General features: G+C 69.9%; 97 protein-coding genes and 2 pseudogenes (1 of these 99 cut by a window edge). 59 read left to right on the top strand and 40 right to left on the bottom strand.

All coding sequences use genetic code 11. The annotated features are described in order from the left end of the window. A protein-coding gene (locus NRF20_RS32185) for a hypothetical protein (RefSeq protein ID WP_398629717.1) crosses the window boundary here: on the bottom strand, positions 1-107 show its 5' portion. 91 nt of this gene lie to the left of the window's left edge; 107 of the gene's 198 nt are visible here — the first part of the coding sequence; the start codon lies at positions 105-107; its stop codon lies beyond the left edge, outside the window. Here NRF20_RS32185 and NRF20_RS32180 point away from each other — a divergent pair. From NRF20_RS32180 to NRF20_RS32165, 4 genes are all read left to right on the top strand, one after another. Continuing rightward, positions 106-1,005: a TIGR01777 family oxidoreductase gene (locus tag NRF20_RS32180; RefSeq protein ID WP_413753766.1), complete on the top strand. Its 900-nt coding sequence runs from the start codon at positions 106-108 to the stop codon at positions 1,003-1,005. The two genes, NRF20_RS32185 and NRF20_RS32180, sit on opposite strands and share 2 nt — an antisense overlap. A 170-nt stretch (positions 1,006-1,175) precedes the next feature. Next, the gene (locus NRF20_RS32175) at positions 1,176-2,489 is read left to right on the top strand and encodes an NAD(P)/FAD-dependent oxidoreductase (protein WP_398629719.1); all 1,314 of its coding nucleotides are present in this window, start codon (positions 1,176-1,178) and stop codon (positions 2,487-2,489) included. A 193-nt stretch (positions 2,490-2,682) separates the two neighbouring features. Then, complete coding sequence (locus tag NRF20_RS32170; protein WP_413754632.1) at positions 2,683-4,911, top strand: family 20 glycosylhydrolase; 2,229 nt, start codon at positions 2,683-2,685, stop codon at positions 4,909-4,911. Positions 4,912-4,928: 17 nt separating this feature from the next. Continuing rightward, complete coding sequence (locus NRF20_RS32165) at positions 4,929-7,181, top strand: alpha-L-fucosidase (protein ID WP_413753765.1); 2,253 nt, start codon at positions 4,929-4,931, stop codon at positions 7,179-7,181. Positions 7,182-7,297: 116 nt separating this feature from the next. Here the strand turns inward: NRF20_RS32165 and NRF20_RS32160 are convergent, their stop codons facing one another. Further along, the gene (locus NRF20_RS32160; protein WP_413753764.1) at positions 7,298-9,049 is read right to left on the bottom strand and encodes a regulator; all 1,752 of its coding nucleotides are present in this window, start codon (positions 9,047-9,049) and stop codon (positions 7,298-7,300) included. 263 nt (positions 9,050-9,312) lie between these two features. On the opposite strand from NRF20_RS32160, the gene lipB reads away from it, so the two are divergent. The 4 genes from lipB (at position 9,313) to NRF20_RS32140 (ending at position 12,480) form a co-directional block, all read left to right on the top strand. Then, entirely contained in the window at positions 9,313-10,125 is an 813-nt protein-coding gene (gene lipB / locus NRF20_RS32155) for a lipoyl(octanoyl) transferase LipB (RefSeq protein WP_266361854.1), read from the top strand. Positions 10,126-10,257: 132 nt separating this feature from the next. Further along, positions 10,258-11,223, top strand: coding sequence for a lipoyl synthase (gene lipA / locus NRF20_RS32150; protein WP_413753763.1), 966 nt, complete (start codon positions 10,258-10,260; stop codon positions 11,221-11,223). A gap of 329 nt (positions 11,224-11,552) precedes the next feature. Then, on the top strand, positions 11,553-11,753 hold the full coding sequence (locus tag NRF20_RS32145; protein ID WP_114244165.1) for a hypothetical protein: 201 nt from the start codon (positions 11,553-11,555) through the stop codon (positions 11,751-11,753). A 19-nt stretch (positions 11,754-11,772) separates the two neighbouring features. After that, a complete protein-coding gene (locus tag NRF20_RS32140) occupies positions 11,773-12,480 on the top strand; it encodes a DUF4191 domain-containing protein (RefSeq protein WP_266361852.1) in 708 nt (235 codons plus the stop codon). 107 nt (positions 12,481-12,587) lie between these two features. Here NRF20_RS32140 and NRF20_RS32135 read toward each other — a convergent pair whose 3' ends face one another. Beyond that, entirely contained in the window at positions 12,588-13,055 is a 468-nt protein-coding gene (locus tag NRF20_RS32135) for an RDD family protein (RefSeq protein ID WP_398629722.1), read from the bottom strand. Positions 13,056-13,309: 254 nt separating this feature from the next. On the opposite strand from NRF20_RS32135, the gene glnA (NRF20_RS32130) reads away from it, so the two are divergent. The 3 genes from glnA (NRF20_RS32130) to NRF20_RS32120 all read left to right on the top strand — a co-directional run bounded on the left by glnA (NRF20_RS32130) (position 13,310) and on the right by NRF20_RS32120 (position 17,016). Then, positions 13,310-14,719 (top strand): type I glutamate--ammonia ligase, encoded by a 1,410-nt coding sequence (gene glnA, locus NRF20_RS32130; protein ID WP_398629723.1) that lies wholly within the window; start codon positions 13,310-13,312, stop codon positions 14,717-14,719. Between the two features lie 310 nt (positions 14,720-15,029). Then, the gene (locus NRF20_RS32125; RefSeq protein ID WP_413753762.1) at positions 15,030-15,806 is read left to right on the top strand and encodes a hypothetical protein; all 777 of its coding nucleotides are present in this window, start codon (positions 15,030-15,032) and stop codon (positions 15,804-15,806) included. A gap of 307 nt (positions 15,807-16,113) precedes the next feature. Continuing rightward, complete coding sequence (locus tag NRF20_RS32120) at positions 16,114-17,016, top strand: helix-turn-helix transcriptional regulator (protein ID WP_398629725.1); 903 nt, start codon at positions 16,114-16,116, stop codon at positions 17,014-17,016. Positions 17,017-17,064: 48 nt separating this feature from the next. Here the strand turns inward: NRF20_RS32120 and NRF20_RS32115 are convergent, their stop codons facing one another. Then, a complete protein-coding gene (locus tag NRF20_RS32115) occupies positions 17,065-17,550 on the bottom strand; it encodes a hypothetical protein (RefSeq protein WP_398629726.1) in 486 nt (161 codons plus the stop codon). Between the two features lie 217 nt (positions 17,551-17,767). Between NRF20_RS32115 and NRF20_RS32110 the strand changes: the two genes are divergently transcribed. Next, on the top strand, positions 17,768-17,905 hold the full coding sequence (locus NRF20_RS32110) for a hypothetical protein (RefSeq protein WP_413753761.1): 138 nt from the start codon (positions 17,768-17,770) through the stop codon (positions 17,903-17,905). 95 nt (positions 17,906-18,000) lie between these two features. Here the strand turns inward: NRF20_RS32110 and NRF20_RS32105 are convergent, their stop codons facing one another. Then, positions 18,001-18,270 (bottom strand): hypothetical protein, encoded by a 270-nt coding sequence (locus NRF20_RS32105; protein ID WP_093897585.1) that lies wholly within the window; start codon positions 18,268-18,270, stop codon positions 18,001-18,003. A 120-nt stretch (positions 18,271-18,390) separates the two neighbouring features. Between NRF20_RS32105 and NRF20_RS32100 the strand changes: the two genes are divergently transcribed. Beyond that, a complete protein-coding gene (locus NRF20_RS32100) occupies positions 18,391-18,750 on the top strand; it encodes an arsenate reductase family protein (RefSeq protein ID WP_114244178.1) in 360 nt (119 codons plus the stop codon). Between the two features lie 19 nt (positions 18,751-18,769). On the opposite strand, the gene NRF20_RS32095 is transcribed toward NRF20_RS32100, so the two are convergent. Beyond that, positions 18,770-19,627: an alpha/beta fold hydrolase gene (locus tag NRF20_RS32095; RefSeq protein WP_398629728.1), complete on the bottom strand. Its 858-nt coding sequence runs from the start codon at positions 19,625-19,627 to the stop codon at positions 18,770-18,772. Positions 19,628-19,709: 82 nt separating this feature from the next. On the opposite strand from NRF20_RS32095, the gene NRF20_RS32090 reads away from it, so the two are divergent. Next, complete coding sequence (locus NRF20_RS32090) at positions 19,710-20,159, top strand: MarR family winged helix-turn-helix transcriptional regulator (protein WP_398629729.1); 450 nt, start codon at positions 19,710-19,712, stop codon at positions 20,157-20,159. Positions 20,160-20,388: 229 nt separating this feature from the next. Here NRF20_RS32090 and NRF20_RS32085 read toward each other — a convergent pair whose 3' ends face one another. Next, positions 20,389-21,300, bottom strand: a complete 912-nt coding sequence (locus NRF20_RS32085; RefSeq protein ID WP_398629730.1) for a Gfo/Idh/MocA family protein — start codon at positions 21,298-21,300, stop codon at positions 20,389-20,391. Between the two features lie 209 nt (positions 21,301-21,509). Between NRF20_RS32085 and NRF20_RS32080 the strand changes: the two genes are divergently transcribed. From NRF20_RS32080 to NRF20_RS32065, 4 genes are all read left to right on the top strand, one after another. Next, positions 21,510-23,000, top strand: coding sequence for a hypothetical protein (locus tag NRF20_RS32080; protein ID WP_413753760.1), 1,491 nt, complete (start codon positions 21,510-21,512; stop codon positions 22,998-23,000). After that, on the top strand, positions 22,997-24,130 hold the full coding sequence (locus tag NRF20_RS32075; protein ID WP_398629732.1) for an ARPP-2 domain-containing protein: 1,134 nt from the start codon (positions 22,997-22,999) through the stop codon (positions 24,128-24,130). Before NRF20_RS32080 ends, NRF20_RS32075 begins: the two co-directional genes overlap by 4 nt. Positions 24,131-24,275: 145 nt before the next feature. Further along, entirely contained in the window at positions 24,276-25,319 is a 1,044-nt protein-coding gene (glnII, locus tag NRF20_RS32070; protein WP_413753759.1) for a glutamine synthetase, read from the top strand. Between the two features lie 375 nt (positions 25,320-25,694). Beyond that, entirely contained in the window at positions 25,695-26,318 is a 624-nt protein-coding gene (locus tag NRF20_RS32065; RefSeq protein ID WP_413753758.1) for a winged helix-turn-helix domain-containing protein, read from the top strand. An 83-nt stretch (positions 26,319-26,401) separates the two neighbouring features. Here the strand turns inward: NRF20_RS32065 and NRF20_RS32060 are convergent. Continuing rightward, positions 26,402-26,709, bottom strand: a pseudogene (locus tag NRF20_RS32060) (MMPL family transporter); the annotation flags it as partial. A gap of 264 nt (positions 26,710-26,973) precedes the next feature. Between NRF20_RS32060 and NRF20_RS32055 the strand changes: the two are divergent. The 3 genes from NRF20_RS32055 (at position 26,974) to NRF20_RS32045 (ending at position 30,636) form a co-directional block, all read left to right on the top strand. Continuing rightward, positions 26,974-28,602, top strand: coding sequence for an IS200/IS605 family accessory protein TnpB-related protein (locus tag NRF20_RS32055; protein ID WP_413754631.1), 1,629 nt, complete (start codon positions 26,974-26,976; stop codon positions 28,600-28,602). 133 nt (positions 28,603-28,735) lie between these two features. Next, positions 28,736-30,004, top strand: coding sequence for a sensor histidine kinase (locus NRF20_RS32050; RefSeq protein ID WP_398629735.1), 1,269 nt, complete (start codon positions 28,736-28,738; stop codon positions 30,002-30,004). Beyond that, positions 29,989-30,636 carry a LuxR C-terminal-related transcriptional regulator gene (locus tag NRF20_RS32045; protein WP_398629736.1) on the top strand — a complete coding sequence of 216 codons (648 nt, stop codon included), beginning with the start codon at positions 29,989-29,991 and terminating at the stop codon, positions 30,634-30,636. Before NRF20_RS32050 ends, NRF20_RS32045 begins: the two co-directional genes overlap by 16 nt. A 199-nt stretch (positions 30,637-30,835) precedes the next feature. Here NRF20_RS32045 and NRF20_RS32040 read toward each other — a convergent pair whose 3' ends face one another. Next, positions 30,836-31,339: a MarR family winged helix-turn-helix transcriptional regulator gene (locus tag NRF20_RS32040; protein WP_398631501.1), complete on the bottom strand. Its 504-nt coding sequence runs from the start codon at positions 31,337-31,339 to the stop codon at positions 30,836-30,838. An 81-nt stretch (positions 31,340-31,420) separates the two neighbouring features. Here NRF20_RS32040 and NRF20_RS32035 point away from each other — a divergent pair, with 81 nt between their 5' ends. The 4 genes from NRF20_RS32035 to NRF20_RS32020 all read left to right on the top strand — a co-directional run bounded on the left by NRF20_RS32035 (position 31,421) and on the right by NRF20_RS32020 (position 36,350). After that, positions 31,421-31,972, top strand: coding sequence for a carboxymuconolactone decarboxylase family protein (locus NRF20_RS32035; protein WP_413753757.1), 552 nt, complete (start codon positions 31,421-31,423; stop codon positions 31,970-31,972). A gap of 231 nt (positions 31,973-32,203) precedes the next feature. Beyond that, complete coding sequence (locus tag NRF20_RS32030) at positions 32,204-34,153, top strand: hypothetical protein (RefSeq protein WP_413754630.1); 1,950 nt, start codon at positions 32,204-32,206, stop codon at positions 34,151-34,153. A 604-nt stretch (positions 34,154-34,757) separates the two neighbouring features. Then, complete coding sequence (locus tag NRF20_RS32025; protein ID WP_413753756.1) at positions 34,758-35,552, top strand: XRE family transcriptional regulator; 795 nt, start codon at positions 34,758-34,760, stop codon at positions 35,550-35,552. Between the two features lie 75 nt (positions 35,553-35,627). Further along, entirely contained in the window at positions 35,628-36,350 is a 723-nt protein-coding gene (locus NRF20_RS32020; RefSeq protein ID WP_266361834.1) for a TetR/AcrR family transcriptional regulator, read from the top strand. Between the two features lie 12 nt (positions 36,351-36,362). Here the strand turns inward: NRF20_RS32020 and NRF20_RS32015 are convergent, their stop codons facing one another. The 9 genes from NRF20_RS32015 to NRF20_RS31975 form a co-directional block, all read right to left on the bottom strand. Further along, on the bottom strand, positions 36,363-36,710 hold the full coding sequence (locus NRF20_RS32015; RefSeq protein ID WP_266365652.1) for a 5-carboxymethyl-2-hydroxymuconate Delta-isomerase: 348 nt from the start codon (positions 36,708-36,710) through the stop codon (positions 36,363-36,365). Between the two features lie 161 nt (positions 36,711-36,871). Then, a complete protein-coding gene (locus tag NRF20_RS32010) occupies positions 36,872-38,905 on the bottom strand; it encodes an ATP-binding protein (protein ID WP_413753755.1) in 2,034 nt (677 codons plus the stop codon). Positions 38,906-39,094: 189 nt separating this feature from the next. Then, entirely contained in the window at positions 39,095-44,407 is a 5,313-nt protein-coding gene (pulA, locus tag NRF20_RS32005) for a pullulanase-type alpha-1,6-glucosidase (RefSeq protein ID WP_413753754.1), read from the bottom strand. Positions 44,408-44,672: 265 nt separating this feature from the next. Continuing rightward, complete coding sequence (locus NRF20_RS32000) at positions 44,673-46,379, bottom strand: carbohydrate-binding module family 20 domain-containing protein (RefSeq protein ID WP_398631496.1); 1,707 nt, start codon at positions 46,377-46,379, stop codon at positions 44,673-44,675. Between the two features lie 412 nt (positions 46,380-46,791). Continuing rightward, the gene (locus NRF20_RS31995; protein ID WP_398631495.1) at positions 46,792-47,850 is read right to left on the bottom strand and encodes a LacI family DNA-binding transcriptional regulator; all 1,059 of its coding nucleotides are present in this window, start codon (positions 47,848-47,850) and stop codon (positions 46,792-46,794) included. Then, a complete protein-coding gene (locus NRF20_RS31990) occupies positions 47,835-49,511 on the bottom strand; it encodes a glycoside hydrolase family 13 protein (RefSeq protein ID WP_413753753.1) in 1,677 nt (558 codons plus the stop codon). Before NRF20_RS31990 ends, NRF20_RS31995 begins: the two co-directional genes overlap by 16 nt. 101 nt (positions 49,512-49,612) lie before the next feature. Continuing rightward, positions 49,613-50,509, bottom strand: a complete 897-nt coding sequence (locus NRF20_RS31985; RefSeq protein WP_413754629.1) for a sugar ABC transporter permease — start codon at positions 50,507-50,509, stop codon at positions 49,613-49,615. Further along, complete coding sequence (locus tag NRF20_RS31980; RefSeq protein WP_413753752.1) at positions 50,503-51,519, bottom strand: carbohydrate ABC transporter permease; 1,017 nt, start codon at positions 51,517-51,519, stop codon at positions 50,503-50,505. Before NRF20_RS31980 ends, NRF20_RS31985 begins: the two co-directional genes overlap by 7 nt. Positions 51,520-51,538: 19 nt before the next feature. Beyond that, positions 51,539-52,813, bottom strand: a complete 1,275-nt coding sequence (locus tag NRF20_RS31975) for an extracellular solute-binding protein (protein WP_398631492.1) — start codon at positions 52,811-52,813, stop codon at positions 51,539-51,541. 357 nt (positions 52,814-53,170) lie between these two features. Between NRF20_RS31975 and NRF20_RS31970 the strand changes: the two genes are divergently transcribed. After that, a complete protein-coding gene (locus tag NRF20_RS31970) occupies positions 53,171-54,238 on the top strand; it encodes a LacI family DNA-binding transcriptional regulator (protein ID WP_398631491.1) in 1,068 nt (355 codons plus the stop codon). A gap of 87 nt (positions 54,239-54,325) precedes the next feature. After that, the gene (locus NRF20_RS31965; RefSeq protein ID WP_413753751.1) at positions 54,326-55,300 is read left to right on the top strand and encodes a phosphatase PAP2 family protein; all 975 of its coding nucleotides are present in this window, start codon (positions 54,326-54,328) and stop codon (positions 55,298-55,300) included. Between the two features lie 119 nt (positions 55,301-55,419). On the opposite strand, the pseudogene NRF20_RS31960 reads toward NRF20_RS31965, so the two are convergent. Beyond that, positions 55,420-56,121, bottom strand: a pseudogene (locus NRF20_RS31960) (amidohydrolase family protein); the annotation flags it as partial. Positions 56,122-56,159: 38 nt separating this feature from the next. On the opposite strand from NRF20_RS31960, the gene NRF20_RS31955 reads away from it, so the two are divergent. After that, on the top strand, positions 56,160-56,354 hold the full coding sequence (locus NRF20_RS31955) for a hypothetical protein (RefSeq protein ID WP_398631489.1): 195 nt from the start codon (positions 56,160-56,162) through the stop codon (positions 56,352-56,354). A 140-nt stretch (positions 56,355-56,494) separates the two neighbouring features. On the opposite strand, the gene NRF20_RS31950 is transcribed toward NRF20_RS31955, so the two are convergent. Next, complete coding sequence (locus tag NRF20_RS31950; RefSeq protein WP_413753750.1) at positions 56,495-59,485, bottom strand: bifunctional [glutamine synthetase] adenylyltransferase/[glutamine synthetase]-adenylyl-L-tyrosine phosphorylase; 2,991 nt, start codon at positions 59,483-59,485, stop codon at positions 56,495-56,497. Positions 59,486-59,619: 134 nt separating this feature from the next. On the opposite strand from NRF20_RS31950, the gene NRF20_RS31945 reads away from it, so the two are divergent. Continuing rightward, a complete protein-coding gene (locus NRF20_RS31945; protein WP_398631487.1) occupies positions 59,620-60,132 on the top strand; it encodes a pyridoxamine 5'-phosphate oxidase family protein in 513 nt (170 codons plus the stop codon). A 397-nt stretch (positions 60,133-60,529) separates the two neighbouring features. Here the strand turns inward: NRF20_RS31945 and NRF20_RS31940 are convergent, their stop codons facing one another. Both NRF20_RS31940 and NRF20_RS31935 read right to left on the bottom strand, forming a co-directional pair. Continuing rightward, positions 60,530-61,384 (bottom strand): ABC transporter permease subunit, encoded by an 855-nt coding sequence (locus NRF20_RS31940; RefSeq protein ID WP_266361821.1) that lies wholly within the window; start codon positions 61,382-61,384, stop codon positions 60,530-60,532. Next, positions 61,381-62,301: an ABC transporter ATP-binding protein gene (locus NRF20_RS31935; protein ID WP_266361820.1), complete on the bottom strand. Its 921-nt coding sequence runs from the start codon at positions 62,299-62,301 to the stop codon at positions 61,381-61,383. The genes NRF20_RS31940 and NRF20_RS31935 overlap by 4 nt, the downstream gene beginning before the upstream one ends. A 319-nt stretch (positions 62,302-62,620) precedes the next feature. Between NRF20_RS31935 and NRF20_RS31930 the strand changes: the two genes are divergently transcribed. Then, the gene (locus NRF20_RS31930) at positions 62,621-63,682 is read left to right on the top strand and encodes a sensor histidine kinase (protein WP_266361819.1); all 1,062 of its coding nucleotides are present in this window, start codon (positions 62,621-62,623) and stop codon (positions 63,680-63,682) included. Further along, the gene (locus NRF20_RS31925; RefSeq protein WP_266361818.1) at positions 63,679-64,350 is read left to right on the top strand and encodes a response regulator; all 672 of its coding nucleotides are present in this window, start codon (positions 63,679-63,681) and stop codon (positions 64,348-64,350) included. Before NRF20_RS31930 ends, NRF20_RS31925 begins: the two co-directional genes overlap by 4 nt. Before the next feature lie 355 nt (positions 64,351-64,705). Here the strand turns inward: NRF20_RS31925 and NRF20_RS31920 are convergent, their stop codons facing one another. Then, on the bottom strand, positions 64,706-65,515 hold the full coding sequence (locus NRF20_RS31920) for a putative protein N(5)-glutamine methyltransferase (RefSeq protein ID WP_398631486.1): 810 nt from the start codon (positions 65,513-65,515) through the stop codon (positions 64,706-64,708). Positions 65,516-65,908: 393 nt separating this feature from the next. On the opposite strand from NRF20_RS31920, the gene NRF20_RS31915 reads away from it, so the two are divergent. After that, positions 65,909-66,499 (top strand): TetR family transcriptional regulator, encoded by a 591-nt coding sequence (locus NRF20_RS31915; RefSeq protein WP_413753749.1) that lies wholly within the window; start codon positions 65,909-65,911, stop codon positions 66,497-66,499. 61 nt (positions 66,500-66,560) lie between these two features. Here NRF20_RS31915 and glnA (NRF20_RS31910) read toward each other — a convergent pair whose 3' ends face one another. Then, on the bottom strand, positions 66,561-67,922 hold the full coding sequence (glnA, locus tag NRF20_RS31910; protein WP_384461293.1) for a type I glutamate--ammonia ligase: 1,362 nt from the start codon (positions 67,920-67,922) through the stop codon (positions 66,561-66,563). 245 nt (positions 67,923-68,167) lie between these two features. On the opposite strand from glnA (NRF20_RS31910), the gene NRF20_RS31905 reads away from it, so the two are divergent. The 6 genes from NRF20_RS31905 (at position 68,168) to NRF20_RS31880 (ending at position 75,243) form a co-directional block, all read left to right on the top strand. After that, complete coding sequence (locus tag NRF20_RS31905) at positions 68,168-68,845, top strand: DUF3105 domain-containing protein (RefSeq protein WP_398631468.1); 678 nt, start codon at positions 68,168-68,170, stop codon at positions 68,843-68,845. Positions 68,846-68,847: 2 nt separating this feature from the next. Beyond that, positions 68,848-69,546 carry a DUF305 domain-containing protein gene (locus NRF20_RS31900; protein ID WP_413754628.1) on the top strand — a complete coding sequence of 233 codons (699 nt, stop codon included), beginning with the start codon at positions 68,848-68,850 and terminating at the stop codon, positions 69,544-69,546. 126 nt (positions 69,547-69,672) lie between these two features. Next, complete coding sequence (locus NRF20_RS31895; RefSeq protein WP_266361812.1) at positions 69,673-70,098, top strand: CBS domain-containing protein; 426 nt, start codon at positions 69,673-69,675, stop codon at positions 70,096-70,098. A 392-nt stretch (positions 70,099-70,490) separates the two neighbouring features. Then, positions 70,491-72,212, top strand: a complete 1,722-nt coding sequence (locus tag NRF20_RS31890; RefSeq protein WP_398631467.1) for a multicopper oxidase family protein — start codon at positions 70,491-70,493, stop codon at positions 72,210-72,212. Between the two features lie 77 nt (positions 72,213-72,289). After that, complete coding sequence (locus NRF20_RS31885) at positions 72,290-74,044, top strand: NAD+ synthase (protein WP_398631466.1); 1,755 nt, start codon at positions 72,290-72,292, stop codon at positions 74,042-74,044. Positions 74,045-74,334: 290 nt separating this feature from the next. After that, positions 74,335-75,243, top strand: coding sequence for a type II CAAX prenyl endopeptidase Rce1 family protein (locus NRF20_RS31880; protein WP_413753748.1), 909 nt, complete (start codon positions 74,335-74,337; stop codon positions 75,241-75,243). 43 nt (positions 75,244-75,286) lie between these two features. On the opposite strand, the gene NRF20_RS31875 is transcribed toward NRF20_RS31880, so the two are convergent. From NRF20_RS31875 to NRF20_RS31865, 3 genes are all read right to left on the bottom strand, one after another. Continuing rightward, positions 75,287-76,318, bottom strand: a complete 1,032-nt coding sequence (locus NRF20_RS31875; RefSeq protein ID WP_398631464.1) for an endonuclease/exonuclease/phosphatase family protein — start codon at positions 76,316-76,318, stop codon at positions 75,287-75,289. A gap of 188 nt (positions 76,319-76,506) precedes the next feature. Further along, a complete protein-coding gene (locus NRF20_RS31870) occupies positions 76,507-77,157 on the bottom strand; it encodes a TetR/AcrR family transcriptional regulator (protein ID WP_398631463.1) in 651 nt (216 codons plus the stop codon). A 136-nt stretch (positions 77,158-77,293) separates the two neighbouring features. Next, on the bottom strand, positions 77,294-78,898 hold the full coding sequence (locus NRF20_RS31865; RefSeq protein ID WP_413753747.1) for a DHA2 family efflux MFS transporter permease subunit: 1,605 nt from the start codon (positions 78,896-78,898) through the stop codon (positions 77,294-77,296). A gap of 177 nt (positions 78,899-79,075) precedes the next feature. Here NRF20_RS31865 and panB point away from each other — a divergent pair, with 177 nt between their 5' ends. From panB to NRF20_RS31850, 3 genes are all read left to right on the top strand, one after another. After that, positions 79,076-79,963, top strand: coding sequence for a 3-methyl-2-oxobutanoate hydroxymethyltransferase (gene panB, locus NRF20_RS31860; RefSeq protein ID WP_413753746.1), 888 nt, complete (start codon positions 79,076-79,078; stop codon positions 79,961-79,963). A gap of 131 nt (positions 79,964-80,094) precedes the next feature. Continuing rightward, positions 80,095-81,117 (top strand): ATP-binding cassette domain-containing protein, encoded by a 1,023-nt coding sequence (locus NRF20_RS31855; protein WP_398631461.1) that lies wholly within the window; start codon positions 80,095-80,097, stop codon positions 81,115-81,117. After that, the gene (locus NRF20_RS31850; protein WP_398631460.1) at positions 81,114-81,962 is read left to right on the top strand and encodes an ABC transporter permease; all 849 of its coding nucleotides are present in this window, start codon (positions 81,114-81,116) and stop codon (positions 81,960-81,962) included. Before NRF20_RS31855 ends, NRF20_RS31850 begins: the two co-directional genes overlap by 4 nt. Positions 81,963-82,131: 169 nt before the next feature. Here NRF20_RS31850 and NRF20_RS31845 read toward each other — a convergent pair whose 3' ends face one another. After that, the gene (locus NRF20_RS31845) at positions 82,132-85,467 is read right to left on the bottom strand and encodes a BTAD domain-containing putative transcriptional regulator (protein ID WP_398631459.1); all 3,336 of its coding nucleotides are present in this window, start codon (positions 85,465-85,467) and stop codon (positions 82,132-82,134) included. 204 nt (positions 85,468-85,671) lie between these two features. On the opposite strand from NRF20_RS31845, the gene NRF20_RS31840 reads away from it, so the two are divergent. Further along, entirely contained in the window at positions 85,672-86,469 is a 798-nt protein-coding gene (locus NRF20_RS31840; RefSeq protein WP_413753745.1) for a site-2 protease family protein, read from the top strand. Here NRF20_RS31840 and NRF20_RS31835 read toward each other — a convergent pair. Beyond that, entirely contained in the window at positions 86,466-86,639 is a 174-nt protein-coding gene (locus NRF20_RS31835; RefSeq protein ID WP_398631458.1) for a hypothetical protein, read from the bottom strand. The two genes, NRF20_RS31840 and NRF20_RS31835, sit on opposite strands and share 4 nt — an antisense overlap. Positions 86,640-86,735: 96 nt before the next feature. Beyond that, a complete protein-coding gene (npdG, locus tag NRF20_RS31830) occupies positions 86,736-87,446 on the bottom strand; it encodes an NADPH-dependent F420 reductase (RefSeq protein ID WP_413753744.1) in 711 nt (236 codons plus the stop codon). A 141-nt stretch (positions 87,447-87,587) separates the two neighbouring features. Between npdG and NRF20_RS31825 the strand changes: the two genes are divergently transcribed. Together NRF20_RS31825 and NRF20_RS31820 are read left to right on the top strand one after the other, a co-directional pair. Continuing rightward, positions 87,588-88,190, top strand: a complete 603-nt coding sequence (locus NRF20_RS31825) for a hypothetical protein (protein WP_398631456.1) — start codon at positions 87,588-87,590, stop codon at positions 88,188-88,190. Between the two features lie 95 nt (positions 88,191-88,285). Continuing rightward, positions 88,286-89,587 carry an MFS transporter gene (locus NRF20_RS31820; RefSeq protein ID WP_398631455.1) on the top strand — a complete coding sequence of 434 codons (1,302 nt, stop codon included), beginning with the start codon at positions 88,286-88,288 and terminating at the stop codon, positions 89,585-89,587. 43 nt (positions 89,588-89,630) lie between these two features. Here NRF20_RS31820 and NRF20_RS31815 read toward each other — a convergent pair whose 3' ends face one another. Then, positions 89,631-89,861, bottom strand: a complete 231-nt coding sequence (locus NRF20_RS31815; RefSeq protein WP_398631454.1) for a hypothetical protein — start codon at positions 89,859-89,861, stop codon at positions 89,631-89,633. A 58-nt stretch (positions 89,862-89,919) separates the two neighbouring features. On the opposite strand from NRF20_RS31815, the gene map reads away from it, so the two are divergent. Further along, positions 89,920-90,777: a type I methionyl aminopeptidase gene (gene map / locus NRF20_RS31810; RefSeq protein ID WP_189277516.1), complete on the top strand. Its 858-nt coding sequence runs from the start codon at positions 89,920-89,922 to the stop codon at positions 90,775-90,777. A gap of 249 nt (positions 90,778-91,026) precedes the next feature. On the opposite strand, the gene NRF20_RS31805 is transcribed toward map, so the two are convergent. Beyond that, positions 91,027-91,719, bottom strand: coding sequence for a PhzF family phenazine biosynthesis protein (locus tag NRF20_RS31805; RefSeq protein ID WP_398631453.1), 693 nt, complete (start codon positions 91,717-91,719; stop codon positions 91,027-91,029). A gap of 426 nt (positions 91,720-92,145) precedes the next feature. On the opposite strand from NRF20_RS31805, the gene efeO reads away from it, so the two are divergent. From efeO to NRF20_RS31785, 4 genes are read left to right on the top strand one after another with little or no spacing between them, the layout of a single operon-like run. Continuing rightward, positions 92,146-93,282 (top strand): iron uptake system protein EfeO, encoded by a 1,137-nt coding sequence (gene efeO / locus NRF20_RS31800; protein ID WP_398631452.1) that lies wholly within the window; start codon positions 92,146-92,148, stop codon positions 93,280-93,282. A gap of 19 nt (positions 93,283-93,301) precedes the next feature. After that, on the top strand, positions 93,302-94,594 hold the full coding sequence (gene efeB, locus NRF20_RS31795; RefSeq protein ID WP_398631451.1) for an iron uptake transporter deferrochelatase/peroxidase subunit: 1,293 nt from the start codon (positions 93,302-93,304) through the stop codon (positions 94,592-94,594). Positions 94,595-94,628: 34 nt separating this feature from the next. After that, entirely contained in the window at positions 94,629-95,600 is a 972-nt protein-coding gene (efeU, locus tag NRF20_RS31790) for an iron uptake transporter permease EfeU (protein ID WP_398631450.1), read from the top strand. Beyond that, positions 95,533-96,465, top strand: a complete 933-nt coding sequence (locus tag NRF20_RS31785) for a hypothetical protein (protein ID WP_398631449.1) — start codon at positions 95,533-95,535, stop codon at positions 96,463-96,465. Before efeU ends, NRF20_RS31785 begins: the two co-directional genes overlap by 68 nt. 67 nt (positions 96,466-96,532) lie before the next feature. Here NRF20_RS31785 and NRF20_RS31780 read toward each other — a convergent pair whose 3' ends face one another. Together NRF20_RS31780 and NRF20_RS31775 are read right to left on the bottom strand one after the other, a co-directional pair. Then, a complete protein-coding gene (locus NRF20_RS31780) occupies positions 96,533-97,279 on the bottom strand; it encodes a bifunctional DNA primase/polymerase (protein WP_413753743.1) in 747 nt (248 codons plus the stop codon). A 144-nt stretch (positions 97,280-97,423) separates the two neighbouring features. Then, positions 97,424-98,041, bottom strand: a complete 618-nt coding sequence (locus NRF20_RS31775) for a TetR/AcrR family transcriptional regulator (protein WP_398631447.1) — start codon at positions 98,039-98,041, stop codon at positions 97,424-97,426. A gap of 169 nt (positions 98,042-98,210) precedes the next feature. Here NRF20_RS31775 and ddaH point away from each other — a divergent pair, with 169 nt between their 5' ends. After that, positions 98,211-99,026, top strand: coding sequence for a dimethylargininase (gene ddaH / locus NRF20_RS31770; RefSeq protein WP_398631446.1), 816 nt, complete (start codon positions 98,211-98,213; stop codon positions 99,024-99,026). Between the two features lie 34 nt (positions 99,027-99,060). Here the strand turns inward: ddaH and NRF20_RS31765 are convergent, their stop codons facing one another. Beyond that, positions 99,061-100,068 (bottom strand): small ribosomal subunit Rsm22 family protein, encoded by a 1,008-nt coding sequence (locus NRF20_RS31765; RefSeq protein ID WP_398631445.1) that lies wholly within the window; start codon positions 100,066-100,068, stop codon positions 99,061-99,063. A gap of 141 nt (positions 100,069-100,209) precedes the next feature. On the opposite strand from NRF20_RS31765, the gene NRF20_RS31760 reads away from it, so the two are divergent. Further along, positions 100,210-101,517 (top strand): hypothetical protein, encoded by a 1,308-nt coding sequence (locus NRF20_RS31760; RefSeq protein ID WP_398631444.1) that lies wholly within the window; start codon positions 100,210-100,212, stop codon positions 101,515-101,517. Positions 101,518-101,856: 339 nt separating this feature from the next. On the opposite strand, the gene NRF20_RS31755 is transcribed toward NRF20_RS31760, so the two are convergent. Then, entirely contained in the window at positions 101,857-103,179 is a 1,323-nt protein-coding gene (locus tag NRF20_RS31755; RefSeq protein WP_398631511.1) for a multidrug effflux MFS transporter, read from the bottom strand. 87 nt (positions 103,180-103,266) lie between these two features. Here NRF20_RS31755 and NRF20_RS31750 point away from each other — a divergent pair, with 87 nt between their 5' ends. Next, positions 103,267-104,271 carry a Gfo/Idh/MocA family protein gene (locus tag NRF20_RS31750; protein WP_398631510.1) on the top strand — a complete coding sequence of 335 codons (1,005 nt, stop codon included), beginning with the start codon at positions 103,267-103,269 and terminating at the stop codon, positions 104,269-104,271. A 111-nt stretch (positions 104,272-104,382) separates the two neighbouring features. Here NRF20_RS31750 and NRF20_RS31745 read toward each other — a convergent pair whose 3' ends face one another. After that, positions 104,383-106,011 (bottom strand): alkaline phosphatase D family protein, encoded by a 1,629-nt coding sequence (locus tag NRF20_RS31745; RefSeq protein ID WP_413753742.1) that lies wholly within the window; start codon positions 106,009-106,011, stop codon positions 104,383-104,385. A 262-nt stretch (positions 106,012-106,273) separates the two neighbouring features. Between NRF20_RS31745 and NRF20_RS31740 the strand changes: the two genes are divergently transcribed. The 3 genes from NRF20_RS31740 (at position 106,274) to NRF20_RS31730 (ending at position 108,623) form a co-directional block, all read left to right on the top strand. Then, positions 106,274-107,047, top strand: coding sequence for an SDR family oxidoreductase (locus NRF20_RS31740; RefSeq protein WP_413753741.1), 774 nt, complete (start codon positions 106,274-106,276; stop codon positions 107,045-107,047). Between the two features lie 146 nt (positions 107,048-107,193). Further along, on the top strand, positions 107,194-107,661 hold the full coding sequence (locus NRF20_RS31735) for a lamin tail domain-containing protein (RefSeq protein WP_413753740.1): 468 nt from the start codon (positions 107,194-107,196) through the stop codon (positions 107,659-107,661). Positions 107,662-107,741: 80 nt separating this feature from the next. Beyond that, the gene (locus NRF20_RS31730; protein WP_398631440.1) at positions 107,742-108,623 is read left to right on the top strand and encodes a PhzF family phenazine biosynthesis protein; all 882 of its coding nucleotides are present in this window, start codon (positions 107,742-107,744) and stop codon (positions 108,621-108,623) included. A 21-nt stretch (positions 108,624-108,644) separates the two neighbouring features. Here the strand turns inward: NRF20_RS31730 and NRF20_RS31725 are convergent, their stop codons facing one another. Both NRF20_RS31725 and NRF20_RS31720 read right to left on the bottom strand, forming a co-directional pair. Next, the gene (locus NRF20_RS31725) at positions 108,645-109,580 is read right to left on the bottom strand and encodes an NAD-dependent epimerase/dehydratase family protein (protein WP_398631439.1); all 936 of its coding nucleotides are present in this window, start codon (positions 109,578-109,580) and stop codon (positions 108,645-108,647) included. Then, positions 109,577-110,629, bottom strand: coding sequence for a ScbA/BarX family gamma-butyrolactone biosynthesis protein (locus tag NRF20_RS31720; protein WP_398631438.1), 1,053 nt, complete (start codon positions 110,627-110,629; stop codon positions 109,577-109,579). Before NRF20_RS31720 ends, NRF20_RS31725 begins: the two co-directional genes overlap by 4 nt. A 133-nt stretch (positions 110,630-110,762) precedes the next feature. Between NRF20_RS31720 and NRF20_RS31715 the strand changes: the two genes are divergently transcribed. The 3 genes from NRF20_RS31715 to NRF20_RS31705 all read left to right on the top strand — a co-directional run bounded on the left by NRF20_RS31715 (position 110,763) and on the right by NRF20_RS31705 (position 112,915). Then, positions 110,763-111,425, top strand: a complete 663-nt coding sequence (locus NRF20_RS31715; protein ID WP_266361780.1) for a ScbR family autoregulator-binding transcription factor — start codon at positions 110,763-110,765, stop codon at positions 111,423-111,425. A 125-nt stretch (positions 111,426-111,550) separates the two neighbouring features. Next, entirely contained in the window at positions 111,551-112,453 is a 903-nt protein-coding gene (locus tag NRF20_RS31710) for a glycosyltransferase family 2 protein (protein WP_413753739.1), read from the top strand. A 156-nt stretch (positions 112,454-112,609) separates the two neighbouring features. Then, complete coding sequence (locus tag NRF20_RS31705) at positions 112,610-112,915, top strand: VOC family protein (protein ID WP_266365646.1); 306 nt, start codon at positions 112,610-112,612, stop codon at positions 112,913-112,915. On the opposite strand, the gene NRF20_RS31700 is transcribed toward NRF20_RS31705, so the two are convergent. Continuing rightward, entirely contained in the window at positions 112,893-113,789 is an 897-nt protein-coding gene (locus NRF20_RS31700) for a metallophosphoesterase family protein (RefSeq protein ID WP_398631436.1), read from the bottom strand. The genes NRF20_RS31705 and NRF20_RS31700 overlap by 23 nt on opposite strands. A 179-nt stretch (positions 113,790-113,968) precedes the next feature. Between NRF20_RS31700 and NRF20_RS31695 the strand changes: the two genes are divergently transcribed. Further along, a complete protein-coding gene (locus NRF20_RS31695; RefSeq protein WP_266357773.1) occupies positions 113,969-114,301 on the top strand; it encodes a hypothetical protein in 333 nt (110 codons plus the stop codon). The last annotated feature ends 21 nt before the right edge of the window (positions 114,302-114,322 follow it).

The following is a 114,322-nucleotide window of genomic DNA, read 5'->3' as shown; positions in this document are numbered from 1 at the left end:
TACGCCACTACCGGGATGTCGCCCTGCAACTGCTGTTCGAGTGATTCGGGCGTGACGAGTGATACGGGCGAGGCGCCCCCTGTGCCGCTGCGGCAGGATGGGGCCATGGTGTACTCCCGTATCGCTGTCACCGGATCCACCGGACTCATCGGAGCCGCGCTGGTGCGCTCGCTGCGGGCCGACGGGCACGAGGTCGTGCGCCTGGTCCGGCACCCGGCGCGCGCCGGGGACGAGGTCGAGTGGGACCCGAAGAGGGGTTACGTCGACGGAGCGGGCCTGGTCGGCTGCGACGCCGTCGTCCATCTCGCCGGCGCCGGGGTCGGCGACCACCGCTGGACGGAGGAGTACAAGCGGGAGATCCGGGACAGCCGGGTGCTGGGCACAGCGGCGATCGCCGAGGCGGTGGCCTCTCTCGGTGTACGGCCGAAGGTGCTGCTGTGCGGGTCGGCCATCGGCTACTACGGCGACACCGGGGACCGCGCGGTCGACGAGAGCGCGCCGCACGGCACGGGCTTCCTGCCGTCCGTCTGCGTGGACTGGGAGGCTGCCGCGGCCCCGGCGGAAGCGGCAGGCATCCGGACGGTGTACGCGCGCACGGGTCTGGTCGTCGCCCGGGAGGGCGGGGCCTGGGGGCGGCTGTTCCCACTGTTCCGGGCGGGGCTCGGCGGACGGCTCGGCAACGGGCGCCAGTACTGGAGCTTCATCGCACTGCACGACCACATCGCGGCCCTGCGACACCTCCTCGACACGCAGTCGCTGTCCGGACCGGTGAACCTGACCGGCCCCGGCCCCGTGACCAACGGCGAGGTGACAGCCGCAATGGGGCGCGTGCTGCGCCGTCCGACACTGTTCACCGTCCCGGCACCCGCGCTCCGGATCGCCCTCGGGGACTTCGCGAAGGACGTGCTGGGCAGCCAACGGGTGCTGCCCGCACGGCTGCTGGACTCGGGGTTCACCTTCGCCTTCCCCGGTATCGACGGCGCCATTCGCGCGGCGCTGCGCTGACCACGAACGGTCGAATCACACGGATGTGCGACCCCGTGCAACGGTGCCCCGGGCCGCGCGCGACTGTGCCCGAACCGGCCCCCTCCTAGCCTCGTGGCGAACTCGGGCATTCCGGGGGCCTGTTGGGGGCAAGAGCCTCCCAGCAGTTGCGCCGACTCGGGGAGGGGCACGTGCTCAGCACGGCACACCACGCGGACGTCGTCATCATCGGTGCCGGGATCGCCGGCCTGTCAGCCGCCCATCAATTGACCAGTGCAGGGGTCAGCGTCAGCGTTCTGGAGGCCGGCCCACGCGTCGGCGGCCGGATGACCACCGAGGAGGTGGACGGGTTCCGGCTCGACCACATCGGCCCGCTCCTCAGCACCTCGTATCCGGAACTGCGCACCGCGCCCGGTCTCGAAGGGCTCCTGCTGAGGAACTTCGCACCGGGGGTCCTCGTCCACAGCGAGGGGCACCGGCACCGGACCGGCGACGTACGGCACACACGGAGCGCACGGGGCGCACTCAAGGCGGCACGCGCCCTGGCGAGCGCCCCCCGCCCGCCGATGGGCGGGCCGATCGACCAGGCCCGGCTCGGCGCCGCCCTGGCCCGGCTCGCCACCACCCCGGCGTCCCGCATCCTGGCCCGGCCGGAACAGACCGCGCTCGCCGCCCTGTCCAGCCGCGGCCTGCCGTCCCGTACGGTCAACGGCTTTCTGCGCCCGCTGCTCACGGCGCTGCTCAGCGACCCCGGGCTCACCACATCGAGCCGCTGCGCCGATCTCGCCCTGCGCGGCTACGCACGCGGCCGACTGTGCGTACCGTCCGGCGGCTCGGCCGCGCTGCCCGAGATGCTGGCGGCGGCCCTGCCGCCCGGCACCGTGCGGACCGGGGTCCATGTCACCGCCGCCGGCATCACCTCCGTACGCACCAAGGAACACGGTGAACTGGGCTGCCGTTCCCTGCTGCTGGCCACCGGCGCGAGCGCCGCGGCCGAGCTGCTCCCCGGTCTGCGGGTGCCGCCCTTCCACCCGGTGACGGTCCTGCACCACACGGCTCCCGTTCCCCCGCCGACCGGCGCCGCGCTGCTGCTGGACGCCGACCGCTCGGGCCCGGTCGCCCACACCTGCGTGATGAGCGAGGTCGACCCGTCGCGCGCCCCGAACGGCCGGACCCTGATCACGTCGACGGTGCTCGGCACCCCGCCGCCCGACCTCGACCGGTCGGTCCGCGCCCATCTCGCCGCGCTGTACGGCACCCCCACGGACGACTGGGAACTGCTGACCGCCCACCACGACCCGGAGGCGATCCCGGCGATGCCACCCCCGCACGATCTGCACCGCCCGGTCCGGCTGCTCGCCGGGCTGTACGTGTGCGGCGACCACCGGGACACGAGCACGGTGCAGGGCGCCCTGTTCTCGGGCCGCCGCGCGGCGCACGCCATCCTCGGCGATCTGGGCATCCGGCCCGGCCACCTGGAGGCGGAGCTGCGCGAAGCGGCCTGAGTCCGCCCGCGCGCATCCTGCCCCGGTCAGGCCGATCCCAACCCCCAACTCTCCTCACAGATCGGATCTATCGCCCCACCTCCCGTTTTCGGGAGTGGTCCACACCACTCCCGCAAACACCCTTGTCGTGCACTGCATCTACCGCTACGGTCCTGGCGAAACCGGACTTCAGGAGACCGTAGTGCGCCGAATCATGCCCGTTCTGCCGCTCCTCACAGCTCTAGTCATCGGATCTGTCTCTCCCGTCGCGGTGGCAAACGAGCCTCCGAACGAACCCGCGTCGAGCACAAGCGTCGCAACGGCCGCCCCAGGGCCTCCCGTTGTTCCCAGACCGATCCAGTGGACCGACCTCGGCGGCCACACAGAGCTGTCGGCGAGGACCCGCATCCTGGTGGACCCCCGGTCCCGGTCCACGACCGCGCTCCCCGCCGGACGGGTCGAACTCCCGGGCCCTGCACGGCAGTCCGTGCAGGACCTGGCCAAGCAGCTGCGTACGGAGGTGGCCCAGCTCAGCGGGGTCACTCCGGCCGTCAGCAGCGACATCCGGCACGCACGGGCCGGCGACATCGTGCTGACGCTCACCGAGCACGGGGCACTGGGCGCGGAGGGCTACCGGTTCGAGAGCACGGACGCCGTCCGCATCGAAGCCGCCTCCACCCACGGCCTGTTCTACGGGACGCGCACGCTCCTGCAACTGCTGCGCACCGCCCCCGGTCACCTGACCGTGCCGAAGGCCCGCTCCACCGACCGTCCCGCCCAGCCGGTCCGGATGACCATGCTCGACGCGGGCCGCAAGTACTGGCAGCCGGAGTACCTGGAGAAACTGGTCCGCCGGATGGCCGACCAGAAGCTCAACACCCTGTTCCTGCAGTTCTCCGACTCCGAGGGTTTCCGTCTCTTCAGCCCGGAGTTCCCCGGACTCGCGGACCCCGCACACAGCTACGACCGCGCCGACATCGAGCGGCTGAAGCGTGTCGCCGCCCGGTATCACGTGCAGGTGATGCCCGGTATCGACGTGCCCGGACACGCGACCGTGATCACCGACGCCTTCGGAATCGGCTTCGGTGACGGCCCCGAACCGTGCACCCAGGCACACACCCACTCGCACCTCACGCCGAACTGGATGGTCGACCTCACCAGCGAGAAGGCGGTCGCGACGACCCGCCGGATCGTCGACGAGTTCGCCGGCTGGTTCGACGCCCCGCTGTTCAGCATCGGCGCCGACGAGTTGCCCGGCCAGCTCGCCAACTGCCCCCGTGTCAAGAACCATCTCGCCGCCGATCCGGACACCAGCACCCTCGGTGACCTGCTGAACGGCTACATCAACACCCTCGACGACGTCGTCGCCGGGCACGGCAAGCGCACCGCGATCTACAACGGCTCCGAGCACCTCGCCGCACCCCAGCAGCAGGTCCACGCGCCCGTGGTGTTCCTGACCTGGGAGGGGACCGGCACCGAGCCCGTCATCCCCGGCCACGACGAGATCGCCATCGGCCCGTTCTACGACACGCCGAACAACTATCACCACTTGTACCCGGACGAGGCGTGGATGTACGACTCCTGGGTGCCCAGCACCGCACCGGATCTCCTCGGGTCCGGTCTGATGAACTGGGCCGACTACAACTTCTGGGCCGACGACGGCTACTTCGAGCAGCAGATGGCCACGGGCCGCGCGATCATGGCGGACCGCTCCTGGAACGCCTCCGCCACCCCGGACACCGCGCAGGACTTCCGGACACTGGTCGCCCGGCTCGGCGACCCGCCCGGCCTGCGGCCCGACCCGGTGACACCCCGGGTCGACGACGGCAGGCCGAGCCACCACTGGACCTTCGACCAGGCCTCGTACCCGAGCGGCTGGACGTGGGCCGGCAGCCCCGGCAACACGATCTTCGCCGAGGACACCGCGGGGAACCTGCCCGGCACCTCGTACATCATCAACAACCCCACTCCCATCCCGGACGGGGTGCGCGGCCAGGCCTGGCGCTTCGACAGCGACCGCGAGGGGGTGGGCTTCGGCGGCCTCGACCTGGCCGAACCATGGACCGTCTCCGGCTGGGTCAGGACGACCGGCAGGACCAGTGACCAAGTGCTGCTCAGTTCGAAGGCCGGCGCGCTCAAACTCCAGCAGTGGGGCACCGGCAAGGTCGGCTTCACCCACTACGGCGTAGCCGACCACAGCTTCGACTACACCTTGCCGCTGAACCAGTGGGTGCAGCTGACCTGGGTCGCCGAGCCGGGCCGCACCACCCTGTATGCGAACGGCGAGCGCGTCGGCACGGTCGACGCGTCCATTCCGCTCCCGCTGCGCTCGATCGGCACCGAGAAGGCCGGGCTGCGCGGAGATCTCGACGAAGTCACCACCTGGGACGAGGCGTTGAGCCCCGAACAGGTCCGGGCCGACTACGCGCACGACAACCGCTGACCCGAAGGGAACCCGCAGTGACCCCCACCCGCACCCATGCCCGTACCCGTACCAGGCTCGTCGGAGCGACGGCTCTGGCGGCCCTCGCCGGCTTCCTGACCACCCCGGCCTCCGCCGCGCCCGAACCCCCGTCGAAGGACTACGAGCCGACGGTGGAGTCCCTCAACAGCCACCCCACGCCGACGTGGTTCAACGACGACAAGTTCGGCATCTTCATCCACTGGGGCGCCTATTCGGTGCCCGCCTGGGGCCCGCGCGGCAGCTACGCCGAGTGGTACTGGAACTACATGAACAGCAAGGGCAGCGCCACCAACACCCACCAGAAGGACACCTACGGCACGGCCGCGAACTACGACGACTTCATCGGTCAGTGGAAGGCCGAGAAGTACGACCCGGACGCCTGGGTGAAGCTGTTCAAGGACGCCGGTGCCAAATACTTCGTGCTGACCTCCAAGCACCATGAAGGCGTCGCCCTGTTCGACAGCAAGGTCAGCGGCCGCGACACCGTGGACCTCGGTCCGAAGCGCGACCTGGCGGGCGACCTGTTCAAGGCGGCGCGCAAGGACACCGAGGGCGGCCGGCTGAAGGCAGGCTTCTACTACTCGTTGTACGAGTGGTACAACCCGTCGTACACCGGCAGCCCGGTCCGCAACCCGTACACCGGCGCCGAAGTCCCGTACACCGGCGCCCCGTCGGTCAAGGACTACGTCGGCGACTACATGGTGCCGCAACTGAACGAGCTGGTCGATCAGTACGATCCCGACATCATCTGGTGCGACGGGCAGTGGGACAAACCCGCCTCGTACTGGAAGACCGCGCCCGTCATCGCCGACTACTACAACCGCGCGAAGAACCGGGCGCACCCGAAGGAAGTCGCGGTCGCCAACCGCTGCAAGATCGAGACCGGTGCGCTGGACAGCAAGGAACTCGACTTCCAGACACCCGAGTACACGGTCAAGCCGGACATCGACCCGAACAAGTGGGAGGCGAGCCGGGGCATCGCGCACTCCTACGGCTACAACCAGAACGAGCCCGAGGAGGACCACCTCACCTCCGACCAGCTGATCGACTCGCTCACCGACATCGTCAGCAAGAACGGCAATCTGCTGCTCGACATCGGCCCGCGCGCCGACGGCACCATCCCCGAGATCCAGCAGCAGCGACTGCTCGACATCGGAGCCTGGCTGAAGATCAACGGCGAGGCGATCTACGGAACGACCTACTGGCACCACGCCGAGGAGCCGGCCGGAGACGACAAGATCCGCTACACGGTGAAGGACGGCACGCTGTACGCGACCGCGCTGGAGTGGCCCGGCGCCGAACTCACCCTCGGCGCCGACACACCCGTCGCCGCCGACTCCCGTATCACTCTGCTCGGTTCGGACGGCAGCGCACTGCCCTGGCACAAGGACTCCGCAGGCCGCGTGATCGTCGAGACGCCGAAGGACGGGGCGTCGGCCACCAGGAGCACGAGCGCGTACGTCTTCAAGGTCACCACCCCGGGCGTGAACACCCTCGTCCGCACGAGGACCGAACTGCCGAAGGAACTCAACCCCAAACGCGCCGCCGACGGCACCCTGACCCTCACCAACACCGCCCGCACGCGCGCGTCCGGAACCAGGGTCGGGCTCACCGGACCCGAGGGCTGGACCGTCACCCCGGCGGCCACCCGCGTGAGCCCGCTGGCGCCGGGCGCGGACGCGAAGGTCCCGTTCACCGTGACGCCGCCCGCTTCCGCGGCCCCCGGTACGTACACACTGGACATCACCCTGCGCCACGGCCGTCTCACGACCACCACGGCGGTCAAGGTCACGGTGGCCATGGAGAACCTCGCCCGGAACAAGCCGGCCACCCAGAAGAGCACCGCGTGGGACGCCCCTGCCTCCCGCGCCGTCGACGGGAACACCGACGGCTCCTTCGAGTCGGGCTCGGTGACCCACACCGCGGAGCCCTCGTCGCAGGCATGGTGGCAGGTCGATCTGGGCGCGTCGAAGTCACTGTCCGCAGTCGACATCTGGAACCGCACCGACTGCTGCTCCGACCGACTGAAGGACTTCTGGGTCCTGACCTCGGACACTCCGATCACGGCCGACGGACTCGACGACGCACGGACCGCCCCCGGTGTGACGGCGGTGCATGTCACCGGCCAGGCCGGACGGCCGTCCACCGTGCAGCTCCCGGCGGGCACCTCCGGCAGGTACGTCCGCGTGCAGCTGGCCTCCGGCACCAACCCGCTGTCGTTGGCGGAGGTCGAGGTGCGCGGGCACTGAGCGAGCCCTGCCGAACGGGTGGTGGCCCGGACCGATCGCTTCCGGTCCGGGCCACCACCCGTTCTGTCGCGCACAGGAGTCACGCGGAGGAGTCATCCGTGGTCACGCGGGAGGGATCACCCGAGGGCCGCGACCCGGTCCCGGTATCCGCGTACCGCAGCCGCGTCCCCGTACGGCTCAAGGCGGCGCTCGAAGTCCCGTACGTACTCCGTCGCCCGTACCGACCGCATCTCCGCCGCCTGCTGGGCGGCCTCGGCGCCGAGCACGCACGCCTGGTCGAGCTCACCGAGCCCGAGCCGCGCCGAGGCCAGCACCACCCGGCAGAACAGCCTGCTGCGGGCGTACGCCGGGGCGCGCAGCTGGAGGGAGCGCTCGGCGTGCTGCGCCGCGGCCCGGTACTGCTGCAGATCCCGGTGGCAGTGGCCGAACTCGTCGGCGAGCTGGGCCTCGTCGAAGTACCGCGCCCAGTGCGGCACCTCGTCCCCGGAGCGGGCGGTCTCCAGCGCGCGTTCCGCCCGCGCCAGCGAGGCGGTGCAGAGCCTCGCCTCGCCGAGCACCCCGTGACCGCGTGCCTCCACGGCGTGCAGCAGGGCCTGGACGACGGGCGGCGCCGACGAACCGATGCCCTGCTGGGCGACGCGGGCCAGCTGTACGGCTTCCCTGCCGTGCCCGAGGTAGACCGCCTGCCGGCTCATGGTGATCAGGACGTAAGCGCCGTACGCACGGTCCCCCGCGGCCTGGGCGAGCCGCAGCGCCTGGACGAAGTACCGCTGGGCCAGGCCGTGGGCCGCGATGTCGTACGAGGTCCAGCCCGCCAGCCGGGTCAGATCGGCGGCGGCGGAGAAGAGCCGGCGCCCGATGGCCTCCCCGTAGGTCCCGCGAAGCATCGGCTCCGTCTCGTGCTCCAGATACCGGACGAGGGCCTGCCGGGCGTGGCCGCCGCCGTAGGCGTTGTCGAGGGCACGGAAGAGTTCGCCGACCGACCGCAGGGCGGCGACATCACCGCTGCTGACCCGTTGGCCGGGGCCGCGGCCGCTCTGCCGTTGCCGGGGGACACCGGGGGCGCCCGGCAGCCCTGTTCCCAGGGAGGCGGGAGCGGTCGAGGGTGCGGGGGACCCGGGTGGCGCGGATGCCCCGGAAGGCCGGGACGGTACGGGCCCACGGGCCCCGCCGCGGCCACTGACGCCGGACGCCCCCGTCACACCGTGCCCACTGCCGCCGGGCCAGTGCGCCCCGTGCAACCCTTGTGCCCCGATCCCGCGAGCCCCGCCGGGACCACCGGGCCGCGCCGAACCACCAGCCTCAGTGGCCCCTGCAGCCCCCGCAGCCCCAGAGGCCCCGACGGACCTGCCCAGCGCACCAGCCGCACGGGCACCACCGGCGCCGCCCGGCACCGGGGGCGAAGACTCGCTCCCCCGTCCCACCCACTCATCGGCCCGGCCGATCAGCCAGTCCCTGCTGGGGACGACGAGCCCGGCCGGGGTGAAGGCGATCTTGCGCAGCTCCGCTTGGCTGCCCGAGTCCTTCCGCCACAGTCCGCTGACGATGTCGACCGCCTCGGCGGGCGTGGCCGCGAACTCCAGGCCCGCGTAGACAGGGGCACATGAGTCGAGGCCCAGGTCCTGCGCGGAGAGGCGGCGCCCGAGCCGCCGGGTGAAGACCTCGGCGATCAGCGCGGGGGTGGTTCCGCGCGGCTGCTGGCCGCGCAGCCAGCGGGTCACGGAGGTCTTGTCGTACCGCAGGTCGAGGCCGTGTTCCAGCCCGAGTTGGTCCACCCTGCGGGCGAGGCCGGCGTTGGAGAAGCCGGCCTCGGTGATGAGCGAGGCGAGTCGGCGGTTGGGGGTGCGCTGCGGAGGTCGTTCCGACATCAGCTGTACGGTCTCCTGCCTTCGGGGCCGGGCGGGCAGCCCTAATGGAACGGCGTGAATTTAGCGGCCTCTGCGGCGGTCGCAGCCACCTTCGCTTCACTTTCATCCGATCGTGTGAGGATTGGGGGTGGCGCTGACGGGAACGACCTGCTGGGCCACCGCCCGGAGTCCGGTCGTACAGTGGCTCGGGGCTGATTCAGTGCATGGTGGCGTGACTCCGGGCACCCCCGGCTCCCGGCACCGCGAGTAGGGAGGCATCTGTCGTGACTGAGCTTCGGTTCGTCCGGCTGGGATTCGGCGAGGAAGCCGTCGACTACCAGGAGGCCTGGCAGAAGCAGCGCGAGGTGCACGCGGCCAGATTCGAGGACACCGTCCCGGACACCTGTCTGCTGCTGGAACACCCGCCCGTCTACACGGCGGGGCGGCGCACGACCGACAGTGAGCGCCCGCTGGACGGCACCCCGGTCATCGATGTGGACCGCGGCGGGAAGATCACCTGGCACGGTCCCGGGCAGCTGGTCGGCTACCCGATCCAGAAGCTGCCCCGCCCGGTGGATGTCGTCGCGCATGTCCGCCGGCTGGAGGACGCGCTGATCCGTACCGCCGCCGAATTCGGGCTGGAGACCTCCCGGGTCGAGGGCCGCAGCGGGGTCTGGGTCCTCGGCGACCCGGTCGAGGACCGTCCGTCGATCGGCGGCCTCTCCCTCGACTTCGACCCGCGGCTGCAGGACGAGGAATTCGACCCGCGGCTGAACGGCCCCGAGTACGCCCCGTCCAACGCCGGGCAGCGCCGCGAGGACCGCAAGCTGGCCGCGATCGGCATCCGGGTGGCCAAGGGCGTGACCATGCACGGTTTCTCGCTCAATGTGAACCCGGACAACACCTGGTTCGACCGCATCGTGCCGTGCGGCATCCGGGACGCGGGCGTCACGTCACTCGCGTACGAACTGGGTCGCGACATCGCAATCGCGGAGGTGCTCCCGGTCGTCGAGAAGCACCTCAAGGACGTCCTGGAGAACGCGCAGCTCGCCCCGCGCACCATCGAGCGCCCGTCGGGTGCCGTGGCCACGGCATGACAGCCTGGACACCCGGCAGGGAATAGGCCCTGCCGGCCACAGGTTGGCCAGACGTAAAGCCGTTTGAACCACGGGCGTACCCTGGTGTTCGCCGAAGAATCCAATGCAGTGAAAGCAAAGGGGAGTGCCGGAGTGTCCGCTGTCGCACCCGACGGGCGCAAGATGCTGCGCCTTGAGGTCCGGAACAGCCAGACCCCCATCGAGCGCAAGCCCGAGTGGATCAAAACCCGGGCGAAGATGGGCCCCGAGTACAACCAGTTGCAGAAGCTCGTGAAGAGCGAGGGCCTGCACACGGTGTGCCAGGAGGCCGGCTGCCCCAACATCTTCGAGTGCTGGGAGGACCGTGAGGCCACGTTCCTCATCGGCGGCGACCAGTGCACCCGGCGCTGTGACTTCTGCCAGATCGACACGGGCAAGCCGCAGGCGCTGGACCGGGACGAGCCCCGCAGGGTCGGCGAGTCCGTCGTCACGATGGACCTGAATTACGCCACCATCACCGGCGTCGCACGCGACGACCTGGAGGACGGCGGTGCCTGGCTGTACGCGGAGACCGTGCGCCAGATCCACGCGCTGACCGCGGACCGGGAGGCCGGCCGCACCAAGGTCGAGCTGCTGATCCCCGACTTCAACGCGGTGCCCGAGCAGCTCGCCGAGGTCTTCTCCTCGCGCCCCGAGGTGCTCGCGCACAACGTCGAGACGGTGCCGCGGATCTTCAAGCGGATCCGCCCCGGTTTCCGTTACGAGCGCTCCCTGGAGGTCATCACGCGGGCCCGCGAGGCCGGCCTGGTGACCAAGTCCAACCTGATCCTCGGCATGGGCGAGACCCGCGAGGAAGTCAGCGAGGCGCTCCAGGATCTGTACGACGCGGGTTGCGAGCTCATCACGATCACGCAGTACCTGCGGCCCTCCGTGCGCCACCACCCGGTCGAGCGCTGGGTGAAGCCGCACGAGTTCGTGGAGCTGAAGGAGGAGGCCGACGAGATCGGCTACTCCGGCGTGATGTCCGGGCCGCTGGTCCGTTCCTCGTACCGCGCGGGCCGTCTTTTCCAGCAGGCGATCGAGCGGCGCGGCGTCGTTGCGGCGGCGCCCACTGTGTGAATCCGGGCACAAGAAGCTACCGGGCGGTAATAGCTGATTCGACGCGGCTCATACGCTCCCCGCAGGTCGGGGGCGCGTATGGGCCGCGTCGGCGTGCGCTGCGCTCATATCAAGGTTTCATTGGTGTTTGACCGACCGGTCATGCGCTGGTAACACCGAGCAATGACGCTGGGTGCAACGGCGCAGCGACTCTGCGGGCCGCTGCCACCCCTGCTTCCCGCACCCAGCGCACGCCACCCACTTCGCGCAACGCAGTCCCGGGCAGATCGGCCCGGGCAGCTGAGTCCACGCAACTCAGTCCGCACATCCGCTCCGAGGAGATTTCCACGATGCAGGCCGTGCCGGTACGCGCCACCGCCATCCCTTCCGTCACCGATGCTCTCCGTGCCGTCGAGTCGCTGCTGCTGAGCAGCGGCCAGCGCACCGCCCGCCGCAACGCCTGGACAGCCGTCCTGGAGGACCGGCGCCGGGCCAAGGACCGGGTCGAGACCGAGTACGTACTGGAGGCCGCGGCCGATCACCGTTCCTGAGCCACGTAAACTTCCGTACATGGCGAGGAAGGCAAACACTGAAGGCGCGGACAGCGCCGAGAACGCGGGGCGGCTCAAGCAGATCGCCCTGACCTACAAGATGACCCGGCGGACCGACTCCAAGATCGGTCTTGTCGTCGCGGGTGTGGGAATCGTCACCTTCGGTGTCCTCCTCGCGGTCGGTTTTCTGATCGACCACCCGATCTACCTGGGCATCCTGGGCTTCGTGCTGGCCCTCCTCGCGATGGCGATCGTCTTCGGACGGCGTGCCGAGCGCGCCGCCTTCGGGCAGATGGAGGGACAGCCGGGCGCTGCGGCGGCAGTGCTGGACCGGGTGGGCCGTGGCTGGACCACGACCCCTGCGGTCGCGATGAACCGCAGCCAGGACGTCGTCCACCGCGCCGTGGGCAAGGCGGGCATCGTCCTGGTCGGCGAGGGCAACCCGAACCGGGTGAAGCTGTTGCTCGCGGCCGAGAAGAAGAAGATGGCGCGCATCCTGGTCGACGTGCCGGTGCACGACATCGTCGTCGGCAACGACGAGGGCCAGGTGCCGCTCAAGAAGGTGCGCACCAAGATGCTGAAGCTGCCGCGCGTCCTGACCGGCCCGCAGGTGACGGCCGCCAATGACCGGCTGCGCGCGATGGGCGACCTGATGAGCAACATGCCGCTGCCCAAGGGCCCGATGCCGAAGGGCATGCGGATGCCGCGCGGCGGAAAGATGCGCTGACGCTTCCGTCGTACATATCCGCTGTACGCACGAAGAGGGCGGGTTGCGAACCGGTTCGGTTCGCAACCCGCCCTCTTCTCATGCCGTCTGCGGTATCCGTCCTCGGCTCAGATGCGCACCTGAACAGCGCGGGCCAGCCGGTCGTGCAGGCCGCGGCCGTCGCGGTCCCAGACCAGCGCCGGAATCGCCACGCACAGCAGCACACTCCGGACGATCGCCCGCCCGAAAGTGAGCCGGCCGCCGTTCTCGGCGACGACCCTGATGCCCAGGAGTCGCTTGCCGGGCGTGCAGCCGATGGTCCCGACGGTGAGCACACTCAGCACGAGAAAGACGCCCAGCGCCCAGTTCCCGGCCGCCTGCTGGTCACCGCGAGCGAACAGCCCGTATGCGATCACCATGCACAGGACCCAGTCGATGAAGAGCGCACCGAAGCGCCGGCCGAGCGGCGCCACGGATCCCGGCCCGTGCTCGGGCAGGCCGAGCCGCTTGCCCCGGTGGCCGAAGTCGGCCCCCATCTCCTCGGCGGCCGCGCGCGGCCCGGAGAGCCACGATCCGATTGCTTGCCTATTGTCCACCCGACCACGGTACTGCGCCCGCCCGCGCGCCCTGCCGGGCGGGGGGCCGCTGCGGGCTGCCACCCGGCAGGGACGAGGGCCCCGCACCGGCCACGAGGTGCCGCTCGAGCCCGGCTCGGTTAACTTCTGCGAAACAAATGGGTCATGCTTGAGAAATCCGGTCTGCCTATGGTCGGGTCCAGCGTGTGCCACCGCACTGGCCGCACCACGAGCTGCAACCCCGTCCCTCCCGGGCCGGGAGTAGGAGGAGTTGGATGTTCCAGAACGCCGACGACGCGAAGAAGTACATCGCCGACGAAGACGTCAAGTTCATCGATGTCCGGTTCTGCGACCTGCCCGGTGTGATGCAGCACGTCACCGTACCGGCGGCAACCTTCGAACCGGCTGACGAGCTCGCCTTCGACGGCTCGTCGATCCGCGGCTTCCAGGCCATCCACGAGTCCGACATGGCGCTGCGCGCGGACCTGTCGACCGCCCGCGTCGACCCGTTCCGCCGTGACAAGACCGTCAACATCAACTTCTTCATCCACGACCCGATCACGGGCGAGCAGTACAGCCGTGACCCGCGGAACGTGGCCAAGAAGGCCGAGGCGTACCTCGCTTCCACCGGCATCGCCGACACCGCGTACTTCGGTCCCGAGGCAGAGTTCTACGTCTTCGACAACGTCCGCTTCCAGACGTCGGCGAACGAGAGCTTCTACCACATCGACTCCGAGGCCGGTGCCTGGAACACCGGGTCGGAAGTGAACAACCGCGGCTACAAGGTCCGCTACAAGGGCGGCTACTTCCCGGTCCCGCCGGTCGACCACTTCGCCGACCTGCGTGCCGAGATGTCCCTGGAGCTGGAGAAGAGCGGCCTTCAGATCGAGCGCCAGCACCACGAGGTCGGCACCGCCGGCCAGGCGGAGATCAACTACAAGTTCAACACGCTGCTCGCCGCGGCCGACGACCTGATGCTCTTCAAGTACATCGTGAAGAACGTCGCCTGGCGCAACGGCAAGACCGCGACCTTCATGCCGAAGCCGATCTTCGGCGACAACGGCTCGGGCATGCACGTCCACCAGTCCCTGTGGGCCGGCGGCGACCCGCTGTTCTACGACGAGCAGGGCTACGCGGGCCTCTCGGACATCGCCCGCTACTACATCGGCGGCATCCTCAAGCACGCCCCGTCGCTGCTGGCCTTCACCAACCCGACGGTGAACTCGTACCACCGCCTGGTCCCCGGCTTCGAGGCCCCGGTCAACATGGTGTACTCGCAGCGCAACCGCTCGGCCGCCATGCGTATCCCGATCACGGGCTCGAACCCGAAGGCCAAGCGCGTCGAGTTCCGCGCCCCGGACCCGTCGTCCAACCCGTACCTCGCCTTCTCCGCTCTGCTGATGGCCGGCCTCGACGGCGTCAAGAACAAGATCGAGCCCGCCGAGCCGATCGACAAGGACCTGTACGAGCTGGCTCCCGAGGAGCACGCGAACGTCCAGCAGGTCCCGACCTCCCTCCCGGCCGTCCTGGAGGCGCTGGAGGCGGACAACGAGTACCTGCAGGCCGGCGGCGTCTTCACGTCCGACCTGATCGAGACGTGGATCGACTACAAGCGGACCAACGAGATCGCCCCGATCCAGCTGCGCCCGCACCCGCACGAGTTCGAGCTGTACTTCGACCTCTAAAGAGTGGTACCGGTCACGCCGGGATCCGAATCGCCGTCAGATGTGACGTGAGGGCCGCCACTTCCTTCCGGAGGTGGCGGCCCTCGCTCGTCCCGGCGCCAGCCACAGCGGTGAGGGCCGCCGCCCATGTGCGGGTGGCGGCCTTCACCGTTTGTCTCCCGTCACCGAATCGCGCATACATCTCCCCCGCATTCGCAACCGCACGGAATTAAACCTGACACTGCCACTCCTAGGATGAACCGTCTCTTGTTGCCCCTCGGGCCCCATGCAACGCTTTTCCTTGCACGGACCCATCACAAAGGGGAATCTCATGCATGGAAAGAAGCGAATTCTCGCCCTGCTCGGCGTCCCGCTGGGTGCGTCTCTGGCGCTGGCACCCGGAATCTCCGCCGGGGCGCACGCCGCAACTCCTGGCAAGAGCGCGACATCGGGGGCCGCTTCACAGCCATCGACCATTCCGGCAGTCTCCTGTTCGATCGCCGGAAGCGAAGATCCGAACCAGAGCGCAAAAATAACCGGATCCGGTTACACCGCCGGGCAACTGGTCTCCTTCATCAGCGGGAAGCGCACGATCACCACTGCGACGGCTGACGGCGGTGGAGTGGTCAACGCGGTGGCGGTAGTCAAGGCCGACGAGACCGTCACCGCCCAAGAGGGAGCGAACCAGCAGGGGTGCGTGAACCTTGTTGTCAAGGCAAACCCGACATCGCCAGAGGTTCCTGGCGTACCGGTTCCGGGCACCGCCGACGAGAGGGAACAGGCGCTCATCGCCGGGGCGAACGACGGCGCCGCGTCGTGCAGGCAGAAGTCCGACCACTTCAGCGAAAACACCGGAAAGAGCCAGAGTTTCGTGGCGGATTACACTCTCGGGTTCAACAACAAGGTGGCATCCATCGACGGTTGCTCCGCGATGCTGGCGCAGCTGAGGTCGGGGCTCCCGGTCGCTCAGAACCAGAACCCGAACGAAAACCAGAACAACCAAAACCAGAACATGAACCGAAACAGGAACCAGGACCACAACCAGAACCAGAACCAGAACCAGAACCAGAACCAGAATAACCCTGTGAGCGGGCGAGGGAACCACTGACCTCAACCTCACACAAAGGGCCCGGCAGCTCGCTGCCGGGCCCTTTGTGGTGTTTGGCTTGGTCGCAGCCTGCCGCACAGGCCGTCCCCGTCCCCCACGCCCTGTGCATCCGAGTACCGCCGGGCCGACTCCCCGGCTTGCTCTCGCAACGTGATCCCACCAACGGCGTAGAGCGGCGGCAGGCCCCTGAACGCTTCCGGCCGCACCCTCGCACGTGGCAGAGCGCGCTTCCGGAAACCGACTATCCTGGGAGTAGAGGTACCAGGTAATACCATCCGCAACAGTCGCCCAGCAGAGGGGACAACGGATGAATTGCGACCAACGGCGAGCGCAGCTCGCGGACTTCCTCAAAACACGACGGCTGGCCCTTCAGCCGGAAGAGGTCGGCCTTCCGTCACGAGCATCGCGGCGAACCCCGGGCCTGCGACGGGAAGACGTCGCCGACCTTGCGGGAATCAGCGCCTGCTGGTACACCCGCCTCGAACAGGGCCGGAACATCCGGGTCTCCGACCAGGTCCTCAATTCGCTGGCCGAAGCCCTTCGCCTCAGCGCCGATGAGCGCGACTATCTCCTGGCCTTGGCGAACAGTGACGCCCGTTCCAGCGCGAGCGTTCCCGCGGACGGTGTGTCTCCGGCTCTCCAGCGCATCCTGGACAGCCAGCATCCGCATCCGGCATTCGTTCTCGGTCCCCGATTCAACATTCTTGCCTGGAACCAGGCAAGAACCGATGTCTACGGCGATCTCGCCAAAATCCCACCTGAACACCGTCACATGCTGTGGCTGTTCTTCGGCGGCTATATGCGTGGACTGATTCAGAACTGGGAGCCGAGCGCCCGATCCGTACTGGCCAAGTTCCGCGCGGCCACCGGATTGTACGTCCACGAACCGTGGTTCACCGGACTGGTCAGCGAACTGAGCAAGAACAGCCCGGAATTCCGTGATTGGTGGCAGCAGCACGAAATCGAAAGGCACCATGCCACTGCTCGGGAAGTGCGCCATCCTTTCGTCGGTCGTATGGTGCTGGAGGAGAGCGCGCTCATTGTCGACGACTGCTCGGATCGGCGCATCATTCTCGAGATCCCGCAGCCCGGCACCGGCACCGAGAACAAGCTGACGGCGCTTTCCTGCCGGCCTCACCGGGTGCAGGCTCCGCCGTGGTACACGCTTCGGAGGCCGGCCTCAAGGGAACGGCAGAACGACCACTGCTGACGGGGCTGCCTGGCAGAGATACGTACGCGTCCGCAGCGGCATCTGCGATCAGTGTCGCAGTGCGGTTCCCACGTCGGCCTTGATGTCGCCCGACAGCTTGCGGTTGCTGCGGGCCGTGGCGTCCTTGGAGGCCTTCGGGCCGACGTCATCGACCGTCACCACCACCGTGTCGAGCAGGTTACCGCTCGGGTCGCGGAAGTTGATCTGCACGGCGTACGACTTCGCCGAGTCGGCGCTGTTCGTCACCGTGACCTTCGCGGTGGCGCGGCCGTCGTGGCCGGTGTTCGGCGTGCCCAGCCTGACGTCGCCCTTGGCGTTCACACCGTTCTTGAAGCCCTTCAGCTTCTCGCCTGCGGCGGCTGTCGCTGAGGCCACCACGTCGGAGCCCCTGGATGCCACCGACGCCGCGGCGGACGCGGCCTTGGACGCCGTGCTGGAGGCCTTGCCGCCGTCGTCGGAACACGCGGCAGCCGTCGACATCACGGCAGTTGTCAGCAGTACGGCCCACAGACCTCCTGCGGCTTTCCTCGTCATCGTGCCTCCCGGTACTGGCCCATCGCCCCAGTCAAAGGGGCGGCGGGCGGGGCTGCATGCCGTGCACGCCGGACGGGTGATGGACCGGGTCGGCGCGAACGTCGTACGTCAGGGAGCGGCTGCCCCGTGGAGTCGCGGCGCACCGGGCGACGGCCGAGTCCGGTGGCATGACTGAGGACGCTGCCGTGGAACGGGGAGCCTGAAGACCAAGGGCTTCATGAGGGGCGGCTCCTTCGCCGTCACGCTCGGGAAGTCGGGTGGCAAGGTCGCCTGCGCCGTGACGGTGGACGACGGGACCGTCCGGACGGTCCCGTCGTCCGGGGCCTTTGCCACTGACACCTGCAGCGGGTTCTGAGCCGGGTGCGGTCGTACGCGCCTGTGCCCCCGGGGTTCCGGGGGCACAGACTTCGGGTGCGGGAGCAGTCGGTCGTCAGCCGCCGGCCGTCACCATCAGCGGCCGTAGCGGATCAGGGCGCGGACCATGCGGCAGGTCGTGTCGGACGGCGGGTGGATGCCGATGCGCTCGGCAGTCGTACGTATCTTGTCGTTGGTCGCGGTCGACGGGTAGTAGACGCCCGTGTCGAGCAGGGCGATCGCCAGGCGCATGGCCTTCAGGCGGCGATTGTGGGAGACGTACCACTCGCGGGGGCGGCCCGCGGGGAGCGGCTTCTTCTGCAGGGGCTTGTGGAGCGGCTTGGTCGTGACTGCGGCAACGGCCATGGGCAACCTCCTGGCACGGTCGTGAAACCCTCACGAACTACCTCCATTTTACGGCCCACCACTGACAATCGCCGCTGGCCAGAAGGGCTTTCGCACAGTCCCTCCCGTATCGTTGGCCCCATGGAGATCTGGATCAATCCCGCCTGTTCCAAGTGCCGCAGCGCGGTGCAACTGCTCGACGCGGAGGGCGCCGAGTACACCGTCCGCCGCTATCTGGAGGATGTGCCGTCGCCGGACGAGATCCGGGCCGTGCTCGACCGGCTCGGGCTGGAGCCGTGGGACATCACGCGGACGCAGGAAGCGGACGCGAAGGAACTCGGGCTCAAGGAGTGGCCGCGCGAGGCCGGTTCGAGGGAGCGGTGGATCTCGGCTCTCGCCGGGCATCCGAAGCTGATCCAGCGGCCGATCATCACGGCGGACGACGGCACCGCCGTCGTGGCGCGCACGGACGAGGCGGTACGGGACGCCATGGAGCGCTGAGCACCCCGCGCGGCGAGAGTTACCGGGTCATCAGGAAGTCCTCGATCCTGCGGTTCAGTTCGCCGGCCGTCGGCTCGTGCAACGGCAGGGTGTGGTGCGTCGCGCCTGGAATCGTCGCCGTCTGCGCGTGCGGAAGCAGCCGGGCCGCCGCGGCGGCGACGCGGGCCGGGTCATGGGCCCGGCTGTATTCGGCAAGCAGGATCAGGGTCGGCACATCCAGTGCGCCCAGGGCCTCGGGTTCGGGGCGGGGTCCGGTGACGGGACGGACGGACGGGAAGTCGGCTGCCGCGTAGCGCAGTCGCAGCCACGTCCGGTCGAGCGCGGCGCGGCCCGTCTCCCACTCCAGGAAGGTCCGCGTCCGTTTCGCTCCGGGGCGGAGCAGCATCGGCAGCGCGTGCAGCAGATAGCCGGGCCGGAAGCCGGCGAAGCACTGGGTCGGGTCGAGGAGGATCAGCTTCCGGACGCGGTGGGGCTGCGCGCGCAGGGCGTAGTGGAGAGCGATCCAGGCCCCGTACGAATGCCCGCACAGCGCGCTGCCGCCTGCCCCCAAGCCGTCCACCACCGCGTCGAGCCACGCCGTCAGGTCCTCCACCGTACGGATCGGGCGCGACCCCGCAACGCTGCGACCCGGGTCACCGATGAGGTCGACGGCATGGACTCGATGGGTGCGGCCCAGGTGGGCGGCCTGCGCGTACCAGACGGTGGAGGTGGAACCGCCACCGGCCAGCAGCACCAGGGGCGGGGCATCCTCGGGGCCGCAACTGTTGACGTGGGTGATGCCGTACGAGGTGGGGACCCGGCTGCTGTGTGTGCCGGCCGGCCACTTGGCCGCCAGGACTCCGTTGTACGCAGCGAGGAATGACGTGGTGGTGGTCATGGGATGCCTCCCCGGTCGGATGCCTTCCGATATTATCTCGCTCAGCGAGATAATATCGGCGGGTCGAGAGGGAGGGACCGGGGTGATCGACGAGGGCCCCGAAATGGAGATCGTCCATCTGCTGCGCAAGGTGACGGTCGAATTCGGTCTGCGCCAGGCCGAATTCGCAGCCCGGCACGGCATGCACTCCACCGATGTGCGGGCCCTGATCTGCCTGCTGGACGCCGAGCGGGCCGGTACGGACGCCACCGCCGGGTGGCTCGGCGCCCAGCTCGGCCTCAACTCGGCGGGCACCACCTCGGTCATCGACCGTCTGGAGCGCCTGGGTCACCTCGAACGCACGCGTGATCCTCGTGACCGGCGACGGGTGCTGCTGAGCGTGACGCCACGGGCGGTGGAGCTGGGACGTTCCTTCTTCGGGCCGCTGATCGACGACACGGTGGCCGTGCTGCGCGAGTTCGACGAGAGCGAGACGGCCGCGGTCCGGCGCTTCCTGTCCGCCGCGCACCAGGCAGTCACCATCGTTCCCTGACTGCCGGAACGGCAGAGGGGACACTCCGTGAGCCTGCCCCGTCCACCACTCGGACCGACTGCTCTCTCCATGGCCGCCGGTGAGCAACTGCACCGGGGTGGGCAGGACTTGGCACTGAGAGCCGAGGTGGAGGCCTGGCTGCGGCTCCGGACGCGGTTGATGCAGCCGCGGAGCCCGTACGGGGACGGGCCGCGCCACCTTCCCGGCCCGGCCCCCGAGCCCCGCCTCCCTACGCCCCCGCCTGCTTCTCCGCCTCGGCCAGCAGTTCCGTCAGGCGTAGTCCGAACCGGACGTCGCAGGGGTGCGGCTCTCCCGTGCGCACCGAATCGATCAGTGCGTCCACCGCTGCCCGGAAGGAACCGACCGCGTCGCCCCACCGCGGCAGTGTGGCGACTCCCTGTTCGCCTTTGAGTTCGATCTCCGTGCCTACCGCGCCCACCGGGGCCCCCAGTGCGAGCGTCACCGTGCTGGATGCGCCGGAGGTGTGGCGGAGGATCAGGTGAGTGGTGTCGGACGGACCGCGGGCCGCGGTCAGGTGTGTCACGTCACCCAGTGCCGGGATCAGGACCGACAGGACATGCGGGCCGACGTCCCACAGGCCGCCCTTCTCGCGGCGCCAGGGCGAGGCGGCGTACTCGCTGGTCGTGCCGGGCGCGAACAGCGCACCGATCCACTCGGCGCGAGCGGTGAACCAGCCGTCCAGGGCGGCCTGTTCGGCGATCCAGGCGGATGTCTCGGCCGCGAACCGCAGGGTGCAGAAGACGACGGACGCGACCCCGGTCTCCTCAACGGCGCGGGCGACCTCGCGGGCTCCGACGACGGTGGTCGCCACCGGCTTGTCCATCAGCAGATGGCGGCCGGTGGCCGCGGCGCGGGCGGCGAGCGGGGCCTGGACGTCCGGCGGCACGGCGAACGCGATGGCATCGCTGGCGGCGAACAGCTCGTCGATGCCGTCCTCACCGGTGTGCGCCGTGGTGCCATGGGCGGCGGCCAGCGCGTTCGCGGCCTCGGGGCGTCGGCCCCACACGCCGCTCAGTGCGACGCCGGGGTGGGCGGCGAGGGCTGGGGCCTGGGTGTTCCGGGCCCAGGGGCCCGTACCGACGAGGCCGATGCGCAGGGGGGTGGCGGGAAGTGTCGTCATGGGGCAAGTCTGCCGGGTTCGCCGGACCACTCCCGTATTGAGTTGGCGGAGAGTGGGCTTCACTGGCTACGTTTGCGGTGCCGGCCGCGGGACTCCGGCGCGACTTCCGGGACTTGCCTATGAAGCAGTGATTTCGCTGTTCGCGCCCCCATTCCCCGGCCGGCGCTCCGCCCCTGCCTACGGCGGCGCGTGACACGACGGGGGAAACCATGGCGACCAGCACCGGGACCACTCGCACCGGGACCGGTGCCGACCTCGTCGCGGCCGAGGACGTACTTCTCTTCGTCAACGCGGCGATCACCGCGACCGGACAGCGTGAGTTCCGCTCGACGGCGTATCAGCAGCGGCTTTCGCTGGACTTCCTCCATGAGTACGTACGGGTCAACTACCGCCGGGTGTACGCCGCCGCGCTCGCCCTCGACATCAACGACCACAACGCCGTGCGCATCGTCCAGGGCCTGCTGGAGAGCGCCGCCGACGCGACCGCAGAGGAGAAGCGCACCGAGGGCCGGCTGATCGCCGCCCGGCTGGCGAAGCTGCCGCCACAGCGCGTGTACCGGCTGTTCCGGGCGCTGCGCGGGGCCGAGGTGAACAACCGGCGCACCCGCGCGATCATGCGCGACTGGCTGACCGCCCGGCCGGATCCGGCGCACGACGCCGTGAAGTACCGCGCCGGTCTGAAGACCGCCGCCCGCCATGTCCATCTCCGGTTCGACGGGCCCGGTGAGCCGGGCGAGACCGGGGATTTCCTGTTCCGGCCGGGGCGGCGGCCGCGCTACCGGCACCAGCTGCTCGACGCGTGGCGGCGTGCCCATTACGAGCAGGGCGCCGTCGACGAGCTGCCGTTCACCGTCGCCGAGGGCTTCGCCTCCCGGCACGGGATGAAGCGCGAGGTGTTCCTGGAGCGGATGGCGCCCCGGATGACCCGCCTGGAGCGGCTGCGGACCCAGGGGCAGCGCGGCGCCGGAAACGATGTGCGGCCGCCCACGGATACCGACCTGACGGTGATGCCGCTGACCCGGCTCGCCCTGTACGTCCTGTCGCTCGGCTTCGAGGTGCGGGGGCTCCACCGCAAGGAGCTGACCCATGCCCTGCGGACCGCCGCCCGCCGAGCGGCGGGCCCGCACGCCGGGAGCTGGGGCCGGGTCGCCGCCGTGCTGGACGACAGCTACTCGTCGTCCGGGTCGGGCGAGAAGCGGCGCCGTCCGCTGGCCGTGGCGCTGGCCTGCCACTTCCTGCTGGAGGCGCTGACCGCGCCGGGCGCGTACATCCCGCTGTGGACCTCGGGCGGCACCGATCCGCTGCTGGTCAGGCCCTGGGGCCCGACCCCGCTCGGCACCCGCGTACTGGACGCCTTGGAGCACGGCCCGGACCGGCTGGTCATCGTCTCGGACGGCTGGGACAACGCACCGCCCGGACTCGCGGGCGAGGTGCTGCGGGTGTGGCGGACCCGGCTCGATCCGGACCGGCGAACTGCTGTGGTTCATATGAACCCCGTATACGACGCGGACGGTTTCGATGTGCGGCGCCTCGCGCAGAGCGTGCCCACGGCCGGGATCAGGGACGCGGAGGACCTGCCGGCGCTGGTGGAGATCGCACAGTTCGCCGAGGGACGCACGGGACCGGCGGCCCTGTACGCCTATCTGGACCGGCAGGTGGCACGTTTCGTGAGTGCGCAGAAGGCGGGAGCCGCATCGTGAACAGGCTCGAACTTGCCGGGCTCGCCACCCGCCCCGCCCAGGTGTGGGGCGGCATCCGGCTGGTGCCGCTGGTGCGCGAGCAGCCGGTCGAGGGGCTTCGGCTGCACCGGGAGATCTACACGGGTTACGGGAACGGCGTCGTGGACGTCGGTCCGCGCACGCACTACACCTCGTACATCCCGCACGGCTTCGTCGCCGACTGGTCCGGCGAGGGCGCCCGGTCCGCCGCGTACGGTACGCAACTGGGCTCGGGCACCTCGCCCGGGAACCCGCCGCCCCGGACCGCACGGCTCCAGCGCAACCGCCACCACCGCATGGCCAAGCGGCAGCCGGGCGACCGGCTGCGCTTCCTGCCGCTGCACCTCGCGATGGAGGGCTATCTCGCCCTGCACTTCGGTGGCCCCGCGGTCGCCTGGGAGGAGTGGTCGCGGCAGGCACTGCGCGACGGGCTTTCGCCGCGTGCCGAGGACGCGTACATGGGGTGGTCGGTGCGCGGGCTCGGCGACGCGCTGCGGGCCTTCGAGATCCATCCCGGCCAGTGCGGGGTGATGGTGTACGCGGCCGATGCGCTCGCCGCCGCCTTCGTTCTGCCGCACCCGGACGACTACCGTCTGCTGCACCCTTCGCTCGTACAGGATCTCTACGGCGAACTGGTCCACCAGTACGCGCTGTACGGCGCACCGGTGGCGGAGTTCGCGGCGCGGATTTCCGATGGACCGCAGCTGCGGACGCTCGCCGGTCTTCGGGCGGCGGCGCGGGCGCAGGAGCGGGAGTGGGCCGAGGCGCACGACACCCTGTTCGCGCGCGAGCTGCTGGACACCTCGTACGCCTTCGACCGGGTGTACCGGATGGGCTCGTTCACACTGTGGCGGTTCCTGCCACCGTTCCTGCGCAATGGCGAGGGCCAGCACATCGGTGAGACGATCACCGATCACAAGGGGCAGGTCGCGTATCTGAAGACGTTCCGGCTGTCCGAGGCCCAGATCAGGCGTGGTCATCTGCTGCACCGGCTCTCCGACGCGGACTGGCGGCTCGCGCAGGCGGCCGTGGCGCTGGGCACCACCGAGGAGGAACTGGTGCGCCGGATCCGTGCCGCCGGTTTCGAGTCGCTGCTCAGGGCCCGCGCATGAAGGGTCGCCGAGGGCCCGCGCATCACGCAGGAAACCTCGGTAACACGGGGTTCACATTCGGGCAACGGACGGGAAATCGCGTCTTGCGAAGCTGCGCTGCATAGACCGGACCGCAGCACCGCAGCACCCGCAAAGGATGGCTTCCGTGACGTTCAAGGCTGAGTACATCTGGATCGACGGCACCGAGCCGACCGCCAAGCTCCGTTCGAAGACGAAGATCATGGCCGGAAGCCCGTCGCAGGATGTCGCGGAGCTGCCGATCTGGGGCTTCGACGGTTCGAGCACCAACCAGGCCGAGGGCCACGCCTCCGACCGGGTACTGAAGCCGGTCTTCACGTGCCCGGACCCGATCCGCGGCGGCGACGACGTTCTCGTCCTGTGCGAGGTCTTCAACATCGACATGACGCCGCACGAGTCCAACACCCGTGCCGTGCTGCGTCCGGTGGCCGAACGGTTCGCCGGCCAGGAGCCGGTCTTCGGCATCGAGCAGGAGTACACCTTCTTCGACGGCCACCGCCCGCTCGGTTTCCCCGAGGGCGGCTTCCCTGCCGCGCAGGGCGGCTACTACTGCGGTGTCGGCGCCGACGAGATCTTCGGCCGCGAGATCGTCGAGAAGCACCTCGACAACTGCCTGGAGGCGGGCCTCGGCCTCTCCGGCATCAACGCCGAGGTCATGCCCGGCCAGTGGGAGTTCCAGGTCGGCCCGCTGTCCCCGCTGGAGGTCTCCGACCAGCTGTGGATCGCCCGCTGGCTGCTGTACCGCACCGCCGAGGACTTCAACGTCTCCGCGACCCTCGACCCGAAGCCGGTCAGGGGCGACTGGAACGGCGCGGGTGCGCACACCAACTTCTCCACGAAGGCGATGCGCGAAGGACCTGAGGGCTATGCCGCGATCATCACCGCGTGCGAGTCCCTGGGCGAGGGCTCGAAGCCGATGGACCACGTCAAGAACTACGGCGCGGGCATCGACGACCGTCTGACCGGTCTGCACGAGACCGCCCCGTGGAACGAGTACAGCTACGGCGTCTCCGACCGCGGCGCGTCGGTCCGTATCCCGTGGCAGGTCGAGCAGGACCAGAAGGGCTACATCGAGGACCGCCGCCCGAACGCCAACGTCGACCCGTACGTCGTCACACGGCTGATCGTGGACACCTGCTGCACCGCGCTGGAGAAGGCCGACCAGGTCTGATCCCGTTCCGCCGTCCGCACGAGGGGGCGCCCACCCGACCAGGTGGGAGGGGCGAGGCGGATGACGGCTCATCGGTTGTGGCAGCCAGGGGTGAGGACCGTAACGCAAACGGTCCGTATCGACGAGTGAGAGAGGCCTGCTGCGCCGTCGCGTTCTCTGGTTCAATGGGGGCATGGCCAGCATCCAGTACACCTCGACAGGTCGCAGCGACCTCGAACCGTTCTGGCCGTCCCGTCAGCACCACGACTTCGACCGGGTGTGTTGCCGCGCGTTGAACGCGCAGGCCCTCTAAAGCCGCTCACCCGGCCTTCGGTCCGCGCGCACGCAAGCAAGTCCGTCCATCGACGACTCCTTCGCGCGAAAGAGCTGACCCTCATGGCGAACACTCGTACCTTCTCCGCCGCAGCCGCTGCCACCTCGGCGCCTTCGGCGACCGCTGCGACCACCACCTCCGCCCGTTCCCTCTCCCCCAACCGCCACCGGCTGCGCGCCGTCGACCCCGATGAGGTCGTCCAGCTGGCCGATGTGGCCGAGTTCCTGCCGCCGGGTGCCACCTGGCTGCCCGCACCCCAGCACACCGTTCCGGCGCTGCCGGGCCGGCCGCCGATGATCGGCTACCTGGTGCTCGTACCGGCCGATCAGCAGCCGGCCATCACCGCGGCTGCCGCTGCGGCCGCCCAGTACGTGGTGCCGACACCGGTGGAGGACCCGGCCACCACGGGTCCGGTGCGCATCGACCCCGTACAGCGCACCGCCGCGGTGGACGGGATGACGCTCGACCTCACCTTCCTGGAGTTCGAGCTGCTCGCCCATCTGGTCGCGCACCCGCACCGGGTGCACACCCGCGACCAGTTGGTGACCACGGTCTGGGGCTACGGACATGTGGGCGACGGACGCACCGTGGACGTCCATGTCGCCCGGCTGCGCCGCAAGCTGGGCGCCGAGCACCGCCGGTCGATCCAGACGGTGCGGCGTGTCGGGTACAAGTACACGCCCTGACGCGTCGGAAGGCATGAGGAGCGGCTTTGGTCCGGTACTCACCGGACCAGGGCCGCTCCATGTACCGGGTCGGCCCGGCCCGGTCAGCCACGCCGTCCGGACCCCACCGGCTCCCGCTCCGGCCCGTCGTGCTCCAGGCTCGGCAGCCGGGCCAGGGCGCACGGGGTGCGCCAGTTCCGCTCGCCCAGCAGGGCCATCACCGAGGGCAGCAGGACCATCCGTGCAACCTCGTCGATCGCGGCCCGGGTGGGCATTCCCCGGTCGTGGGCCTCGCGGACCCGGGAGGCCACGAACACGTGGTAGTCCGTGGAGAGTCCGAACAGGACGACCAGGGCGGGGGGCGGCGTCCATGCCTCGATCGCGCGACACCCCCCGAGCCGATCAGCGAAGCCTTCAGCCGCCGATGCCCGTGGTGAGCACGATGAAGAGCAGCCAGCCGAGAATGGCGGTTTTGCGGTGGTGTGCGCTCCACACACCGATGCGTGCCGCGAGGTTGCGCCTCATGGCGTGTTCGCCCCCAGGAGAGTGGGGGTGAGTCCTGTCGGTGGCTCCGCGGGGTGGGAACGGAAGTTCTGGGGCCGAATGGGTGACCTTGACGGCTGGTGCTCGTTGGGCTGAGTAGCGGGTATCCGGTCTCGTCGGAGGGGGTGTTGTGGTGGGTGGTGTGCGGGAGTTGGCGGCGCCCTTCGTGGTGCCCGGGCCGTGCGCGGTGGCGATCCGGGACCGCCTCAAGCACCTCACCCCCCAGGACGAGAAGGTCCTCCGGGCCGTCGGTGAGCACCAGGGCCGTCTGGCTTCGCGCGATCTCAAGGTTCGCTGTGCGGATGGTCTGGAGCACAGCGCGGACACCTGGGCGTCGCGCAAGCGGGACCTGACGCCGCTGTCGTCGTCGCGGATCGCGGGTGCGATCACCAAGGCCACCCATGATCAGTGGGCGCTGGCGCGCCGTTGTCAGGCAGCGCACATCCGGAATCTGGAAGCCGGGATCAGGACGGTGCGGCACCGCCTGTCCCTCCCGATCGGGCAGAGGGGCACCAAGCGGGCAGCCGGTGGCTACCGCTCCAAGAGCGAGTGGTTCCACAAGTCCCGCCGTCTCGCGGTGCTGGAGGCGCGGCATGACGCTGCTGTCGCCGACTGGCAGGCCGGACGGGTCCGGGTCGTGCGGGGCGGCAAGCGCCTCCTGAACACCCGCCACCACCTCACCGACGCCCACCTCACCGAAGAGCAGTGGCGGGAACGCTGGGAGGCGGAGCGCTGGTTCATCGCCGCCGACGGCGAGTCCGGGAAACGGTTCGGCAACGAGACGATCCGCGTCACCCCGGACGGCGAAGTGTCGATCAAGCTACCCGTTCCGCTCTCGCACCTGGCCAATGCCAAGCACGGTCGGTACACGCTCACCTCCACCGTGGCGTTCGCGCACCGGGGTCAGGAGTGGGCCGACCGCATCACCGCGAACCGGGCCGTCGCCTACCGAATCCACCTCGACACCGACCGCAGCCGCTGGTACCTCACCGCCTCCTGGCAACGCCCCGTCGTCCGGACCATCCCTCTGGAGACTGCCCGCGCCCGGGGCGTGATCGGCGCCGATACCAACGCCGACCACTTCGCCGCCTACCGGCTCGACCGGCACGGCAACCCCGTCGGCGACCCGCACCGTTTCCCCTACGACCTATCCGGCACCGCCGCTCACCGCGACGCACAGGTCCGCCACGCACTGACCCGCCTGATCAACTGGGCCAAGAGTGCCGGTGTCACCGCGATCGCCATCGAGGACCTCGACTTCACCACCGAGAAAACCCGCGAGAAGCACGGCCGCCGGAAACGGTTCCGGCAGCTCATCTCCGGCATCCCGACCGGCAAGCTCAAGGCCCGACTCGTCTCCATGGCCGCCGAACAGGGCCTGAGCATCGTCGCGGTCGACCCCGCCTACACCTCGATATGGGGTGCCCAGCACTGGCAGAAGCCACTGGCCACCCCGCACCGCAGAATGTCCCGTCACGATGCCGCCGGCATCGCGATCGGACGACGCGCCCTCGGATACCCGGTCCGGCGTCGGACGGCACCGCCCCCACACGACCGGAGCGATCGTGCGGGGCATCGGACCGTCCAGGCCGGACCGGGCAGCCGAGGGCGTGAGGGAACCCGCCCACCCGCCACGGACCACATCCCAGGAGATGCGTCGCCGAACGGGACGCGAAAGCGGGAACCCAGCGCATCCAAAACCGTTCGGGATGCGCCCAGTACGCGTCAGTGGGTCCAGGACTCACTCATGCACACTGGCTAGGAACGGTGTACCCAGCACCACCTCCACCAGGTGGCGAAACGGCTGACGCCCCTTGCGCCCGACGGGTCAGACTGTGTGCGGACCGGGGCTGACACGAGGGCCCGGCAAGCCCGGCGAGGGGAGATGGACCGAGATGAACGCGATACGGGCCCGGGTACGGGGGGCGCTGCTGGCCGCCGGGCGGGGAGTCGTGCTGTCGATCGCCAGCCTGGCCGGGTCGATCACCCTCTTCGTATGGACGGTGCTCTCCATCGCCTTCATCCCGCTGGGCATCGGCCTGGTCACCACCCCGTACGTACTGGAGCTGGTCCGCAAGCACGCCAACCGGCGCCGGCTGCTCGCGGTCACCTGGTCCGATATCCGCATTCCGGTCCCGTACCGTCCCTTCCCGAAGGATCTGCGCACCGGATTCACCGGGCAGGTGGAGCGGACCACGCTGCTGCTGAAGGACCCGGCGACCTGGCGGGACATCCGGTGGCTGCTGGTCGACATGACGGCCGGCTATGTGGTGTCGATCGTGGCCGGCGCACTGCTGCTCTACCCGGTGGAGGGTTTCGTCCTGGCGGCGGGCCTGTGGCGGGTCTTCACCGACGACCGCTACTGGTACGCGTTCGTTCCGGTCGACAGCCAGGCGACGGGGCTTGCCGCCGCCGCGCTCGGTGTGGTGCTCTTCGCGACCGGCGTGCTGGTCAGTGAACGGCTGCTGCGGCTGCACTTCGTGATCGCCCGTTCAGTACTGGCCCCCACCCATGAGCAGGAGCTGGCCCGGCGCATCGACCGCCTGACCGAGACCCGGCACGAGGCCGTGGACACCGCGGCCTTTGAACTGCGGCGCATCGAGCGCGACCTGCACGACGGTGCGCAGGCCAGGCTGGTCGCCATGGGCATGAACCTGGGCACCGTGGAGGCGCTCATCGAGAAGGATCCGGCGCAGGCGAAGAAACTCCTCGCCATGGCCCGCGAGTCATCGGCCGAAGCCCTCACGGAGCTGCGCGATCTGGTCCGGGGCATCCACCCGCCGGTCCTCGCCGAACGCGGACTCGGTGACGCGGTCAGGGCGTTGGCGCTGCGGCTGCCCTTCGCGTCGGAGGTCCGGGTGGAGCTGAGCGGCCGGGCGGACGCCGCGATCGAGTCGGCCGCGTACTTCGCGGTGAGCGAGACGCTGACGAATGCCGCCAAGCACTCGGGGGCCGACCGCGTCTGGGTGGACATCCACCACGCGGACGCCATGCTGCGGGTCTCCGTCACGGACAACGGCAGGGGCGGTGCGGCGATCGGATCCGGCTCGGGCCTGACCGGAATCGAACGCCGACTCGGTACATTCGACGGCATCATGGCCGTCAGCAGCCCCGCGGGCGGTCCCACCATGGTGACCATGGAGATCCCTTGCGAGTTGTCCTAGCCGAAGATCTCTTCCTGCTGCGCGACGGGCTGGTCCGCCTACTGGAGGCATACGACTTCGAGATCGCGGCAGCTGTGGAGACCGGGCCCGAACTGACCCGGGCCCTGGACGAGTTGGCGCCGGACGTCGCGGTCGTCGACGTCCGGCTTCCACCGTCCCACACGGACGAGGGCCTGCAGTGCGCGCTGGCGGCCCGGCAGGCCAGGCCGGGGCTGCCGGTGCTCGTGCTCTCGCAGCATGTGGAGCAGCTGTACGCGCGCGAGCTGCTGGCGGACGGCAACGGGGGCATCGGCTATCTGCTCAAGGACCGGGTCTTCGACGCGGAGCAGTTCATCGATGCGGTACGCAGGGTCGCCGCGGGCGGCACCGCGATGGACCCGCAGGTGATCTCGCAGTTGCTGTCGCGGCGCTCGCAGGACAAGCCGATGGGCGGGCTGACTCCGCGTGAACTGGAGGTCATGGAGCTGATGGCACAGGGCCGTTCGAACGCGGCGATCTCCTCGCATATGGTGATCACGGAGCGGGCGGTGGCCAAGCACACCTCGAACATCTTCGGGAAGCTCGGCCTGCCGCCGTCCGACGACGACAACCGCCGTGTTCTCGCGGTGCTCGCCTATCTGGACCGGGGCTGAATCACACACCTCGGGCCCGGAAGGCCGCGCGACCCCGGTGGGGGTCGCGCGGCCAGGATGGTCGGATCTCTTGGGTACCGACGTGCGCATGTTGCCGCAAAGAGCGACCTGCCGGAAGGGTGCACCCAACATACGTCCTGCCTCTCGCCGATAAAGCCCAAGCCGGAACGCAAGGCCCGAGCACAACCCCGACGCCGCCTCAGTCGTTGAACCACCCCGCCGCATCGAGCCGGAATGCGCTCGCGGGCGCCATCGCACGCAGATCGGCCTCCATCGCACGCACCCGATCGGCACCGAGCACCCGGACCCACTCGGCACGCAGCCGGTCGAACCCCTCGGCCGATCTGACCAGGACGTCGATGCCCCGCGCGGTCAGCCGGACCAGCTTGCGCCGTCCGTCCCGGGGATCGTCGACGCGCTCCACGTACCCGAGACCTTCGAGCTTCTCGACGGTCTTCCCGGCGGCCTGCTTGGAGACCCCGAGCCGTCGGCCGATCTCGCTGGCCGTCGCACCGTCACGGCCGACGGCCTGGAGCGCGAAGCCGTACGCGGGCCGCACGTCGGGGTGACCGTGCTCGGCCAGCTCACGATGCAACTCGTCGATGATCGAACGGAATCCGGCGAACAGCAGCAGGGGCAGTTCGAAGCCCGCCCCGCCGGCCGCGGACGACCGCGCTCCCGGCTCGACCTCTCGCTCAGCCATTGCGAAACTCGACAATCTGGTTTACTTTTTCGTCAATCACGTTGTCGATTCTAGTGTGAGCATCCACAGGAGAGGTCAGCCATGCCCGCATCCGCGTTCCCCGACCACACCCTCGAATCCGCCCCCGCCGCCGCCCGCCGCACCATGGAGGCGGTGACGACGAAGCAGGGCTATCTGCCCGCCGCCGTCGCCCGGCTCGCCGCATCACCGGAGCTGCTCGACGGCTTCCTGAAGATCAGCGCCATCTTCGAGTCCTCCACCCTGGACCCGCTCTCCCGAGAGGTCCTGATCATGACGATGGCCACCCGCAACGACTGCCACGTCTGTGTGGCGATGCATACCGCGAAGCTCACCGCACTCGGTGCGGATCCCGAGCTGATCGCAGCACTGCGCGAGCCGGAGGCACGCACCCTGCCGGATGAACGACTCGAATCCGTACGACAGTTCACCCTGTCGGCGATCGCGACGTCCGGAGCCGTCGACGACAAGACACTCCAGGCGTTCCTGGCCCACGGATACACCGCCCGCAACGCACTGGAAGTGGTCCTGGGCATCGGCGCGTACACGATATCGACGCTGGGCAACCGGATGACCGGGGCGCCACTGGACCCCCAAATGGCGGCCTTCGCCTGAGACTTGGGCATTCCATCCGGTCTACGGATGGAGCTTCCCGCGAATTCCGCGACCGACTGAACGGACCGCACGCCGGGGCCGTACGGGCGACCCGCGCGCGAGGAACGGCGGGAGCGGGTTGCGCGGCACTGTCGAGTTCAGCGGATGGCAGCTGTCGTGAGGGGGTGACCCGGTGCATCGCACATGAACGCACCGGGGTGACCATCGCACGATTCGCTCGTTCCGTTGAACGTGCGCCCACTGCCAGAGGTACCTTCCGCAGCCGCCCCGGCCGATGTGAAGCAGGCCGGGGCCGCGCTCGTCGAGCGCTATCCGCGACTCGTCCGGCTCGGCTATCTCGTACTGCCGCCGTCCCTCGGCTGCCATCGCCGTGTTCTGACGGCACACGCCCTGGCCCAGCGGGCGCTTCTGTCGGGGCGCAGGGCAGGGTGTGTGGCCGAGGGCCGTGTTCCACCACCACGCAGGTCCGCCGGTGCGGTGGTGGTGGATCCGTCCTATGCGTACGTCCGCGGGAGGGTGCTGCATGGGGCGCTGGAGGCGGGCCGTCCACTGCGCCGCGTCCGGGTGGCACCCCTCCTTCCGCTGGTGTGGGGGCTGCGGCTGTTTCCGCATTCCGGCGGATCGGATGAACTCGCCCTGGACCAGGCACTGTCGGCCCTCTCCGCTCCCGCCCGCGCCGCCTGTGTGCTGCGCGGACTGGAGCGGCTGCCCGATGCGGAGGTGCGGCGGGCCCTCGCCGCTGCCGGGGTGACCGACCCGCATGCGGCGCTCGCGGAGGCCGAGGGTGTTTCGGCGCCGTACGCGCTTCTCGGCTCCCCGGAGTTCGACGCCTGTTCGCTCCAGGCCCGCCCACCGGATCTGCTGCGCCGCCGGCAGCACGCGAAGGCGGCGGTGGCGGCCGTCGCGGCGCTGCTGGTGTGCGGGGCGCTGCTGGGGCTGCCGGGCAACGGCCGGGCAGGCGACGACCGGGGGCGCGGAACTGCGCCCGTATCGCCGTACACCCGTAACGCCGCCGCCGAACAGGCCCTGGATCCGGGTGCGTTGCACCGGGTGTCGACAACGTTCTGGCGGCGCTCGCCCCGTACCGATTTCACCGCCTGGCCCACCCGTGGCGACCGCGCCGGAGACACCCGGCTGCTGCGACGGGCGCTCACCGTATGGGCGCATCCGGACGGCGTGGTGCGTGCGTCGGCGACTCCGAGGACGCCTGTCGGCCCGCCGATGGGTGTGCCGCAACTGCTGTACGCGGGCGAGGTGGACCGGGCGACGGTGGTGCTGTTCTACGACGGGCTGCGCATCGTGCGGTACGCGGAGCCGCGTGACGCCTCTCCGGCCGGGGGCGTGGCGCTCGACTTCGCCCGGGTCGACGGTGCGGACATGGCCTCGGCGGGCGCCCTGATCGCGGGCCGTACACGCGACCGGGTCCGCTATCTCACCGCGCCCTGGGTGCATGCGGTCTCCGTACGGAATCTGCTCGCGCCGGGCAGCGCCCCGCGGCCGCTGCGCCGCACCCCCGACGGCGTGACCGCCGCGCTGACCAGCCCGGCGACGCCCGGGAGCTGCCGCGCCTGGGATGCCATCGAGCTGCGTGACGGCTCGGCGACGCGTCTGCTGACGGACCTCGGCGAGCTGACCCCCGCCCGGCTGACGTCGGGCCCGCCGTCGGCGGCGCACGATGTCTCCGGGCGGGCGGAGCGGGACAGCTGGGCGCGGACCGCCTGCCTGCTGCCCTCGGTCCGTTCGCACGGCGTACGGTCGGTGAACTCCTGGCAGTACGCCGAGCAGTTGCTGCCCGAGGACAACGGCTCCGCGCACTGGCTCTGCACCAGGGCGGAGACCTGGCGCGGCACCGGAAGCCGGGTCCTCGCCCAGTTCCAGGCCCCGTCGGCACCGTCCGTGGCAACAGGCGGCCCGCCCGGGGCGGTCGCGGCCCGGGCCGAGGACACACCGGCCTGCGGGATGCGCGATCCGCGGGTGCTGGCCGGGGTGCTGTGGAAGTCGCACGGCGGACGCTGGTACGTACTGGCCGCAGGCAGCGAGCAGTTCGCCTCGCTGACCACCTCGGGCGGGGTGGAGGGGCGGTCCGACAGCCGTCTCCTCGCCGTACCGGCCCGGGCGGGCGACCGGGCACGGCTGAACGGGATGCTGACGGACGGCAGTCGGGTGGGCGCCCTGCGCTGACGCCCGGCCTTACCCGGGGGTCAGGAATTCGCTGCGCGACCCTGTTCCCGCGGCTTACCCATCAGTACATTGACAACATGTCTAACACGCAGCCAGCGCCGGTCGCGTCGGAGCGCACGCAGCTCAAGGCCCGCAAGGTCTCCTTCGCCTGGGAGAAGACACCGTTCCTGGGCAGTGAGCAGGAGTGAGTCCTGTCTCACCGGCACGCCCCGAACGTGATGGCCCATCCCGCCCGAAAGCGGGTCCCTGGCCGAGACCGGGCCACCCGCGCACACCGCAGATCACCGCCTCTTGTGTGCGGGGTGCTCGGCCAACTCCACATTGCAGTCGGTTTCGGCGGAGCGATCACCGCGGTCTCGCGCATCCGCACGCTGCCTCCGCAGTGCCCTGCACACGTCGCAGCGGGCGTCGCCCGCAGGTGTTCTTTCGCCGCTCGGGTCACCGAGGTGAACGGGCCTGTCCATCGTCGTCCTGATCGAGGTCATGGCACCCATGGTCGAGAGATTCGCCAGTCACTGCGACGGCAGACAAGGCGTCCCAAGAGAGACATACCGAGGGCGTCAAATCGGTGTCATTGGAGCTGAGTCGGGTCTAGCCTGCTGACATGACGAGCAACGCTGCTGCAGGGCCGAACGACGCTCTCCGCGCAGTCCGCATCGGTCTGCGAATGAGCCAGGACGACCTCGCCAAGGCTCTCCGCAGGGTGGGCGACGAGCTGCGGGAGCCCAACGACGCAAGCAAACGGCTTGTACAGCGCTGGGAATCCGGTGTAAGTCGTTCGCCCCGGCCCCTCTACGCAAGAGCCTTGGAATACCTCACCGGGCGCACCATCGAGGAACTGGGTTTCACGCTCCCCGTCCCAATGGCCCGCGTCCACAACGACGGAGCGGGAGGTCATGACATGGAGCCGGAAGGTCTGACAGGAACTCACGGCGTCGGTCCCGCCGTTCCAGGACCGCAGATGAAGACTCAGTCCGCAGGCCGGAGCTATGCCGGTGTATGGCTGTCGAGATACGAATACTTCTCTTCCGGCCGTGAGTCCGCACACGAGGGCAAGCACTACGTGATCCTGGTACAGCACGGAAACCGGATCACAGGCCGCAGCCTGCCAGGGGCCTCATCGAACGACAACAGCCCGCTCACGCTGGATCTGACGTTGGACCAGAATGTCATCACAGGGTCGTGGACCGAACAGACCGCCTCCAACGGCTATTACCAGGGCGCCAGATATCACGGAGCGCTGCAACTGCTGGCGGAGCCGACCGGCCGCCGCCTGGCCGGGAAATGGGTTGGCTTCGGGAAAGACTTCGACGTCAACACCGGCCCGTGGGAACTGCGACTCATGGATACGTCCACCAGTAAGGCGACACTTGAGCAGTACAGCCGCATTCCCGAATGACGGCGGAGCCCAGGCACGGGGGCGGCGGGCCGCCGAAGTCTGCTCCCCACCGCCCCACTGGGTACCCTGTCCACCATGACGACCGGGGTGCGGCGCAGGATGGGCGTCGAGGAGCGCAGGCAGCAGTTGATCGGTGTCGCGCTGGAGTTGTTCAGTCACCGCTCCCCGGACGAGGTGTCGATCGACGAGATCGCTGCCGCTGCGGGGATCTCGCGGCCGTTGGTCTATCACTACTTTCCGGGGAAGCAGAGCCTGTACGAGGCGGCGCTGCGGCGGGCGGCCGACGAGTTGGCGGCGCGGTTCGTGGAGCCGCGTGAAGGGCCGCTCGGGGCACGGCTGTTGAGGGTGATGGGACGGTTCTTCGACTTTGTCGAGGAGCACGGTCCGGGGTTCTCGGCGCTGATGCGGGGCGGGCCCGCGGTCGGATCGTCGACGGCGAACGCGATGATCGACGGGGTGCGGCAGGCGGCCTACGAGCAGATCCTGGCCCATCTGGGGGTCGAAGCTCCCCCGGCGCGGCTGGAGTTGGTCGTGCGGTCGTGGGTTTCGCTGGCCGAGTCGACGGCGCTGATCTGGCTGGACGGGCGGCGAATTCCGCGCGAGGAGCTGGAGTTGCAGCTGGTGCACGACTTCGCGGCGCTGGCCGCGGTGAGTGCCGCGTACAACACGGAGATGGCGGGCATCGTGTTGCGGGTCTTCGCGCAGGAGCCGGCGGACGGACCGTTCGGGGAGCTGTTGAACCGGCTCTTGGCTCTGGCGCCTGCCGTGCCGGCCGTTCCCGTGCAGCGGCTGCCGTAACGGCTGCGTGGCTCAGCGCTTGCGGTAGGACGGGTCCAGATCGCGGGTCTCCGCCGACGCGTGGACGGTGACGTCGACGGGCTCGAGGTGGGCGGCCAGCAGCTCCAGTACGGAATCGGTCAGCTGTGCCTTGAGCTCTTCGCTGCGGCCGGGCAGCAGGGCGATCGAAACGTTCAGGACCGCGTCGCCGGTGGCCGCGTCGCCCGCCACGAATTCCTCGATGCGCCGGAAGCGGGTCTTGCAGGCGGCGATCTTCGTGGTGACCGTCTCGGCGACCAGCGGGTGCAGGGCGAGTGCGAAGCCGCGGCGGTCGAAGCTGTCGTCGAGCTCGGCGGAGTAGTCGACGGTGATCTGCGGCATCATGCGCTCCTGGGTGCGAGTACAGCGGGTACGGCCGGTTGTCGGACCTCACATTTACGCTGACCGGCATGACCGCACAAGAGGATTCGTTTCTTGATCCGGGTGCTCCTGGCGCTCTCAGGTCCTCGGACAGGTCCTAGTGTGATGTGCGGCGCATCGCACTAGAGCGGTTCGCCCTGGAGCGCGGCCGCGAGGCCCACCTCCGCGTTGTCCGCGCGGCCCCTTTCGAAGGCGCGTTGGTAGGCGGCGTCGCCGACGGCCGCGCGGGCCTGGCGTTCGCAGGCCTCGCGCAGGGGGCCCAGTTCCGGGGTGCCGCGTTGCGGGTGGCCGACCATGCGCCAGTAGACCTGTCCCGTGCCGTACACCCGGGCGGCGCGGGCGCCCGCGCCCTGGGCGGCGATCGCCGCGGCCAGAATGTCCAGGCCGAGCGCGATGCCGAAGCTGTCCCGGAGACGGTGCTTGCCCGCGAGCATCGAGCGGGCGTGGGCGGCGGAGGCTTCTGCGTCGCCCTGCAGCAGGGCGATCAGGGCGAGTTGGTAGTCGACGTAACTGCGGGTCCAGCACTCGTCCTGGGCCTCGCAGGCCGCGCGCAGGATCATGGCCGCCTCCGCCGCCTCGTCCAGTCGGCCGAGGCTGGTCAGGGCGAAGACGGTGATGAGGTGGCAGCGCAGCCGGTAGGCGGTTTCGAGCGGGGTGGCGGCTCCGGTGGTGCGCAGTACCCGGTCGACCTGGCGGAGGCTCGCCTCGGGGCGGCCGGTCATCAGATGGGTGAGGCCGCACAGATAGGCGGCGGCAAGGATGCCCTCGTCCGTCCCGTCGCGGGCCGCCGCTCTGGTGCACTCCCTGCCCAGGCGCCGGGCGGCCGGGTAGTCGCCCTGGAGCATGACGGTGATGCCCAGCACCCACAGGGCGCGGGTGCGGTGGGGGCCCTCGGCCGGTCCGGCGTCCAGGGCGCGCTGGGCGTATTCGCGGGTCTGCGGCAGATGACCGCAGCAGCACCAGAAGAAGCCGATCCGGCCCGCCATCTCCTGGGCGGCCCCGGTGTCATGGGCCAGCAGGTGGTCGAGGGCGGCACACAGGTCTGCGTGCGACTCGGCGATGCGGTGGTACCAGGTGATCTGTTCGTCGCCGGTCCAGCCCGCGTGGGCGTGGCGTGAAAGGCTGAGGAAGCAGGCGGCGTGGCGGTCGGCGGCGGCCCGTTCCTCGCCGAGCTCGGCGAGCCACATCCGTCCGTACTCGCGGATGGTGTCGAGCATGCGGTGCCGTACGCCGTCCCGTCCGACGACCGACTTGGCGACCAGGCCGTTCAGCGCCTCGGTCACACCGTCCTCGGTGAGCGGCCCTTCGGCGCAGACCTCCCGGGCCGCGGCCTCGTCGAAGTCGCCGCGCAGGACGGTCAGCCGGGCCCAGAGCAGCCGTTCCAGGGGTGTGCACAGCTCGTGGCTCCAGCCGATGGCGGTGCGCAGGGTGCGGTGGCGCGGCAGCTGGAGAGATTCGTCGGTCGGTACGTCGAAGCGGGAGCCGATCCGTACGGCGACCTGTTCGACGGTGTCCCGGCCGAGAGCTCCCGCCGCGAGTTCGATGGCGAGCGGAATGCCTTCGAGGCGGCGGCAGATCTCGGCGGCGGCCTCGGCGTTGCCCGGCGCGTCGAGGGCGAGCCCCGGGGCCGCCGCGGCTGCCCGGTCCCGGAACAGGGTCAGTGCGTCGGCCGCGCCCTCGATGGGCAACGGTTCCACCTCGACGAGCTGCTCGCCCTTGATGCCCAGGGGCTGCCGGCTGGTGGCGAGCACGGTGAGGCCGGGTGACGTGGTGAGGATTTCGCCGAGCAGATGCGCGCACGCGGAGCGCAGATGCTCGCAGGAGTCGAGGACCAGCAGCAGCTCCTTGTCGACGAGCCATTCGCACAGTGCGTCGATGGGCATGCGCAGGGTGTGGTCACAGAGCCCGACCGCGTCGGAGACGGTCGCGATGAGCAGTCCGTCGTCGTGGAGCGGTGAGAGATCCGCCCACCATGTGCCGTCGCGGTGTCCGGCCGCCGCGTGCCGGGCCGCGCGGACCGCGAGTCTGGTCTTGCCGACACCGCCGGTGCCGGTGAGTGTGGTCAGCCGGTGTGCGGCGAGGCTGTGTTCGAGCCTGGCAAGTTCCGCTTTCCGTCCGACAAAGCTCGTTGTCTCCTCGGGGATGTTGCTCGCCATGGTCACCGTCGCCGAAACAGGTGGACCGGCCGGTCCCGGCCCCTGATTCCCGTACCGCGCAGGCATGGGAGGACGCCTGGCGTACCGGAAAGGGGCCGGGACCGGCCGGGGGGTAGGAGGGCACGCCCGGGAGTGCGGTGTCGCGGCACTCCCCGGCGGCTGCTGCCTCTCAACGTAGTCCCGTACGGCTCAGCTCAGGGAAAACACCGCCACCGTGCGTCCCGGGACGGTGAAGCTTCCCGAACTCCTCTCGTACGTCGACTCTTTGACGGTAGAATCCGCGCCCGCAGCCTGAATGGGATGCAGGGCGTACTGCTGTCCGGCCAGGCCGGCGATCTTCTGGGTCTCGGTGCCGGGGGTCGCGTTGAGGACGACCACCAGCTTTCCGAGCCTCATGGTGATCACACCCGGCGTCTCGTCCCTCCCGGAGAGCGGGAAGGAAAGGGCGGACTGGACCTGCTCGGTGGTGGAGAGGCCGAAGTCCTTCTCCGTGGAGCGGATGGTGAGCAGGTCCTGGTACGCGGCGGACGCGCCGTTGATCTGTGCGCAGCCGGGGCTGAGCGCGGCCGCGGTCAGCAGCGGCCTGGCATAGGACCACTTGGACTCGTTGTCCGCGGCCGGGGGCAGTCCGCGGCCGAAGCCGTTGCCGTCGCGGCAGTCCCAGTGCAGGGCGTTGAACCAGTCGCCGCTGTCGTACGAGTTGCGGTCCAGGGACTTGGAGCGCAGCAGATCGGTGCCCGCCTGGGAGAGCGAGGGCCCCTGCGAGAGGGTGGCCGTCGCCATCGCCAGGACCTGCATACGGGCCCGGTCCGCCGCTGATGTGCCCGCCGGTAGCTTGAACGCGAGTGCGTCGTACAGCGACTCGTTGTCGTGGGCGTCCGCGTAGGCGAGGGCGTCACCGGGGGCCGCCGCGTATCCGGCCGGGGCGCCGTTGTAGTCGACGCCGGACCCCTTGACCGTGTTGCCGGAGGAGTCGGTGAAGGTGTAGCCGGCGAGGTTGCCGGTGAGGCCGACCTTGATCAGGTCCTGGTAGTGGAGCAGCCGGGCCTTCTGTTCGGCCTTCGTGCCATTGGCGGCCGAGGTGTTGGGGTCGGTGTAGAGGCCGGTGGCGAAGCCCTGCACGCCCGGGTCCTCGTCGAATGGGCTGCCGCCGCGGACGGCGTCGCGGGACCGGTCGGAGAAGGTGGCGATGCCGGTGCCGGCCATGTTCTTCTGGGTGGCCTGGACGAAGCGGGCGTCGTCGGCGATCTCGCCGAAGTTCCAGCCCTCCCCGTACAGGATGATCTTCTTGCCGTCGACGCCGTCCTTGGCCACGGTCAGCGCGTCGAGCGCCTTGCGGACGGCAAGGATGTTGGCCTTGGGATGGTGGCCCATCAGGTCGAAGCGGAAGCCGTCGACCTTGTACTCCTTGGCCCAGGTGACGACCGAGTCCACGACGAGCTTGCCCATCATGGTGTTCTCGGGTGCGGTGTTGGCGCAGCAGGTGGAGGTGGCGACGGTGCCGTCCTCCAGCAGCCGCTGGTAGTAGCCGGGCACGATCCGGTCGAGCACGGACTTGTCGTCCTGGCCGGAGGCCACGGTGTGGTTGTAGACGACGTCCATGACGGTGCGCAGACCCGCGCCGTTCAGCCCCTGCACCATCTGCCGGAACTCGACGGTCCGCCGCGTGCCGTTCGGGTCGGAGGCGTACGAACCCTCCGGGACGGTGTAGTGCAGCGGGTCGTAGCCCCAGTTGAACCCGTCCTGCGCCGCGGTCTTCGCCACGCAGGCCTGCTGCTCCTCGGAGTCGGGGGCGTACACGGACAGATCGCAGGCCGGCTTCTGCTGGGCGGACTTCTTCTCGGGAATGGTGCCGATGTCGAAGGCGGGCAGCAGATGGACGTAGCCGGTACCGGAATCCGCGAGCTGTTCGAGGTGCTTCATCCCGTCGGAGCGGGTGTCGGTGAAGGCGAGGTATTCGCCGGGGTGCTTCGAGGTGCGGTCCGCGATCGAGAAGTCGCGGATGTGCAGCTCCTGGATCCGGGCGTCACGCAGCGGGACGGCGGCGGGCTTTTCCAGCCCGGACCAGCCCTTCGGTGCGAGGCCCGGGTCGTCGAGGTCGACCACGAGGCTGCGCGCGGAGTCCGTGGTCAATGCGGTGGAGTACGGGTCCGTGACCTTGTTGGTGACGATCTTCTGCACGGTGGGCGCCCACACCTTCACCACGAAGCGGTACGGCTTGCCGGTCCACTTCGCGGTGCCCGTGACGGACCAGACGCCGGTGCGGTCGTCGCGCCGCATCGGGACGCTCTTCCCGTCGAGTTCCAGGGCGACGGTCTGCACGGTGGGGGCCCAGACGGACAGCGTGGGGCGGCCGTGGTCGAAGACCGGGCCGAGCGAGGCGGTGGCCGCGTTCTTCCCGTAGAGGTCGTCGAGCACTCCCGCGCTCTGAACGCCGGTGGCGGCGAGCAGCGCACCGTTGGCGGCACGCTGGGTGGCGATCAGCTGGCCGCGCAGCGCCTCGCGCACCCTGTCCCGGTCGCGGACGTCGACGGTGAACGCCGGATAGTCCTTGAGGTGCGGGTACTTCGCCTTCTGCGCGTCGGTCAGCGCGGACGGTGCGAGCCGCAGCCACCGCCCCTCGTCGGAGAGTGCCCCGTCGACGACAAAGATGCCGCCGCCCGATGCGTAGACGAGCTGCTGGCTGGTGGCTTCGGTCGCCTTCACCTTCCACACGACGGTGTCGGAGTCGATCCACTGCGCCTCGGCCCTGGTGAGGTCGGGCGTGGGTACGCCGCCGGCCTGCGGCAGCAGATAGCCGGGCGTGGAGCCGAGCATCCAGACCTCGTGACCGTAGGTGGCGAGGTCGAGCGACTGGTCGCTCGGCAGGTCCTTCTCGTCGCCCTTGTGCAGGATGTAGCCGAGCGAGGTGGCACCGTCGGTGAGCGGCACCTCGAAGGTGACGCCGGAGGCGTCCTTCTTCACCGGCTGGAGCGGCTTGGCCCAGTCGGTGGGGTCCTTGGCACCGGTCCAGGTGTGCAGCCCCCAGCCGTCGTAGTCGCCGTCGGCCCGGTAGTAGTGCAGTACTGCCTTTGTGGTGTCCTGCGGCGGGTAGGCGCCGTCGGGGGCCTCGTCGGCCTGGCCGTCCTTGCCCTGCTCGATCCAGACCTGTCCGGTCTTCGCGAGATCGATGCTGCGCTGGGGACCGTCGGGGGTGCCGGACTTCTCCACGGTGTACGGGAGCGAGGTGGTGCCCTCGTCGAGCTTGATCCAGGCGAAGGCGCCGTAGGCGTCCCGTCCGATGAAGTCGGCTGTCGTGTCGCCGGACCTGACCTGGCGTCCGTCGTAGTCGCCGTCCGCGCGCTTGTAGTGGACGACGGCATAGTCGCGCTCGACTGCGACGGGCTTCTCGGCGGCGGGTGCCCGGCCCGCGGTGGTCGACGCGAGGGCGCTCGCGGTGCGGCCGGCCCGGTCGACGACAACCGCCTTGTACCGAAGGGGGGTTCCGGCAGGAACCGAGTCGCCCACGGTCTGGGTGACCTTGTACGGGGCGTGGTCGGCGGAGCCGAGGGTGACCCACTTGCCGTTGCCGGTCTGGGCTGCGAAGACGACCCGGTCGAGGGAGCCGCCGTCGACATCCGCGGAGATCTCGACGGTGCCGGTGGCCCCGGCGGCGGGTGCCGTCAGCGTGATCGAGGGCTTGGCTGCCGGGGTGTCCAGGGGCTTCCCGGCGCGCAGCACGATGCTGGAGAGGGCGGGCACGGTGACGGTGAGCTTCTTGTCGGCGCCGCTACGGATAGAGGCCGAACCACCGTATATCGTACGGAAGTTCATGCCTGCCGAGGCCGTCGGAAGCTCGACGGTCGTGGCCTCGCTGCCGTTGTTCGCGGCTACGACGTACTCGTATGCCTGCTCGGGGTCCGTACGGGAGAAGGCATACACGGACCCTTCCGCGTGGCGCTCGGTCTGGACGCCGTTGCGCAGAGCCGGGTTCTTCCTGGTCAGCTCGGAGAGCGCGGCGATGTTCCGGTAGAGCGGGTGCTTCGTGTCGTACGCGTCGAAGGCGTGGGTGCGGTCGGTGCCCAGCTCGTCGTCGTCGAGATAGTCGGCGGCCTTCGAGGCGAACATGGTCTGGCGGGCGTCCTTGTCGCCGCCCGCGCCGGTGAAGCCCTGTTCGTCGCCGTAGTAGACGACGGGGTTGCCGCGGCTGAGGAACATCAGCTCGTTGGCGAGCCGTGCACGCTTGACGAGTTCCGCGTCATCGGCCTTCGGGTTGTCCTGCTTCAGGAACGAGCCGATGCGTCCCATGTCGTGGTTGCCGAGGAAGGTGACCTGCTCGTAGGCGTTGGCCTTGTCGGTGGTGTACCGGTAGTCGTCACCGAAGACGGCGGCGAGTTTCGAGGCCGGGGCGCCCTGCGAGGCGTACTGGCGTGCCGCTTCCTGGAACGGGAAGTCGAGCGTCGCGTCGAGCCGGCCCCGGGTGACGTAGGGCGAGGTGATGGCGGTGTCGGCGGAGTAGACCTCGCCGAACATGAAGAAGTCCTTGCGCCCGTGCTCGGCGGCGTAGGCGTCCAGGGCGGTCGCCCACTGGGTCCAGAAGTCCAGGTCGACGTGTTTGACGGTGTCGATCCGGAAGCCGTCGATATCGAAGTCCCGGACCCACTTCTCGTAGATCTTCTCCATGCCGGAGACGACCTCGGGCCGCTCGGTCCACAGGTCGTCGAGGCCGGAGAAGTCGCCGTACGTGGTGGACTCACCGGCGTAGGTCGAGTCGCCGCGGTTGTGGTACATCGTCGGGTCGTTGAGCCAGGCCGGGACCTTGTTCCCCGTGTTCTTCGGTGTGTACGGGAACGAGTCCGCGTCCACCTTCGCCAGGCCCTTGCTGTCGTCGAACGGGCGGCCGTCCTCGTCGAGGTACGGGTAGGCACCCTTCGGCCGGTAACCGTAGGCCTTCTCGGCGTGGTCGACGGTGTCCGCGGTGTGGTTGGTGATGACGTCGAAGAAGACCTTCATGCCCTTGCCGTGAGCCTTGTCGATCAGCTTCGACAGGTCGGCGTTGGTGCCGAAGTGCGGGTCGACCTGGGTGAAGTCGGTGATCCAGTAGCCGTGGTAACCGGCCGATGCGTCCTTGCCGGTGCCCTGCACGGGGCGGTTCTTGAAGATCGGGGCGAGCCAGATGGCGGTGGTGCCGAGACCCTTGATGTAGTCGAGCCGCTCGGTCAGGCCCTTGAGGTCGCCGCCCTGGTAGAAGCCCTTGTCCGTGGGGTCGTAGCCGGTCTCCAGGCGGGAACCGGTGAGGCCGCCGCGGTCGTTGGAGGTGTCGCCGTCGGCGAACCGGTCGGGCATGACGAAGTAGAACTGTTCACGCGTCAGATCGTGACGGGCGGGCTCGGCTGCCAGCCGGGCGTCCGAGGGCGGGCCCGGAGGTCTCGGCGCGGCGGACGCGGATGCCGCCGGAACGACGGGGAGGAGCGCCGCGCTGAGTGCGGCGACGGCTCCCCGTCTCAGGGTGGAACGGGACACGGGCGGGGTCTCCTTGTGTGCGGGTGGGGTTCTCGGGGTGGGCGGACCGGCTGGGTGGCGGGGCGGGACACCCACGTGACGGCGGCGGTGCGCCGGGAGGGGACGTATCGGGGTGATCCCCGCAGGGTGACGCAGCAATAGGACGGTTCGCCACGGTGTCGGGGCGCCTGCGGCAGCCGAGGAGACGCCCCGATGCGGCACCGGCCCCCGGTTCAGCCCCCGGACCGGGACGACATGGCCAGCCGCCCCGGCCCTGGCACCGGGTTCAGCTGCGCCAGACGTCGCTCGTCAGCGTGACCTTGCCGGAGGACGGCACCGTCGCCGTGCGGTTCGCGCCGCTCTCCCAGGTGACGTTGCCGCTCGCGTCCTTGCGGAGGTACTTGTACTCGAACGACGTACCGGCAGGCATGTTCACATCGAGCTTCCAGACCGGGTACGTGGCCGGGTCGAGCTTCAGCGCACTGCCGGTGTTCCAGTTGCCGAGGGCGGCCTGGTTGCCGGTCACGTAGATGTTCTGGCCCAGCTGCGTGGTGGCGCCGACGCCGAACGAGGCGCCGGAGGTGCTGGTGCCCGGGTCCGTGGTGCCGCCGCCCGCGCAGGTACGGGCGTTCACCTGGAGCGCCAGGGCCGTGTCGGCGCCGAGCGTCGCGGTGAACCGGCCGGAGCCGTCGACGGTGACGCCGTTGCCGGACTGGATGTCGCAGTAGTCACCGGCGGGCAGCGACGTGTGGAACGTACGGGTCAGCGAGGAGGCCTCGTGGTTGATCGCGACATACGCCTTGGAGCCGCGGCCGAACGCGATCTGGTCGCCGCCGTTGTCCCACCAGTCGGTGACGGACTCGCCTCGTGCGGTGTTGCGGAAGCCGACCATGGAGGAGATCTCGCGCCAGGCGTGCTGGCACTTCCAGCCGTCGCTGTAACAGGCGTTCACCGTGCCACTGTTGGGCGGACCGGCGTCCTTGTCGGTCCACTCGTAGCCGGAGTGGACGTCGGGCGAGCCGTACGGCCAGGCCAGCATGAAGACACTGGCGAGGGTGTAGTCGGCGCCGTCCTTGTAGTTCAGTGTGTCGCCGCCGCGCTCGGTGTCGTGGTTGTCGACGAAGACCGCGGCCTTCGACGACGCCATGAAGCCCCAGCCCTCGCCGAAGTTCTTCAGGTGGGCGAGGTTCTCGTTGTTGAAGACCTGCTTGAGGCTGCGGGCGTAGCGGAACTCCTGGACGTCCCCCGTGCCGGTGTACTCGTCGGGCGAGACTGCCTCGCCCGCGCCGTAGATCGCCTCCTGCTTCCAGTAGACGCCGGGGTTGCTCAGCCGGGACTTGATGTTGGCGAGATCGGCCGCGGGCATGTGCTTGGCGGCGTCGATGCGGAAACCGTCGACGCCGAGGGAGAGCAGATCGTCAAGGTATGCGGCGATCCTGCCGCGGACGTAGTCCTCACCGGTGTCCAGGTCGGCGAGGCCGACGAGTTCGCAGTTCTGGACGTTGGCCCGGTCCTGGTAGTTGCTGATCTGCGCGGTGCAGTCGTCCATGTCGGCCGCGGAGTACACGCCGGGGTAGTTGTACTTGGTGTACGAGGAGCCGCCGGTGCCGGTGCCCGATCCCGCCGACATGTGGTTGATGACGGAGTCGGCGACGACCTTGACGCCCGCGCTGTGACAGGTACTGACCATGTTGGCGAAGGAGGCGCGGTCACCGAGCCGTCCGGCGATCCGATAGCCGACCGGCTGGTACGAGGTCCACCACTGGCCGCCCTGGATGTGTTCCTGCGGCGGCGAGACCTGTACGTAGCCGTAGCCGGCCGGGCCGAGGGAGTCCGTGCACGCCTTGGCCACGGAGTCGAACTTCCACTCGAAGAGAACGGCGGTGACGTCCTTGTCGCCCGGGGTGGAGGCCTGGGCGGTCGTGGTGGGGGCCACGAGAGCGGCGGCCCCTGCTATCAGGGCGAGCGCTGCAGACAGTGGTCTGCGTGCCATGTTTCCTCCTGCTGTGGGGGAAATGCGGGTGACGGTGCAGCCTCACGTGGCAACGCGCCCTGCCCTCAAGGCTCCTGAAGGTTCTTGCTGCAAGAATGCAAACCTTGCCGCGGTGGAGACCGTACGAGCCCGTCCAGCCTCGGTCAACCCTTTGGGCACCACCCGCTCACATCCACGAAATACAGCAGATTTCTTTCTGCAAGGACTTACGCAAAACATTGCAGCGCTGTTAAGTTTCTCCCGACTCCGGTCCGGTCGGCCGGGGGTTCCGGTGACCCCGGACCCCACGCGCCCGGCCGGCCGGGCCGGTCACGGACAAGAGAGGCACCCGGAGTCGCTCACTCCCCGCCGGCCCATTCAGGGCCGACTCCCGGTGCCTCTCCTGTACGCCCGGACACCTTCGGGCCGGGCCTCAGACGCCGCGGAGCGCGGCGGTGGAGCCCCGTACCACCAGCTCCGGCTGGAACACATACTCCGTACGCTGCACGGGGCTGCCGCCGATCTCCTCCAGCAGGGCGCTCACCGCGGCCGCCGCCATCGCCTGTACGGGCTGCCGCACCGTCGTCAGCGGCGGATCGGTGAACGCGATCAGCTGCGAGTCGTCGAAGCCGACCACAGACACATCGCGCGGCACGTCGAGCCCGCGCTCCCGGGCCGCACGCACCACGCCGAGCGCCATCAGGTCGCTGCCGCAGACGATGCCGGTGCACCCCTGGTCGAGCAGCGCACCGGCCGCGACCTGGCCGCCCTCGACGCTGAACAGCGTGGAACGGACGAGGAGTTCGGCCTCGGCGCGGCCCAGGCCCAGCAGGTTCACGGCGGCCTCGACGAAGCCCTCCCGTTTGCGGCGGGACGGCACATAACGCTGCGGTCCGATGGCCAGGCCGACCCTGCGGTGCCCGAGATCGGCGAGGTGTCCGACGGCCATCCGTACGGCGGCGGAGTCGTCGGGTGAGACGAACGGGGCACTGATCCGTTCGTTGTAGCCATTGATCAGGACGAACGGCACGCCGCGGTCGGTGAGCGCGGCGTACCTGGCCGGGTCGGCCGACATGTCGGCGTGCAGCCCGGAGAGGAAGACGATCCCGCCGACGCCCCGTTCGACGAGCTGCTCGACGAGTTCGTCCTCGGTGGCGCCGCCGGGCAGCTGGGTGCAGAGCACCGGGGTGTAACCGTGCCCGGCCAGTACCTGTTCGACGGACTGCGCGAACGCCGGGAAGATCGGGTTGATGAGCTCGGGCGTCACCAGTCCGATCAGCCCGGCGCTGCGCCGGCGCAGCCGTACGGGGCGTTCGTAGCCGAGGATGTCCAGCGCGGCAAGCACCCGCTGACGCGTGGTGTCCGCGACGCCCGGTTTCCCGTTGAGCACCCGGCTGACGGTCGCCTCGCTGACCGCTGCCTGGCCGGCGATGTCCGAGAGCCTCGGCGCACCGCCCGCTCTGGGCAGGGGGACGGTCACACCGTCCACCACACCGTGGTGTCCGCGGGCAGCTCGATCTCGGCGCCGTCGGCGGCGACCGGGGTGCTGGACAGCAGGACGGTGCCGCGTACGGGGATGCGTACCGGACGGCCTGTCGTGTTGACGGTGCAGACGAATCCGGGGCGGGCGAAGATCAGCAGACCCTCGGGGGCCTGGAGCCACTCCACCGCGGTGCCGGCACCGAGCCCCGGGTGCACCCGGCGGGCGGCGATCGCGGCCCGGTACAGCTCCAGCGTGGAGCCCGCGTCGCCGGTCTGCGCCTCGACGCTCAGCGCGCCCCAGCTGTCGGGCTGGGGCAGCCAGCTGCCGCCGCTGCCGAAGCCGTACGAGGAGCCGGTCCGCGTCCACGGGATCGGCACCCGGCAGCCGTCGCGGAAACCGTCCTGGCCCTCGGCGCGGAAGAACGACGGGTCCTGACGGGCCTCGTCGGGCAGGTCGGTGACGTCGGGCAGGCCCAGCTCCTCGCCCTGGTAGACGTACGCGGAACCGGGCAGCGCCAGCATCAGCAGGGTGGCGGCGCGGGCCCGGCGCAGGCCCAGCTCGCGGTCGCCGGCGTCACGGATCTGGGTGCCGAGGCCGGGCGGGTTGGCGAACCGGGTGGTGTGCCGGGTCACGTCGTGGTTGGAGAGCACCCAGGTGGTGGGGGCGCCGACCGGACGCATCGCGTCCAGCGAGGTGTCGATGACCTTGCGGAGCTCGGCGGCGTCCCAGGCGGTGGACAGGTACTGGAAGTTGAACGCCTGGTGCATCTCATCGGGGCGCACATAGTTGGCGGTGCGCTCGACTGTGGGGGTCCAGGCCTCTGCGACGGCGATGCGTTCGCCGGGGTACTCGTCGAGGATGGTGCGCCAGGAGCGGTAGATCTCATGGACCCCGTCCTGGTCGAAGAACGGCATGACGTCGTTGCCGAGCAGCTTGAGCTGATCGTGGGTGCCGAGGTCGGGCAGGCCCTCGGCCTTGACGAGGCCGTGGGCGACGTCGACCCGGAAGCCGTCGACACCCATGTCGAGCCAGAAGCGCAGGATCGAGCGGAACTCGTCGGCGACGGCCGGGTGTTCCCAGTTGAAGTCGGGCTGCTCGGGCGCGAAGAGGTGGAGGTACCAGTCGCCGGGGGTGCCGTCCGGGTCGGTGGTCCGGGTCCAGGCGGGGCCGCCGAAGATGGACTCCCAGTCGTTGGGCGGGAGTTCGCCGTCCGCGCCCTTGCCGGGGCGGAAGTGGTAGCGCTCGCGCAGCGCGGAGCCGGGGCCCTCGGCGAGGGCGCGCTTGAACCACTCGTGCTGGTCGGAGGAGTGGTTGGGCACCAGGTCCACGATGATCCGCAGGCCCAGGTCGTGGGCGTCCCGGATCAGCGCGTCGGCATCCAGCAGGGTGCCGAACATCGGGTCGATGGCACGGTAGTCGGCGACGTCGTAGCCCGCGTCGGCCTGCGGGGACGCGTAGAACGGGCTGAGCCAGACCGCGTCGACGCCGAGGTCCTTGAGGTACGGAAGTCTGTCCCGTACGCCTGCGAGATCGCCCATGCCGTCGCCGTTGCCGTCGGCGAAGCTCCGCGGATAGACCTGGTAGATCACCGCGTCCTGCCACCAGCCGGTGCGGTGGCCCGGAGCGTCGTCGGACGTGCCGATGGAGGGGGCAGCGAGGTGCTGGGTCATGTCGTCCCTGGGGTGTCTGGGTGGGGGGCGTCGCCGGGACCGGGTCGGGATTCCGGCGACGCCGTGACTTGGTGCGTGCGGGTCGTACGGGGCGTGCTGCGTCAGCCCTTGACGGCTCCGGCGGACATGCCGGTGACCAGATGGCGCTGGGCGAAGAGGAAGACCAGGGCCGCGGGTATCGCGATGAGCACGGACGCGGCGGTCATCGGCCCCCACTGGGCTCCGTACTGGTTGACGAAGAGCTGCAGTCCGCCCGCGAGGGTGAGGTTGTCCTCGCCGACCATGAAGGCGGAGGCGTACGCCACTTCGCCCCACGCGGTGATGAAGGAGTAGAACGCGGTGACGGCGAGGCCGGGCTTGGCGAGCGGCAGGATGAGCCGCCAGAACGTGCCGAACGGGGTGAGGCCGTCGACCTGCCCGGACTCGTCGATCTCGCGCGGGATGGTGTCGAAGAAGCCCTTCATCATCCAGGCACAGAACGGCACCGAGATGGTGAGGTAGGTGATGACGAGGCCGGCGGGCTGATTCAGCAGCCCCATGCCGGCCATGATGTTGTAGATCGGCACGATGAGGACGGCGACCGGGAACATCTGGGTGATCAGCAGCGTCCACATCAGCCCGCGCTTGCCGGGGAAGCGGAAGCGGCTGACGGCATAGCCGGTGGAGGCGGAGATGATGACGCCGAGAAGCGTGGTGAGCCCCGCGACGAGCAGGGAGTTGCCGAACCAGGTGAGGAACTTCGTGTCCCGGATCAGGTTCGTGTAGTTCTCGAACGTGGTCTCTTTGAAGAAGTCCGTGGTCGTCGCGTACGCGGCGGGCTTCAGCGAGGTGAGCAGGACCCACAGCACGGGGAAGACGGCGATCACGGACGCGACGATGAGCGTGAGGTGCAGCCCGACGGAGGCGATCGGCGAACGCTCGCCGCGCAGCCGGACCTTGCGCGCGGAGTGCCGTGCGGAGGTCGCCGGAACGGTGGTTGCGGGGGCGGTGGTCACCAGTCGTCTCCCTGGGTGCGCAGGACTCGCCGGTAAACGGCGGCGAAGATCATCAGGAGTACGAGGATCAGCACGCCCCAGGTGGAGGACTGCGCGAAGTCGCGCGGGCTGATCTCGAAGGAGAACTTGTACGCCTGGGTGACCAGGATCTGGGTGGCTTCGCCGGGTCCGCCGCGGGTCAGCAGGTAGATCACCGGGAACATGTTGAAGGTCCAGATGGTGGAGAGCAGGATCACCGTGGTGGAGACCGGCCGCAGTCCGGGCAGCGTGATGTGGCGGAACCGCTGCCAGGCGGTGGCGCCGTCCATCTCCGCGGCCTCGTACTGCTCGCTGGGGATCGACTGCAGTCCGCCGAGCAGGGCGACCATCATGAACGGCACACCGAGCCAGACGTTGACGGCGATGACGGCGAGCTTGGCCCAGGTGGGGTCGTTGAGCCACGGGACGGCGTCGATTCCGCCACCGGAGAGGATCTTGTTGAGCAGCCCGCGGTCCTCGTTGTAGAGGAAGCGCCAGGCGAAGACGGAGACGAAGCCGGGGATGGCCCAGGGCAGGATGAGCGCCATCCGGTACGCGGAGCGTCCGGCGATCCTGCGGTTGAGGATATTGGCGAGGGCCATGCCGAGGGAGAAGGTGATGGCCACACAGGAGACCGTCCACACCAGGGTCCACCCGAGCGTGCCGAGGAACTGATCGCCGGTGAGGGCGTCGGCGTAGTTGTCCAGGCCCACGAACTTGTACGTGGCGGGCATGTGGTTGACACCGATGGACCGCTCGACGTTGCGCTCATTGGCATCGGTCATCGACAGGTAGATGCCGCGGACCAGCGGATAGCCGATGATCACGCCGATCACGACGACGACCGGGGCGACCATGGTCCAGGCATACCAGTGGGTCGACAGAGCCCGCCGGAGCCTGCTCGGCGGCGGGGGGGTGCCAGTACCGCGGCTCCGGCCGCGGGCGACGTCGTCGCCCGCGGCCTTCGCCACCGACTGGCTGGTGTGGACAGCCATCAGTCGGCCTGCCTTCCTGTTACTTCCAGCCCTTGAGGAGCTTGCGGTAGGAGTCGCCGGTCGTCTTGACGGCCTTCTCCGGCGTGGTCTGGCCGGTCAGGACCTTGGTGTACTCGGTGACGAGCGGCGCGAAGAGGCTGCCGGTCTCCGGGATCCAGGGGCGCTCGACGGCGGTCTCGACGACGGGCTTGAAGAAGCCGACGATCTCGTTGTCGACGACGTCCTGCTTGGCGTAGGCGGAGGTACGGGTCGGCAGGAGGCTCAGCTCCTTGGTGACCTTGGCCTGGGTGTCGGCGGACGTCATGTAGTCGACGAACGCGTAGGAGGCGTCGAGGTTCTTCGAGCCCGCGTAGACGGCCAGGTTGTGACCGCCCTGCGGGGCGCCCTGCGCGGCGGAACCGGCCGGGACCGGGGCGATGCCCAGGTTGGCCTTGTCCTTGAACTCCTTGCCGGCGTAGGTGTCGGCGACGGCCCACGGGCCGTTGATCATCATGGCGACCTTGCCGTCCTTGAAGGACGCCTGCATGTTCTCCCAGCCGTCCGTGGCATCGGTCTTGGCCGCACCGGAGTCGACGAGGTCCTTGACGACCTTCATCGCCTTGACGCCGTCGGGGTTGTCGATGGTGACGGACTTGGTGGAGGCGTCGACCATGTCGCCGCCCTCGCCGTACAGGAAGGAGAGGAACCAGTACGCGTCGTCGCCGCGCAGGTACATACCGGTCTTGCCGGTCTTGTCCTTGATCTTCTTGGAGACGGTCTTCAGCTCGTCGACGGTCTTGGGCACCTCGACGCCGGCCTCCTTGAAGATCTTCTTGTTGTAGAAGATGCCCATGGAGTCGATGACCTGCGGCACCGCGTACGTCTTGCCGTTGTACTTGGTGGACGCGGCGGCCTGCTTCAGGAAGTCGTCCGGCCTCTTCAGCGCGGAGGTGCCATCGAGCGGGGCCAGGTAGCCGAGGTCTGCGAACTCGGGGGTCCAGGCGACCTCGGAGCGGATGACGTCGGGTGCGTCGGAGCCGGACTGGGCCGCGTTCTTGAACTTGTTCTGCGCGTCGCCGAAGGGCACGTTGACGTACTTGATGTGGACCTTCGGGTGCTGCTTGGTGAAGTCCTCAGCGATCTTCTTGAAGACCTTGTCCTCGCTGCCCGCGGTGGAGGTGTCCCACCACGTCACCGTGCCGGAGAGCTCGCCCGAGCTCTTGCTCGTGCCGTCGGACTCGCTGTCGCTGCCGCAGGCGGTCGCCGCAAGCGCCAGGGCCGCGACCAGGGCGGTGGCCGTTATGCCACGTCGCATCTGAACTCCTTCAACTGCCGTACCGCTCCGTCGCGGCGCCGGGTCGACGTGAACGTAACAAGGATGAAAGAACGCCGAAAGAGTTTGCGGAAGATTTCTGCAAGCGTCGGCGATCGTTACATTCGCGTGTCCTCACGGTTGCCGTCAAGCCTCTTGACGCGAGCCGTCGATCCCTGACAGTGGCAGGCCACAGCCCTCGATCCCGTAGTGCGACGATCTGACTGCGATCCGCAATCCGGGCTCGCAAGACCTTGCAAGATGTTGCCGCGATCCCACCCCGGAGCACCCCACAGGTACGGTCGTCCGATTCCTGTGGATGGTGGGCAATCCGACATACGCCCGGTACAGTCCACTTCCATGACCGCACGGCTTGCCGATATCGCAACTCAGGCGGGGGTCAGCGAAGCGACGGTCAGCCGTGTACTGAACGGCAAGCCCGGTGTTGCAGCGGCCACCCGTGAATCCGTTCTCGCCGCGCTCGACGTCCTCGGCTACGAACGGCCCGTACGGCTGCGCAGGCGCAGCGCGGGACTGGTCGGGCTGATCACGCCCGAGCTGGAGAACCCCATCTTCCCGGCGCTGGCCCAGGTCATCGGCCAGGCGCTGACCCGGCAGGGCTACACCCCGGTGCTGGCGACCCAGACCCCCGGCGGCTCCACCGAGGACGAGCTGACCGAGATGCTGGTCGACCGTGGTGTCTCGGGCATCATCTTCGTCTCCGGGCTGCACGCCGACACCTCGGCCGATATGCAGCGCTACGAGCAACTGCGCGCCCAGGGCGTCCCGTTCGTCCTCGTGAACGGCTTCTCGCCCAAGGTGCAGGCGCCGTTCATCTCGCCGGACGACCGGGCCGCGATGCGGCTCGCGGTGACGCATCTCGTGTCGCTGGGCCATCAGCGGATCGGCCTGGCGGTAGGGCCCAAGCGGTTCGTGCCGGTCCTGCGCAAGATCGAGGGCTTCCGTTCCACCGTGCAGGAGCAGTTGAACCTCGCCCCGGACGAGGTGGAGGAGCTGATCCAGCACTCGCTGTTCACCCTGGAGGGCGGGCAGGCCGCCGCGTCGGCGCTGATGGAGCGGGGTTGCACGGCGGTGGTGTGCGCGAGCGACATGATGGCGCTCGGCGCGATCAGGGCTGCTCGCCGGCTGTCGCTGGAGGTGCCGCGCGATCTGTCCGTGGTCGGTTACGACGATTCGCCGCTCATAGCGTTCACCGATCCGCCGTTGACCACGATCCGTCAGCCGGTCACGGCAATGGGCCAGGCCGCCGTGCGCACCCTCCTGGAGGAGATCGGCGGCACACCCGCTCCGCACAGCGAGTTCGTCTTCATGCCCGAACTGGTCGTTCGCGGTTCAACGGCCGCAGGTCCCGGGCCCGCTCCGGCCTCCGACGCCGGAGCTGTTCCAGGATCGCACGCCCACTCCTAGCGCGCAGTACCAGCAGTCAGATGTGCAGCCCCGAACCGATCGGAGGATGATCGGGCGGGGGGAAGATTTCTGGCAGACTCTGTGCCTATGGGTGAATTGAGCGTGACGTCACAGGAAGGCCGACCGGAGGCCACCCCGTCACCCATCGTGGACGAGGCGGCCCCCACGGCGAACGCTCGGCAGAACGCCGGGTGGCAGGGCGGCGGCCCGGCGAGACTGCGTTCCCTGCGATCCCCTCGCCGGCCGCGCATCTGGTTCGAAATCCTGCTGATTGCGGCCAGTTACTGGGTGTACTCGCTGGTGCGCAACGCCGTCCCCGAGCAGAAGGCCGAGGCCCTGCACAATGCCGACCGGATCTGGTCGGTCGAGACCTACCTGGGCATCGCCGTGGAGCAGACGGTCAACCATGCGGTGAATTCCGTGACATGGCTGATCGTGTCGATGAACTACTACTACGCGACACTGCACTTCATCGTCACCGTCTGTGTGCTGGTGTGGCTGTTCCACCGTCACCCCGGCCGTTACGCGGCGGCCCGTCTGGCCCTGTTCGCGACCACGGCCGTGGCACTGCTCGGCTACTACTTGTATCCACTGGCACCGCCCCGCCTGATGAACGGCGGTCACTTCATCGACACCGTCCTGGTCCATCAGACGTGGGGATCGATGGCCTCGGGCAACTTCAAGAACATGTCGAACCAGTACGCGGCGATGCCCTCGATGCACATCGGCTGGTCGCTCTGGTGCGGCCTGACCATCTTCGCGCTGGCCTACGCACCCTGGGCGCGCATCCTGGGCCTGCTCTACCCGGCGGTCACCCTGCTGGTGATCGTGTCGACCGCCAACCACTTCTGGCTGGACGCGCTGGGTGGCATGACGTGTCTGGCCTTCGGTTACGCGCTCTCGTACGCGTGGTACGGCTCGCTGCCGCACCACCTCCCGAAGCGGGTTCCGCTGCCGCGGGGGAAGTCGCGGCCGGCCGGCCTGTCCGCGGGCACACCGATCCGGACGCAACGCCCGGCGACGGACGCGGCAGCACGCAATTCAAGCCCGTCCGGCGTTTGAGGACCGGGGTCCGGGGCGGAGCCGCGTATCGACGCTGCCGGGAAGGGGCGGGCAGGGGACAGGCCCGCCGCAGGCGCCCACGCCGCCCCGCCCCACCTCACCCCCTGTACACCACACGCCCCCCCGCACACCGTGACCCTCACCGGTGCCTCTCCCACCTCGTCCGCCGGGGCAAGCACCGGGTCCACCCCGAGCGCCGTCAGATCGGCCCGGTATCCCACGGCGATCCGCCCTGCCACGTCCTGCTCCCCGGCAGCGACCGCCGCGTGCGATGTGCATCTCTCCAGCGCCATCAGCCCTGTCAGCGCCTGCTCAGCGGTGACCGGCTCGGTGTCGTACGCCCCGGGCAGCCGCCGCAGCCGGGCCGTGGCCAGCACCTGCCGTACGTCGTAGTGGGCGATCGGCCAGTCCGAGCCCAGCGCCAGATACGCCCCGGCATCGCGCAGGTCCCGGCAGCGCCAGGCCCGGCCGGCCTGCTCGTCGCCGAGGCGTTTCGACCACTCGTCGGTGTGGTCGGCACGGGTGTACGCGGTGTGCGTGGGCTGCATCGAGGCGATCACCCCGAGCGAGGCGAACCGGGCGGCCAGGCCCTGCGGCACGGTCTCGATGTGCTCGATGCGGTGGCGGAGCCGGCCGCTCTCCCCCAGCGCCTCCACCGTGTCCAGCACATGCCGCACGGCCGCGTCCCCGATGGTGTGCGTGGCGGTCCCCACCCCGGCGTGGTGCAGATCGTGAACAGCAGCGGTGTACGCCTCCGGGTCCGGCCAGAACGCCTCGGTGCCCTCCCCGTGGCAGTCGGCGTGCTCCAGCCACGCCCGGCCTGGTCGATGCGCACAGCCACCCCGTCTGGGGCCTGGAGATGGCCACCGGCACGGACCTCACCGCCATGTGGGAACTCCCCGACGACATCACGACACCCCGCCTCGCGGAGGCCCTGGCCGCGGTGGGCACGGGCCGGGCGGATGCGGCGTTCGAACTGGCGCTGGGCGCGTTCATCGGACACTGCCGCGCACGGCTGGACGCGGAGGACGCATCAAGCCGGTCCGGCGCTTGAGGCCGTCCTCCAGCCGGTCCGGCGCTTGAGGACGCACCGAGCCGCCCGGCCCTGAGGACATCTCTTCAACCCGTCCGGGGCTTGAGGACCGGGGCTCCGGGGCGGAGCCCCGAAAGGCCCCGCGCCGTAGCGGGCCCCCCTCACGCGCCGTAGAACCGCTCCTCCACCACTGCCCGCGCCCGCCTCGTAATCCGCCGGTAGTCGTCCAGCATGTCCCCGACATGCCCCGGCTCGTACCCCAAGTACCGCCCCACCGCCGTGAGTTCACGCGGCCCCGACGGAAACGTGTCGCCCGGCCGCCCCCGCACCAGCATCACCGCATTGCGGACCCGCGTCGCCAGCACCCACGCCTCGTCCAGCGTCTGCGCGTCCTCGACCGAGATCAGCTCCGCCGCGCACGCCGCGGCCAGCGCCTCGCGGGTACGGGTCGTCCGCAGCCCCGGTTCCACCCAGCCGTGCTGCATCTGCATCAGCTGGACCGTCCACTCGACATCGCTCAGCCCGCCGCGCCCCAGCTTGGTGTGGAGCGTCGGGTCCGCGCCGCGCGGCAGCCGTTCGGACTCCATCCGGGCCTTCAGACGGCGGATCTCGCGGACCGCGTCCTCCCCGAGGCCCTCCATCGGGTAGCGCAGCGGATCGATCAACTCGATGAAGTCACGACCGAGTTCCTCGTCACCGGCCATCGGCTCGGCGCGCAGCAGCGCCTGGCTCTCCCAGACCAGCGACCACCGCCGGTAGTAGGCCTCGTACGACCTCAGCGTACGCACCAGCGGCCCGCTCTTGCCCTCCGGCCGCAGATCCGCGTCGATGATCAACGGCGGGTCGGTGGTGGGCAGTTGCAGCAGTCTCCGCATCTCGGACACCACCTGGTTCGCGGCCCGGCCCGCCTCCTGCTCGTCGACGCCCTCGCGCGGTGAGTGGACGAACAGCACATCGGCGTCGGAGCCGTATCCGAGCTCGTGTCCGCCGAAACGGCCCATGCCGATGACCGCGAACCGGGTGGGGAGGGTGTCCCCCCACTGTTCGCGCACGGCGGCGCGCAGGGCGCCCGCGATCGTGACGGCGTTGAGATCGGTGACAGCGTTGCCGACCCGGTCGACAAGGGCCCCCGGGTCCTGCTCGGCGGGCCTCTCCTCCGTACCGTACGAGCCGATGAGGTCCGCGGCCGTGGTCCGGAACAGCTCGCGCCGGCGCACCCCGCGGACCACGGCGACGGCGGATTCGGCACCCTCCGCGCGCCCCACCGCGGCCAGCACCTCCTGCTCCAGGTGCTCCCGGCTGCGCGGCTTCAGCCCCTGCGGATCACCGAGGAGCGCCACCGCCTCGGGCGCACGGAGCAGCAGGTCGGGGGCGAGACGGCCCGCCGAAAGCACCCGGGCGAGGTTCTCCGCGGCCGCGCCCTCGTCCCGCAGCAGCCGCAGGTACCAGGGGGTCTTGCCGAGTGCGTCGGACACCTTGCGGAAGCCGAGCAGCCCGGCGTCCGGATCGGCGGAGTCCGCGAACCAGCCGAGCAGCACCGGCAGCAGGGTGCGCTGGATGGCGGCCTTGCGGGTCACCCCGGACGACAGCGCCTCCAGGTGCCGCAGCGCGGCGGCCGGGTCGGCGTATCCGAGGGCTTCGAGCCGGTGCTTGGCCGCCTTCGCGCTGAGCCGGGTCTCGCCGGGCGCGAGCTGGGCGACGGCGTCGAGCAGCGGCCGGTAGAACAGCTTCTCGTGCAGCCGCCGCACCACGGAGGCGTGTCGCTTCCATGCCTGGTTGAGCTCGGTGATCGGGTCCGTACGCATCCCGAGGGAGCGCCCGAGCCGCCGCAGATCCGAGTCGTCCTCCGGGACCAGATGGGTGCGGCGCAGCCGGTAGAGCTGGATCCGGTGCTCCATTGCACGCAGAAAGCGGTACGCGTCGTCCAGTTGCGCGGCGTCCACCCGCCCCACATAGCCGCCCGCGGCGAGCGCCCGAAGGGCCTCCAGCGTGGTGCCGCTGTGCAGGGTGGCGTCGCTGCGGCCGTGCACCAGCTGGAGCAGCTGTACGGCGAATTCGACGTCCCGCAGCCCGCCGGGACCGAGCTTGATCTCGCGGTCGACGCGGTCGGCGGGGATGTTGTCGACGACTCGGCGGCGCATCTTCTGTACATCGGCGACGAAATTCTCGCGGTCCGCGGCCTGCCATACGAGCGGCGAGACGGCCTCGACGTACTCCGCGCCCAGTTCGGGATCGCCGGCCACCGGCCGGGCCTTGAGAAGCGCCTGGAACTCCCAGGTCTTGGCCCAGCGCTGGTAGTACGCGAGGTGCGAGGACAGCGTCCGTACGAGGGGCCCGTTGCGGCCCTCGGGACGGAGGTTGGCGTCGACGGGCCAGATGGTGCCCTCGACGGTCGTGTCGGAGCAGATCCGCATCATGTGCGCGGCCAGCCGGGTGGCGGCCTGTACGGCTGCGCTCTCCTCGTAGCCGTCGACGGGTTCCGCGACGAAGATGACGTCGACGTCGGAGACATAGTTCAGCTCGTGCCCACCGCACTTGCCCATCGCGATGACGGCGAGCCGGCACTGGGCGGCGTCGGAGGGTGCGGCCGTGCGGGCGATGGCGAGCGCCGCCCGCAGGGTCGCCGTGGCCAGATCGGCCAGTTCGGCGGCGGCCTCGGCGACGTCCGTCGTACCGCACACGTCGCGGGCCGCTATGGCCAGCAGGCACCGGCGGTAGGCGACGCGCAGCGAGTCGGGGTCGTCGGCCCCGGCGAGCCCCTGCTCGAATTCGGCCACCCCGGGGTGCAGATCGGTGGCCTCGTAGGTGACGAGCGCATGCCAGTCGCGGGGGTGGCGGGCGAGATGGTCACCGAGCGCCTCGGACGCCCCGAGCACCCCGAGCAGCCGGTCCCGCAGCGGTTTGGCGGTGACGAGGGTGTCCAGGAGGACCTGCCGCTCGTCCGGCTCCTCGGCCTCCACCAGCCGGACGACGCCGCGCAGTGCCAGATCGGGGTCGGCAGTGGCCCCGAGGGCGTCGAGCAGCACCGGATCGGAGCGTACGGACGACAGTTCGGGCAGGTCGAGGAGCCGCTCCGCGGCGGAGGGGTCGGTGAAACCGTGCCGCAGCAGTCGGGTGAACGTACTGCTCCTGCGCCCCGGCACCGTCGTCATTCCGTGCTCTCCTGCTCGCCGCCCACACACCATCCAGCGTTCCGAGCCTAGCCCCGCACCGATGAGTTCGTAGCGGGTGCGCCGTCCGCACTTCGGAGGCACGATCGCTTCAAGGACCCGACCGGGAGGCCCGCATGTCCGGATTTGAACCCTTCGCCGAGCTGGATACCCGCTACAGCCACGAGAGCGCGACGGCCAGCCCCTGGTCGGCGGCGAAGGAGCTTCTGACCAGGGCGGAGATGTACTGGCTGAGCACGGTCCGTCCGGACGGCCGCCCGCATGTCACCCCGCTGATCGGGGTGTGGGCGGAGGACGCGCTGCACTTCAGCACGGGCGCGTCGGAACGCAAGGGCCGGAATCTGGCCGCCAACCCGGAAGTGGTACTGACCACCGGTAACAACACCCTGTCGGAGGGGATCGACGTGGTGGTCGAGGGCCGGGCGGAGCGTGTGACGGGCGGAGACCGGCTGAACCGGCTGGCCGCGGCCTGGGAGTCGAAGTACGGCCCCGAATGGCACTTCGACGTCCAGGACGGCACGTTCCGGCACGCGGGCCACGTGGCGTTGGTGTTCGAGGTGGCACCGCGTACGGCCTTCGGCTTCGGCAAGGGCACCACGTACAGCCAGACGCGGTGGCGGTTCAGCTGATCGGCGGGGCCGTTCGCCCTCACGCCCGTGGAGCGGCCCCGGCTCGCCGTACTGCTGTGCGCGGGGTGTGGTACTTCGCGGCGGTCCTACCGCCCCTGGTACGGCAGGCGCTGCCGGCGGGCGCGTCCCAGTTCGGGCAGTCGTGACGCTCTACCGCAAGTGCGGCCTGATCGGGCGTCATATCCATGACGGCAGTCTCTCAGAGGTGCCTCGCACAACGTGCGGGTTTCGAGAGGACTTTCGCAAACGGCGACCTGCGGAAACGTGATCATTTCCGGGGCTCTCGCAGAACTCTCACAGATGTTCATTTATGAGAGACGTTCATCGAGGCTGCGACAGCTTCCGGAGCCTTGCCCCTGTGCCTCCGAGGCACCATATGCGCGTTCCGGAGGCACGTTCACACATCGCGGTGCCGCACGACGACCACAGCGAGTACGACGGCGATCAGCGGCCAGAGCGCGTACACGACCCAGGAGCCGGGGACGGTGGCGGTGAACGCGAGGGAGTCGGGATCCGGCGGCCAGTTCTGGACCAAGCGCTTCCAGGCGGTGAACGGCATCGCGTGGCTGACGGCGGCGGACCAGCGCTCGCTCTGCGAGAACATCGGCGGCAGCATCAGCAGCGTGAAGACGCTGGTGACCATGGTGGTGGCGCTGTGCCTGATCAGGGCGCCGAGGCCAAGGCCGGTCAGCGCGCAGACCGGGGCCAGCAGCGCGGATGCCACCAGCGCCCGGAACACTCCGGGGTGAGTGAGGGGGACTCCGGCCTGCTGCCCGTTCAGGATGGCTTGGGAGACCAGGAAGGAACCGGTGGAGATGACCGTACCGACCGCGGTGCAGAGCGCTGCGGTGACAACCGCCTTGGCCAGCACCACCGCACCGCGGGCGGGGACAGCCACAGTGGTGGTGCGGATGAGGCCGCTGCTGTACTCGCTCACGACGGTGAGGGCGCCGATGCTGCCGGCGACGAGCATCAGCGTCATGTAGCCGGACGGCGGGAACGCGTCGAACACCAGGAACCCCTGGTCGGTCCTCGCGTCCGGGCTCATTTTCCCCAGGTTGTTGTATTCCGCCAGCGCCGCCACGGCGGCGGACCCGATGACGAACAGGGTGGTGAGTGCGAGCGTCCACGGGGCCGAGCGCAGGGACCGCATCTTGATCCACTCGGAGGCGAGCAGGTCGCGGAAGCGGGCGGGCGGCTCGGCGACGGGCGCGGCCGAGGTGGTCGGGGGGACGGTGGTGGGTGTGGTCATCGGGGTTGTCCTGCCAGGTATTCGACGCTGTCGGCGGTGAGTTCCATGAAGGCTTCCTCCAGTGAGGCGGTCCGGGTGGTCAGCTCGCTCAGCAGGATCCGGCTCTCGAAGGCGAGCACTCCGATCCGGTCTGCCGGCAGCCCGGTCACGGCGAGCTTCTCGGCGCCCGGCGAGCCCTCCACCTCGACCGACGCGCCTGCGGCGGTCAGCACCGCTGCCAGCTCGGCGGCGTGCGGCGTACCCACCACGATGCTGAGGCGGGTGCTGCGGGCCGCGAAGTCCCGCACCGACTCGGCGGCGATGAGTCGGCCCCGGCCGACGACGACGAGCTGGTCGGCGGTGTTCTCCATCTCCGACATCAGGTGGCTGGAGAGGAAGACCGTGCGGCCCTCGGCGGCCAGGCGCCGGAAGAGGCGGCGCATCCAGAGCACGCCCTCCGGGTCCATGCCGTTGACCGGCTCGTCGAACATCAGCACGGGCGGGTCGCCGATCAGCGCGGCGGCGATCCCGAGCCGCTGCTTCATGCCGAGCGAGAACCCACCGATGCGGCGGGTCGCCGCCTCGGCCAGCCCCACCTCCTGCAGCACTTCGTCCACCCGGCGCAGCGGGATGCCGTTGCTGCGGGCCAGGGCGGACAGGTGGGCCACGGCGCTGCGTCCGCTGTGGACCTGGTTGGCGTCGAGGAGGGCGCCGACGTGCCGCAGTCCGCGTGGGTGGCTGTGGAAGGGGACGCCGCTGACGGTGGCGGCGCCGACGGTGGGTGTGTCCAGGCCGAGGATCAACCGCAGGGTGGTGGTCTTGCCGGCTCCGTTGGGGCCGAGGAATCCGGTGACCTGGCCCGGCCGCACGGTGAAGGACAGATGGTCGACGGCGGTCTTGCTGCCGTAGCGCTTGGTGAGTTCGTTGACTTCGATCACAGGGACAACGCTGCCGGGAGGGTCCCCGTCCGGTCATGGGGCCGTGGGTGGCAATCGTGCGGCCGGGTCAGCCCGCGGGCGTACGTCCCCGGGCCGATGCCGCGCGGGCAGCGGCTGGTTAGTCTCGCGGCATGGACGCCACACCGACCACCCTGTTGCCTGCGCGCCTTTCGCATCGCGGCCTCCCTCTCGAAGGGGCGCACCGCCGATGACGAGAACGAAGCCCATGGCTTGGGTGGGGGGTGTCCTCTACCTCTTGGTGGTGGTTCTGCTGGTGAGTGCGAATCGGGCTTCGGGCACGGTCCACGCTGTCGGGTCAATGCTGGCTGTGAGCCTGCTCGTCGGTGTGCTGCGACGGACGCCGCTGCTGGCTCTGGCCATGGCGCTCTTCGGATCCACCGCCGTGGTGGTGAGCACTCCAAGCTCCGTCCACGTGAACATGGCTGTGGGGTATCAGACCCAGTTCCTGTCGTATCTGGCGGTGGACCTCGTCCTGGGCTTCGCTGTCGCCACCTGCACACGGCGGGCTTCGATCGTCGCCGCGGCCGTATCTTTCGCCATTCAGCTCTTGGCCATCGGCGCCTTCGCCCACGGGGACAACCTGACCGTCAACGGCGTGATCGCTCTCTTGGCGATGGCCGCATCCTGCATGGTCGGTCTGCTGAGTCGCGAGCGCCGCGAGCACGCGGTGGCGCTGCGTTCGCAGGAGGTGGCCGAGGCCGTGACCGCAGAACGACTGCGGATCGCGCGGGAGCTGCACGACATGGTCGCGCACAGCATCGCCATCATCGCCATCCAGGCCGGGGCGGGGAGCCAGGTCATCCAGACACGGCCTGCGGAGGCCGGTGAAGCCCTGCGGGCCATCGAAGCCACCAGCAGAGACGCTCTGTCGGGCCTTCGGCGCACGCTGGTGGCGCTCCGTCAGGCCGACCTGGACGCGGCAGCCTCGGGGCAGGCACCTCTCGCGCCCTCGCCGGGTCTGGCGGACGTCGAACGGCTGGCGACGGCGACGGCGGACGCGGGGGTACGCGTCGACGTGCGCCGCAGCGGGGAACAGCGTCCCTTGCCGGCCGACATCGACATCTCCGCCTACCGTATCGTGCAGGAAGCGCTGACCAACGTGGTCCGCCACGCGGGCACCGGACGTTGTCGGGTGGCCATCGACTACGGGGACGAGGAGCTGTCCGTGGAGGTCGTCGACGACGGGCGCGGCGCCACCGAGAACGGCTCGCCCCACGGCTTCGGCCTCGTAGGTATGCGGGAGCGGGTCGGCCTGCTGCACGGCCACCTCAGCGCCGGGCCGCGTCCCGAGGGCGGCTTCCGGGTGACGGCCCGGCTGCCGCTGCCCGAACCCGTCGGAGTTCCGGTGGAGGCCCGATGACCGACAGTCCCGTACGTGTCCTGCTCGCCGATGACCAGCCCCTGGTGCGGTCCGGCCTGCGCATGATCATGGCCGATCACCCCGACCTGGAGGTCGTCGGTGAAGCCGCCACTGGCATTGAGGCAGTCCAACTGGTCAGGGATGTCGGCCCCGACGTCGTGGTAATGGACATCCGGATGCCCGGGATGGACGGGATCGAGGCCACTCGCCTGATCACCGCCGGCCCGGCAACGACCCGCGTCCTCGTCCTGACCACCTTCGACGAAGACGACCACGTCTACGGCGCGCTCCGGGCCGGCGCGAGCGGCTTCGTGGTCAAGGATATGGCGCTGAACGACATCCTCGCGGCGATCCGCGTGGTCGCCGTCGGCGATGCACTGATCGCGCCGGGTGTGACGCGCCGACTGATCGCCGACTTCGTCGGGCGCCCCGGAGCTGCCCCGCAGCGCTCCCCACGGCCGGTCGAGGGCATCACCGAGCGAGAACGGGAAGTCCTGACCCTCATCGGGCGCGGCCGGTCGAACACCGAGATCGCGGAGGATCTCTTCATCACGGTGGCCACCACCAAGTCGCACGTGTCACGTCTGTTCACCAAACTGGGCGCCCGGGACCGGGTCCAGCTCGTGATCACCGCCTATGAGATGGGGCTCGTCACGCTGCCTCGCTGAGCGCGTCCCTGGGCCCCTGAGTGGAAGTCAGGAATGCCGTGTCGCCCCCGCATCAGCTCCTCCATGGCCGCCGGTACCCAGCTCACTCGTCCTCGTCGGTGTCGCACATCGCCGAGTCCGGGACGTTCAACGCGCTTGTCCCGTCCTCGGTGAGCTCGACGTCGTCCATGGCCCTCATCATGCCGAAGCCGCCCCGTGCCGGGCTCACTCGTCGTTGCCGTCGTCATCGTCGTCGAGGTCGACGGCGTCCGGGTCGCGCAGTGGCCGCAAGCCGTCGACCGGCTGCGTTAATGGCTGTACCGATGGTCCCGAAGGCCGGTGGGGCGGTACGGCACCGGGCGTCGGGATCCTGCTCTCAGTCCCCGGAAGCGGCCAAAGAGCCCGGCCGGGTCGCGATGACGACGGTCGCGTACAGCTCGTCGGAGGTGACCACGCGCGGGATCAGGCCGCTGCGGGCGACGGTCTCCTCGGCCCGTGCCGCCTGGCGTTCGCTCGTCTCGACCAGCAGATGCCCGCCCGGTGCCAGCCATCGCGGAGCATCGGCGGTGACCCGCCGCAGGACGTCGAGGCCGTCGCTGCCCCCGTCGAGTGCGACGCGCGGCTCGTGGATGCGAGCCTCCGGGGGAAGCAGCTCGACGTCGTCCGTCGGTACGTACGGCACATTGGCGAGCAGAATCTGCACCCGGCCGCGCAACGAGCCGGGGAGGGGATCGAAGAGGTCGCCCTCGTACACCCGGCCCGCGTCACCGACGTTGCGGCGGGCGCACCGTACGGCTGCGGGTTCGACGTCGGCGGCGTGCAGTTCGATCCGGTCAAGCGTTGCGGCGAGCGCCGCGCCGAGGGCTCCCGAACCGCAGCAGAGGTCGACGACGACCGCCCCGGGCCCGGCGAGGGCGGCGGCCTGCCGGACCAGGAACTCGGTGCGGCGACGGGGTACGAAGACGCCGGGGTCCACGGCGATCCGAAGACCGCTGAACTCGGCCCAGCCGAGGACGTGTTCGAGGGGCAGTCCGGCGGCCCGCCGTTCTACCATGGCCGCGATTTCGGCGTGGCAGGCGGCCGTGGAGACGATCAACTCCGCCTCGTCCTCGGCGAATACGCAGCCGGCGGCGCGGAGTGTGGTGACGATGGAGGAAACGGCGAGCGGTGAAGCGGAAACCGACATGAAGCGGAGCCTTTCGGGAAAGCCGATGGGCGCTCCGCAGTCGATTATGTCGGGTCGACCACGCAATCGTGAGGGGTGAGCACCCAGCCTGATACAGCGGTAATGGGTCTCACCTCCTTGGTCGGTCCCCGTGTTGGGAGGGGTCACATTACCCCAGTCGCGGCCTCGGATGGTGTCCCGGCCGGAAGGCCACCTGACGAGATGTCCGGGGAGGCGCCGGTACTGCCAGTCGTGTTCCGCCACCGTGGCTCGGGTAAAGCACTGACCGAGGAAGACCGCACCTATCGCCATGCCGACCGCGAGGCTCACAACGATGGCGAGAGCGGGGTCGCGGCAACGTACGAGCAATTTTGCCCACTGCGCAATTATTCTCGGCACGGAGATAATGAGCCCATGGAGAGCTCTGTGGGACTGCGGGAACGCAAGAAGGAAGCCACCAGGCAGGCCGTACACGAGGCGACATTGCGGCTGGCCGTCGAGCACGGCTTCGACCACGTCACGGTGGAGGCCGTCGCGGACGCGGCCGGGATCTCCCGCAGAACGTTCTCCAACTACTTCACGGGCAAGGAGGACGCGCTCCTCCACGGCGAGGAGCAGCAGATCAGGGATCTCGTCCGGACCGTGCGCGAGCGGCCCGCCGAGGAGACCGCATGGGCGGCACTGCGGGCGGCCATGACACAGTTCGCCGAACGGGTCGCACCACCGGAACGCGAGTGGGCCCTGCGGACCAGGCTGGCGATGCAGCACCCCTCGCTGCTCGCCCGGCAGCTCGCCAACCACGCAGCCCTGGAACGGGACTTGGCCGAGGCCGTGGCGTCCCGCCAGGGTCCGTCGGAGAACCCGGTCCGCCCCCGGGTCCTGGCCGCGGCGTTCCTCTCCTCGCTGCGGATCGCCATGCGCATGTGGATCGAGGAGGACCTGGCCCGGGAGCCCGCCGAGGTGATCGACGAGATCCTGGACGAGATGGCCTGCCGGTTCGACTGAGACGGGATACGGCGAAGGACCGGCGGTCACCGCGACCGCCGGCCCTTCGTCGCGACTAGAGCTACAGCACCGGCAGCAGCGCCTTCAGCTCGAAGGCCGTGACCTCGCTGCGGTACTCCTCCCACTCCTGCTTCTTGTTGCGCAGGAAGAAGTCGAAGACGTGCTCGCCGAGCGTCTCGGCGACCAGTTCGCTCTTCTCCATCAGCGAGATCGCCTCGCCCAGGTTCTGCGGCAGCGGCTCGATGCCCATCGCGCGGCGCTCGGCGTCGGACAGGGCCCAGACGTCGTCGTCGGCCCCGGCCGGGAGTTCGTAGCCCTCCTCTATGCCCTTGAGGCCCGCGGCGAGCAGCACCGCGTACGTCAGGTAGGGGTTGGCGCCGGAGTCGATGGAGCGGACCTCGACGCGGGCGGAGCCGGTCTTGCCGGGCTTGTACATCGGGACACGGATGAGCGCGGAGCGGTTGTTGTGGCCCCAGCAGATGTACGAGGGGGCCTCGCCGCCGGCGCCCGCGGCGCGGGAGGAGCCGCCCCAGATGCGCTTGTAGGAGTTGACCCATTGGTTCGTCACTGCGGAGATCTCCGCGGCATGGGTGAGCAGACCGGCGATGAAGGAGCGGCCGACCTTGGACAGCTGGTACTCGGCTCCCGACTCGTAGAAGGCGTTGCGGTCGCCCTCGAAGAGGGAGAGGTGGGTGTGCATGCCCGAGCCGGGGTGCTCGGAGAACGGCTTCGGCATGAACGTCGCCTGCACGCCCTGCTCCAGCGCGACCTGCTTCATCACCAGACGGAAGGTCATGATGTTGTCGGCGGTGGAGAGCGCGTCCGCGTACCGCAGGTCGATCTCCTGCTGGCCGGGGGCGCCCTCGTGGTGGCTGAACTCGACCGAGATGCCCATCGATTCGAGCATGGTGATCGCCTGGCGGCGGAAGTCCATGCCGACGTTCTGCGGGGTGTGGTCGAAGTAGCCGGAGCTGTCGGCGGGGGTGGGGCGGCTGCCGTCGACCGGCTTGTCCTTCAGCAGGAAGAACTCGATCTCCGGGTGGGTGTAGAAGGTGAAGCCCAGGTCGGAGGTCTTGGCGAGGATGCGCTTGAGGACATAACGCGGGTCCGCGAAGGACGGCGAACCGTCGGGCATCAGGATGTCGCAGAACATCCGGGCCGTGCCGGGGGCCTCCGCGCGCCACGGCAGTATCTGGAACGTACCCGGGTCCGGCTTGGCGATCATGTCGGACTCGTACACCCGGGCGAAGCCCTCGATGGCCGACCCGTCGAAGCCGATGCCCTCGTCAAACGCCTGTTCCAGCTCGGCGGGGGCCACGGCGACGGACTTGAGGTAGCCGAGGACGTCGGTGAACCACAGCCGTACGAAGCGGATGTCGCGCTCCTCAAGCGTCCTGAGGACGAATTCCTGCTGCTTGTCCATAGCCACATCCTTGCAGTTCAGACGGTCCGTGCACCACCGCCCGGGGTAGGGGAGAAGCTCCAGTATCACGACCCGGGATTTCACCCAGATTACGCACACGACGTGACATGGAGCACCCGGCCACCCACTACGATCGGCGCCCATGGTGCGCACGGGGCGGAGCGGCTTCGTAACTGCCCGGTACGCACCGGTTTTCCCGACCGCTTCTTGTCCCTCCCCGCCCCTTCGCAGAAGGACCTGACGACATGAGCTTCGACCGCAGGACCCGCATAGAGCAGATGCGCAACACCGACCGCGCGCGGGAGCGCCGCAACCGTGTCCTGGCCATAAGCCTGAGCGTCCTCGTCGTCGCGGGCCTGGTCGGCTTCGGCTCGTACATGGTGCTGGACAAGTCCGAGGCATCGGAGAAGAAGAAGGCCGTCCAGGCGGAGGACGCCAAGGCGTCCGCGGCCGAGCAGAAGAAGCTCGCCGCCGAGCCGATCGAGGGGCTGAAGACGTGGGACGCGAAGAAGCTGACCCGCAACCACGTCACCACGCCGGTCACCTACCCGATGAAGCCCCCGGTCGGCGGTGACCACAACCCCGTATGGATGAACTGCGACGGCGAGGTGTACAAGAAGTCGATCCCCGACGTGAACGCCGTGCACTCGCTGGAGCACGGTTCGGTGTGGGTGACGTACACGGACAAGGCCCCGGACGCCGATGTGGCGAAGCTCGCCGAGCGGGTCGGCAGGACGCCGTACTCGCTGATGAGCCCGTACGAGGGCCAGGCCGGGACGATCATGCTGAGTGCCTGGGGCAATCAGGTGACGGTGGACAGCGCCGATGACCGGCGGGTCGACCAGTTCTTCGCCAAGTTCGTCCAGGGGCCGCAGACGCCCGAGCCCGGTGCCGCGTGCTCGGGTGGGCTGGGGGGCCAGTGACCGTGGTGAAACGCGACCGGCGCATCCAGTGGGTGGCGGGCTCCGCCGTCGTGCTCGCGCTGCTGTTCGCGGGGGTGGCGACGGTCGCCTCCGCGCGGGACGACGGCGCGGACCACGCCGCCGCCCCCGCCCCGCGCACGCCCGCGGTGGACTCGGCGGACGCCGGTTTCGCCCGCGACATGGCGATTCACCATCAGCAGGCCGTCGAGATGTCCTTCATCGTGCGTGACCGTACGAAGGACGAGGAGGTACGCCGTCTCGCGTACGACATCGCCAATACGCAGGCCAATCAGCGGGGCATGATGCTCGGCTGGCTGGACCTGTGGGAGCTGCCGAAGGCGGCCGCCGGGCAGGAGCCGATGGCCTGGATGGCGGCGGGGCACGAGGGCCACACAATGGACGGCATGGCGGGCATGGGGGCCGGTTACCGGGCCCATGACGGCTCCCTCATGCCCGGTATGGCCACCAGGACCGAGCTGGACCGGCTCCGCAGGGCGAACGGCAAGAAGGCCGAGATCCTCTACCTCCAGCTGATGACCGACCACCACAAGGGCGGCATCGACATGGCCCGCGGCTGCGCCGGGCTGTGCACGGTGAAGGTGGAGAAGCGGCTGGCCCAGGGAATGGTCGAGGCCCAGCAGTCCGAGCTGGACATGATGGCCCGGATGCTGGCGGCACGAGGCGCGAAGCCCCGGTCCTGAAAGATTCCCCCGAGCCACATATGCACCCGAACGGGTGATAGCGCTCGCGTGCCCCGAACGGGCCCATGACGATGGGTTCGCTCGGGGTCGTACAGCATGCCCACCGGCACGCAGGAGGAATCCCTCATGACCACCGCCAAGGACATCATGCACACCGGGGCCACGTGGATCCCCGCGCACGAGACACTCGACCGCGCCGCACAGCTGATGCGCGACCACAAAGTGGGCGCGCTGCCCATCTCGGCCGAAGGCGAACAGGACCGGATGATCGGCATACTCACGGACCGCGACATCGTGGTCGGCTGTGTGGCGATGGGACACGATCCGTCGAGGATGACCGCGGGCGACCTCGCCCAGGGCACCCCTCGCTGGATCGACGCAGCGGCGGGTGTGGACATGGTTCTGGAGGAGATGCAGACCCATCGGATCCGCCGGCTTCCCGTGGTCGAGAACAAGAAGCTGATCGGCATGATCAGCGAAGCCGATCTGGCGCATCACCTCTCCGACGAGCAGATCGCCCTCTGGGTGGAGAAGGTCTACGCCCCCGGCTGACCGGCTCGCGATCACCCGGCCCAATGGCCCGGTACCCCTCGCCCACGAGGGGTACCGGGTCGCTGTGCATTCTCGCCGCCGGGCCCTGTATTGCTGCGGCGATACGTTTCCGCGCGCGGTGCATACGGGGCGGGGGTAGGGTGCTCGGCATGACCCTGAGTGGACGTGCGACATACGGACAGTTGTTGCCGTTCGTTGCGCTGCTCATCGGGATCACTCACCTCATCAGGAGCGTCGCGGCGCGGGTGTCGCCGGCCGCGGGGCCGGTATCCCGGCCGGGCCGGGATGGCCGGACCCATCTCGCTCCGTTGTCGGTGCTGTGCATATAGGAGGGGTGCCTCCCCCTCCTCCAGCAGACCGAATTACCGACAACACCCCGAGGTGCTTCCGCCATGCGTACTCCACCCACCCGACGCGCCGTGCTCGGCGCCGCTGTCGCCACTGCCGGTACGGCAGTCCTGGCCGCCTGCTCCGGCGAATCCGACACGGCCCGCAGCGGGACGAAGGCCGGCGGCGCGAACGCCGGCGGCACGAGCCACGGCGGTGCGCACCACGGAACCGCCCCCCACGGGAAGCCCGAGGGCGAGTACGTCTCCCCCGACGGGGAGGAGGTCGCCGCGGCCGAGACCGGGCGGGGTTCCGGCCCCGTACACAAGATCCACCTCACCGCCACCCCGTCCCGCCTGGATCTGGGCGGCGGGCTCGTCGTCAGTTCCTGGGCCTACGAAGGCCGGCTGCCCGGCAAGGAACTCCGGGTCGCGGTCGGCGACAGCCTGGCGCTCACCCTCGCCAACCACCTTCCGGCGACGACCAGCCTGCACTGGCACGGGCTCAATGTGCGCAACAACATGGACGGCGTACCCGACCTGACCCAGCCGCCCATCAAGCAGGGCGCCGAGTACGCGTACCGCTTCAAGGTGCCGCACCCGGGGACGTACTGGTTCCATCCGCACACGGGCGTCCAGCAGGACCGCGGTCTGTACGCGCCACTGATCGTCGACGACCCCAAGGAGCCCCTCAAGTACGACAAGGAGTGGGTCGTCGTCCTCGACGACTGGGTCGACGGGGTGGGCGGCTCCACGCCGGACGGGGTGCTCGACGAACTCAGCGGGGGCCGGGGCGGCATGGGCCACGGCATGGGCCACGGGATGGGCCACGACGGCATGGGCGACAAGAGCGATTCGGGCGACGCCGGGCACGGAGGTTCCCCCAAGTCCCCCAAGTCCGCCAAGCGCCGCTCCGGCCCCTCTCGGATCATGAAGAACTCGTTCAGCGAACTGCTCGACAGCCACGGGGGCAATGTCGACTACCCGTACTACCTGATCAACGGCCGCATTCCGAAGGCCCCCACCTCCTTCGCCGCCAAGCCCGGCGACCGGATCCGGATTCGCATCATCAACGCGGGCGGCGACACCGCATTCCGTGTCGCGCTCGGCGGCCACCGGATGACGATCACCCACACCGACGGCTACCCGGTCCGGCACACCACGACGGACGCCCTGCTGCTGGGCATGGGTGAGCGGTACGACGTGGTGGTCACCGCCGGGGACGGGGTGTTCCCGCTGACCGCGCTCGCCGAGGGCAAGGGGGCGTCGGCGCTGGCCCTGCTCCGCACCGGGCAGGGCGCGGCGCCCACCGCCTCCGTACGGCCGAAGGAGCTGGACGGAAAACTGGTGGAGGCGGGCGACCTGTCACCGGACGAATCCGTGGCACTGTCCGTCCGCGAGCCCGACCGGACCCTGCGGTTCAAGTTGACCGGCAACATGGCCGCGTACAACTGGGGCTTCGACCACAAGCCGTACAGGCCCGGACAGCGCCATCCGGTCAAGGCGGGCGAGCGGGTCAGGATGGAGTTCTACAACGTCACGGAGATGTGGCATCCCGTCCATCTGCACGGACACTCGTTCGGGCTGGTGGGATCGGCGGGGCCGGAGCGCCGGGCCTCGCACCGGCGCGAGGCCGCATGGGCGCGCAAGGACACCGCAATCGTCCGGCCGAACACCTCGATCGCCGTGGAGTTCGACGCGGACAACCCGGGTCTCTGGATGCTCCACTGCCACAACATCTACCACTCGGACGTGGGCATGATGACCGTCGTCGGCTACCGCCACTGACCCGTTCCTGGCGGGCGGCTCCGGGACCGCGCGGCCCGCCAGGACATCGCGTCAGTCAGACGATTACACTGGTGCGCGTGCCTCAACTACGCCTCGCACTGAATCAGATCGACTCGACCGTCGGTGATCTCTCCGGCAACGCCGAGGCGATCGTCCACTGGACCCGGCACTCCGCCGAACAGGGCGCCCATCTGGTGGCGTTCCCCGAGATGATGCTGACCGGCTATCCCGTCGAGGACCTGGCCCTGCGGTCGTCCTTCGTCGAGGCCTCGCGTCAGGCGCTGCGCGCGCTCGCCGCCCGTCTCGACGCGGAGGGCTTCGGGGAAATCCCGGTCGTCCTCGGTTACCTCGACCGCTCCGAGACGGCCCAGCCGCGCTACGGGCAGCCCGCCGGCGCCCCGCAGAACGCCGCCGCGGTGCTGCACCGCGGGCAGGTGGCGCTGACCTTCGCCAAGCACCACCTCCCCAATTACGGGGTCTTCGACGAGTTCCGGTACTTCGTGCCGGGCGACTCGATGCCGGTCGTGCGGGTCCACGGCGTCGATGTGGCGCTCGCGATCTGCGAGGACCTCTGGCAGGACGGCGGCCGGGTGCCGGCCGCGCGGGCAGCCGGCGCCGGACTGCTGCTGTCGATCAACGCCTCGCCGTACGAGCGGGACAAGGACGACACCCGGCTGGAACTGGTCCGCAAGCGGGCCCAGGAGGCCGGCTGCACGACCGCGTATCTGGCGATGATCGGCGGCCAGGACGAGCTGGTCTTCGACGGCGACTCGATCGTCGTCGACCGGAACGGCGAAGTGATCGCCCGCGCCCCGCAGTTCGCCGAGGGCAGCGTCGTCCTCGACCTGGACCTGCCGGCCGCCGCGGCCGAGGCGCCCTCCGGTGTCGTGAACGACGGGCTGCGGATCGACCGCGTGGTGCTCTGCGAGGAGCCCCTCCCGGCGTACGAGACGGAGCTGACCGGCGGTTACGCGGAGCGGCTCGACGACGACGAGGAGCTGTACTCGGCGCTGGTCGTGGGCCTGCGTGCGTACGCTGCCAAGAACGGCTTCAGCAGTGTGCTGATCGGGCTCTCCGGCGGGATCGACTCGGCGCTGGTCGCGGCCATCGCCTGCGACGCGCTGGGCGCACAGAACGTGTACGGCATCTCGATGCCGTCGAAGTACTCCTCGGACCACTCCAAGGGCGACGCGGCCGAGCTGGCCCGCCGTACCGGGCTGAACTTCCGCACCGTACCGATCGAGCCGATGTTCGACGCGTACATGGGCTCGCTGGGGCTCACCGGCCTGGCCGAGGAGAACCTCCAGTCCCGGCTGCGCGGCACGATGCTGATGGCCGTCTCCAACCAGGAGGGCCAGATCGTCCTCGCGCCGGGCAACAAGTCCGAACTGGCGGTCGGCTACTCGACGCTGTACGGCGACTCGGTCGGGGCGTACGGCCCGATCAAGGATGTCTACAAGACGTCGATCTTCCGCCTCGCGAAGTGGCGCAACCGCGCCGCCGAGGAGCGCGGGCAGACCCCTCCGATCCCGGAGGCGTCCATCACCAAGCCGCCGAGCGCCGAGCTGCGCCCGGGACAGGTCGACACGGACTCGCTGCCCGACTACGACGTACTGGACCGGATCCTGGAGCTGTACGTCGACCGGGACCAGGGTCTGGACGAGATCGTCGCGGCCGGGTTCGACGAGGCGCTGGTGACGAAGACGCTGCGGATGGTGGACACGGCGGAGTACAAGCGGCGGCAGTACCCGCCGGGCACGAAGATCTCCCCGAAGGGTTTCGGCAAGGACCGGCGGCTGCCGATCACGAATCGGTGGCGCGAGTCGGCCTGAGCGGGGCGGGGGTGACCGGGTCCGCCCGGTGGCGGTCGGCGGGGCCCGGCGTCGGACGGCCCGGTGGCGGTCGGCCGGCCCCGTGGGCGGTCGGCCCCTGATCTGTCGGCCGCCCGCGCGCCCGCCCGCGCACCGGACGGTCCCGGCGGGCACCACGGTGCGTATCCCCGGGACGGCGGGGACCGGCTGGATGGTGGAGCGGGCTCCACCCCATGACGGGAACGGGCTCCACCGCACGACGGGAGCGGGCTTCCTTCCAGCCCGTCACGGACGCTCCTAGCGTCGTCGGTATGACCGAAACCACACCGAGGGCCCTCCCTCCGCGCACCCGGATCCGCGGCCTGCTCGTCTATCTGACCCTTGCCTATTCAGGCATGTGGCTGGCCATGTCCCCCCTGCTGATCAAGGGATTCCGACGCGCCGACGGCCGGGCGCAACCCGGTGACCTGGAGAACCTGTGCATATCGGCGGCCATGATGGCCCCGGCCGTCGCCGCGGTCGTGGTGGTGCGGTGGGTGGAGGGCGACAGCCGGGTGCGCGACGCGCTCGCGTTACGTCTTCCGAAGCCGTGGCCCCGTGCGGTGGGGTGGCTGCTGACGGCCGTCGCGGTCCCGGCCGGTCTCACCGTCGCGACGCTCGCCATCGGCACAGCGGCGGGCGTCTACCCCTTCGATGGTGCGAGCTGGAGCGGGGCGACCGCCTGGGCCGGAACGGCGCTCGTACAGATGCTGCTGTCCCTGCCGCTGTTCTTCGGTGAGGAACTGGGCTGGCAGGGCTATCTGCTCCCCCGGCTCGCTCAGGGGAAGGGAACCACGCGTGCGTTGCGCGCCTATCTGGGCACGGGTGCCGCCTTCGCGCTCTGGCATCTGCCGACCCTGCTGATGGGCGGGCAGTACCCCGGTGAGCCGTGGTACGTCGCCGTGCCCGCGATGCTGGTGAGCTGCGGCCTCGCGCTGCCGGTCTTCACCTGGCTGCGACTGGCTTCCGGATCGGTGATACCGGCGGTGGTCGGCCATGCCTTCGTCAGCTCGGCCAGTGTGAGCATGGTCAGGGAGTTCGCCGAACCGGACGCCCCGCTGGAGCCGCTGCACATGAGCCTCGCGGGCTGGCCCGGCTGGCTGGCCATGGCCCCCTTGGTTGTCGTCCTCGCCCGTACGGGCAGGCTCGCGCTTCCCGGCGCCCGGACCGACCGGGGTTGAGGCAGAACGCCCCCGAGCCCGCTGGAACCGGACCGGCCGCCGGTCACAACTCCACGCGCGCCGCGATCGGCAGATGGTCGCTGTCCGTCGCAGGGAGCGTCCACGACGACATCGGCTCGACGCCCTTCACCATGATCTGGTCGATCCGTGCCATCGGGAACGACGCCGGCCAGCTGAAGCCGAAGCCGTCGCCGGCCGCGCCCTGGGTGGACCTCATCTGGGAGGTGACCTCGTTGAGCGAGCGGTCGTTCATCGTGCCGTTGAGGTCACCGAGCAGGATCACCCTGTCCAGCCGTTCGTCGGCGATGGCCTCACCCAGGGCGTCCGCGCTGTCGTCGCGCTGGTTGGCGGTGAATCCGGCGTGCAGCTTGACCCGTACGGACGGCAGATGGGCCACGTAGACGGCGACCTCGCCCTTGGGCGTCGTCACCGTGGAACGCATCGCCCGGGTCCAGCCCATCTTGATGTCGACCGGCCGGGTGTCGCTCATCGGGTACTTGCTCCACAGGCCGACGGTCCCCTGCACCGAGTGGTACGGGAAGCGGTCGGCGAGCGCCGCCTCGTACGCCGACACCTTGCCGCTCGGCAGCTCCTCCAGGGCGATGATGTCGGCGCCGGAGTCCGCGACCTGCCGGGCGGTGCCCGCGGGGTCGGGGTTGTCGGCGTTGACGTTGTGGGTGGCCACGGCGAGGTCGCCGCCGCTGCCCGACTTGTCGGAGAGCATCAGCCCGCCGAAGAGATTGAGCCAGACCGCGACCGGCAGCAGCAGGGCGATCAGCGCGGTCGCCGAGCGGCGCACCAGGCCCAGGATCAGCAGCAGCGGGACGAACACGCCGATCCACGGCAGGAACGTCTCGGTGAGGCTGCCCAGGTTGCCGATGGCGTTCGGGATGTCGGCGTGGAAGACCATCACGAGGGTGAGGAGGACCGCACAGACGGCAAGGACGATCCCGCGCCGCCAGATGCCCTTGTCGCGGGTCCATCTGTCGCGCAGGTCCCGGAAACGGGATCCGGACCCGGTGCGCCGCGGCTCCGCACGGTCGTTCCCGGTGTCCGCTCCGTACGCCTGCACCATCGCGCTGTCCTCACTGCCTTGCCGTGCATGTCGCCGCGCCCTCGACCCTAGGCGATGGGCGGCGTGTTTCCTGCCGTCCACGACGGCTGTACTGCCACGAGGACGAACGACAGGGTCCGGCGGGTTCCGGCCAGGAGGGATCTGCAGGGGCTTGTGACAGAACGATCACACTCGGGCGGGTCCGGGGGTCAGCAGTCGGCGGCGGGCCGGGGGGCGAGGCCCTCGGTCAGAACCTGGATGATGCTGTCGGCGAGATCCTCGGGCAGCGGTGCTTCGGGCCGGTGAATGGTGCGTACGAGCATGGGCCCCAGGAACAGGTCGTCCATCAGTTCCACGTCCAGGTCTCCGCGGAGCTCGCCCGCGTCGACCGCCCGCTGCACGGCGGCCAGCATGGCGGCGCGGCGGGGGGCTATGACGGTGCATTGGTATTCGGACCACAGCTTGGGGTGGCTCTTCATCTGCGCGAAGACGTTGTGGAGCAGGACGGAGGAGCGCTGGGCCAGGCCGCGCCTGCGCAGTGACTCCAGCAACAGCCGCAGGTCGTCGAGTCCGGCGGTGCCGGAGACGGTGGGTTCCGGGGGCTCGATGTCTCGCAGGACATCGACGAAGAGCTCCTCCTTGCCGCTCCATCGCCGGTAGATGGTCGCCTTGCCGACCCCGGCGGTCCGGGCTATCCGCTCGATGGACAGGCCGGCGAGGGGCTCACCGGCCTCCAGCAGTTCGACGACGGCGTCCAGGATCGCCCGCTCGGCCGCCGCACTGCGCGGCCGGCCCCTTCGCGGTTCCGGATCCTCCCGGACCGGGCGGCCTTGGCCCTCTGCCTCTGCCTCTGCCTGCACGTGAATCCACCTCTCGCCGCACCGTCCGCCGTTCCGATTCTCGCCGACGCCGGCGGTGCCTCTGTGAACCGCCCCAGGGTTCCGGGGGCCGGCCGGAACCCTGGGCGGCGTCTTCAGCTCTCCGGGGCCGTGGCTGTCACCGGCCCGCCCCGGCACGTACCGACCGTTCGCCCTCGCCGGACTTCTGTCCGGCGGGCGTCTTCCCCGGCAGGAACATCGCGACGACGAGAGCGCCCACCAGGGCGATGGTCGCCGAACCGATGGCGGTGACATGCATCGCCTTCAGGAACGCGTCGTTCGCCGCAGCGACCAGCGGGGCGCCCGCCGGGCCCAGCTTGTCCGCGAGGCCGAGCGTCGCCTCGATCGACTCCCCCGCCGCCTCCCTGGCACCGGCCGGGAGCGCACCGAGGTGCCCCTCGATGTCGCCGCGGTAGACCGTGGAGAGCACCGAGCCGAGCACTGCTATGCCGAGCGCCCCGCCGACCTGCCGGAACGTGTTGTTGATGGCCGATCCGGAACCGGCCTTCTCCCTGGGCAGTGCCTGCATCACCGAGACCGTGACCGGCGTCATCACATGCGCCATGCCCGTGCCCTGGACGAAGAAGAGCACGCACAGCACCCAGACCGGCGTGGTGGCGTCGAACAGCGCGAACGCCGCGAGGCCGAGCGCGACCAGCAGCATGCCGACGGTGCAGACCACACGGGCCCCGAACCGGTCGACGACCAGCCGGGCGCGCGGCGCGAAGATCATCTGGGCGGCGGCCAGCGGCAGGATCAGCAGACCGGCCTGCAACGCGCTCCAGCCGCGCACGCTCTGCATGTAGAAGGCGGAGAAGAAGGTCACGCCCATCAGCGCGAAGAAGACGAGCGCTATGGCGGCGACGGCCGCGGAGAACGACGGCTCCTTGAAGTACGAGATGTCGACGGCCGGATGGCTGGTGCGCTTCTCGTGCCAGACGAATGTGGCCAGGACGACCAGACCGCCGATGATCGAGAGGAGCACGGTGGGGTCGGCGAAGTCGGCGAGCTGGCCGCCGCGGATGATGCCGTACACCAGCAGGACCAGCCCGACGATGGACAGCACGACACCGAGCGGGTCGGTCCGGCCCGGATTCGGGTCCTTGGAATCCGGCACCAGCACCGCCATCGCGATCAGCGCGGCGATCACGACGGGCACGTTGACCAGGAAGATCGAGCCCCACCAGAAGTGTTCGAGCAGCAGTCCGCCGGTGATCGGGCCGATGGCGATGGCGAGGCCGACGCTGCCGGCCCAGATGCCGATGGCCTTGGGCTGCTCGTCACGTTCGAAGACGTTCATCAGGACGGCGAGCGTGGCCGGCATGACGAACGCCGCGCCGAATCCCATCACGGCACGCCAGCTGATCAGCTCGCCGGGTGAGCCGGACATGGCGGCGAGGGCGGAACCGACGCCGAAGAGGAGGATGCCGAAGAGCAGCACCTTCTTGCGGCCGATGCGGTCACCGAGCAGGCCCGCGGTGAAGAGGAGTCCGGCGAAGACGAGCGTGTAGGCGTTGATCGCCCACTCCAGCTCGCTCTGGGTGGCACCGAGGCCGGTGGGTGCGGGGCTGGCGATGGTCTTGACCGCGACGTTCAGGATCGAGTTGTCCAGCACCACGATGAGCAGGCTGAACATCAGAACGACGAGGATCGCCCAACGGCGGCGGTGGACCGCCTCGGGGACCTGAGGCAGGGCGGCGCGAGCGCCCGACGGTATTGACATGCCAGGAGGTTATACGATTTCGATACGATACCGTCTCGTATTATAAAGCCTTGCCGGGTGGATGCCTCCCGGGGACGTGTGCGGGCCCACTTCCCGTGGACGGCCACGGGATGCCACCATGGAACCGGTCCGGGGACGCCGTCAGGGCGCCTCGAGATGACGAAGGAGCCGTTGGCAATGTCGCTTCAGGCTGCGCAGAACAAGTCCGCCGCATCCCCCGCGGGTGCCCCCACCGACAGCAGCAAGGCGCTGTACGGGGGCAAGAGCACCCGCCGCATCTCCATCCATGACATCGCCGCCGCCACCGAGCGCGGTGAGAAGTGGCCCATGCTCACCGCCTACGACGCGATGACCGCGTCCGTCTTCGACGAGGCCGGTATCCCGGTCATGCTCGTCGGCGACTCCATGGGCAACTGTCACCTCGGTTACGAGACCACCGTGCCCGTCACGATGGACGAGATCGCCATCCTTTCCGCCGCTGTCGTACGGGGCACCAAGCGCGCCCTGATCGTCGCCGACCTGCCCTTCGGGGCGTACCAGGAAGGGCCCGTCCAGGCCCTGCGCAACGCAACCCGGCTGATCAAGGAGTCCGGCGTCGGTGCGGTCAAGCTGGAGGGCGGTGAGCGCAGCCACGAGCAGATCCGGCTGCTGGTCGACGCCGGCATCCCGGTCATGGCCCACATCGGCCTGACCCCGCAGTCCGTCAACGCGATGGGATACCGGGTGCAGGGCCGCGGCGAGGAGGCGGCCCAGCAGCTGCTGCGCGACGCCAAGGCCGTGCAGGACGCGGGCGCGTTCGCCGTCGTCCTGGAGCTCGTACCGGCCGAGCTGGCCGCCGAGGTCACCCGCACCCTGCACATCCCGACCGTCGGTATCGGCGCCGGTCCCGACACGGACGCCCAGGTGCTGGTCTACACCGACATGGTCGGGCTGACCGGCGGCAAGGTGCCGCGCTTCACCAAGCAGTACGCGAACCTGCGCAAGGTGCTCGGTGACGCGGCCAAGGAGTTCGCCGACGAGGTCGCGGGAGGCAGCTTCCCGGCCCCTGAGCACACCTTCCACTAGTTCCACCCGGGCCTGATCCGGAGGAAAGGCCCGGGGCAGGGCTACTGCCCGCACCACCGACAGCCCGCCGACATCCCCCATCGGCGGGCTGTCGGCCTGTTGTCGGTGGACTGTCGGTGGCGCCTGGTCCCATGGTGGACATGACGCGAATCGACAAGAACCCCAGGAGCGGCCCGAACGCCGTCGAGGTCCGGGGGCTGGTCAAGCACTACGGCTCGACCAGGGCTCTGGACGGCGTGGACCTCGATGTCCGCGAGGGCACCGTGCTCGGTGTGCTCGGCCCCAACGGCGCCGGCAAGACCACGCTCGTACGCTGCCTGTCCACCCTGATCATCCCCGATGCCGGACACGCCACCGTGGCGGGCTACGACGTGGTGAAGCAGCCCCGGCAGCTGCGCCGCACCATCGGTCTGACCGGGCAGTACGCCTCGGTCGACGAGAAGCTCTCCGGCTGGGAGAACCTCTACATGATCGGGCGGCTGCTCGACCTGCCGCGCAAGACCGCCCGGTCCCGGGCCGACGAGCTCCTGGAGCGGTTCTCCCTCACCGAAGCGGCCAAGCGTGCCGCGATGGACTACTCCGGCGGCATGCGGCGCCGGCTCGACCTGGCCGCCTCGATGATCGGCAGCCCGGCCGTCCTCTATCTGGACGAGCCGACGACGGGGCTCGACCCCCGGACCCGTAATGAGGTCTGGGACGAAGTGCAGCGGATGGTCGCGGAGGGGGCGACGGTCCTGCTCACCACCCAGTACATGGAAGAGGCCGAGCAGCTCGCCAACGAGCTGACCGTCATCGACAAGGGCAGGATCATCGCCCGCGGCGGGGTGAACGAGCTCAAGGCGAAGGTCGGCGGCCGCACCCTGCAGATCCGGCCCTCGGACCCGGCGCAGCTGCCCGCGATGGCGCAGGCGATCCGGGAGGCCGGTCTGGACGGGGTCGCGGGCGCGCAGGCCGTCCCGGACGAGGGACTGCTGTACGTGCCGATCCTCAGCGACGAGCAGCTGACCGCCGTCATCGGCCTGCTCGGCACCCGGGGCTTCTCGCTGGCGCATGTCGCCACCGCACTGCCCAGCCTGGACGAAGTCTTCCTGGCCATCACCGGCGAGAAGTCCGCTTCCGCCGCCGCTTCGATCCCCGAGGAGGTCGCGGCATGAGCACAGCGACTCTGACGCCCACCCCCACCGAGACCGCACCGGCGAAGGCACTCCACGACGAGGGCCGGATCGGACTGCGGGCCAATCTGCGGCACATCGGGGCGCTGGCACGGCGCAATGTCCTCCAGATCAAGAAGGATCCGGAGTCGATGTTCGATGTGCTCCTGATGCCGATCGTCTTCACGCTGCTGTTCGTGTACGTGTTCGGCGGTTCGGTCGGCGGCAGCATGGGCGGCGGCCGGCAGGAGTATCTGAACTATCTGGTCCCCGGCCTGATGGCGATGATGGGCATGAACATCGCCATGGCGGTCGGCACCGGTGTCAACGACGACTTCCGCAAGGGAGTCATGGACCGGTTCCGGACGATGCCGATCGCCCGTTCCTCGGTCCTCATCGCGAAGATCGCGGTCGAGCTCGGCCGGATGATGGTCGCCACGCTGATCCTGCTGGGCATGGGCTTCGCGCTCGGCATGGAGCTGCAGACCTCGGTGTTCGGACTGATCGAGGCGGTCGCGCTGTCGGCGGTGTTCAGCGCCGCCATCATGTGGATCTTCATCCTGCTCGGGCTGGCCATGAAGACGGCCCAGGCGGTTCAGGGAATGGGGATGCTCGTGCTGATGCCGCTCCAGTTCGGCTCCTCGATCTTCGCCCCTACCAAGACGATGCCCGGCTGGCTCCAGACGTTCACCGATTACAACCCGCTGTCCAATCTGGCGGACGCGGTGCGCGGTCTGATGATGGGCGGCCCGATCGCCCACTCGGTGTGGGTGACGCTCGGCTGGGCAGTGGCGATCACCGCGGTGACGGCTCCGCTCGCGGTCGCCAAGTTCCGCAAGAAGTCCTGAGACGCGGTCCGACGCCGGTCGGTACCGGTGCCCGTGCCGGTGTCGGTGTCGGTGTCGGTGTCGGTGTCGGTGTCGGTGTCGGTGTCGGTGTCGGTGTCGGTGTCGGTACGCGGTCGGCCGGTGGTCGGCGCCGGTACGTACGCGGCCGGCCGGTGGTCCGGGCCGCGGTTCACTCCCGGTACGCGTCGACGAGGGCGGTGGCCTCCTCCAGGGAGAGGCCACCGCCCTCGGCGTACGCGGCGTCGTAGGCGGCCCGGCCGAGAACGGCGACGGCCAGTTCCTCCGTTCTGGCGTAGTCGTCCCGCTCCATCGACGTCGGCACATGCCCCCGGGGCAGCAGCTGCCGGCCGGCCCCCAGCAGCCGGGCCGCGAGCGTGGCCCGTCGCTCGCCACCGATGCCGGCCAACGCCCGTGCGAGGGTGACGAGATGGATGACGGACATCTGGGGTGCCACCATCTGCGACAGCGGGTCGCGGGACCGCGCCAGCGCTTCCAGCCCCCGGGACAGGGCCTCGGCGTACCGTCCGTCCTCGTTGTCCAGCCAGGCCAGCCCGCCCATCACGAACCCCTCGAAGATCGCCATGGTCTCGGAACGGAACTCCTCTCGCAGCAAGGCCAGTTGATCGCGTGCCTCGCTCGTACTGCCACTGCGGCCCAGCCACAGCGCGAGCTGGAGCCGGGCGATGGGCCTCGCCTCGTGCCCCGTCCCGTGGTCCTCGGCGATCACCTCACGGAGGATCTTCTCGCCCTCGTCGCCCCGGCCCATTTCGGTGAGGACGGACGCGTATCTGGCGCGCAGGACCGCGACCTGGGACTGGGCGCCGAGCCGCTCCGCGTAGCCGATAGCCGCCCGGAAGTCGTCGGCCGCGCGGGGGTAGTCGCCCCGTCTCTCGTTGGCCTCGCCGCGGGAGGAGAGCGCTTCGGCGACACCCCAGTCGTCGCCGAGCCGGCTGAAGATCTCCAGGCTCTCGTCCGCGTCCGCCCGCGCGTCGCCCGCCCATTCGGCACGGTTGGCCAGCACGTTCGCCCGCATCTGGAGGGCCCCGGCCAGCTCCCACTCGTAGCCGTACTCGCGACTGGCGCGGACCGTTTCGTCCAGCAGTTCCCGCAGATCACCGGGCTCCCCGGTGAGCATGACAGCGAAAAGCCAGAGCGACGCGGGGGTGCGGCAGGTCTGCGGCTGGCCCGCCCGGTAGGTGTCCGCGATGACGCGCAGCCGGGCCATGCCCTTCTCGTCGGCCCACATGTCCTTGGAGTGGTCCATGCTGACCAGCCGGACCAGGGCCACCTGGCGCCGCGCCTCCTGGAGCAGTTCGGGCGACATGGGCGGCGGCGCGTCGGTGCAGCGTTCGTGGAGGGACGGCACGGGCTCGGCGGGCGGCGCGAAGGGGTCGGGTCCCAGCGCGGCGGTCGCGTCGGCCCACTGCAGGGCGTCGGTGCGCAGATCGCGCATCTGCCAGTACCAGGACAGCGAGAGCACCATGCACAGCGCCTCCTGCTCGTCGCGGGCGGCGACGGCGCGGCGCAGGGCGGTGCGGATGTTCTCGTACTCGCGCTGCAGGAGGTCGATGGCAGACCGCTGTCCGGCGCCGCGGAGTCCGGGGTCCGTGGTACGGGCCAGCTCCCGGAAGTACACGAGGTGGCGGCGCTCCACGGTGTCCCGCTCCCCGGCCCCGTCGAGCCGTTCGGCGGCGTATTCACCGACGGTCTCCAGCAGCCGGTAGCGCATCTCGCCGTCGTCGGCGGGCGCGGCGACGACGAGGGACTTGTCGACGAGCGAGCCGAGCAGCCCGGCGACCTCGAGCGCGTCCTGCGGCCCGTCCGCGCAGACGGCCTCGGCCGCGGCCAGGGTGGAGCCGCCGGCGAAGACCGACAGTCGGCGCAGGACGGCGCGTTCGGAGGCGTCGAGGAGGTCCCAGGACCAGTCGACGACGGCGCGCAGGGTCTGCTGACGGGGCAGCACGGTACGGGCCCCGCTGGTGAGCAGGCGGAACCGGTCGTCGAGCCGGTCGGCGATCTGGCGCGGGGTGAGCATCCGCAGCCGGGCTGCGGCGAGTTCGATGGCGAGCGGCAGTCCGTCGAGGCGGCGGCAGATTTCGGCGGCGGCAGCCGCGGTCTCCTCGTCCGCGTCGATCCGGAAGCCGGGCTTCGCGGCGGCGCCGCGGTCGGCGAGCAGCCGTAGCGCCATCGGGTCGGGCAGCGGGTCGACGGGTCGGACGAACTCGCCCGGTACCCCGAGGGGTTCACGGCTGGTCGCGAGCACGGTGACGTCCGGGCAGTGGGCGAGCAGATGGTCGGCGAGGGCGGCGGCGGCCCCGACGAGGTGCTCGCAGTTGTCCAGGAGCAGCAGCATGCGGCGCCGGGAGCAGTGCTCGGTGAGGCGTACGAGGGGGTCGCCCACGTTCCCCTCGGCTACCCGGAGTTCCTCGGCGCCCGCTCTGCGCAGCACGGTCTCGCGGGCGCCGAGCGCGGTCAGTACGGCCTCCGGTACGGCCTCGGGGTCGTCGACGGGGGCGAGTTCGGCCAGCCAGACGCCGTCCGGCCAGGCGGGCCCGACGGATTCGGCGGCCTCCTGGGAGAGCCGGGTCTTGCCCGCGCCACCGGGGCCCAGGAGGGTGACGAGCCGGGCGTGCGAGAGGTCCTCGCGCAGGGCCTCTATGTCGTCCTCGCGCCCGACGAAGCTGGTGAGCCTGGCCCGGAGATTTCCCTGCGGGGCGGTGGAGGTTCGGGTACGGGAGGGCCGGTGCGGCTCGGCCGCAGCTGCCGCCGCGACCGGTTGCGCCGGGTCCTGGCGGAGCAGCTCCGCGTGCAGGGAGCGCAGTTCGGCTCCGGGGTCGGTGCCGAGGCGGTCGGCGAGCACGGTGCGCACCTCGTCGTAGGCGGCCAGCGCCTGTGCCGTGCGCCCGGCATCGCGCAGGGCCCGCAGCCGCAGCGCCTGGAGGGGTTCGTCGATCGGGTGCTCGGCGCAGAGCGCGACCAGTTCGGGCAGGGCCTCGTCCGCGTGGCCGAGCGCGAGGGCCGCGGCGAGCCTGCTGCGGCGGGCGTCCAGGCGCCGGGCCGCCCAGCGGGCCGCGACGGCGCCGCGATCGGGCAGATCGGCCAGGGCAGGTCCGCGCCACAGGGCGAGCGCGTCGTCGAGCACGGCCTGGGCCTTCGCCGCGTCGCCCTCCTCCAGCGCCCGCGCCCCCTCCCCCGCGAGCCGCTCGAAGCGGTACAGGTCGACCGCGTCCGGCTCGGCGGCGAGCCGGTAGCCGCCCTCCGCGGAGGTGATCGCGGCATGGCCGAGGGCCCGCCGGAGACGGCCGACGAGTGCCTGCAGGGCGCCCACCGCATCGGCCGGCGGGTCGCCGTCCCACACCTCGTCGACGAGCACGGCGGCCGGAACGGTGCGGCCGGGACGCAGAGCGAGGACGGAGAGCAGGGCGCGCAGCCGCGCCCCGCCGATGGCGACGGCCGTGCCGTCGCCGCGGAGCGCCTGGGTCGTCCCGAGGATGCAGTAGCGCACGCGCCTATTCTCCGTGACCGGGATCGGGAAGTGGACACGCGTACGGCCGTCCCGTGTTCGCTGTGTGCCGGGATCGTTCGTCATGCTCCCACCCTTCACGGAACCACCGCCCGGACGCGAGACGTTTGTGACGTGTCGCCTGTACGGTCGCTCTCGCCGACCGCCGCCCCGTCCCTCTTCCGGCCAGCCACCAGGAGTTCGCCGATGACCACCGCAGCAGCCCGCAGCGACCGGCGGATCAGCCCGGTCTTCCTCGGGATCGTCGCCGTGACGGCGGTATCGGGCTGGGCGGTGTGGACGGACTTCGCGCAGCGGCCCGGAATCCCGCTCTTCCTGTTCGTGACGGCGGCCTGGGTGGTGTCGCTCTGTCTGCATGAGTACGCGCATGCCCGTACCGCGCTCCACAGCGGGGACATCTCCATCGGGTCGAAGGGCTATCTGACCCTGAATCCGCTGAAGTACACCCATGCGCTGCTGAGCATCGTGCTGCCGGTGCTGTTCGTGATCATGGGCGGTATCGGTCTGCCCGGTGGTGCGGTCTTCATCGAGCGGGGCCGGATCAGCGGGCGCTGGAAGCACAGCCTGATCTCTGCGGCCGGACCGCTGACGAATGTGCTGTTCGCGTTTGTCTGCACGGCGCCGTTCTGGCTGCACGCGCTGGACGGCGTCCCGGTCGTCTTCCAGTACGCGCTGGGCTTCCTGGCACTGCTCCAGGTCACCGCGGCGATCCTCAACTTCGTCCCGGTCCCGGGGCTGGACGGTTACGGAGTGATCGAGCCCTGGCTCTCGTACCGGATCCGACGGCAGGCCGAGCCGTTCGCCCCGTTCGGGCTGATCGCGGTCTTCGGCATCCTGTGGATCCCCGAGGTCAACCACGCGTTCTTCGACGCGATCCACGCCCTGCTGCGGACACTGGGCATCAGCGAGTTCACGACGTACTGCGGTTTCGACGCCTACCGCTTCTGGCAAACGGCCGACCCGGTCTGCGCGCCCAGTCTCTAACCGGCGGTCTGTGCACGCTGCCGGCGCAGGTAGAACCACGCCATGTTGGACGAGAGCCCGGTCAGCAGCACCCAGACGATCCCGAGCCAGCTGCCCTGGACGAACGAGATCACGGCCGCGACGACGGCCAGGACGCAGACGGCGATGGCGTAGAGAGCGAGGCGGGGCATGGGGGGCGGCTCCTGTCCGGGGTGATGCACGGTCCCGTCCAGTGTCCCCCATGCCCCTTTCCGCTCGCCGCAGGGTGCGCCGGGAACGTGTCCGGCTCAGACGTCGGTGGTACGCAGACCCGCGTGCGCCTTGTAGCGGCGGTTGACCGAGATCAGGTTGGCGACCAGCGACTCGACCTGGTGGGCGTTGCGCAGCCGCCCGGCGAAGATGCCGCGCATGCCGGGAATCCGGCCCGCCAGCGCCTGTACCAGGTCGGTGTCGGCGCGGGCCTCGCCCAGCACCAGCACATCGGTGTCGATCTCCTCGACGGCCTCGTCCTGAAGAAGCACCGCCGAGAGGTGATGGAAGGCGGCGGTGACCCGGGACTCCGGCAGCAGGGCGGCGGCCTGCTCGGCGGCGCTGCCCTCCTCGGGCTTCAGGGCGTAGGCGCCCTTCTTGTCGAAGCCGAGCGGGTTGACGCAGTCGATGACGAGCTTGCCCGCGAGCTCGTCGCGCAGCGAATCCAGAGTCTTGGCGTGGCCGTCCCACGGCACGGCGACGATCACGACGTCGCTGCGCCGGGCGCACTCGGCGTTGTCCGCGCCCTCGACGCCGTGGCCCAGCTCGTCGGCGGCAGTCTGTGCGCGGTCGGCGGCACGGGAGCCGATGATCACTTTCTGCCCGGCGCGGGCGAACCGGTAGGCGAGCCCGCGGCCCTGCGGTCCGGTGCCGCCGAGAACGCCGACGGTCAGCCCGGACACATCGGGAAGGTCCCACGGGTCCTTGGCGGGGGGCTTGGGTGCACTGCCACTGTCATTCGTAGTCATGGCCTCGACACTACTGCCCGCGATGGGGAGGAACGCTCCGTCGTCGGCCGCTCGATCCGGATCGCTCCACAGTGCCCGTTCGCATGGTTCCGCCCTCGTTCGCCGGTCGCGGGGCCCGGCCTTGCGGCATGATGCCGGGCCATGGATGCCGTACGCGTCGCCCTGCTGCGTGAAGTGCTCGCCGGGACCGAGTGGCCCGCGGCGGCCCGGCGGTTCGCCAGGGCGCTCAGGTCGTCCGTCGTCCCGCACGGCGGCGGGCTGCTGCTGGTGGGGACCGCGGTGTACGAGCCGTGGCATCTGGCGGCCCATCTGGTCGACGAGTCGACCTGGTCCGGGCTGCCCGAGCTGACGCCGACCCTGGTACGCCACCGGGTGGAGCCGGGCGATCCGGCGCATCTGGCCGTCGGTCTGTGCAGGATCGAGGCTGCCGGACGGGGCGAGACGCTGCTCCTGGTGGCCCCGGAGCGGCCCGGCGACGGGCTGCTGGAGCGGGTGCACGACGCCCGCCGGGCCGGGGCGACGGTGCTCTCGCTGGACGACGGCGACCCGGAGATGCGGGGGCTCGCCCACGAGACGCTCGCGGTGACCGGCAGCGACGATGTCGATCTGGACACCGTGCAGCATCTGGTGAGCGCGGCGGCCGGGGAGAACAGCGTCCCCGCGCCGCGCGGCCGCCACCGCTTCCGGGACCGGCTGTCCCGGCTCGCCGACCGGCTGACGGCGTCACCACCGGCCCGGTGGTGAGAAGTCCGGGGTGCCGCGGCGGGTGCGGCCGGCCGCCCCGGCCGCCGCGAAAATCTGTTGCAGAAGGCACCTACGGCGCCGGACGATGAGCCCTCGTGACCTCAGCTCCCTCCCCGGCCGCCCGGCTCTCCGCTCTGCTGCCCGATCTCTCGCCCCTGCGCTCCTCGGCCGACTTCCGGCTGCTGTGGATCCAGGGCCTGGTGACCTACTTCGGCAGCTTCATGGCGCTGATCGCGCTGCCGCTCCAGATCAAGGAGCTGACGGGTTCGCCGCTGGCCGTCGGTGCGATGGGTGCGGTAGAGCTGGTGCCGCTGGTCGTCTTCGGTCTGTACGGCGGCGCGCTCGCGGACTCCGCGGATCGCCGCAAGGTGATCCTGGGCACCGAGGCGGGGCTGGGGCTGCTCGCCCTCGTACTCCTGGTGAACGCCGCGCTGCCCGACCCGATGCTCTGGCCGCTGTATCTGGTCGCGGGCGGGGTCTCCGCGCTCGCCGGGCTCCAGCGGCCCGCGCTGGATTCGCTGATGGCCCGGATCGTGCCGCACGACCAGCTGACCGCGGCCGCCGCACTGAACTCGCTGCGCTGGCAGTTCGGCGCGATCACCGGCCCGGCGGTGGCAGGACTGGTGGTGGCCTACGCCGGGCACGCCACGGCATACACGGTCACGGTGGTCACGTTCACCGTCTCCGTGCTCCTGTGTCTGCGACTGGCGCCCGCGCCGCCCGCCCCGGACAGCCGGAAGCCGTCGCTGCGCGGCATTGCCGAGGGGGCGAGGTATGCCTGGAGCCGCCCGGTGCTGCTGGGGACGTACGCGGTCGATCTGGCGGCGATGTTCTTCGCCTTCCCGAACACGATCTTCCCGTTCCTCGCGGACGAGCTGGATGCCGAGTGGTCGCTGGGCCTGATGTACGCGGCGGGGTCGGTCGGCTCGCTGGTCCTGGGCCTGACCAGCGGCTGGACGTCACGGGTACGGCGGCACGGGCTGTTCGTCGTGTTCGGGGCGGCGGCCTGGGGGCTGGCGATCGCGGCGGCCGGGTGGTTCAGCAATGTGTGGCTGGTGCTGGTCTGCCTGGCGGTGGCGGGCGCGGGGGACATGCTCAGCGGTCTGGGCCGCTCCACGATCTGGAACCAGACCATCCCGGAGGAGCTGCGAGGCCGGCTGGCGGGCATCGAGGTGCTCTCGTACAGCGTCGGCCCGCAGCTGGGCCAGGTGCGGGCCGGTGCGATGGCGGGCTGGACGGGGACCCGCTCCGCGATCTGGAGCGGGGGTGTGGCATGCGTGGCCTCGGTCGCGCTGCTCACCGCAGCGCTGCCGAAGCTGCTGACGTACGACTCCGAGACGGACGAGGACGCGGTACGCAGGCGCGCGGCCAGAGAGTCCGGCCCCGTCGGCGTGTGAGGAGCGGCGTCCGGGGGCGTAGCCCCCGGCCGGAGCCCCCCGGTCATGCCTCCGGGTCGGGCGGCGTGGCCCGGTCATGCCACTTGGGGTCCGTCTCCCACTCAAGATTCCGCTCCTGCACCGTCTGCATCGCGTGCTCCGCCTCCTCGCGGGAGGCATACGGCCCGAAACGGTCCTTGGCCGGGCACTCGGGGCCCTCCTCGACCTTCTGATGCTGCAGGCAGTAGTACCACTCGCCCGGCTTGCCGACCGTGCGCTTCTTGAACAGGGCCATCATCGGCTCCTTCCCTCGGGGCCATGCTGCCCCAAGCACGCTGGTTAGACTCGCTGACATGTCTGGCCAGTCGCTGCTCGTACCCGGGGAGATCACTCCCATCCGTTCCGTACCCGGAAACATCCGGCGCCCCGAATACGTGGGCAAGCCGGCCCCCACCCCGTACACCGGACCGGAGATCCAGGACGCCGACACCATCGAGCGCATGCGCATCGCGGGGCGGATCGCCGCGCAGGCGATGGCGGAGGCCGCGAAGCACATCGCCCCGGGCGTCACGACGGACGAACTCGACCGGGTCGCGCATGAGTTCATGTGCGATCACGGCGCCTATCCGTCGACGCTCGGCTACCGCGGATTTCCCAAGTCGCTCTGTTCCTCGCTCAACGAGGTGATCTGCCACGGCATCCCGGACTCCACTGTGCTGCGCGACGGCGACATCGTGAACCTCGACGTCACGGCGTACATCAACGGTGTGCACGGCGACAACAACGCCACGTACCTCTGCGGCGACGTGGACGAGGAGTCCCGGCTGCTCGTGGAGCGCACCGAGGAGTCGCTGAACCGGGCCATCAAGGCGGTCCGGCCGGGCCGGCAGGTCAATGTGATCGGTCGGGTCATCGAGTCGTACGCGAAGCGTTTCGGGTACGGGGTGGTGCGGGACTTCACCGGGCACGGGATCAATTCCTCGTTCCACTCCGGTCTGATCATTCCGCACTACGACAGCCCGCGCGCGACCACTGTGATGCAGCCCGGGATGACGTTCACCATCGAGCCGATGCTGACGCTGGGCAGCCATGACTACGACATGTGGGACGACGGCTGGACCGTGGTGACGAAGGACCGCAAGCGCACCGCTCAGTTCGAGCACACGCTGGTGGTGACGGAGACGGGCGCCGAGATCCTGACGCTCCCGTAAACATGTAGACAGCTCCCTGCGAAAGCGGCCGCCCCCGGGCGGCCGCTTTCGCGTGCTCCCCCGCTGCTCCCGCCGCGGCCGCTGCGCCCGCTGCGCCCGCGTAGAAGCGGAACCGGGCGTATCGTTTTTACCGACAGCCCGTCGGGAAGCTGTGAGGTGTTCCCGCTCAGCGCTTAGCGCGGTGGCGGTGCGGGAGAAGGGTGCGACCGGGGTCGGTCGGTCGGCCCGGTGCTCCGTGCCGCTCTGCCCTCAATCGCCGGAAGCGCTTGACCGGAACGCCAACGTGACGCGGCCCCCGATCTCCACCGTGCCGTCCGGCGCGGGTGCTGTGAGGATCTGGGAGCCGCGTCCTTGTGTGATGTTGAGGGCGCGGCCGAGCCGGTCGCTGAGCAGCAGGGCCGCCGCCCCCGTCGCCTCGTCCTCCACGATGTTGTCGTTGCGCCGCGGGAACGCCCGCGCCCTGACCCGGCCCGCCGCCTCGTCCTCCCAGGCCCATACGTACAGCCAGCCCTCGCCCGGTGGCGGCCCGGTCAGCGCATCGACCTCGGCGACGGATGCGTACTGCTCCAGCCTGCGCGGCGGCGCCCACTCGGGGCGGGCGGTGATCCAGGTGAACTCCCCGTCCTGACGGGCGAAGATCTCCCCGACCGGCAGCTCCAGGATCTCCAGATCGAGCAGCCATGCGGTGCCGACGAGCGGATGCCCGGCGAAGGGGAGGCGGAGTCCCGGGGTGTAGATGTCGACGTGCCCGCGCTCGGGGTCGTCGACGAACACGGTCTCGCTGAAGCCGAGCCGGCGGGCCAGCTCCTGCCGGGACGCCTCGTCGGGGTACGTACGCCCGTCACGTACGACCCCGAGGGCGTTGCCGTGCCGGCCGTCGGGGCCGCAGAACACGCGCAGTACGTCGATGCCTGCGGGTACGTCGAAGTCGCTGTCGCTCACTCGGGCATTCAAACACCGCCCGGGTGACGGCCGTACAACTGGGCAGCCCTCGGGCGGTGGTGCCGGGCGGTGCGGACGGATCAGGCGGTACGAAGACGAATGGCAATCACGGCTCCGGCACCGGTCGCCACGACAACACGCGCCGGGGAAGCGGTCGTCGTCGTTCTGCACGATCTGGAGGTGTTCCCGCATCCGCGGACCGGGGCGCCCCTCGTCGCATCGACAAGAACTACTTGACCATCGCTTGACCTTTCCATGAGCCTCCCATGGACCACTTGTGATCACCTCGTGCCCCCATCGCGCAGGTGAGAGCTGAATCACTGCACAGGAGGGTATCGGTGAGGCAAGCCTCGGCTAAGTTAGGCCTGCCTCACCCGTCTTTGTCCGACCTTCTCCTGCTTCTCCTTCATCCTCTGTGGAGCCCGTATGCGAGCCGTTCGTTCCTCCGTCGTCACCGCTGCCGCCACTGTGGTAGCCCTGACCGCCGTCACGGGCTGCGCGCAGAAGAGCGACGGCAAGGGCGACGGAGCCGTACAGGTCGTCGCGAAGGACGACTCCTGCGAGGTCTCCAAGAAGAAGCTGCCGGCCGGCCACGTCGAACTGGCCGTGCAGAACAAGGGCTCGAAGGTCACCGAGGTCTACGTCCTGTTCCCGGACGATCGCATCGTCGCCGAGCGCGAGAACATCGGCCCCGGCACCAAGGCCACCATCACGGCCGAGATCAAGGCCGGTTCGTACGAGATCGCCTGCAAGCCCGGCATGAAGGGCAACGGCATCCGGCAGAAGATCGAGGTCACCGGCGCCAACGCGGCCAAGCGCAGCCCCGAGATGGACAAGGCCGTCGCCGACTACCGCACGTACGTCCAGGCCCAGGCCGACGAGACGCTCCCGAAGGCCAAGGCCTTCACGGACGCCGTCGCCGCCGGTGACATCGAGGCCGCCAAGAAGGTCTACGCCCAATCCCGTCTCGGCTGGGAGCGCACCGAGCCGGTCGCCGAGTCCTTCGGCGACATCGACCCGAAGGTCGACATCCGCGAGGACGGCCTGGAGGACGGCCAGAAGTGGACGGGCTGGCACCGCCTGGAGAAGGCGCTGTGGCAGGACAAGAAGCTGGGCGCCGAGGAGAAGGCCCTCGCACCGGTCCTCTACAAGGACCTGCTCGACTGGCAGAAGCGGGTCGGCACGGCGGAGATCACCCCGACCTCCATGGCCAACGGCGCCAAGGAACTCCTCGACGAGGTCGCGACCGGCAAGGTCACCGGCGAGGAAGAGCGCTACAGCCACACCGACCTGATCGACTTCAAGGGCAACGTCGAGGGCGCGGAGAAGTCCTACGAGCTGCTGAAGCCGATCGCGTCGAAGAACGACCCGGCGCTGACGGCGTCCCTGGACAAGCAGTTCGCGGCGCTGAACACGCTGCTGGACAAGTACCGCAAGGACAAGACCTCCTACGAGTTCACCTCGTACGAGAAGGTCGGCAAGGCGGACCGCAAGGAGCTTTCGGACGCCGTCAACGCACTGGCCGAGCCGCTGTCCAAGCTCGCCGCCGCGGTGACGAAGTAACGAGCGGGGAGACTTCGGGATGTCGCAGGAGACGCAGAACACCGCCGCGGACGACGCCGGGGCAACCGCCGCCGAGACCGGTGGCCGTGCCCCGTCCCGACGGGCGCTGCTCGGCTGGGGCGGCGCCGGTCTTGCGCTGGGCGCGGTCGCGGCCGGTGGCGCGGTCGCCGCGGTGCGTACGGAGAGCGACGCGGTGCCGGCCGCGGACAGCGGTGCGGCCGTGCCGTTCCACGGTCCGCACCAGGCGGGTATCGCCACCGCCGTACAGGACAGGCTGCACTTCGCCGCGTTCGACGTGACGACGAAGGACCGCGCCGAGCTGATCGCGCTGCTCAAGGAGTGGACGCGGGCGGCGGAGCGGATGACGGCCGGTCACGCGGTCGGCGACGGCGCCTACGGCGGTCTCGCACAGGCTCCGCCGGACGACACGGGCGAGGCGCTGGGGCTCAAGCCGTCCCGGCTCACGCTCACCATCGGCTTCGGGCCCTCGCTCTTCGCCAAGGGCCGGTTCGGCCTGGAGGACAAGCGTCCCGAGGCGCTCGTCGATCTGCCGAAGTTCCCCGGCGACAACCTCGACGCGGCCCGCAGCGGCGGCGATCTCTGCGTCCAGGCGTGTGCGGACGACCCGCAGGTCGCGGTGCACGCCATCCGCAACCTCGCCAGGATCGGCATGGGCCGCACCGCGATCCGCTGGTCCCAGCTGGGCTTCGGCAAGACGTCCTCGACGACGCCCGATGCCCAGACCCCTCGCAACATGATGGGCTTCAAGGACGGCACCCGGAACGTCTCCGGTACCGACACCGCCGCCCTCGACAAGCATGTGTGGGTCGGCGAGAAGGACAAGGCGGGCTGGATGACCGGGGGTTCGTACCTGGTGGCCCGGCGCATCCGGATGCACATCGAGACCTGGGACCGCGCCCCGCTCCAGGAGCAGGAGGACGTCTTCGGCCGGGACAAGGGCGAGGGCGCCCCGGTCGGCAGGTCCAAGGAGCGCGACGAGCCGTTCCTGAAGGCGATGCTGCCGACCGCGCATGTGCGGCTCGCCCACCCGGACAGCAACGACGGTGCGACGATCCTGCGCCGCGGCTACTCCTTCACCGACGGTACGGACGGCCTCGGCCGGCTCGACGCCGGGCTGTTCTTCCTCGCCTACCAGCGCGATGTCCGCAAGGCATTCATTCCGCTGCAGCGCCGCCTCGCGGCGCACGACGCACTCAACGAGTACATCCAGCACGTGGGTTCGGCGCACTTCGCCGTCCCGCCGGGCGTCCGTGACAAGGACGACTGGTGGGGCCGGGCGCTGTTCTCGTAGAGGGACTCGAAGCGGAAACAAGGAGAACCGAAACGTGTTCAGCAACTTTCTGATCGGCCTGCGCGAAGGCCTTGAGGCCAGCCTGGTCGTCTGCATCCTCATCGCCTATCTGGTGAAGACCGGCAACAAGAACAAACTGGTGCCGATCTGGATCGGCGTCGGTATCGCGATCGTCGTCAGCCTGGCGTTCGGTGCCGGCCTCGAATTCGGTTCGCAGGAGATGACGTTCAAGGCCCAGGAGGCGCTCGGCGGTTCGCTGTCGATCGTCTCGGTCGGTCTGGTCACCTGGATGGTCTTCTGGATGCGGCGCACCGCGCGGCATCTGAAGACGGAGCTGCACGGCAAGCTCGACGCGGCACTCGCGATGGGCACCGGCGCGCTGGTCGCCACGGCGCTCCTCGCGGTGGGCCGGGAGGGCCTGGAGACCTCGCTGTTCGTGTGGCGCGCGGTCCATGCGGCGGACGACGGCTGGCACCCGATGATCGGCGCGTTCCTCGGTATCGCGGCCGCCGTCGTACTGGGCTGGCTGTTCTACCGCGGTGCGCTGAAGATCAATCTGTCGAAGTTCTTCACCTGGACGGGTGGCATGCTGGTGATCGTCGCCGCGGGCGTGCTCGCGTACGGCGTCCATGACCTGCAGGAAGCCGAGTTCCTGGGCGGTATCCACAACAAGGCGTTCGACATCAGCGCCACGATTCCGCCGGACAGCTGGTACGGCACGCTGCTGAAGGGCACGTTCAACTTCCAGCCCGACCCGACCGTTCTTCAGATCACGGTGTGGGCGCTGTATCTGATCCCCACCCTCGCGCTGTTCCTCGCCCCGGTAGGGTTCGGACGGTCAGTGGGGGCGACGGATCAGAAGGCGCAGAAAGCAACGGATGAGAAGCCTGAGGCCGATTCGGCTGGCGACGGGGCTCGCGACGGCGACGGTGCTGTCCATGACGGCGAGCGGGTGCGTGACGGTGCACGGCGAGCTGGAAGTGGTGCGGGCGGCAACCAGGGCTGAGGCCGCACAGGCCCTGAAGGCATTCACCACCGCGTACAACGCGGCGGACAAGGCCTACGACCCGGCTCTGGACGCGGACCGGGTCACGGGCCCCCTCGGTGCGATCAATCAAGCCGGGCTGAAGGCACGGCAGAAGAACAATCCGGACGGCAATGCGAACCACACGCCGTTGGAGCTGACCGACGCCAGGTATCTCATCCCGAAGAAGGCCGGCTGGCCGCGATGGTTCCTCGCGGACACCGACTCCAACCGCGACGAGGACAGCGGAAAGCTGGACACCCGCTGGCTGCTCGTCTTCGTCAAGTCCGGGCCGGACGCGGGGTGGAAGACCTCCTATCTGTCGGTCGTCGCACCGTCCCAGCTGCCCGGCTTCGCGAAGGACAGCGACGGCCTGGCCGAGCCGGTGGCCTCGGACAGCTCCGAACTGGCCGTGGCGCCGGAGGACTTGGGCACCCAGTACACGGAGTACCTGCAGAAGGGCACCCCGGACGTCTTCGCCCCCGGCACCGCCACTTCGGGCTGGCGGGACGCTCGCCGCACCACCCGTCGGGCGGGCTTCTCGTACCAGTACATCGACCAGCCGCTGGACAGCGCTACGTTCGCCCCGCTCGGCCTGAAGACGGACGACGGCGGGGCGCTGGTCTTCTTCAGCAGCAAGCACTTCGAACGGCAGACCGCGGCAAAGGGCCTGCGTCCGCCGCTCAACGCGGATGTGGAGGCGCTGCTGACCGGTGAGGTGAAGTCCACCCTCACCAAGGAGCGGGTCTCCAGCCAGCTGGTGTTCGTTCCGAAGAAGGGCTCCGGGGACGGCAAGGTGGTCATGCTGAACCGGCTGCCGGGCCTGACGGCGGCGAAGGGGTCGTGACCGGGGCAGAATCAAGCCCGTCCGGCGATCGAGGACAAGCAGCCACCGGACGGCCCCGGTCATTCCGCTAGCGGCTCAGCGGCCACGCCACCGAGTCGTGGTCCAGCTCGCTCTGGTCCGCCGCGTCCGCGTACTGCGCACACGAGTCGGTGAGCGTCTCCAACAGCGTCAGCGGATCGGGCAGCGGGTTCTCCGGCCCCCGCACCCACTGCACATCCAGCTCACCGGGCAGCCTGGCCGGCGGCAGGAGTACGTAGCTGCCGCGGCAGTGCCACCGCAGTCCCGGATGTTCGTCCATGGTCTCGGGGTGGCAGTCCAGCTCGCACGGCCACCACTCGTCCTCGTCCTCGGGCGTACCGCGGGTGGCGGTGAAGAAGAGCATCCGGTCGTCGCCGGACCGGGCGACGGGGCCGACGTCGATGCCTGCGGCGAGGAGCCGTTCCAGTGCCTGGCTGCCCGCGGACAGCGGCACGTCGAGAACGTCGTGGATCATGCCGGTCGCAGTGATGAAGTTGGCCTGCGGCTGGCCGCGGGCCCAGCGCTCGATCTGGGCGCGGTCGGTGGTGGACTGCGTCTGCCACGCGAAGGAGACGGGGTGCCGGGCGGGGGTGGGACAGCCGATGCGTTCGCACGAACATCGGTAGCCGACCGGATGGGCGGCGGGCGCGATCGGCATTCCGGCTTCGGCGACAGCCAGGAGCAGCGCCTCCCGGGCGGTGTCGTCGACCTCGCTCTGCTGCGGTTTGGGCCGGCGGCGAAGCCATTGGGAAAATTTGCTCTCTGAGCCGCGATAACGGCCGAAATCGGCGCCCATCTATCCCCTCACCTCAGCGTTGCCCGTGTCCATGGTCCCACCATCCTGCGCCTCGGGTGGCCGGAGTCCCGAAGCGGGGTACGGGGGACGACGCCATGAGCTGGGCACTATGCCACTTCTTGCCATGAAATGACGAGTGCGTTCTCAGGGGTGTGCCAGCCCGCGCAGGGTGTAGTCGACGATCGCGTCCGCGTACTCATGGGTGAGCGGGAGGGTGCGCAGCAGCCAACGGTGGGTGAGCGGGCCCACGAGGAGTTCCAGGGCGATCCGCGGGTCGACGTCGGCGCGCACCTGCCCCGCCTCCTGCGCGGCCCGCAGCCGTGCGACGTACAGCCGGAGTGAAGGATCGAGCAGCTTCTGGACGAATTCGGCGCCGAGCTGCGGGTCGACGATCCCCTCGGCGGCCAGTGCCCTGGTCGGCGCCTCGAAGGCGGGGTCGGTCAGCTCGTCGACGGTGGCCCGCAGGACGACTTTGAGGTCGGCCGCGAGATCACCGGTGTCCGGGAACCCCTGCACGTCACCCGCGCCGTTCTCCTCGGCGACCCGGTCACCGAGAGCGACGAAGGCCTCCAGGAGGACGGCCGCCTTGGAGGGCCACCACCGGTAGATCGTCTGCTTCCCGACGCCGGCCCGCGCGGCGATGGCCTCGACGGTGGTCCTGGGGTAGCCCACCTCGCCGACCAGGCCGAGCGCCGCGTCGTAGATCGCACGGCGCGAGCGCTCGCTGCGGCGACTGGAGTCGGGTGGCCGGTTCTCTACCATGCCGGCAAATCTAGCAGCGGCACGAGTCGATACGTGTTGTCTCATCACCGTGCGGAACCACCCGATCGGATCACTGCGCGCGGGCCCCGGAAAGTGGACCATGGGCTCACGCACACACCCGTGCGGAGTCCCCCGGCAGGTACCCCCTGCTTTTCGTGAGGAGCCCTCATTGCCTCGTGAAGCCACACCCCGCCGTTACCTGATGTGCGCCCCGGCCCACTTCAGGGTGACGTACTCCATCAACCCGTGGATGGACCCCAGCAAGCCTGTGGATCTCCCCCTGGCCCAGACCCAGTGGGAGGACCTGCGCGACCGCTACCGCACCCTCGGACACACCGTGGAGCTGCTCACCCCCCGCCCCGAGCTGCCCGACATGGTCTTCGCCGCCAACGGCGCCACCGTCATCGACGGCCGGGTGCTCGGCGCCCGGTTCGCGTACCAGGAGCGGTACGAGGAGGCCGGGGCCCATCGCGAGTGGTTCCGGGACAACGGCTTCACCGAGATCCATGAACCGGCCCACGTCAACGAGGGCGAGGGCGACTTCGCGGTCACCGCTTCGTACATCCTGGCCGGGCGGGGCTTCCGGTCCAGCCCCCTCTCGCACAACGAGGCGCAGGAGTTCTTCGGGCGCCCGGTGGTCGGGCTCGATCTGGTCGACCCGCGCTACTACCACCTGGACACGGCTCTGTCCGTGCTCGACGACGCGGGCGACGAGATCATGTACTACCCGGGCGCCTTCTCGCCGGGCAGCCGGTCGGTGCTGGCGCGGCTCTTCCCCGACGCACTGATCGCCGAGGAGGCTGATGCGGCGGCGCTCGGCCTCAACGCGGTGAGCGACGGGCTCCATGTGCTGCTGCCGCAGGCCGCCACGGGGCTCTTCGATCCGTTGCGGGCGCGCGGCTTCGAGCCGGTGCCGATGGATCTGGGAGAGCTGCTGAAGGGCGGCGGCAGCGTGAAGTGCTGCACGCAGGAGCTGCGCGGGTAGCCGGAGGTCCGGCAGCCGCGGGCGTCAGCCGCTCTCAGGCGCCGGACTCACCCACGTCGTGCGGCGGCCACTCGTCGCCCCACGCGATGTCCCGGGCGGCCCGGTACAGCTCGCCGTGCCGCTTGGTGACCGTGCAGCGCTGCAGGGCCTCGTCACGGGTGCACAGGTCCAGCAGCACCTGCCCCTTGCGGATCTGCGGCTTGCGGGTGACCCGCGCGCGGACGGGTTCCGTCCGGAAACGGGTCGCCACGACATAGCTGAACTTCTCGTCCTCGTACGGCAGCGAGCCGCCCTTGACCTGCCGGTGCAGCGAGGAGCGGCTGACCCGGGCCGAGAAGTGGCACCAGTCCGTACCCGGCTCGATGGGGCAGGCGTCGTTGTGCGGGCAGGGCGCGGCGACCTTCAGCCCGGCGGCGATGAGCCGGTCGCGGGCCTCGATGATCCGGGCGTAGCCGTCGGGGGTACCCGGCTCGACGACCACGACCGCCTGAGCGGCGGCCGCCGCGGCGTCGACGAGGCCGGCGCGGGCGTCCGCCGTCAGCTCCTTGAGTACATAGGAGACGGTGATCAGGTCCGTGGGGGCGAGTTCGAGGCCGGTGCCGATCCGGGCCCGGCGCCACTCGGCAGTACGCAGGGCGGGGATTCCGGAGATCGCGGCCAGCTCCCGGCCGAAGGCGAGTGCGGGCTCGGCCCAGTCCAGGACGGTCGTCCTCGGCCCCTCCCAGGCCCCCGCCACAGCCCAGCTCGCCGCTCCGGTGCCGCCGCCGATGTCGGTGTGCGTGGCGGGCACCCAGTCCGGGGCTGCCTCCTGGAGTGCGGCGAGCGCGGACCGTACCGCTTCGAAGGTCGCGGGCATCCGGTATGCGGCGTACGCGGCGACGTCCGAACGGTCGCGCAGCACCGGGGCGTCCGTGGGGGTGGTCCCGCGGTAGTTGGCGATGAGCCGGTCGACGGCCTGGGCGGCCTGCTTGGGCGGCAGCCCGTCGAGCAGTCCGGCCAGCGCCGCGCGCAGGGCTTCCGCGGTGGGGAGGGTGGCGTTCACCGACGAATTGTAGGCAAAGGTGGCCGGCCCCCTTCCGACCCGGCACCCGTAGCGAACAGCAGTGCATACGAACTGCCGCGGCGCCTGCGCAAGTTGCTACGCTGACCGGCGCGAGGTCGGGATCGCCCATCGAGGGAAACCATGAGACAGAAGATCGTGCGCCTGGTTCTGGTCGGCGGAGTGCTCGTGCTTGCCATGCTGCTTCTGCTGGCCACCTGCGGCAGCGGCGAGAAGAGCTCCGACAAGCCGAAGAAACAGGTCAAGGCGAGCGCGGCCCCGGTGACACGGCTCACCGTCCCCTCCGTGTTCGCGACCGAGCGCGGCTGGGAGCTCGTCGGCACCTCGCGCGACTACGCGCTCTCCCGGACGACGGGCAGCCTCGCCTATCTCGTGCGGGTCTCGGACACCAAGTACCAGCTGCGGACCATCGACTCGGAGACCGGGGAGGCCGGCTGGCACGGGGAGAGCTGGCGGCCCCCGTCCCCGCAGCACTTCCCGAGGCTCCTCCCGGTCACCGTGGACGACCACGAGTACTTCGTGACGTGGGCGTACGGGAAGGTCGGTGAGAACGCGCTGACCCCCGCCGACACGATCGTCTCGCTGGATGTCTACGACGTGGAGGACGGCTCCCGGCGGCGCATCGAGGTGCCTTGGGGCTCCGTGCCGACGGTCACCACCACCGGCCCTGGCATCCTCATCAGCGACGGCCGGACGAACAGCGCGGTCATCGACCCGGTGACCGGCCGGGTGTCGGAGATCGCCGCCCCCGCGCTCAAGTACCCGAAGGGCTGCACGACCTGCAAGCAGCTCACCGAGGTGCGCGGGCTGACGAAGAAGGGCCTGCTGGTCAGCGGGGCCAAGGAATTCTGGGTACAGGGTGGCTGGTTCAGCCGCAATGTCGCCCCCAAGGGCACCGACCGGCTCAGCGGAATCCCGACATCGGTGGTCCCGGGCCTGGTGCTGGCGAAGTGGCAGCTCGCGAAGGGGGCGAAGCGGGCCGCCACCCATGACCTGTGGACGGTGCAGGACATGGAGACGGGCAAGCCCCTCGCCTCGGTGGAGTGCAGCAAGCCCGCGATCAAGCCGGGCCAGTACCCGCAGCTGGTCGCCGCGCCCTCGGGCAACTTCCTGGTGGCCGGTCCGCTCGCCTTCGACCTGTCGACGAAGCGGGGGTTCTGCTTCGAGGGGGCGGACGGCACGAAGCCGCTGACGCTCGCGTCCGTGAACGACGAGGGCATCGCGTACGGAGCGGCGAACGCACGCAACGCGGCCGACGTGCTGGCCGGCGGCGGCACCCCCGTCGCGGTGGCGATCAGGAGCGGTACGACGGGTGCCCTGCCCTCGAACCAACGGGTTCCGGGCGCGGTGACGTCGGACGGCGTCGGCCTGTTCCGCTGGACGGACGAGAAGGACCGCCCGCATCTGATCGGCTACCCGAGCGCGAACTAGGGTCTTTCGTTTGGATCAGGCCGGATCAGGGAGCGGGGTCTGGTGCTGTGGATCGCAAGGCGGAGGAGGGAGGCAGGTGGGGTCTCCCCTGCTCGAGCGCAGCCGAGAGCTTGGGGAAGGAGCCATGCCGACCGCGGCGAGGCGCAGCACCAGACCCCGCGAGCCCGGCCTGATCCAAACGAAAGACCCTAGGCGTACCACTCGGTCCGTGGGACGACGACCCGCCGCCCCGGGGCGACTCCCACGAGGAGGCCCGGCTGCTCGCCTCCGGCGACGCGGTCCTCGGTGTTCGGACCGGACCTGATCAGCGGCAGGACGTGGGGCTGAACCCGGCCCCCGCTACGAAACCCGCTGCCAGGGCCGGCACAACCCCAGGAAGCAGGCCATCGCACCCACCGCGCACACCAGCTGCACGACAGCCATCGGAACGGCCGTCCCCTCGCCCGCGATCCCGACGAGCGGCGAGGCGACGGCGCCGATCAGGAATGACGACGTACCGAGCAGTGCGGAGGCGGACCCGGCGGCGTGCTTCGTACGCATCAGGGCCTGTGCGTTCGTGTTGGGCATCGCGAGCCCCATCGCCGACATCAGCACGAAGAGCCCGGCCGCGACCGGGACCAGGCCCACGTGCCCGAAGACCCCGGACGTCATCAGCAGCAGCGCGGCCGCGGCCAGCACGATGACCGAGAGTCCGAAGGCGAGCGCCTTGTCCAGGCTGATCCGGCCGACCAGTACCTTGCCGTTGATCTGGCCCACGACGATCAGGCCGACCGAGTTGATGCCGAAGAGCAGGCTGAACGTCTGCGGCGAGGCCCCGTAGATCTCCTGCACGACGAACGGCGAGGCGCTCACGTACGAGAAGAGGGCGGCGAAGGCGAGGCTGCCCGCGATCATGTAGCCGGTGAAGACCCGGTCGGCGAGCAGCCCGCGCATGGTGCGCAGCGCGTCGCCGATGCCGCCGGTGTGCCGGTCCTGCGGCGGCAGGGTCTCGTGCAGCCACTTCCAGACGACCAGGGTGAGCACCACGCCGACGACGGTGAGGACGGCGAAGATCCCCCGCCAGTCGGTGAACCGCAGCACCTGTCCGCCGATCAGCGGTGCGACGATCGGTGCGACGCCGGAGATCAGCATCAGGGTGGAGAAGAACCTGGCCATCTCCACGCCGTCGTACATGTCGCGCACCACGGCACGGGCGATGACGATCCCCGCAGCACCGGCCAGGCCCTGCAGGAGGCGAAAGCCGATGAGGAGTTCCGTGGTGGGGGCGAAGATGCAGATCGCGGTGGCGACGACATAGATGATCATGCCGAGGAGCAGCGGCCTGCGCCTGCCCCACCGGTCGCTCATCGGTCCGACGACGACTTGCCCGAGCGCCATGCCGGTGAGGCAGGCGGTGAGGGTGAGCTGCACGGTCGCGGCGGGGGCGTGCAGGGACTCGGTGACCGCGGGCAGGGCCGGGAGGTACATGTCCATGGAGAGCGGCGGCAGTGCGGTGAGGCCGCCGAGGACCAGGGTGACGAGGAGTCCGGTGCGCCGGGCCGCGTCGGTGGCGGCCGGATTTCCGGGAGGTGTGCCGGTGTCCGCCGACTCCGCGGCCACGGCCTGGGTGGTCGATATGTGTGTACGTTCCTGCTGGGCCCGGCTTGCGCCGCTCTCCGGCATTCTCATCTCCATGTCGTTGAATCCGCCTCTATGCTCTCAGCTCAGCCGGACCGGTCGAGACCTTTTTGGGGAGCAGGCATGACAGGCATGAGCAGGGCTGTGCGTTGGGGCGTACTGGCGACCGGCGGTATTGCCGCGACGTTCACCGAGGACCTGCGGTCGATGCCGGACGCGGAGGTGGTGGCCGTCGCATCCCGTACGGACGCCGCGGCGAAGGCGTTCGCGCAGCGGTTCGGGATACCCCGGGCGTACGGCAGCTGGGCCGATCTCGCCGCCGACGACGAGGTCGATGTGGTGTACGTGGCGACACCGCACTCGGCTCACCGGGAGGCGGCCGCGCTCTGTCTGGAGGCCGGAAAGCACGTGCTGTGCGAGAAGGCGTTCACGCTCAACGCGCGGGAGGCGGACGAGTTGGTGAAGCTCGCCCGGGACCGCGGCCTCTTCCTGATGGAGGCCATGTGGATGTACTGCAACCCGGTCATCCGGCGCATGACGGAGCTGGTGCGGGACGGCGCCATCGGCGATATCCGTGCCGTGCAGGCCGACTTCGGGCTCGCAGGTCCTTTCGGTCCCGAACACCGGCTGCGCGACCCGGCGCTGGGCGGCGGCGCGCTGCTGGACCTCGGGGTCTATCCGGTGTCGTTCGCGCATCTGCTGCTGGGCGAGCCGGACCGGGTGCAGGCCGACGCGCTGCTCTCCCCCGAGGGCGTCGATCTGAACACCGCGATGCTGCTGGGCTGGTCGGAGGCGGGCGCCTCGGCGCTGCTGAACTGTTCGGTCGTCGCGGACACGCCGCTGACCGCCTCGGTCACGGGCACGAAGGGGCGGATCGACTTCCCGCGCGGCTTCTTCTTCCCGGAGCGGTTCGTGCTCCACCGGGAGGGCCACGAGCCGGAGGAGTTCACCGCGCAGGCGGCGGGCGAGGGGCTGCGCGGGATGCAGTTCGAGCAGGCCGAGGTGGCGCGGGCGCTGCGGGCGGGCGAGACGGAGTCGCCGCTGGTGCCGCTGGACGGTTCCCTTGCCGTGATGCGGACGCTCGACGCGGTACGTGACCGCATCGGCGTCCGCTACCCGGCCGACGGCCTCGTCTGACCGGGACCTGTCCGCGAAGGGCCCTGGACCGACCGGCAGATGGAAGGCGGCGTCTCGGGGCCGGGCGCGCACCCGGCCCCGCTCCTTCCTCCCCCCGTGTGCCGGTCGGTCCTACGCGGGCGTGAGGCCCTGGTTCCCCACCTCGGTGACGAACGATCCGGCCGTCGTCACGGGCGCACCGGGCGTGGTGACGGCCGGCACCGTGCGGTAGTCGGCGCGCGCCTGCTTCAGCCCCAGCGTGATGACCGCGTATCCGCGGCGGCCGTTGAAGAACTTCATGTGCGGGTTGGCCCGCATCTGGTTGTTCCAGCCGGCCGGCTTGTCCGTACCGTCCTTGCCGCTCGTGATGGATGTGGCGACGATCTCCGTGCCGACGGTGCGGGACGACGGGTCGTCGAAGTCCTTCTTCAGGTCGAAGCCGTAGCCGACGTGAACATCGCCGGTCAGCACCATCAGGTTGTCGATCCCGGCGGCCCCGGCCCCCTTCAGAATCCGGTCCCTGGAGGCGGGGTAGCCGTCCCACGCGTCCATGGAGAGCAGATAGGCGTCGGTGGGGACATCGCGCCGCTGGGCGAAGGTGACCTGCTGCGGTACGACGTTCCAAGTGGCCCGTGAGGCGTGCCAGCCGTCGAGCAGCCAGCGTTCCTGGGTGGCGCCGGTCAGGGTGCGTGAGGGGTCCTCGGACTCCGGTCCGGGCTTGTGCCAGCCGTCGCCGTAGGCCTGGTCGCTGCGGTACTGACGGGTGTCGAGGATGTCGAACTGGGCGAGCCTTCCGAACTGCAGGCGCCGGTAGAGCTTCATGTCCGGGCCGGTCGGCTGCTGCGGGGTGCGCAGCGGCTGGTTCTCCCAGTACGCCCGGTAGGCGGCGGCGCGCCGCAGCAGGAATTCCTCCGGCGGTACGCCGTTCTCGGGGATGTCGCCCGCGTAGTTGTTCTCGGTCTCGTGGTCGTCCCAGGTGACGACGAAGGGGTGCGCGGCGTGGGCGGCGCGCAGATCGGGGTCGGACTTGTAGAGGCCGTACCGCAGCCGGTAGTCCTCCAGCGTGACCGTCTCCCGGTTGAAGTGGGCGGGGAGTTTGCGGTCCGTGTAGTTGCGGGCTCCGCCGGTCGCGTTGACGGCGTACTCGTAGAGGTAGTCGCCGAGGTGGAAGACGACGTCGACGTCCTCCCGGGCGAGGTGCTTGTACGCGGTGAAATAGCCGTCGTGGTAGGCCTGGCAGGAGACGGCGGCCAGGCGCAGCGCGCTGTTGCGGGCGTCGGGGGCGGGCGCGGTGCGGGTCCGGCCGGCGGGGCTGATCCACGTACCGGTACGGAAGCGGTAGTAGAAGACGTGGTCCGCTTCGAGGCCCTTGACCTCGACGTGGACGCTGTGGTTGAACTCCGGGTGGGCGGTGGCCGACCCTCGCTGGACGATGCGGGAGAAGCGCTCGTCGTGGGCGAGTTCCCAGCTCACCTCGACACGGGACTGGGGAAGTCCGCTGCCGGTCTCGTACGGTCGGGGTGCGAGTCTCGTCCACAGCAGGACCGAGTCGGGCTGCGGGTCGCCCGAGGCGACGCCGAGGGTGAACGGGTCCTCGCCGATCCTCCGGCCGTCCAGCTCGGCGGCGCTCGCGGTGCCCGCGGCCGGCAGATTGACCGAGAAGGCCAGCGCGGCAGCGGTACCGGTGGCGGTGAGGAAGCGGCGGCGTCCGACATGCCTGGCGGCGTCGCGCATCTCCTGCTGGTGAGATGAATGCGTCATCTGTCCCTCCCCTGGCTGGTGGTGTACTCGGACAGTGCACCGGACCAGCACATCGAGCGGCTGTCGTGTTCGCGTCGCTCCGGCGTCGCGCGGATAAGCAATACAGCGGGAATGGATGCCCACGACAAAGTACGCATACGCGACGGAGACCATGATCATCAAGACCGGCCCTCCGTGACGTGAACCCGCCGCCGCATACGCCGTCTTGACCCCGTGTGGCCCCACGCGGCCCGCGGGACGGCAGGGCGTACGCTGCGGCGTCATGAGCAACAAACTGTTGAACTCCGGCCCGAAGACGGCGGTCGTGACGGGCGCGGGATCCGGAATCGGCCGCGCGGTGGCTCTCGCCCTGACCGGCGCCGGCTGGTCGGTGGCGCTCGCGGGCCGGCGCCCGGAACCCCTCGCCGAGACCGCCGCGCTGGCCGGGAAGAACGCCCGGGCGATCACCATCCCCACCGATGTGTCACGCCCCGAGGACGTGGACGCGCTCTTTTCCTCGGCGTGGGAGTGCTTCGGCCGACTCGATCTGCTCTTCAACAACGCGGGTACGTTCGGCCCGCGTTCCGTCCCGGTCGAGGACCTGTCCGTGGAGGACTGGCGCTCGGTGGTGGACGTGAATGTGACGGGCGCGTTCCTCTGCGCCCAGGCGGCTTACCGGCTGATGAAGGCGCAGGACCCGCAGGGCGGCCGGATCATCAACAACGGCTCTGTCTCCGCCCACGCACCACGCCCGCATTCGGTCGCCTACACCGCGACCAAGCACGCCATGACGGGCCTGACGAAGTCACTGTCCCTGGACGGCCGTCCGTACCGGATCGCCTGCGGGCAGATCGACGTCGGCAACGCCGCCACGGACATGACGGAGCGGATGCGGACCGGCACCCTTCAGGCCAATGGTGAACTGGCGGTGGAGCCGGTGATGGCGGCGGCGGACGTGGCCCGGACGGTGCTCCATATGGCGGAGCTGCCCCTGGAGGCGAACATGCAGTTCGCGACGGTCCTGGCGACGGCGATGCCGTACGTGGGCCGCGGCTGACGGGGCCGCCCGAACCGGCCGCCCGGCGTGGGCGATTGCCCCCCGGATGACCGTGCCCCGACCGGAATATGCATTTCCCTTCGGGCCGGTGCGCGCTGCCCTTATGATCACAGTTCTTCACCGGAACTCCACGCAAGGATCACAGCATGCACATACGCACCGCCGCGCCGCTCGCCCTGGCCGCCGCCACCGCCCTGGCCGGTTCACTGCTCGTCACGGCCCCGGCCTCGGCCGCCTCGCACCAGGGCGGGCTGCACCTCGGCAAGATCCAGTACGACAGCCCCGGCAAGGACACCCGTACCAACACGTCCCTCAACGCCGAGTGGGTGGACATCCACAACAACGGCACGTCGAAGCTTCAGCTCAAGGGGTACAAGCTGAAGGACAACACCGGGTACACGTACACCTTCGGCAGCTACACCATCGGCGCGGGCAAGACCGTCAAGGTCCACACGGGCAAGGGCAAGAACGCCTCGGGCCACGTCTACTGGAACCGCGGTTCGTACGTCTGGAACAACACCGGTGACAAGGCCCGGCTGATCAAGCCGAACGGCAGGCTCCAGGACTCCTGCTCCTGGACGAAGTCGAGCAAGGGCACCAAGAACTGCCACTGAGCCGGACAACCGCGGCTCGGGGCATCATCCGGCCGGCCGGAGCGGGAATGCCCCGGGCCGCGGCGGGGTTGGCCTGCGGCATGAGCCAGAATTCAGGTACCGAGATCCTGCGCTACACCGCCTTCTCCGCCGACCCGGAGGGCGGCAATCCGGCAGGTGTCGTCCTTGATGCGTCCGGTCTCGACGACGCGGCGATGCTCGCCGTCGCGGCGGAGCTGGGTTACAGCGAATCAGCTTTTCTGACCGGGCGGGACGAGCCGGGCGACGAAGGGCCGTCGACCGCCCGGGGATACACGATCCGCTACTTCAGCCCGAAGGCCGAAGTCCCCTTCTGCGGCCACGCCACCGTGGCGACGGCCCTCGCACTCGCCGAGCGCGACGGTCCCGGCGATCTGATGTTCAGCACGCCCGCGGGTACGGTCCCGGTCACCGTCACCCAGGAGGGCGGCGAGCTCCGCGCCACGCTCACCAGCGTCGAACCGGATGTCATGGACATCGCCCCGGACGACCTGGCGGAGGCGCTCGCCGCACTGGACTGGCCGGCCGCCGATCTCGACCCTGCCCTGCCGCCCCGGATCGCCTTCGCGGGCGCCCGCCACCTGGTGCTGGCCGCCGCGACCCGTGAGCGGCTTGCCGACCTCGGTTACGACTTCGCACGCCTCGAAGCCCTGATGCACCGGCTGGACCTGACGACCCTGCAGCTGGTGTGGCGGGCGGCGCCGGACGTCTTCCACGTCCGCGACCCGTTCCCGGTCGGCGGCGTGGTGGAGGACCCCGCCACGGGCGCGGCGGCGGCCGCCTTCGGCGCCTATCTGCGCGCCCTGGGCCTCGTCCCGGACACCGCGGTCCTCACCCTCCACCAGGGCGAGGACATGGGCCGCCCCGGCACACTCACGGTCGAACTGCGGGCGGGCGACGCGCGGGTGCGGGTGAGCGGTACGGGCACCCGGATCGAGGCCTGACAAGGGGGCGCCGCGGCGCCGTCAGCCGCTGAGGTGCCGGCGGTACCACGGCGCGTGCCGGGCGAACGCGGTCGCGAACCCTTCGCCCGGCTCCCAGTCGAAGTCCTGGCCGACCCGTTCGTCGGTGAACCAGTGGTCCACTGCGAGCATGCCGAGGTGGTGCAGCGCGTACGGGACGTCGGCGAGCCGCTCGCGGGCCGTGTCCACATCGATGCCGGTGGCTCCCCACGGCAGCCGCAGCTCGTCGACGACCGTGGACAGCAGCTGCGAACAACTCACCGGCTCGGGGTGGTTGACGTGGTAGACCCCGGCCGGCTCCTTCGGGGACAGCGCCGCACCCAGCAGCGCCCGCCCCAGTGCCTGTACGTCGATCATCGAGTGCCGTGCCTCGCACCCGGTCAGTCCGGCCGAGAGCTGCCCAACGAGCGCGACCAGGCCGGGCACGGCCCATCGGTCCCCGGCCCCGTACACGATGTGCGGGCGCACGACGACGCCGCCGGCCGCCAGGACGTGCTGTTCGGCGGCGGCGCGGGTCAGGCTGGTGACCGAGGCCGGGTCCGGCTCGGCCTGTCCGGGCCGCAGCCGGGTGAACGGGCCCCGGCCGTAGACGGATGCCGTGCTCAGGTGGACGATCCGGGCGACTCCGCAGCGGGCCGCCTCTTCGGCCAGGGCACGGGTTCCTTGATCATTTACGGACCGGGCGGTCGGTTCGTCGCCGCTGATCCGTGAGGCACAGTGGATCACCGCGTCGATGCCCTCGCAGCTGCCGCGCAGCGTTGCGGGGTCGGCGAGGTCCCCGTACACCGTCTCGATGCCGGGCCCGGCGCCTGCCGTTGCGGTGAGAGCTGTCCGGTGGGTCATCAGCCGCAGCCGGACACCGGGGGTGGCCCTGGCCGCGGCCACCACATGGCTGCCGATGAAACCGGTCGCGCCGGTGATGAGTATGCGCAGTGTCATGACTGGTCATTCTGCCGGTCGTCCGGCCGGCTCCCCTGGTTCCCCGCTGTGCCGTGCAGGCCGCCCGGGGAGCCGAGGGTGCAGGTGAGGACCGGCTCACCGTCCTGGATCGCCGAGACGTGCACCCCGGTCGCACTGCGGTCGCCGGCCGGGACGGGACGGGCCTCGATCCAGCAGGGTCGGTCGAGTTCCACGTACCGCAGGAAGTCGGTCTTCACCGATGCCGGGAGGAAGTCATGGCCGGGGGTGACGGCGACGGCCGCCTGACGGGCCGCCTCCAGCAGCAGAATGCCCGGCACATGGTCGTTGGGCCGGGCGAACAATGTCGGATGTGCGGTGTCGAGCCGCAGCTGCCAGACGTTCCGCTGCGGACCCGGTGCCAGTACGACATCGCGTTCATCGGTCCTGCCCACCTCGGCCGGTGCGACGGCGGGCAGGAGGGGTATCGGGGCGCCGATCACGTCCTGCCGGTCGCCCCGCAGCCTGTCGTACACCTTGGCCGAGGTGCAGCTGATACGTCCTCCGCCTCTGGCAAGGACGGTACCGAGGCGGTGCAGGAGCAGCTCGACATGCATGGAGCCGATGCTCCGGCCGCGCCGCCGGATCCGGGAGCAGGACACATCCACCGTGATGTCCCAGGGTGCCTCGCCCAGGAGCAGCCGATCGGGCTCACAGACGTACGCGAGCTCCCACATCACGAACTGGTCCCCGACCGGGACGTCGAACGCCGCATGCCCCAGGAGCATCGTCGTCTGCCGCATGGTCTCCGCGATCAGCAGCGGGTCCTGATAACGGCCCGACACGGGGGCGAAGAAGCGGTGCGCATGCGGCCAACGGGCCGATACCGAGAACTGGGTGTCGGTCTGCGGGGTCCAGCCGGTGGGAAAGACATCCTCGGCATCGGACCGGTGAACCAGGTGTCTCGGGAAGTCCGCCTGCCCATGTCTGCCCCTGGATGCCGTCTCGCTCTCTCCGGGGGATTCGGTGAATTCGGCGGCGCCTGCGCCCTCGACGGACACCGATGCGCTGTGCGAGGTGAGCTGAACCATGGATTTTCCTCCCAGAGGATCCATACCGGGAGGGCGGGCCGCCCTCGCAGTAAGATACTGACAGTCCGGTTTTCCTATCCAGCCATATCCCAGTGGCGCTGACCACGCCACGACTGAGAGAGACTCGTAGCTGATGGCACAGCAGGCGCGCGCGATCCAGACTCGACGGTCAATCCTGGTGGCGGCCGCCGCCGTCTTCGACGAACGCGGTTACAGCAGCGCCACCATCAGTGAAATTCTTGCGCGGGCCGGAGTGACAAAGGGTGCGCTGTACTTCCATTTCACCTCGAAGGAAGACCTTGCACTCGGGGTGATGGACGTACAGCTGGACAGCGATCCACTTCCCGCCCAGCTGACGAAGCTTCAGGAATTGGTCGATCAGGGCATGCTGCTCGCCCACCGGCTCCGGCATGAGCCACTGGTACGTGCCAGCGTCGGGCTGGCCATGGATCAGGCGGTGGAAGGCCTCGACCGGGGCACCCCGTTCCGTGCCTGGATAGACCGGCTCGAACATCTGCTGACCGCCGCGAAGAACCAGGGCGAACTCCTGCCGCACGTCGACGCCCGCGAGACCGCCGAAATGCTGGCGGGCTCCTTCTCCGGCATTCAGGTGATGTCTCAAGCCCTGTGCAAGCGCGAGGACTTGGGGCGGCGAATCTCGGTCCTTCTGCATTACGTACTGCCGAGCATCTCGACCCCTGCCGTGCTGGCCACGCTCGACATGGCCGAGGACCGGGGCGAGCGCCTGTTCGGCACCCTCGGATCAGTCCCCAGCCAGGCCGGCGCACCCGGCTGACGGGCGAGGCCTCCCCCGACGAAGAGTCACGGGGCACGACACGGCAGCGACGATTGGCTGAACATCGGGCGACGAAGAGTCGCGGCTACGATCGCGGGCACCCAGCGAGACCAGGAGTGCCGACCGTGTCCCAACCGCGCATCGCCGTATCCATCGTCACCATGGGCGATCGCCCGCAGCAGGTCGAGGCCCTGCTGGCCTCGGTGGCCGGACAGGACGTCCGGCCGGCCCGGCTCGTCGTCGTGGGCAACGGCTCACCGCTCCCGGACTTCACCGCGTTTCCCGGTCTGTCCGGCCTGTCCGGCGGTGTGACGGCGATCGAACTCGACGAGAACCTGGGCTGCCCCGGTGGCCGTAACGTCGCCCTGCGCAAGCTGGCGGAGTTCGGCGATGTGGATGTCGTCATCGAGCTCGACGACGACGGGCTCCTGGTCGACGGCGGGGTGTTCCGCAAGGTCCAGGAGCTGTACGCCGCCGACCCCCGGCTCGGCATCGTCGGCTTCCGGATCGCCGACGAGCACGGCGAGACCCAGCGCCGCCACGTCCCACGCCTGCGCGCCGCCGACCCGATGCGGCGCGGCCCCGTCACCGCGTTCCTGGGCGGCGGCCACGCCCTCTCCATGAAGATGCTGGCCCAGACGGGGCCCTGGCCCGCGGAGTTCTTCTTCACGCACGAGGAGACAGACCTGTCCTGGCGGGCGCTCGACGCGGGCTGGAAGATCCTGTACGAGCCCGATCTGCTGCTCCAGCACCCCAAGACCTCCCCTGCCAGGCACTCCGTCTACTACCGGATGACGGCCCGCAACCGGGTCTGGCTGGCCCGCCGCAATCTGCCCCTCCCCCTGGTCCCGGCCTACCTGGGCACCTGGACCCTCCTGACCGTGGCCCGCACCCGGTCGGCGACGGGGCTGCGCGCCTGGGCCGGCGGCTTCGCCGAGGGGATCCGTACGCCGTGCGGGCGGCGGCAGCCCATGCGGTGGCGCACGGTGTGGCGGATGACGAAACTGGGACGGCCACCGGTCATCTGATCCGCGACGGGGCCGGGTGGCACAGCGTCAGTCCCGAGACAGGAGTCGCCGATGTCCGTCCGCAGGATCGTCCCCAACATTCGGACCAGCACCGGCCCCGGGGCCGAGTCGGACGCCAACGCCAACGCCACCCCCACCGCCGCCGTTGCCGCCGCGATGAAGCGGCACGCGGAGTTCTACGGCTTGCTGGGCCTCCAGGAAGTCATGAACCACGGCTGGATCATGACGCTCGCCTCTCCTTCCCACCCCTCGGCCCAGATCAGCATCATGGAGGCCGACGCAACCGCCCCGGTCACACCGGACATGAGCATGGAGGTGGAGGACGTGGACGCGGCCTACACCGCCGTACAGGAGGGCGGCGCGGAGATCGTGTACCCGTTGCACGACGAGGAATGGGGCGTACGCCGCTTCTTCGTCCGCGACCCCGACGGCCGGGTGATCAACGTGCTGGGCCATCGCTGACCGGCGACGGCCCGGTGACGCCGTCGTCGTACGGGAGGATCCGCCGCAGGAGCCCCTTGGGGTGGCCCCGCTTGCGCCATTCCCTCGGGTAACCGATGGAGACCTCCTCGAAGCGCACCCCGTCGTACCAGGTCGTACGGGGGATGTGCAGATGGCCGTAGACCATGGCCGCCACATTGAAGCGCCGGTGCCAGTCGGCGGTGAGTTCCGTGCCGCACCACTGGGCGAACTCGGGATACGTCAGGACGGCCATCGGTTCGCGGACCAAGGGCCAGTGACTGGCGATGACCAGCGGAATCTCCGGATCGTGCGCGGCGAGACGCCGCTCGGTCCCCGCCACTCGCGCCCGGCACCAGGCGTCACGGCTCGGGTACGGGTCAGGGTGCAGCAGGTACTCGTCGGTGCACACCACCCCCGTCTCGTGCGCGTACGCCAGGGACTCCTCCTTGGTCGTCGTGCCCGGCGCCCGGAAGCTGTAGTCGTACAGCAGGAACACAGGCGCGACGGCCACCGGCCCTTCGGGGCCGGGCCACAGCGGATACGGGTCCTCCGGAGTGGACACCCCGAGGCTCCGGCACAGCTCGACCAGATGCTCGTACCGTTCCCGGCCCCGCAGTTGGACCGGGTCGTGCTTGGTCGTCCACAGCTCATGGTTCCCGGGGGTCCAGATCACCCGGGCGTACCGGCCGGCGAGCAGCCGCAGCGCCCACTCCACGTCCTCGACCTTCTCCGCGACATCACCGGCGACGATGACCCAGTCCTCGTCCGAATCCGGCCGCAAGGACTCGACGATGGGGCGATTGTCCGCCATCCCGACGTGAAGGTCGCTCACCGCGAGCAGAGAACCGCGGTTTCCGTAGGCGCGATCGGACATGGAGAACCTTTCCCGAGGACGGACCGAACGAGATCGTCTCCCATAATGCGGCCCGGAACATCACACCCCGTCCGGCTGTTACGCGTGTGTCACAGGAGTCCCCTGCGATTGCAACCGTGATCCCGGAGTTGATAGGCATGAACCCATAGACGATTCGACTGGCTTGGCAGGGGGACTGGATGAAGTTCGACATGGGGGCGCAGGTTCTTTCGACGCTGTCGTCGAAGTCGCGTGGGTCCAGTACTGATCTGGGGACGTTGATTCGTCAGCTGGTGCAGGCCGCGCAGCCGTTGGAGGGGAAGTTCAACGGTGCGGGGCGTGTGGCGTTCGATTCGTTCAAGGGGCGGTCGGACGAGATCACGGCGGCGTTGAACGGTTCGCTGTCGGCTCTCCTCGGTGGTCAGTCGGGGATGGAGGCGGCGTTCAGCTCGGGTGATCAGGAGCAGGGTGACAACGCGCGGCAGCAGATGTCGGCGGCGAACTTCGACGCGGCGCGCTTCGGCGGCCGCTGACAGACGGGGGTTGGGTTTCTG

The organism is Streptomyces sp. R-74717 (genome assembly GCF_047305335.1).
In the GTDB taxonomy this organism is placed as follows: Bacteria; Actinomycetota; Actinomycetes; order Streptomycetales; family Streptomycetaceae; genus Streptomyces; species Streptomyces atratus.
This window is presented reverse-complemented; position numbering and strand designations above follow the sequence as displayed.

Coding starts and splice junctions, on each gene's coding strand:
- NRF20_RS31990 (WP_413753753.1), bottom strand. CDS start 49,511: ATGACCCAGCACCTCGCTGCCCCCTCCATCGGCACGTCCGACGACGCT.
- NRF20_RS31705 (WP_266365646.1), top strand. CDS start 112,610: ATGAAGCGGCACGCGGAGTTCTACGGCTTGCTGGGCCTCCAGGAAGTC.
- NRF20_RS31955 (WP_398631489.1), top strand. CDS start 56,160: ATGGCCACCGGCACGGACCTCACCGCCATGTGGGAACTCCCCGACGAC.
- NRF20_RS31865 (WP_413753747.1), bottom strand. CDS start 78,898: ATGTCAATACCGTCGGGCGCTCGCGCCGCCCTGCCTCAGGTCCCCGAG.
- NRF20_RS31975 (WP_398631492.1), bottom strand. CDS start 52,813: ATGCGACGTGGCATAACGGCCACCGCCCTGGTCGCGGCCCTGGCGCTT.
- NRF20_RS31725 (WP_398631439.1), bottom strand. CDS start 109,580: ATGACACTGCGCATACTCATCACCGGCGCGACCGGTTTCATCGGCAGC.
- panB (WP_413753746.1), top strand. CDS start 79,076: ATGTCGCTTCAGGCTGCGCAGAACAAGTCCGCCGCATCCCCCGCGGGT.
- NRF20_RS32170 (WP_413754632.1), top strand. CDS start 2,683: ATGCCCGTTCTGCCGCTCCTCACAGCTCTAGTCATCGGATCTGTCTCT.
- NRF20_RS31895 (WP_266361812.1), top strand. CDS start 69,673: ATGACCACCGCCAAGGACATCATGCACACCGGGGCCACGTGGATCCCC.
- NRF20_RS32100 (WP_114244178.1), top strand. CDS start 18,391: ATGGAGATCTGGATCAATCCCGCCTGTTCCAAGTGCCGCAGCGCGGTG.
- NRF20_RS32125 (WP_413753762.1), top strand. CDS start 15,030: ATGCATGGAAAGAAGCGAATTCTCGCCCTGCTCGGCGTCCCGCTGGGT.
- NRF20_RS31940 (WP_266361821.1), bottom strand. CDS start 61,384: ATGACCACACCCACCACCGTCCCCCCGACCACCTCGGCCGCGCCCGTC.
- NRF20_RS32065 (WP_413753758.1), top strand. CDS start 25,695: ATGGCGAACACTCGTACCTTCTCCGCCGCAGCCGCTGCCACCTCGGCG.
- NRF20_RS32160 (WP_413753764.1), bottom strand. CDS start 9,049: ATGTCGGAACGACCTCCGCAGCGCACCCCCAACCGCCGACTCGCCTCG.
- NRF20_RS32180 (WP_413753766.1), top strand. CDS start 106: ATGGTGTACTCCCGTATCGCTGTCACCGGATCCACCGGACTCATCGGA.
- glnA (WP_398629723.1), top strand. CDS start 13,310: ATGTTCCAGAACGCCGACGACGCGAAGAAGTACATCGCCGACGAAGAC.
- NRF20_RS31780 (WP_413753743.1), bottom strand. CDS start 97,279: ATGGGCGCCGATTTCGGCCGTTATCGCGGCTCAGAGAGCAAATTTTCC.
- NRF20_RS32050 (WP_398629735.1), top strand. CDS start 28,736: ATGAACGCGATACGGGCCCGGGTACGGGGGGCGCTGCTGGCCGCCGGG.
- NRF20_RS31965 (WP_413753751.1), top strand. CDS start 54,326: ATGGGTGAATTGAGCGTGACGTCACAGGAAGGCCGACCGGAGGCCACC.
- NRF20_RS32105 (WP_093897585.1), bottom strand. CDS start 18,270: ATGGCCGTTGCCGCAGTCACGACCAAGCCGCTCCACAAGCCCCTGCAG.
- NRF20_RS31970 (WP_398631491.1), top strand. CDS start 53,171: ATGACCGCACGGCTTGCCGATATCGCAACTCAGGCGGGGGTCAGCGAA.
- NRF20_RS31700 (WP_398631436.1), bottom strand. CDS start 113,789: ATGTCCGATCGCGCCTACGGAAACCGCGGTTCTCTGCTCGCGGTGAGC.
- NRF20_RS32025 (WP_413753756.1), top strand. CDS start 34,758: ATGACGAGCAACGCTGCTGCAGGGCCGAACGACGCTCTCCGCGCAGTC.
- NRF20_RS32040 (WP_398631501.1), bottom strand. CDS start 31,339: ATGGCTGAGCGAGAGGTCGAGCCGGGAGCGCGGTCGTCCGCGGCCGGC.
- NRF20_RS32115 (WP_398629726.1), bottom strand. CDS start 17,550: ATGACGAGGAAAGCCGCAGGAGGTCTGTGGGCCGTACTGCTGACAACT.
- NRF20_RS31730 (WP_398631440.1), top strand. CDS start 107,742: ATGAGCCAGAATTCAGGTACCGAGATCCTGCGCTACACCGCCTTCTCC.
- NRF20_RS32110 (WP_413753761.1), top strand. CDS start 17,768: ATGAGGGGCGGCTCCTTCGCCGTCACGCTCGGGAAGTCGGGTGGCAAG.
- NRF20_RS31785 (WP_398631449.1), top strand. CDS start 95,533: ATGACGGCGAGCGGGTGCGTGACGGTGCACGGCGAGCTGGAAGTGGTG.
- NRF20_RS31745 (WP_413753742.1), bottom strand. CDS start 106,011: ATGACGCATTCATCTCACCAGCAGGAGATGCGCGACGCCGCCAGGCAT.
- NRF20_RS31775 (WP_398631447.1), bottom strand. CDS start 98,041: ATGGTAGAGAACCGGCCACCCGACTCCAGTCGCCGCAGCGAGCGCTCG.
- NRF20_RS31980 (WP_413753752.1), bottom strand. CDS start 51,519: ATGGCTGTCCACACCAGCCAGTCGGTGGCGAAGGCCGCGGGCGACGAC.
- NRF20_RS31855 (WP_398631461.1), top strand. CDS start 80,095: ATGGTGGACATGACGCGAATCGACAAGAACCCCAGGAGCGGCCCGAAC.
- NRF20_RS32080 (WP_413753760.1), top strand. CDS start 21,510: ATGGCGACCAGCACCGGGACCACTCGCACCGGGACCGGTGCCGACCTC.
- NRF20_RS31925 (WP_266361818.1), top strand. CDS start 63,679: ATGACCGACAGTCCCGTACGTGTCCTGCTCGCCGATGACCAGCCCCTG.
- NRF20_RS31815 (WP_398631454.1), bottom strand. CDS start 89,861: ATGGCCCTGTTCAAGAAGCGCACGGTCGGCAAGCCGGGCGAGTGGTAC.
- NRF20_RS31835 (WP_398631458.1), bottom strand. CDS start 86,639: ATGCCCCGCCTCGCTCTCTACGCCATCGCCGTCTGCGTCCTGGCCGTC.
- NRF20_RS31825 (WP_398631456.1), top strand. CDS start 87,588: ATGGATGCCGTACGCGTCGCCCTGCTGCGTGAAGTGCTCGCCGGGACC.
- NRF20_RS31735 (WP_413753740.1), top strand. CDS start 107,194: ATGCACATACGCACCGCCGCGCCGCTCGCCCTGGCCGCCGCCACCGCC.
- NRF20_RS32120 (WP_398629725.1), top strand. CDS start 16,114: ATGAATTGCGACCAACGGCGAGCGCAGCTCGCGGACTTCCTCAAAACA.
- NRF20_RS31715 (WP_266361780.1), top strand. CDS start 110,763: ATGGCACAGCAGGCGCGCGCGATCCAGACTCGACGGTCAATCCTGGTG.
- NRF20_RS31930 (WP_266361819.1), top strand. CDS start 62,621: ATGCTGGCTGTGAGCCTGCTCGTCGGTGTGCTGCGACGGACGCCGCTG.
- NRF20_RS31850 (WP_398631460.1), top strand. CDS start 81,114: ATGAGCACAGCGACTCTGACGCCCACCCCCACCGAGACCGCACCGGCG.
- NRF20_RS32000 (WP_398631496.1), bottom strand. CDS start 46,379: ATGGCACGCAGACCACTGTCTGCAGCGCTCGCCCTGATAGCAGGGGCC.
- efeO (WP_398631452.1), top strand. CDS start 92,146: ATGCGAGCCGTTCGTTCCTCCGTCGTCACCGCTGCCGCCACTGTGGTA.
- NRF20_RS31760 (WP_398631444.1), top strand. CDS start 100,210: ATGAGACAGAAGATCGTGCGCCTGGTTCTGGTCGGCGGAGTGCTCGTG.
- NRF20_RS32015 (WP_266365652.1), bottom strand. CDS start 36,710: ATGCCGCAGATCACCGTCGACTACTCCGCCGAGCTCGACGACAGCTTC.
- NRF20_RS31695 (WP_266357773.1), top strand. CDS start 113,969: ATGAAGTTCGACATGGGGGCGCAGGTTCTTTCGACGCTGTCGTCGAAG.
- NRF20_RS31905 (WP_398631468.1), top strand. CDS start 68,168: ATGAGCTTCGACCGCAGGACCCGCATAGAGCAGATGCGCAACACCGAC.
- NRF20_RS31755 (WP_398631511.1), bottom strand. CDS start 103,179: ATGCCGGAGAGCGGCGCAAGCCGGGCCCAGCAGGAACGTACACACATA.
- NRF20_RS32140 (WP_266361852.1), top strand. CDS start 11,773: ATGGCGAGGAAGGCAAACACTGAAGGCGCGGACAGCGCCGAGAACGCG.
- NRF20_RS31840 (WP_413753745.1), top strand. CDS start 85,672: ATGACCACCGCAGCAGCCCGCAGCGACCGGCGGATCAGCCCGGTCTTC.
- NRF20_RS31915 (WP_413753749.1), top strand. CDS start 65,909: ATGGAGAGCTCTGTGGGACTGCGGGAACGCAAGAAGGAAGCCACCAGG.
- efeB (WP_398631451.1), top strand. CDS start 93,302: ATGTCGCAGGAGACGCAGAACACCGCCGCGGACGACGCCGGGGCAACC.
- NRF20_RS32145 (WP_114244165.1), top strand. CDS start 11,553: ATGCAGGCCGTGCCGGTACGCGCCACCGCCATCCCTTCCGTCACCGAT.
- npdG (WP_413753744.1), bottom strand. CDS start 87,446: ATGACTACGAATGACAGTGGCAGTGCACCCAAGCCCCCCGCCAAGGAC.
- NRF20_RS31750 (WP_398631510.1), top strand. CDS start 103,267: ATGAGCAGGGCTGTGCGTTGGGGCGTACTGGCGACCGGCGGTATTGCC.
- NRF20_RS32085 (WP_398629730.1), bottom strand. CDS start 21,300: ATGACGACACTTCCCGCCACCCCCCTGCGCATCGGCCTCGTCGGTACG.
- NRF20_RS31720 (WP_398631438.1), bottom strand. CDS start 110,629: ATGGTTCAGCTCACCTCGCACAGCGCATCGGTGTCCGTCGAGGGCGCA.
- NRF20_RS31740 (WP_413753741.1), top strand. CDS start 106,274: ATGAGCAACAAACTGTTGAACTCCGGCCCGAAGACGGCGGTCGTGACG.
- NRF20_RS32035 (WP_413753757.1), top strand. CDS start 31,421: ATGCCCGCATCCGCGTTCCCCGACCACACCCTCGAATCCGCCCCCGCC.
- NRF20_RS32010 (WP_413753755.1), bottom strand. CDS start 38,905: ATGGCGAGCAACATCCCCGAGGAGACAACGAGCTTTGTCGGACGGAAA.
- map (WP_189277516.1), top strand. CDS start 89,920: ATGTCTGGCCAGTCGCTGCTCGTACCCGGGGAGATCACTCCCATCCGT.
- glnA (WP_384461293.1), bottom strand. CDS start 67,922: ATGGACAAGCAGCAGGAATTCGTCCTCAGGACGCTTGAGGAGCGCGAC.
- NRF20_RS31950 (WP_413753750.1), bottom strand. CDS start 59,485: ATGACGACGGTGCCGGGGCGCAGGAGCAGTACGTTCACCCGACTGCTG.
- NRF20_RS31875 (WP_398631464.1), bottom strand. CDS start 76,318: ATGGTGCAGGCGTACGGAGCGGACACCGGGAACGACCGTGCGGAGCCG.
- NRF20_RS32095 (WP_398629728.1), bottom strand. CDS start 19,627: ATGACCACCACCACGTCATTCCTCGCTGCGTACAACGGAGTCCTGGCG.
- NRF20_RS31880 (WP_413753748.1), top strand. CDS start 74,335: ATGACCGAAACCACACCGAGGGCCCTCCCTCCGCGCACCCGGATCCGC.
- NRF20_RS31945 (WP_398631487.1), top strand. CDS start 59,620: ATGTCCGGATTTGAACCCTTCGCCGAGCTGGATACCCGCTACAGCCAC.
- NRF20_RS32020 (WP_266361834.1), top strand. CDS start 35,628: ATGACGACCGGGGTGCGGCGCAGGATGGGCGTCGAGGAGCGCAGGCAG.
- NRF20_RS31920 (WP_398631486.1), bottom strand. CDS start 65,515: ATGTCGGTTTCCGCTTCACCGCTCGCCGTTTCCTCCATCGTCACCACA.
- NRF20_RS31890 (WP_398631467.1), top strand. CDS start 70,491: ATGCGTACTCCACCCACCCGACGCGCCGTGCTCGGCGCCGCTGTCGCC.